Source organism: Niallia sp. M35 (assembly GCF_050971705.1).
Taxonomy (GTDB): Bacteria; Bacillota; Bacilli; order Bacillales; family Cytobacillaceae; genus Niallia; species Niallia circulans_A.
The window spans coordinates 1-115,343 of sequence record NZ_JBPCEP010000003.1 but is presented as its reverse complement, the minus strand read 5'-3'; the positions used below and the strand labels follow the sequence as shown (position 1 = coordinate 115,343).

Here is a 115,343-nt window from a genome sequence, read left to right as displayed (position 1 = left end):
CGATACTTCCACAAATTTATCGTTTACATATGTAATCATTCCATTATTATCAGTAAAAGCAACGATTGCAGACTCATCCAAAGCATGCTGCATATCTCTCACATTAATTGCTCCTACATCCATTCGTTCTCCAATTAAGGTACTTGTTCCAATTAACCCACCTAAAACTAAGACAGAAACAAATAATGCAATGTAAATAATGAAGCTGCTTTGATAGGAATCCCTCACAACGGAAACTTCTGGTGCACTTACATCACTTAAGAGAATGAAATGACTGATCATACACACTCCTGTCATTAGTAAACTACATACAGGACGTATCCATTTTTTAAAAACGGCAGAGATATTAACAGGATAAAATGATAGCCATATCGAAATAAAAAATACAAAAAATAACAATAAAAAACTGATAAATAATTGCGGAATTTGATAATATACTATACTGCCGATTGAATAAAAACCAATAATGGATACTGATAATAAAGAAAGACTAAAAAAGAAAGCAGATACATAAATCCTTCTCTTCTTTTTTTTCTTATCTAATAGCGCATAAAATGCCATACCACTAAAGCATATGCCTACTACCATTGATAAGATAGTGATAGGGATATTATAGTTAGCAGTTGCATACACATTTTTAATCATCATATCAATAAAACTTAAAATCCAAAATCCAAAACCTATCGTAAATGTGCTTGCTAAAAACAAAAATCTACTATTTTTCTCTCCATTTTTTACTAATTGAAATAAATCAAACGAAGAATAGCATGCCATATATACGATTAGGATACTAATGAAAATTAATATGGAGTTATACAACAAAAATCCTCCTAATCTATTTTTTGCATTCTATTTGATTGTAAATCAAATAAAACAGATAAGAAAGCATTTTTGTATAAATGATTCACAAAATAGCCACATAACCATTCGTCTGTGGAGAGATTTAATAGTGGGATATGAAAGGACTTGAATATTTTATGAAGAAAGTCGAAGAGTTTCCTAAATAAGGATATTGATTAGGAAATCTCGACGACTTGGCACAACAAAAATAAATATATTTATCAAGTTTTCGCGATTAATAATTAATTACTGATTTGAGGAAGCTCTCTCATTTCAGCTGTTGTCTGATCTCCGCATAAAGGACAAAGAAGATCGTCTGTAGCAAAATCCTTTCTCATCCACCCGTTACAGGAATTACATGCATATACTTCCATACTCATTAACACTTCTTCCGGTTTTTCTTCCACACCTTTCCGATTAAAAAACATATGAGCACGCCCCCTTTTTAAACTATTATTGCCAGCACTTCTAATAATTATGTATGTAAACCAAAACATTGAAAGAAATAAACCACCTATTACTACTTACAATCATAATGGGTAGTACCCATTTACCATCCATTTTCTTTAAAGCGAAAAAAATGAACAAATATTTTTCAAAATCTGTAACTAAGTGTAATCGTTATGGTAATATGATGAAAACTCAACGTGAAGGAGCTAATAATGTCTACAAAGTTATTTTATTCAACTCCATATGAAACAAAATGGACAACCATCATAAAGGAAGTTATCGAAACGAAAAATCAAATTTATGTCCTTTTAAAAGAAACAGCGTTTTATCCAGAAGGTGGAGGTCAACCAGCAGATACTGGATTCATTGACGGGATTCGTGTCGTAGATGTACAGATGAAGGATAATCAAATTTATCACCTTATGGAAAGAAAACCAGAAAATAAACTCGTATCATGTGAATTAGATTGGGATAGACGATATGATCATATGCAGCAGCATACTGCTCAGCACATGTTATCAGCTGTTTTGGAAGAATTATATCAAATTCCAACAGTTAGCTTTCATTTAGGAAAAGAGTACACAACAATTGATATAGATACAGCTGATCTAACAAAGGAACAAATGACTCAACTAGAAAAATCCTGTAATTCCTATATTATGAAAAACTTAGAAATCAAAACGCATATTACAACCTATGAACAAGTGAGTAAATTTCCTTTAAGAAAGCTGCCAAAAGTAACTGGTGATATAAGAATCGTGGAAATCGATAATTGGGATTTTTCTGCATGTGCTGGAACACATGTAGGCAGAACTGGAGAATTAGGCGTCTTTAAAATATTGAAAACTGAAAAACATCGTGGTCAAACGAGGATTTTCTTTTTAAGTGGGTGGAGAGCCATTCGTGACTATCAAACAGCACAATCTATATTAGATAACTTAGGAACGTTTTTTAAAACAAATAAACTGCAGCTTGAAGATCGTGTAAATAAAGTGGAATTAGAGAAAAAGGCATTAACTAAAGAATTAGAAACACTAAAAAGAGAAAATATAGCGTTTTTAGCAGAACAAATTCTTTCGACACATACAGAAAAAGTAATTTTCCTTTCATTTGCAGACAAAACAATCAAGGATTTATCTATTCTTGCCAAATATCTATTGCAAAAACAATCTAGCAGCATTATTCTCCTGAGTTCGGAAACAGATAAAAAAATACTAATACAGCAGAATGGTGATTATCCTCTTCATTGTGGAAAGTTTCTTAAGGAAACAATCCAAGGATATGAAGGGAAAGGTGGTGGCAATGTACTGCAAGCACAAGGTACGTTCTCTTCCGTTTTACAATTAAATGCCTGCCTAAAGGAACTAAGACAAAGATTAGATGAGAGTATATAAAAAACTAAAAACGTCCTCGAGATAACGGCTCTGCCAAGATCTAGAGGTCGTTTTTGTTAATTTCGAATTTGTTGGTTTCTTTTTTCTAGCATTATCGCAACTTTAATCATAAAATAACTAATCTCTTCTGGAAGTTCTTCTTTAATGGGCTTTAATTTATCCATGCCCACTTTTTGAATTGCTTCCACTATCTTCGTTTTATCTTCTGGCTTTAGAAATTTTGTCCAATCAATCTCTATTTCTTCTTCTCCGCAGCGTAGCAGATGGTTTTCTACCGTTTGAACATTTAATTGTCTTTCTTTTGCGATTTCCTTAATGGATAATCCGCTTTTCCATAACTCAAAAGTATGGAGATGGGAATTTTCCACCTGTTTTTTTGCTCTTTTGTCTTTTTTTGTCCTTACTTCGGAAGAATGAATATCTTCCCTGTCAGCTGAATAAGTCTCCTCTTTTTGAAACGCTAAAATATGATCAATGATTACATCTCCATATTTTTGTAACTTATGGTCTCCTATCCCTTTTATCTCTCTAAATTCTTCATGCGATGTTGGCATTAGCACTGAGATATTTCGCAATGTTTGATCGGAAAATACCACAAATGGAGGAACGTTTTCTTCCTCTGCCAATTGTTTGCGAACACCTCTCAAGTAATCAAATAATGCGTTATTTTCACTAACTTTTACTGTCTCTATTTGTTCTTTTCGGACCACCCTTATTTTTCCTAAAAGAACTTCTTTTCCTTTATTGGAAACTTTTAATATTGGCATCGTACCTGTACTTACATCTATATATTGTTCAGAAATAAGGAACTCGATAAAATCACTAATTTCTTTTGCTGATTGCTCTTTCATAAGGCCATATGTTTTAATTTGATTTAATTGAAAATCCATTAATTTTTTATTTTTTGAACCAGTTAATACTTGTGCAATCATTGTTTTTCCGAATCTTTCACCCATTCTTATCATGCACGACAATACTTTTTGGGCATCCACTGTAACATCGATTACCGTCCTTTCATCTGTACAGTTCGAACATTGGCCGCATTTCTCTGTATATTCTTCACCAAAATAATGCAAGATATATTCTTGAAGACAATCTTCTGTATGACAAAAATTTATCATGGATTGTAATTTATCGAGATCTTGCTTCTGTTTATCTGGATCGCTTATTGTCTGATCAATTAGAAAACGCTGAATCCGAATATCTTGTGCTGAATATAACAATATACACTTACTCTGTAGACCGTCACGTCCTGCCCTTCCCGCTTCTTGATAATAACCCTCCATATTTTTTGGAAGCTGATAATGAATGACATACCGAATATTACTTTTATCAATCCCCATACCAAATGCATTTGTGGCAATCATAATGGATACATCATCTTTTATAAACGCTTGCTGTTCAGCCTCTCTTTGCCCATCGTTCATACCGCCATGATATTTTGCAACTGAATAGCCTTTTTTTGCTAATCTTTCATACAGTTTTTCCACCTCTTGTCTAGTCGCTGCATAAATGATCCCAGATTCCTCTTTATTTTTCTTTAAAAAGGATTCGAGAAACTTCCCTTTATCTTGCCCTTTAATAATGGAAAAAGATAAATTATCACGAGCAAAACCTGTCTTAACTGTATTTTCCCAAGGAATATTTAATAATTGACAAATATCTTCATGAACTTTAGGTGTTGCCGTTGCTGTTAACGCAGCGACAAGTGGCCTTTCCACTAATTTATTGATGAGAAAGCCAATCTTTGCGTAGCTTGGACGAAAATCATGTCCCCATTGTGAAATACAATGAGCTTCATCTACAGCAATAAAAGATAGGGAAACTTCCTTTAATAAATCTGTAAAATAATCTGCTTCTAGTCGTTCTGGTGCAATATAAAGTAATTTATAATGACCGTTTTTTATATCATATATCCTTTCCTGCACTTCTTCATTATGTAACGTACTATTAATATAAGTCGCTGGAATGCCAACTTCTGTTAGTGCATCTACTTGATCTTTCATTAAAGAAATTAAAGGGGATATAACTATCGTCAATCCAGGGAAAATCATCGCGGGCACCTGATAACAAATAGATTTCCCCCCGCCAGTTGGCATAATTCCTGCAACATTTTCACCATTTAATAATAGGCGAATAATATCTTCTTGTCCTTTTCTAAAATGGTCATATCCAAAGTACTCTTTTAAAATACTACGTGCTTTATCCATCATTACCTAAATCTCCCCACTTTTATCCGAACATATCTTTAAAATATTGTAACATTAATTGGATGAATTTTGAATGAAGCTTTATCGCTACAAGTGCTTGTCCAAATAGAAGTGTTATAGCACTCCGACAAAAAATAATAAGCAGCTTGCTAATTCCCATATAGATGAATTAGCAAGCTATCAATTATGCTAAGCTACACCCTCCTAACGGCATTAATCGAAAGTAGAGGATCAGCCTTTAATTTAAAATTATAGCCAAGCAGCTCCAACGATGATTAACAAAATGAACAGTACTACGATTAAAACAAAACCATTTCCGAATCCAAATCCTCCGCCAGTAGCTACTGGTGCAGCAACAGGTGCAGCATAACCGCATCCACAATTATCGTATCCAAATCCTCCGTAACCCATTTTATGAAACACTCCCTTTTTCTATCTTTATTCCTATCAGAAACCGACGTAGCAAGAACCTACAATTATTAATAAAATGAATAGCACTACTAGTAGAGCAAAACCTCCACCAAAACCAGCTGTATGGCCACCACTCATTTATTCCACCTCCCTCATACACATAAGCATCATATGAGTCTAGAGTTTGTCCTGTTTGGGCGTTTGAAGAAAAAGCTGAAAATATATTATAGTATGTAGACAGATTCCTTTCAGAAAGAAATCTGTCTTTAATAATCGTTTAAAAGAAAGGAATAAAGGCCAATGCAGCGATTAACCCTAAAGATACTCCTACAGCGGCTGCACCAAATCCCCAGCCCCAACCCCAGCCCCAGCCGGGTCTATTACCACGTCTATAACCATATCCGAATCCACCATGGCTCCGACGATTTCCACCTATTGGTCGAATATACACTTTATTAGGAGTGACTCTTTCGATGATTCCGGTATGAACCTCACCACTATGGGTTCGGATTCTTACACATCTTCCAACACCGTTTGAACACTGATTATAAAAATTCTTAGCAGACATTTATCACACCTCCAACCATTCATCCCTATTATCCTATGTACAAGTCTAAAAAAAGAATGGACAACTATCATAAAAGGAGAGCGGATATTTTGACTGATCATTTCATAAAATTAAATCTGAAAAATTTCCCTTCAATTACAATCAGCTTGAGGTGAACAGAATGAAAAATTGCATATTCCAAAATAGGAATACCCAATTTAAAGTAGCTTCTAAATGTGTAAATTTCAAAATAGTTGGGTAGGAATAAGAAAAAAGGAGATTTCATATGTTAGTTGCAGCAATGTGGGGGGCAATAGCAAGCCTTTCCTTACTCGTGGGATCTATCGCTGGTTTGTTTTTAATGATACCCAAAAGGATTATTGCTTATTTTATGGCTTTGGGTACTGGTATTTTAATAGGGGCCTCTTCTTTTGAGCTTTTAATTAAATCTGTACATAAAAGTGGAATCATTACAACAGCTATTACTTTTTTAACTGGTGCAGGTTTATTTACTTTAATTGAAATATTTCTCTATAAAAAGGGCGGATCCAATCGGAAACGATCACATAAAAATCCAGAAGGTCATTCCGGACTAGCTATTTATATTGGCACTCTGATGGACGCGATACCAGAATCAATGATTATAGGATTAAGTCTATTAATAACACAGAAGGTGGACATGCTCTTTTTGATCGCCATTTTCATCAGTAATTTTCCTGAATCCCTTTCTTCAACGGTGGGTCTAAAAAAAGACAACTATTCAAACAAGAAAATTTTATTTTTATGGAGCAGTGTCATCCTTATTTCCGCGATAAGCAGCTCAGTGGGATATTTATTTTTAGAGAACGCATCAGCAGTAATGCTTTCTGGAATTCAGTCATTTGGTGCCGGTGGATTAATTGCAATGGTTTGCTCCACTATGCTTCCCGAAGCTTTTGAGCAAGGAGGACCAACAGTTGGATTTGTTGCATGTATGGGATTAATCTTCTCTCTAAGCATGAGTCATCTAGGATAGAAACTGAAACTGTCGAAATATGATTTCGACAGTTTTCTGGTCAATAAAAAATGGCTGTTACTTTGCTAATGATTTAGGTGTAGTAACACGTAAAGAGGATTCATTCGTTTTTCTTTTTTTCTTAGGAAAAATATAGAGGTTTAATGCGCCAACAAAGAATGCTCCGCCAACGATATTACCGATTGTAACAGGTATTAAGTTATGTAAAGCATTTGCCAATGTAATTGTCTCTGGATGTGGTACGATGAGGGCAATAGAGAAAAGCGCCATATTAGCGACACTATGCTCATAACCAGAAATCATAAAGGCAAAGACAATTAATAATGTGGCAATTATTTTTCCGACATCCCCCTTCACATTCATCGGTATCCAAATAGCCAAACAAACCAACCAGTTACAAAGGATGCCTCGAACAAATAATTCAACTGTTGTAGCACTCATTTTAGAATTAGCAACATCCATAAGCCAAGTTGTTTTAGGAACTAAGCTAAATAAGCCTGAGTAATAGATTAGTAAAGCAAAAAATAACGCTCCAACCAAGTTGCCAAAATATGTACTAACCCAATTATAAATAGTATCTTTCCAACTAGTTGCTCCTGACAAAGTACTCATAGCAAATGCCATTGTGTTTCCTGTAAATAACTCCCCACCACCATACGAAATAAGGACTAGCGCCAACCCGAAAAATAAACTAGTCATCATATAGGTGGCAGGCGAATGAATATCGAAAAATGGTTGTGCTAAACGATAACACAGCATTAAAGCAAAACCAATGTAGATTCCTGCTAAAATGGCTTTTACAAAATAACGAAAGAAAGAATCGTCGATTGTTTCTTTCTTTTTCAATGCATAATTAATAGCCTTATCAACTGGATGAATTTCCATTGCAATACCTTCCTTTCTGTATAACATTATTATACAAAAGGAAAAGCGAATTACCTTGTGAAAAAATGAACAATTTTTAACAATTTGGTTTATAGAAAAAAACATCTCATTTACAAAAACAAATATATATTATGTACTATTCAAATAGAAATAAGCTTATAAACTCACTGTGTCGTAGTCGATAATTTACTATTCTGTTGAATTGCTACCGAAAACTGCGATCTTGGCTTTGTAAAGCTAATTTTTATACCAGATTTTTTCATTTTATTAACTAAATCAACTAGCTGTTTTTTAGCCATCATATACGACTCCTTTTTTCTTAATAGTTTTAGTGTACTAGAAATTTATGAAAAAATTATGAACAAATCATAAATAATTTTAGACAATCGTTTATTAGTTTAGAGACATATTAAAACACTATCATCTCTTCTTAATAAATTCTCTTTATTAGAAGAAAACCCTTTATTTTATGATATTTTTTTACCCTTTGGTTCTATTATCGTAAACATTTTTTCATTTTTCTATCGGGCATTTTTCATATTTTTGGTTTTTTAAGCATAAATGAATCCATAAATACTAGATTCTTATCTTGCTAAAGCAAATTATTTATTTTGGAATGCGGATAACTTTCATCTGAAAAATTCATCTAAAGAAAGATTTATTTAAAATAATTCGCGCTCTGATAGGAAAAATGATATAATTTTAAGGATATTGGAGTTTGGAGGATTTTTAAATGATAACAGTTACGAATGTAGGTCTTCGATACGGCGATCGCAAATTATTTGAAGATGTTAATATTAAATTTACACCAGGTAATTGCTACGGTTTAATCGGAGCAAACGGTGCAGGAAAATCTACTTTCCTAAAAATACTATCTGGTGAAATAGAAGCTCAATCAGGGAATGTTTCTTTAGGACCTGGAGAAAGACTTGCTGTTTTAAAGCAGAATCACTTTGAATATGAAGAACATGAAGTATTAAAAGTGGTAATAATGGGGCATGCAAGATTATATGAAGTAATGCAAGAGAAAGATGCGATTTACATGAAAGAAAATTTCACAGATGAAGATGGCATGAAAGCCGCAGAGCTTGAAGGAGAATTCGCCGAATTAAACGGATGGGAAGCAGAATCTGAAGCTGCGATTCTTTTAAAAGGATTAGGCATTGGTGAGGAGCTTCATTATAAGACAATGGCGGAATTAAACGGTTCCGATAAAGTGAAAGTGTTATTAGCGCAAGCACTTTTCGGTGAACCTGATGTTCTTTTACTAGATGAGCCTACTAACCATTTGGATATTAATGCAATTAAGTGGTTAGAGGAATTTTTAATTAACTTTGACAATACTGTAATTGTTGTGTCCCATGACAGACATTTCTTAAACAAGGTTTGTACACATATTGCAGACTTAGACTATAGTAGAATCCAAATTTATGTGGGTAACTATGATTTTTGGTATGAATCAAGTCAATTAGCTTCTAGAATGGCAAACGATGCAAACAAAAAGAAAGAAGAAAAAATTAAAGAACTTCAAAACTTTATTGCTCGATTTAGTGCAAATGCTTCTAAGTCGAAACAGGCTACTTCTCGAAAAAAATTACTTGATAAAATTTCGTTAGATGACATTAAACCTTCATCACGAAAATATCCATATGTTGCATTTACTCCTGAGCGTGAAATTGGTAATGACTTATTAAGAGTTGAAAACCTAACAAAAACCATTGACGGGGTTAAAGTTCTTGATAATGTAAGCTTTATTATGAATAAAGATGATAAGATTGCCCTAGTTGGTCCAAATGAAATTGCTAAGACTACTCTATTCCGTATTTTAGCGGGCGAAATGGAGCCAGATAGTGGCACTTATAAATGGGGAGTTACTACTTCTCAAAGTTATTTTCCAGCTGAAAACTCGGAGTATTTTAATAACGATGACGAAACTCTAGTAGACTGGCTTCGCCAATATTCTCCCAATGATCAAACAGAAAGCTTTTTAAGAGGATTTTTAGGCCGCATGTTATTTTCTGGAGAAGAAGTATTGAAAAAACCTAGCGTTTTATCAGGTGGAGAAAAAGTTCGTTGTATGTTATCTAAAATGATGCTGAGTGGCGCAAATGTTCTACTTCTAGATGAACCTACTAACCATTTAGATTTAGAATCCATCACAGCTTTAAATAATGGATTAATCAACTTTAAAGGTTCATTAATTTTCACTTCTCATGACCATCAGTTTGTATCAACAATTGCAAATCGCATTCTTGAGATTACCCCACAAGGACTTGTTGATAAGCAAATGAATTACGATGAATATTTAGAAGATGAAGCATTACAAAAAAATATTGCAAATATGTATAAATAAAAAAACTGGGATTCCCCGTTTTTCAGACTGTCGACAAACTCCTAATTCAGTAATTAGGAGTTTGTCTTAGTTTATTAAATATACATTTTTTAAATAAGAGTTGATTTCCGTTGCAGGGGTTCGCTTTCCGTGGGGCTCGCGCTGAGCCACTTCGACCTAAAGGTCTACAGGATCTCAGACTGTCTTCGCAGATCCCAGCGGAGTCTCACCCCTTCCACTAAAAACCGGGATTCCCCGTTTTTTTAACGTTTAATTGCCTTTTTTCTTATCACATAGATGAAATAAATGGCGAACGGAATAAGGAAAACTATTCCTGGAAACGAAGATTTCTTCTCGTCTCTTCCTGCTTCATCCGAAATATTCTTTTTAAACGTTTCCTCTGCTGGCTCAGCATTTGCTAATTGTACCGATTGAATAATATCATCGTTCTCATTTTTAATCATTAAAACACCAGAAGAGCTAACCTCTTCTTTTCCTTTTGTGCGTGGAACCGTTATGTTAACTTCATCTGAAGTTTCATAAGTTGTCCCCTTAGCAAAAAATGATTTTCCTCCTGGAACTAATTTATGCATATATTGACTAAAGCCATAATCCATTAGTTCTTCCGTATCATTATATACATCCTGCTTATATGTCCCTTTTAAAATAATAGCAATCAAACTTAGCTCCCCATTCTCAGCGGTAGTAGCCAAAGTCTGTTTTGATTCGTCTACAAAACCAGTTTTCCCGCCAGTCACTTTGTCGTATGGGCGACTACCGTTTACCATTTGATGATGGCTTACTAATGTAGTATCCCAAGACAGACCATCCCACTTTAATTCATCTGTGCCGAATATTTCTCTAAATGTTTCATTTTTCATGGCGTACTGGGTGATTAATGCTAAATCGTTTGCAGTTGTGTAATGATCTTTATCAAATAAACCATTTGGATTTTTGAAATGCGTGGAATGAACATTGACTTTTTCCTTTAAGTACTTGTTAATATTTGTCTCAAAATTACTAATAGAACCATCTAGGTATTCAGCAATAGCTATCGCTGCATCATTACCAGAGTTAATTAGCATTCCATCAAGTAAATGTCTCAGTGTTACTTGCTCGCCTTTCTCTAAATAAACTCTTGTCCCTTCCGCTGAATACGCGTTCTCACTTACTGTAACAATATCATCTAATTTTCCATGCTCAATCGCATAAATGGCAGTCGCTATTTTTGTTAAACTTGCCGGATACATTTTTTTATACCCATTCTTTTCATATAATACCGCTCCAGTATCACTATCTAATAAGAAAGCTGCCTCACTTATTAGTTCAGGTTCCTTATTATCTTTAGCATTACTTATAGCAGGAAAGCAAAATAATAATAATACGAAACAAAATACAATGGTCGTTTCCTTCATTTTCCCCCACCTATTATTTTCTATGTTTTAAATACCATGACTATTGTACCAAATAATTGAGAATAATAAAGGTCAATCGGGATTTTGTCACAAAAATGAAACGCTTCTGTATTTTTTTATCATTATTCAAGTATACTTTTATTGCTAAACATATAGATTATTCACTTGAAAAAGCCTTTAAATAGGCTGCCGCATTTTTCTTAATGTTTTTTCCAATTTCTATTATAAATAAAAAAGCTGCCAATAAAAATGGTAGAAGATAATATCCAATCCGATATAAAAATAGGACTATCAACATTTGTTCTGATTCAATCCCTAAAGATTCAATCCCCCATAAAAATACTAATTCAAAAGAACCCATCCCACCAGGTATCATACTGATTATTCCAGTACAAGCAGCAACTAAGAAAAGCAAGAAAAAATCCCCAATAGAAACTGGCAATGCTATTATTCTAGCGATAGAATATAAATATGCAAATAAAAATATCCATTCCAACAGAGAAACAATTATCAAACCAACTATCTGATTTTGGTCAAAGACAAAGTTATGCTGCTTGGCTTTCTGATAACTTACGAGGAGCACTGGAAATATTAATCCTACTATAATAATGGCTGCAAATATCCAAAAATGATCTTCCATTAAATTCAGTCTTCTACTATAAAGAATAGCAATCCAAGACAATAAGCTAATACCAGATAAATAAAATATCGTTACTACCGCAATCCCTTTAAATAGTTTTTTTCGGTCTTTTTCATATCTTTTATAAAAGAAATTTCGTAAGGCAATACCAATTAAACCACCAAAACCAATTAAATTTGAAAAAGAATTACTAATAAATGAATATTTACCTACTTCTACAATTGGAACACGCTTCTTTAAATGCCTTACAAGAAAAAAATCATAAAAAAACATGGGAAGAGTCGCCATGAATCCGCCTATTGCAATGTAAAACAAACTATGAAATGGGATAGTCTGTAAATATTCATATAATTGGTTTATATCCGCTGATACAATCATGTTTTTAATTTCTCTTAAAACGATGATAAATATAACAATCGGCAGTAGTATCTTCGCTATATTGATCAAGATTTCTTTTTTTCTGATTGACATATTTACACCTCATACATTTCGCTTATGTTAATTCTAGTATTAGAGACCTAAAATTAATCTTACCTTATATATGGAAGAAAAGAAACGGAACTTTTTTCAAAAATTTTTATGTAAATAGCTTTATTACTTTCCAATAGTATGGACAAAATGAATAGCAATATTCTATTACAAGGAAAACATCTCCACTTCCTTTCTCTTTCCTCCACGATGAATACTTACCCTATTGTATAACAGAATAGAGAAAAAATCATAAATTTATATAACAGATATAAAAGATATTTTCCAACCTTCTTCTTTTACCCTTTTAAAACCACCTCTATAAACCCTTGGTATTATTAGAGTTCACATATACGACACAGAAAATTCGCAAGATGTACACAATTATTGTGATTGTTCTCACATATTATCTGTTATAGTTAAAACAGAAAGAAAAAAGCTTTCTGTTATATATTTTATTAAATCATGAGGTGATTATAATGGAAAAAGTTGAAACAACTAATTATTGGGAAGGCTTTAAAAATGGATCTTGGCAGAAAGAAGTAAATGTTCGTGATTTCATCCTGAAAAACTTTAAACCATATTATGGAGATTCTGCTTTCTTATCAGGTCCTACATTAGAAACTACACAATTATGGGAACAAGTAATGGAATTAAGTAAACTAGAAAGAGAACGAGGCGGTGTTTATGATTTAGATACTGATATCGTATCAACCATTACCTCTCACGGCCCTGGCTATTTAGATAAAACAAAAGAAAAAATCGTCGGTGTACAAACAGATGAACCTTTCAAACGCTCTTTCCAACCTAACGGCGGTATTAGAATGGCTGTTCAAGCTTGTGAATCATACGGCTATAAAGCGGATGAAGAATTAGTGAAATTCTTTACTGAACATCGTAAAACCCATAACGCAGGAGTTTTTGATGCTTATACAGATGAAATGAGATTAGCTAGAAAAGCTGCAATCATTACAGGTCTTCCTGATGCATATGGTCGTGGAAGAATTATTGGTGACTATCGTCGCGTTGCACTTTATGGTGTCGATTTCTTAATTAATGAAAAACAAAAAGACAAAAAAGCAACAAGTTCTGTTATGACAGAAGAAACAATCCGATTAAGAGAAGAACTTTCTGAACAAATTCGTGCTCTACATGAATTAAAAGAATTAGGTGCAAGCTATGGCTTTGATTTATCACGACCAGCAGCAAATGCCCAAGAAGCATTCCAATGGGTTTATCTTGCCTACCTTGCAGCAATAAAAGAACAAAACGGTGCTGCAATGAGCTTAGGGCGTGTATCTACCTTCTTAGATATTTATGTAGAAAGAGACTTAGAAAATGGCACATTAACAGAAAAAGAAGTACAAGAAATAGTGGATCACTTTATTATGAAGTTACGCCTGGTAAAATTTGCTCGTACACCTGACTATAATGAATTATTCAGCGGCGACCCTACTTGGGTAACCGAATCAATTGGCGGTATGGCTAATGACGGTAGACCTTTAGTAACAAAGAACTCTTTCCGTTTCCTTCATACTTTAGATAACTTAGGACCTGCACCGGAGCCAAACTTAACTGTTCTATGGTCTACACAGTTACCAGACAACTTTAAAAAATTCTGTGCGCAAATGTCGATTCAAACAAGTGCAATCCAATATGAAAATGATGATATTATGAAACCTCAATGGGGCGATGATTACGGAATCGCATGTTGTGTATCAGCAATGGAAATTGGTAAACAAATGCAGTTCTTTGGAGCTCGTGCCAACCTTGCTAAATGTTTATTATATGCAATTAATGGTGGTAAAGATGAGAAATTAAAAATCCAGGTTGGACCTAAATTTGAACCAATCACTTCTGAATACCTAGACTATAAAGAGGTTACCGAAAAATTTGATAATATGATGGAATGGTTAGCTGGCCTCTATATCAACACATTAAATGTTATCCATTATATGCATGACAAATACAGCTATGAAAGAATTGAAATGGCTCTTCATGACACAGAGATTCTTCGGACAATGGCTACAGGTATTGCAGGATTAAGCGTAGTTACAGACTCATTAAGTGCCATAAAACATGGAAAAGTTAAAGTTATTAGAGACGAAAACGGTCTTGCTGTAGATTTCGAAATGGAAGGAGATTTCCCTAAATACGGTAACAACGATGATGCAGTGGATAGTATTGCAGTTGAGATAGTTGAAAGCTTTATGAAAAAACTACGTAAACATCAAACATATCGCAATTCTATGCATACTATGTCTATCTTAACCATCACTTCTAACGTTGTATATGGTAAGAAAACAGGTAATACTCCAGACGGCCGTCGTGCAGGGGAACCTTTTGCTCCAGGAGCTAACCCTATGCATGGCCGTGATACAAAAGGAACTTTAGCATCTCTATCTTCTGTTGCTAAGTTACCTTACGATTATTCATTAGATGGTATTTCGAATACCTTCTCCATTGTGCCAAAAGCTTTAGGTAAAGAAGAAGATATTCGTGCAAATAACTTAGTATCAATTTTAGATGGCTATGCAACAAAAGCTGGGCACCACTTAAATGTTAACGTATTTAATAGAGAAACATTATTAGATGCTATGGAACATCCAGAATTATACCCGCAATTAACTATTCGTGTATCTGGATATGCAGTTAACTTTATCAAATTAACTCGTGAGCAACAACAAGACGTTATTAGTCGTACTTTCCATGAATCCATGTAATTCTTAAAGACTGGGCTGAGGGATTTTCTTATTCCCTCTCCCCCTCTTCTTACAGTGCTACTACTATACTGGATTGTGGGTTTATTATAAGGAGGAAAATAATCATGAACGGCAATATACATTCAATAGAAACATTTGGAACAGTAGATGGCCCAGGCATTCGCTATGTAGTGTTTACCCAAGGCTGCTTACTTCGCTGCCAATTTTGTCATAATGCAGACACTTGGGAAATTGGTACAGGAAAGCAAATGTCTGTTATGGACATTATCAATGATTTAAAAACATACCTTCCTTTTATCGAACCATCTGGTGGTGGTATTACTGTAAGTGGCGGGGAACCTTTATTACAAATACCATTTTTAATAGAATTATTTAAAGAGTGTAAAAAACTTGGTATTCATACAACGATTGACTCTTCTGGTGGTTGTTACTCAAAAGCCCCTTCTTTCCAAGCACAATTAGATGAATTAATGCAATATACTGATTTAGTCTTGCTTGATTTAAAACATATCGACCGTAAAAAACATATTAAATTAACTGGTATGGGAAATGATCATATTTTAGATTTTGCAACCTATTTATCAAATAAGAAAATCCCTATTTGGGTAAGACATGTTTTAGTACCTACAATTAATGATACAGAAGAAGATTTAACGAGACTAAGTGATTTCATTGCAAAACTTGAAAATGTAGAAAAAATTGATATACTCCCCTATCATAAGTTAGGTGTATATAAATGGGAGACGCTCGGATTAGAATATCCTTTAAAAGACATCGAACCACCTACACAAGAATCAGTTGATTTTGCGACTGCTATTTTAAATAGAATGATGTAAAGATTTAAAAACATAGATAAGAGGCATTAATTCACAATGTGATATCAATGCCTCTTACTAGCTATTCTCCTATTTAAGCATCACGATTAGCGTATGGGGGGTATGGCGGATATGGCGGTTTTGGTGGTTTGTGTGGACAACATGACTTCTTCTTGCAGCCTACAGATAATTCAGATTCAAAGGATATAGGGATATTTAAGAGTGTAACTTCTACGTCTAAACCTAGAATTTTAATCATTTATTTCCCTCCTATAATTTTTTTCGTACAAAATATTGTTAAACAACATTTACATATTTTGTACTTACATTATAGAGTATGTTAATTATTGGTACATGTTTGTGCTGTGTCATTAATTTAAGAGAGAAAATTGCCAAGAAAAAGAGACCGACAATTAATTTATCGGTCTCTTTTTCTTTTCTACTATTCTTTCCACCATTCATCAAACATTGATGCAGGTACTTGTCTCTTATGCTCTGTCAATAAGTACCGAGCTTCAATCTTCTCTGCCACATCTTGTGTAACTTCTTTTCCTTCTAAATAATCATCTAATTGGTCATAAGTAATACCAAGTTCGGTTTCATCTGCTTGCCCTGGTTTATTATCTAATAAATCGGCAGTTGGCACTTTCAAATAAAGAGCCTCTTCTGCATTCAACTCTTTTAATAATTGTTTTCCTTGTCTTTTTGATAATCCTGTTAATGGTAGAACATCCGCACCGCCATCTCCATACTTTGTAAAGAATCCTGTAACAGCTTCGGCAGCATGATCAGTACCTATCACTAGTAAATTTTCTTGTCCGCCAATTGCATATTGTGCAATCATTCGCATTCTAGCTTTTACATTTCCCTTATGATAATCAGCTAATGGCGTGTCACTCATGTCATCATAAACAGTTTTCACGTCGTCAACAGGATTTTTAATATTAAATACATATTCCTTATCCGCTTTTATAAATTCCAATGCACGTTTTGCATCTACTTCATCTGCTTGAACTCCATATGGCAATCTTACAGCTACAAAAGTTGCATTATAGCCTTCTGCACGTAATTCTTCTACTGCTAATTGTGCCAGTCTTCCTGCTAAAGATGAATCTTGGCCACCACTAATTCCCAAAACAAATCCTTTTGCTTTCGCTTTTTTAGCGTAATCCTTTAAAAATTGAACTCTTTTTTCAATTTCTTGTTTTGGATTAATTTCAGGTTGTACATTTAAATCCTTCATAATTCTTTCTTGTAAATCTCGCATGCTATTTCCTCCTCATTTGCGATTTTGAATAGATACTTTGACCTTTTCTATATGACTCATTTTATTTTCCCAGCATAATGGGCTTAAATCTACAGGATATTCCTCAGGATTTAAGGAACGCTTATATTCATCCCAAAGTATTTCTAAGCTTTGCTCTGAGTACTTTTGAATGCTCATGATATCAGGGGTTGCATATATTAACTTACCATCCTTAAAAATATCTTGATGGATATCTACTGCAGTAAAATTAGTCACAAATTTGCTTATATACGTATGGGTTGGATGAAACATCTTTAAGCGTTCTTCGTTTTCAGGATGTTCGGATTCTAAACAAATATAATCCCCTTCTGATTTACCATTTATATCATTTATAATTCGATATACCCTTTTTAACCCAGGTGTAGTCACTTTTTCTGGATTCCCGCTAATTTTAATCGTATCTTGCATGTTGCCTTCTTCATCTTCAATAGATACAAGCTTATATACGCCCCCAAGTGCTGGCTGATCATATGCTGTAATTAATTTGGTTCCTATTCCCCAAATATCTATTTTTGCCCCTTGTGCTTTTAAGTTAATTATCGTGTATTCATCTAGATCATTACTTGCAACTATTTTTGTATCATAGAAACCTGCTTCATCTAGCATTTTTCTTGCTTCTTTTGATAAATAAGCTAAATCACCGCTATCCAAGCGAATCCCTCGGAAGTTTATGCTATCGCCTAATTCCTTTGCAACACGAATAGCATTAGGGACGCCTGACCGCAAAGTATCATATGTGTCTACCAAAAAAACGCACTCCTTATGTCTTCGCGCATATTTATGAAAAGCTATATACTCATCATGATAGGCTTGAATCATAGAATGAGCATGCGTTCCAGAAATCGGAATACCGAATAATTTACCCGCTCTGACATTTGAGGTGGAATTAAAACCACCGATAAAAGCAGCTCTTGTTCCCCATAGTGCTGCATCTAGTTCATGTGCACGTCTACTTCCAAACTCCATTACGATTCCATCACCAATAACATTTTTAATTCTGGAAGCTTTCGTTGCAATTAATGTTTGGTAATTCACAATGTTTAAGATGGCCGTTTCGACAATTTGTGCTTGCGCAAGTGGTGCTTCAATTCTCATTAATGGTTCATTTGCGAAAACCACTTCTCCTTCTGCTGCTGACCGTAGACTTCCAGTAAAACGCAGATCTTTCAAATAAGCTAGGAAGTCTTCTTTAAAGCCTTCTTGTCTTAAATACTCAATATCCCCTTCAGAAAATTGCAGATTCTCTAGATATTGAATCACTCGCTCTAAACCAGCGAAAACAGCATAGCCATTATTAAAAGGTAATTTTCTAAAATACACTTCAAAAACAGCATTCTTTTCAGCAATGCCATCCTCCCAGTAAGTTTCAGCCATATTAATTTGATATAAGTCCGTATGTAACATTAAACTGTCATCTTTAAAATTAAAACTCATTATAGTCCTCCTGCAACCCCTAAACGACTAAAGGATAGTAGCCCCTAGTACATTTTTAAAATGTTCCAATGCCCATTGATGGCCAATTTCATTAAATGAAGCAACGGCATTTTCATATATATGAATATTATAACCAAGATTATAAGCATCTACAGCAGTATGTAGCACACATATATCTGTACAAACGCCAACTAGATAAATATCTTTGATGGATCTCTCTTGCAATTTTATATGTAAATCGGTGCCTGCAAAAGCACTGTATCTAGTTTTATCCATCCAATACACATTGGTTAAATCTTTGTGATCTTCATAAGTCTTTTGAAGTGTTCCATATAAATCTCTTCCTCTTGATTCAGCAATATTATGAGGTGGAAATAGCCTTGATTCTGGATGATATGGATCATTTAATGTATGCAAATCAATTGCAAATACAGTTAAATCATCATTATCGATAAAATTCTTCGTAATTTTTACTATTTCATTCTCAATTGCAATGCCTGGTTCACCACATGGTAGATTGCCTTCTACGAAGTCAAAAGTGTAATCAATATTAATTAGAGCTTTCATTAAATCCCCCCTTAATTTTTACAGAACTTATTAAAAACATCCTATAAGAAAACACCTTGATTTATATTAAAACTATCATTTATTATACCATTCATTTTATTTTTTCCTATTGTAAATACTTAATTATTCCTGATTTTATGCAAATAGTACCTCTTGAAGGGTAATATCTTTTATCATTCAGCATTAAAAAATGTCATAAAATATACTTAATATTTGTAATCTTGACCTTTATCTCTAGTTGTTAATTGCTTTTCAGCCCTAGTTTCGATATAATTTTATTTGTTCACTAATAATGAGGTGTATAAATGATTGATTTATTATTAGACTTAACGTTTTTTCCTAGTTATCAAACGGTTTACTATACATTTTTAGTAGGTCTAGTACTGAAATATTTATGGGATTGGAACATTAAGACAACGGTTCAGCAAGAATTCTTTGCAACAGATCAAAGGTTGTCATTAGATGTTTCCATTACAACGATAAATATGAATGTTCAAAAATATAATACTCCTATTTTGCACTGGATTGTTAAAAATATCCGTAAAAGAATAGAGAGTTCACATGATGATCCAGAGAAACCAATTACCTCCTTTGTTAGCTAGTATTTAATTAACAATTTGGAGGAATTACAATGAAAAAATTATCAAAAAATACATTATTAATCATGCTATTAGGTTTATCAACTATTTTACTGAGTGCTTGTTCTTCATCAGCAAGCGGAAATAATGATGGATTTTTCCATAAAATATTTGTTGAACCATTCACGGCAATTATTCACGGAACAGCAGATGTATTTGCTGGAAGCTACGGCCTTGCGATTATTCTGATCACTTTAGTAATTCGACTTGTCTTAATGCCTTTAATGCTGAAGCAATATAAAAAACAACAATTAATGAAATCCAAAATGGATACAATTAAACCTGAAATGGAAGCAATTCAGAAAAAGATTAAGGCCACTAAAGATCAAAAAGAACAGCAAAAACTGCAAATGGAAATGATGGATCTTTACAAAAAAAATAATATTAACCCACTTAATATTGGATGTTTACCAATGCTGATTCAAATGCCGATTTTAATGGGATTCTATTATGCAATACGTGGTTCTCAAGAAATAGCTAGCCACTCCTTTTTATGGTTTAATTTAGGACAGTCAGATTTAATTCTAACCGCGTTAGCAGGTATTGTTTATTATTTACAATTTAGAGTATCGCAAAGTACCATGACACAAGAACAACAAAAGCAAATGAGTAAAATAGGATTGATTTCTCCTATTATGATTGTAATAGTGTCTTTAAATGCTCCAGCAGCTCTACCACTATATTGGACAGTCGGTGGAACTTTCCTTATCTTCCAGTCTTTAATCGGAAGAAAACTATATCCACCTCAACCTAGTAATACAAAGGTAGCTACAGACAAATAAGTAATAAAGGACAAATTTTACGTGATAAAGCATTAAGCCACGCGTGAAATTTGTCCTTTTTTTAGATAATAAATGTTTCTTTTATAAATGGAGACCAACGTTCCACCCTGCAAAACAGAATAAAATTCCCCCTAAGAATGTCCCTAATATGTATATATATAACCCCATTCTTCTCTTTTCTCGATATAATGTTACTGCCTCAACAGCAAAAGTAGAGAAGGTTGTAAATGCTCCTAAAAAGCCAATTGCTAAAATAAAATAAACACTGGCAGTCACATCCATTCCAACGATTAATCCAAGTAGAAACGACCCGCCTATATTGACAATCATGGTCGGGATTGGGATAAACGCTTCCATTATTTTTTTTAGTTCATTTATAAAAAAGTAACGAGAAATAGCGCCAATAAAACCGCCAACTCCAATCAATAAAAGATTACTAACCATTTGATTTGCTCCACTTTCTTTCTCCAATTTTCATTCCTACATACGCAAAGCTAATTCCGATAACAGCACTACCAACAACGTAACAAATAGCGAGCAGATCACTACCATCAATTAACAAATGGACTGTATCCATACTGAAAGTTGATAAGGTAGTAAAAGAACCAATCATGCCTGTTCCAATGGCTGCGGCATACTCTGATTTTAGCTTTTGTCTTTTTATAATGGCACTTGTAAACCATCCTAGCATAAAGGAACCAGCAATATTTATTCCCAATGTTTGCAAGGGAAAATCATAGACAAAAGGAATTTGTCCTACAATATACCGCAAAATGCTCCCAATCACACCGCCAATCCCAACAAATATATAGTTCATTATTATTCATTCCCTTAACAATTCAATAATATCAAATCAGAATTATAATTATAATAAAAAAAGATGTCTAATGAAAAGAATCGTTATGATCATCAAAGGATTTCTATTAATCCATTCATCCACTAAAGATCCATAACTTTTCTATCATAAAAGACATCTTATATTCTTATATTGTTTGAAAATAGTCTTTGTAAAAACCGCCAATTTTACCAGAGTTATCTACAACAAAGTAAAATTCCTCTGTCTCGTTCTTTACTTCATACTCTTTCCCTACTGTTAACACTCTATTAACAATGTATTTGTTTGCATCGGTATGTATACATTTTACTTTTTTAACAGATGGTTTCTTTTCCCAGTTTTCATGTATCATTTTATTGCTCCTTTCATTCTAGTACTATCCTAGTATAAAGGGAAACCGATACATAGTGCAATAGATTCTCATTATGAAACTAAATTCTGTAGTTCCTTTTCCATCCACATTATCTTATTTCTTTCAAATGTAAACCATTTTCCTGTATCTACTTGTAAAAAAGTCATGTAGCATTTGCCATTAATCCAATCCAAGCGTTTGAAATCCAATGCATAATACGATGTATGATTATATTTGATGACATAAAAGTTTTTATGTTCTTGAATATACATTTTATGACCTTCTTTCTAAGATGTAGTTACTATTCTATACCACAGCTAAACTGTCCCTTAAACCCAAAAAAATATTATATTAGTGTAACATTATATTTAATTTTTGTTTCGATATGCTCTTCATCTGCCTCCTGTAATTTCCTTTTTGAGCATTTCTGGTTTATTGCAAACATAAGTAAATGCCTCCCCAGTAATTTCTTTTTGATGAACAGTAACGATCTTTCGGACATATAAATTATCAATGCCGTTTTGGTAATGGTCAGCAAATCCATCTAAAATCAACAAATCCGCAAATGGTACAGCATATAGTTCTCCATACACTTTTTATGATCAGCTAATATTAAAAATGGATAATCAATGTTTCCATCGTATAATTTTCCATGTACCCAAGCTTCTTCTGTCAGACACGGAAAATTTTCTACCATATAATGATTTATTTCTTCTTTTAGCAAAGCCTCCTAGACATGTTTCTCATCCAGAAAACTCCTTAGCTATTGGTTCGAATCAACACTTTTTGTGCGATTTCAAATACTATTCTATTATAAAAAGATACAGGGAGTTTCCGGTAGTAGAAACTCCCTGTATCTATATTTAGCAAAGTAATTAAGCTTCAAACAATAGGGACTCAGGATCTTCTAGTAGATCTTTTATTCTTGCTAGGAATGTAACTGCTTCTTTCCCATCAATGATACGGTGATCATAAGAAAGAGCCAAATACATCATTGGTCGATTTTCCATTTTCTCTGCATCGATCGCTACAGGCCGCAGCTGGATTTTATGCATTCCAAGTATACCGACCTGCGGTCCATTAAGAATTGGAGTAGATAACAAGGAGCCAAAAACACCGCCGTTTGTAATAGTAAATGTCCCACCCTGTAAATCGCTTAAAGATAGTTTGTTACTTCTTGCTTTACTTGCAAAGTCTAATATTTCACTTTCTATTTCAGCGAAGTTTTTACGGTCAGCATCTCTTAAGACTGGTACCACAAGCCCTTCATCTGTTGATACAGCAATACCAATATCATAATATTTTTTTAAGACAATTTGGTCACCTTGGATTTCAGCATTTAATAATGGTGCTTTCTTTAGAGCTGCTACGACAGCTTTTGTAAAGAAAGACATAAAGCCAAGCTTCACATCATTCTCTTTTTGAAATGCATCTTTTCTACGATTTCTTAATGCCATAATATTAGTCATATCAACTTCATTAAAAGTAGTTAGCATTGCCGTATTTTGTTTAACCTCTAATAATCGATTAGCGATCGTTTGTCTTCTTCTTGTCATTCTCACTCTTTCCACTCGATTATCTGATTCTACAGCAGGTGCTTCCTTTTCCACTTTCGGCGTTTGGGCTGACTGTGGTGAAACTGATGAAGCCGCCTTTTGATCATGTGCTGCAACATCTTGGGCTCTTACTCTTCCTAATGGATCATTCGTTTGGACTGCTGTTAAATCGATTCCTCGCTCTCTTGCCAGCTTGCGAGCAGCAGGTGAAGCAATTGGATGTTGTTTATTAACTAGTTCTTCTTTTTGTTCTTTTGGCTCTTCTGCACTTGGAGTTTCTGGTTCAACCTTTTCAACTTTTTTTTCTTCTGCTGTCTGTGGTTCTTCAGCAGCTCCTTCTGCATTTACTATCGCAATTGTTTCACCAACTTGAACAGTATCTCCTTCATTTGCTTTTAATTCTTGAATGATTCCACTTTCTTCTGATATAATTTCCACATTTACTTTATCTGTTTCCAATTCAACAATATAGTCGCCCTTTTCCACATATTCCCCTGTTTTCTTTAACCATTGCGCTACAGTTCCTTCGGTGATTGATTCAGCTAATTCTGGTACCTTAATCTCTGCCATTTTAATTTTCCCCCTCAATTCATTCCATAGTCAATGCTTCATTTATGATTCTTGCTTGATCTTTACGATGAACAATTGGATCCCCTTCAGCAGGACTAGATCTTCTTCTTCTACCAACATATTGTAAGGAAATAGAATTGGAAATTAGCTTTCTAATTCTTGGTTCCATAAAGCTCCATGCTCCCATATTCTTTGGTTCTTCTTGCACCCATACTACCTCTTTTAAATTTGGATAGCGTTGAATAATTTCTGTTAGCCTCTCTTCTGGGAAAGGATAAATTTCTTCAACTCTTGCAAGATGGATTGCTTCTCCATTTTCAAGCTTTTTGTGTGCTTGATATAAGTCAATCGAAATTTTACCTGTAGATAGAACTAAGCGTGTAACAACATTGTCATTTTCACCAGTATTATCTACTTCCAAAACAGAATGAAAAGCACCTTCACTGAATTCTAATCCATTAGAAGCAACATCAGCATTACGCAGTAAGCTTTTTGGTGTCATAATAACTAAAGGTCGTACTTCTTCTTTGTTTAAAATTGCTGCCTGTCTTCTTAAAATATGAAAGTACTGAGCAGATGATGATAAGTTTGCAACAGTCCAGTTATTTTCAGCTGCTAAAATTAAGAATCGCTCCAATCTTGCACTTGAATGCTCTGGTCCCTGTCCTTCATAACCATGTGGCAAAAGCATAACTAAACCAGATTTTTGTCCCCATTTCGCTCTGCCAGCTGCAATAAATTGGTCAAACATTACTTGTGCTGCATTAGCAAAATCACCAAATTGCGCTTCCCATAACACAAGTGTTTCGGGAGCATGAACATTGTAACCGTACTCAAATCCTAATACAGAACCTTCAGACAACGGACTGTTATGAACAGCAAATGATGCTTTCGCTTTAGATAAGGTATGTAAAGGTGAATACTGGTTGCCAGTTACATAGTCATGTAAAATAATATTACGATGAGCAAACGTACCACGTTCCGAATCCTGCCCAGAAAGTCGGATTGGTGTTCCGTCTTCTAAAATCGTTGCAAAAGCCAATGTTTCCGCTAAAGACCAATCGATTTTACCTTCCCCTTCCAATGCAGCATTTCTCCGCTTTAAAACTTTTCCTAATTTATCAAAAACTTGAAATTGAGATGGATAGGAAAGCAACTCATTATTTATATGTTTTAATTGATCAATCGGAACAGCCGTATTAACATTCGGCAATTGTCGCTCCACAGAATTAGGCGGATTAGTAATAACCGGATCTTCATTTTTCTTCGGTACTCTATCATGTGCTTCTTTAAGTTTTCTTGTAACTTCTTCTTTCAAAGCTTGGATTTCTTCTTCTTTTATCACATCCTCCGCAACTAGCTTTTCCCCGTACAGCTTAGTAATAGTTGGATGTTCGTGAATTAACTTGTACATTAATGGATTTGTCGTCATTGGTTCATCCATTTCATTATGACCATATCTTCTATAGCCAATTAAATCGATTAAAAAGTCCTTCTTAAACTTCTCTCTGTATTCGATAGCTAGTTTTGCAGCTTTTATACATGCTTCTGGATCATCTGCATTAACATGGATTATTGGAATCTCAAATCCTTTTGCAAGATCACTAGCATATCTAGTAGATCTCGAATCACTAGATTCTGTTGTAAATCCAATTGTATTGTTAGCAATAATATGGATCGTTCCACCTGTTCGATAACCCTTTAATCCTGTTAAATTTAAAGTCTCCGAAACAATTCCTTGCCCAGGAAAAGCAGCATCTCCGTGGATTAGAATAGCTAGTGATTTAGTAGAATCTTCCTCTGGAAACCCAGGTTTTGTTCTGTCATCCTGTGACGCTCTAGTAAATCCTTCTACTACTGCACCTACAAACTCAAGATGACTTGGATTATTTGCAAGAGTCAGCCGAACATTTGAAACATTATTTGATTTAATTTGTCGATCTAAGCCTAAATGGTATTTTACATCCCCAGTCCAGCCAAAGCTAATACCTATGGACCCTTCAGATGGTACCAACTGTTTATTAGGAGCATGCTGAAATTCTGCAAATATCATTTCATAAGGCTTTTCTAATACATGTGCTAACACATTTAATCGCCCTCTATGCGCCATTCCTATATTAATATTTTGAGCACCATTTACTACAGATTCAGATATAATCTTATCTATCATCGGGACCATTGTATCAAGACCTTCAATCGAAAATCTCTTTTGACCGACATATGTTCTATGTAAAAAACTTTCAAATTCTTCTACTTCTATTACCCTTTTTAGAAGCTTTCTTTTTAACTCTCTATGACATGCTGGTTTTAAGCTCCCTGATTCTACTTTAGACTGCAGCCAGTTTTTTTCTTTAATATCATTAACATGATAGTATTCAAATGCAATGGTCTTTGTATAAATTTCTTTTAAATATTGAACCGCTTCATAGCCATTTGATATATGGTTAGGAGCATCTAGACAAATTAAACGGGCTGGAATCTTTTCTAAATCTTCTTTCGTTAAATCAAAACGAGCTAAATCAAATAACTCATACTCTCTCTTATGATCCTTTAATGGATAAATATCAGCCGCCAAATGTCCATAGGCTCTTATCTTATTCACTAATGTTACTGCTGCAATAATTTTTTCAACTTGAACTTCGGATTGTAGAGATAAATGATTCGTGTTAGTTTTCTCTTGATTATCAATCGGGGGTCCCCATTGATCAAAATGCCTTTTCATTTCTTCATCAACTGAATTTGGATCTTGAACGTATTTCTCATAAAGCTCCATTACAAGCCCTAAATTCGGCCCATAAAATCTTGGTTGGTATGAGACTGTACCATCAGATGGCTTCTCCATGAAAATTTCCCTCCACCACTTTAATTATCTTTTTTATCTTCCCTTTGTTATTGCGCTTTACACCTTGTAGTGAAAAAACTTTTTTAAAACGTTTACATTTCTATTCTATCATGGTTTAATTACAGCTTCAAAAGTTTTACACATTTTTATGGTAAAAAAATTAAAAATATTTTTTATCGGCCTTATCTTCAGAAAAAAAACAATCTTACTAGTAATCTTATGCAGCATAAAATTTTACATGACAAAGGAAAAGAATGTGAAATATAATTAACTTGGATAAAAAAAGCCAGACAAACATTGTTTCATCTGTTTGTCTGGCTTAGTTAGTTGCTCTTAATATGAATACTTCAAAAGAAATTGCAGGCGCTTCGCTCAGGCTATATTCGGCGCCCTGCTCATCTTCCCCCTTTTTCTTTAGTAGTAACTATATATTAAAGCGAACAATTACTTTTGTTCCTTGACCAACCTTACTTTTAATTTCAATTGACCCATTATATAAGCTTACAATTTGCTTTGCGATGGCTAATCCAAGTCCTGTTCCACCTTGTTCTCTACTCCTAGCTTTATCTACTCGATAAAACCGATCAAATACTTTTTCAAGATGTTCTTTCGGTATTCCAATTCCATGATCGGTAATTTCTAGGATAAAATGGTTGCCTGTTTCATACGTATGCAGAAAAATATTTTTTTCATGTACAGAATATTTCACCGCATTATCAAGTAATATAGTAGTTATTTGCTGCAAATGTTGTTCAGATACCTCATAAAGATGGAGAGAGTCAAGCTTTACCTCGAAAGTAAAATCATCATGAAGCATTACAAAATCACGAATAGTATGCTCAAAAATCCACTTTACCCTCTCTGGCGTTAAATCTGACTCCATTCTATTTTGCTCTAATTTGGATAAGTCTAATAAACTGATAATTAGTTTTTTTAGTCGAGCAACTTCTTCAGTTGATGTTTGGAGTGACTCTTCTAATATATCTTGATTATTCTTCCCCCATCTATTCAGCATGGAAAGATGACCCTCTAAGACAGAAACCGGTGTTCTCAATTCATGGGAAGCGTCTTCAATAAATTGTTTTTGCTGCTGAAAGGATTGTTCAATCACATCCATCATCTCATTGAAAATATGAGATAAATCAGCGATTTCGTCCTTTTGAGGATAGACTGGCATCCTTTCCTTAAAACCACTGTTTTTAATTTTTTTCATTGTTTTTGTCATCGAATTAATTGGTCGTAATAATAAATAGGAAATAAAATAACCAATAAGGGCACTGATAATTAGTGCAGCAATTGCAAACATTGTCATGGCAAACCATAAGTGTTCTCTCACTTTATCTAAGGATTCCAGGGAACGAATAATTTCTACTCTGCCATTAAATGCTTTTGTCTTAATTTCCTTACTATAAACTAATGAATTATGATCTCCAATTGAAATATAATGAAACTGTTCATCATTATATATTTGATTTGGCTCAATAATTGGGAAATCTCCATTCATATCTGCAAGGATGGCTTGTCCATTTTTATCTAAAATACGAATAAGCTGGTTATCGTTATTGAGTTTTTCTAATAAAGTGACATTTGCAGTGATTTCTTCGTCTGTAGGATGCTTTTCTTGCAGGTTCAATTGTTTAACAACTTGATTCATTGTTTGTTTTACATCTGTTTCTTCCTGATTTAATAACCAAGAAGAAACAGTGTGAAATTCAAAAAAGGAAAAAATAGAATAAGTTAAAAAAATACTAAATGATAATCCAAGCGTTAATTTCCATTTCCAAGGTAAAAGAGATATTTTTTTTATCCATTTCATCTCATCACATATCCTATCCCTCTGACCGTTTCGATATATACTTCTTGTCCAGATGGATCAAGCTTATTCCTTAAATACCTAACATATACATCGATTACGTTTGTTTCTACTTCTGATTCATAGCCCCAGATTTTTTCTAATAATATATCTCTTGATAAGACAATATTAATATTGGTCATGAACATATAAAGCAAATCATACTCTCTTTTGGTTAAGGACAGAATCTCTTCTCCTTTTTTGGCGATATGTGATTCCACCTCCAGTGTAATATCTTTATAAGTCAACTTTGTCATAATTTGATTGGAAGTATTTGTTTGTGGCTCTATACGGCGAAATAATGCACGTAATCTAGCAAGCAGTTCTTCAATCGCAAATGGCTTAACCAAATAATCGTCTGCGCCACTATCTAATCCAGAAACTCGATCTAAAACGCTATCCCGTGCAGTTATCATTAATATTGGGGTGTTTTTTGTTTGACGGAGTCTTCTACATACTTCAATGCCATTTAATTCAGGCAGCATTAAATCTAATAAGATAATATCCCAATCTTCCTCTAGTGCCTTTTGAAGACCGCTTCTACCATCTGAGCAAACCTCTGTTTTATATCCTTCATATGTTAATTCTAACTCGATAAATCTCGATAAATTTTTTTCGTCTTCTATAATCAAAATTTTTTTCATTATACCACGCTCTCTATTTTACATAAGCAATGTTACAAGCGGAATGTTGAAATTTGATTTATAATGAAAGGAAATTTCAACAAAACTGCTTTAACCTGCCTAAAGATATGATTATTTTATCATGTTAGAAGCTTGATATACAAAATTTACCCCGTAATCTTTAATTTTGCTTCGAAAACATTGAATCCATAATAGCATGTGCCATTTCTACAAATTGAAATCCGAATAAAGACGCTGCAGTTATGGAACTAAAAACAATCATCGCAATGCGAAGAAAATGCATGTTTCATCTCTCCTTTGAATTGAACTTTTGCATTAAAGTATGGAGAATTATTATTCCATTCCCCATTAATACATATAGTAAGCACTTTTTCTGTTAACTTTATAAGTTAAAAAACTTTTCTAATGTGCTTAAGTGAATAAAACTTATGGTATACCTCTTTTTGTAAAAAAGCATGAAAGTAACATTAAAATTTGATGAGAAGAAAAAAATAAGGCATATAATTGATGGAATGAGCCATTATAATGTTAGAAACCTTTCGGATAACTATCAGCCCTGACAACAGATTTAGTACATTCATACGAAAGAATCGAAGTGATCATGAAGATATAATTATCTATATGAACAATCGTTAATTACTTTTCATTAAATAGAGAGTTTTTGGTAAGTTTAGGAGGTCGATCAATGAATATTGGACGTGCGATTGAAATTATGAATGCTGCAGATATGGTAGATGTTAGTTATCAAGGAGAAAAGATCATTATCCAGAATGTAAATGAAAAAACAAAAAAAGCAACTATCTATACGAAAACAAATCCAGATTACGAGTTAGATGTTGATGTGTACCAGCTTATCGAAGAAATGTGATGATATATTCACCTTTATTACAATAGGTAGAATATAGTTTCTTTTCAGAAATAACAAAATATTTCTTGCCAACAAACGAAATATATAGTAAATTAATAGTCAATTACATAAGTAATTCTTATCAAGAGAGGTAGAGGGAATGGCCCAGCGAAACCTCAGCAACCTTCAGTATTTTTACATACTGAAAAGGTGCTAATTCCATCAAGCATTTAAGCTTGAAAGATAAGAAGAATGACCATTAATAATCAAAGTCTTCTTCTTATAACGAAGAAGACTTTTTTCATGTCATTTTTCTTGACCACTTCTTGATTTGTTTTGATTACATAAAAATTCCAAATATGAGAATAGGAGAGTTATAGAATGTATAGTTTAGAAACAAAGTTAGCGCAAATTGGTAATAGAAGTGAAACAACTACTGGTGCAGTTAATCCGCCCGTTTATTTTTCCACTGCCTATCGTCACACAGGTATTGGAGAGTCGACTGGCTATGATTATACACGGACAGGAAATCCTACACGAGAAATATTAGAAAATGCTATTGCCGAATTAGAAGAAGGCGACCGCGGCTTTGCGTGTAGTTCAGGAATGGCAGCAATTCAAACAATCCTTTCCCTTTTTCAAAGCGGTGATGAATGGATTATTTCTAAAGATTTATATGGCGGCACATACCGTCTATTAGAACAAGGTTATAAAAAATGGGGCCTTCGATGTACGTACGTTAATACTTCAGATACAGATGCTGTGCGTGCGGCCATCTCCTCAAAAACAAAAGCAATCTTCCTTGAAACTCCTACGAATCCTTTAATGGAACAAACGGATATTTCTGTGATTGCTTCCATCGCAAAAGAACACAATATTCTGCTTATTGTTGACAATACATTTTATACTCCTATTATCCAACAGCCGATCCGTTTAGGTGCTGATATCGTTATCCACAGTGCAACAAAATATTTAGGTGGGCATAATGACGTTCTTGCTGGTCTTATTGTTGCAAAAGGAGAAGAGCTTTGTAATGAGCTCGCCTTACACCATAATTCTGCTGGAGCTGTTTTAAGTCCCTTTGATTCTTGGTTATTGATGAGAGGAATGAAAACACTGGCGTTAAGAATGGAAAAACATGAAGAGAATGCGAAAATACTGTCTACTTTTCTGCAAAAACATGAGGCTGTTGTAGATGTCCTCTACCCTGGTCGTGGCGGAATGATCTCGTTTAGAATCCAAAGTGAATCTTGGGTAAATCCATTTTTGCAAAGCTTAACGTTAATCTCATTTGCCGAAAGTCTTGGAGGGGTGGAAAGTTTTATTACATATCCTGCCACTCAAACTCATGCAGATATTCCACTAGAAGTCAGATTAGAAACTGGTGTCGATAATCGACTATTACGTTTTTCAGTTGGTATTGAAAATGCAAATGATTTAATCAAAGATCTAGATAAAGCTTTCTCTATTGCAAAGGGAATTGCACAGGAGGTAACAATATGACAACATCATATACATTTGAAACAAAATTGCTTCATAATAAACATAAATTCGATCCAGACACTGGAGCTGTCAGCGTGCCAATTCAGCACGCTTCCACCTTTCACCAAAAGGATATTGATGAATTTGGAAAATATGATTATAGCAGAAGCTTAAATCCGACAAGAGAAGCACTAGAAGAAGTGGTGGCAGAATTAGAAGAAGGAACGCATGGCTTTGCCTTCTCTTCTGGAATGGCTGCAATTTCAACTGCTTTTCTATTATTATCACAAGGTGATCATGTCGTTATTTCTGAAGATGTATATGGTGGAACATATCGTATGGTGACGACCGTATTGAACCGATTTGGAATCGATCATACCTTTGTAGATATGACGAATCTAGAAGAAGTTGAAGCAGCTATTTTACCAAACACAAAAGTGCTTTATGTAGAAACTCCTTCCAATCCTTTATTAAAAGTAACAGATATTGAAGCAATTAGCTTACTTGCCAAAAAATACAGTGCACTTACTTTCGTGGATAATACGTTTTTAACACCAGCCTTACAAAAACCATTAACGCTAGGTGCGGATGTTGTACTTCATAGTGCTACTAAGTTCTTATCTGGTCATAGCGATGTAATCGCTGGAGTAGCAGTAGTTAAAGATGCAGAGCTCGCAAAGCAAATTGGTTATTTACAAAATTCGTTTGGCGCAGTTCTTGGTGTTCAGGATTGCTGGCTACTCCTTAGAGGAATAAAGACCTTGCATGTTCGGATGAAGCATTCAAGTGAAGGGGCAAGAGTGATCGCAGAGCATTTGCAAAACCACCCATTAATAAAAAAAGTGCATTATCCAGGATTCGAAGACCACCCTCAATATGCGATCCAAAGAAAACAAGCGCTAAATCCAGGCGCGGTTTTCTCCTTTGAGTTATATTCAGAAGAAGCAATGCGTACTTTTGTAGAGAATGTAAAACTGCCTGTATTCGCCGTTAGTCTTGGTGCGGTTGAATCGATTCTATCCTATCCAGCAAAAATGTCTCATGCTGCGATGAATCCTTTAGCTAGAGCAGAACGGGGAATTACAGATTCCCTTCTACGTTTATCCGTTGGATTAGAAAATCCACTAGATTTAATCAATGACTTTGATATAGCTCTTAAGAAGACAGCAGAGTTACATTTTATTTAACTGGAGGCTTACAATGAACTTTCTCGATAGGCTAAAAAATGAAATCTTAATTGGTGATGGTGCTATGGGCACCCTCCTCTATTCTTATGGAAAAGATACATGCTTTGAATCTTTAAACCTTTCTCACCCTGAACAGATTGAGCAGGTTCATCAAGCATATATCCATGCCGGCGCAGATATTATCCAAACCAATACATATGCTGCCAACTATTTAAAATTACAAAGATACGGATTAGAAGATAACGTGAAGGAAATAAACAGCGCAGCCGTAAAAATTGCCAAAAAAGCCGTGGAAAATAAAAATGTAAATGTACTTGGTACAATTGGTGGAAATAGAGGAATGAAGCCTCAAGCTATTAGTTTAGAAGAGTTGAAGCGCAGTTTCCGTGAACAGCTTTACTGCTTGTTATTAGAAGATGTCGACGGCATTCTTTTGGAAACATTTTATGATTTGGAGGAACTCGAAACAGTCCTGGAAATTACGAAAAAAGAAACAGATATTCCAGTCCTAGCCCAGCTTTCCATACACGAAATAGGGATTTTACAAAACCAAATATCCCTTGCTTCTGCTTTCGATAGATTAGAGAATTTAGGTGCTGATATTATTGGGTTGAATTGCAGATTGGGACCACACCATATGATTGCTTCACTTGAACAAATACCATTACCGAGGAATGCATACTTATCTGCCTTTCCAAATGCTAGTTTACCAAGTTATATTGACGGAAAATTCGAATATAAAGACAATGCGGAATATTTCCAAAGATCAGCAGAAGAATTTAGAAAGCAAGGCGTTCGACTTTTAGGAGGCTGCTGTGGAACAACACCTGAACATATCAGAAATTTCGCAAAAGTGTTGAAGGATGCCTCTCCTATTACAGAAAAAACAATTGAAACTAATAAGGCTGTTGTTGATTCTATATTGGAGCATTCCCCTCCCCCTAGGGATTACACCCCTTTGGAGGAAATTGTAAAAACCAGAGCTTCTGTTATTGTGGAATTAGATCCTCCAAGAAAACTAGATACGACGCGCTTCTTTGAAGGTGCAAAAAAACTTAAAGAAGAAGATATAGATGCATTAACACTTGCAGACAACAGTTTAGCCTCTGCACGGATTTCCAATACAGCAATTGCTACATTAGTAAAGCAAAACATTGGGCTTCGCCCTCTCGTTCATATTGCTTGTCGGGATCGTAATATAATTGGTTTACAGTCTCACTTAATGGGACTACATACATTAGGAATTCATGATGTCCTAGCTATTACAGGAGATCCAGCTCGAGTTGGGGATTTTCCTGGTGCTTCTTCTGTCTATGATATGACTTCATTTGACTTAATTTCGATGATTAAGCAATTAAATGAAGGTCTCTCTTTCTCTGGGAAAAATCTAGGACAAAAAACGACATTTTCTGTTTCAGCTGCATTTAATCCAAATGTACGTCAGGTAGAAAAAGCGGTAAAACGGTTAGAGAAAAAAATAGAATGCGGTGCTGATTACATTATAACCCAGCCTGTTTACTCCGAACAAAAAATAATCGAATTATATGAAGCGACAAAACACATTGACACACCTATCTATATTGGTTTAATGCCATTAACAAGCAGTAACAATGCGGAGTTTTTACACAACGAGGTTCCTGGCATAAAAATATATGACTCCATTCGGCGCACCATGGCACAATTTAAAGACAACCCAGTACAAGCAGCACAGCAAGGTCTCAAAATCACCAAATCTTTAATCGACACTGCAGCCAATTATTTTAACGGTATTTACTTAATAACACCGTTTTTGCGGTATGAGCTTTCTGTAGAATTAGCTCGCTATACGAAATTACGAACTGCTGCACTTAGGAGGACAACTGATGCAACAAACTTCATTAGCTGAACAGCTTAAACGAAAAATTATCATTATGGATGGCGCAATGGGAACAATGCTCCAGCGAGAGAACTTAACGGCAGCCGATTTTGGTGGAGAAGAATTAGAAGGATGCAATGAAAATCTTAATCTAACAAGACCAGATATTATCACGAAAATTCATGAATCCTATCTCCATGCCGGAGCAGATATTATTGAAACCAATACATTTGGTGCAACTAAAATTGTCCTAGATGAATATCATCTAGGACACATTGCTTACCAGCTAAATGTTAAAGCTGCAAAACTTGCCAAAGAAGCAGTCAGGAAATATTCTACACCTGATTGGCCAAGATTTATTGCTGGTGCAATGGGCCCAACAACGAAAACATTAAGTGTCACTGGCGGCACTACATTCGAAGAACTCATTTCTTCTTACGAAGAGCAAGCATTAGGATTAATCGACGGCGGTGTTGATCTTCTCCTTCTAGAAACAAGTCAGGATATGCTGAATGTTAAAGCTGGATTTTTAGGTATTAAACAAGCATTTACAAAAACTGGGAAAGAACTTCCGCTAATGATTTCTGGCACGATTGAACCAATGGGGACTACTCTTGCCGGACAGTCGATCGAAGCATTTTACATTTCCGTTGAACATATGCATCCTATCGCTATTGGCTTAAACTGTGCAACAGGCCCAGAGTTTATGCAGGATCATATTCGCTCACTTTCAAGTCTGTCTAAGTTTGCTGTTAGCTGTTATCCTAATGCTGGCTTGCCTGATGAAGAAGGAAACTATCACGAAACTGCCTCCTCTCTAGCCAATAAACTCGTTGGATTCGCAGAAGAAGGCTGGCTAAATATTGTTGGAGGCTGCTGTGGTACTACACCTGAGCATATTCGTGCAATTGCCGAAAAAATGAAAGAAATCTCCCCGCGAAAAGTTGCAGAAACTAATTTTCACATGGTTTCTGGAATTGAGCCCTTTATTTATGATGATCCTACATTAAGACCAATTATGGTTGGAGAACGGACAAATGTTATTGGTTCTAGAAAATTTAAAAGGTTGATAAAAGAAGGAAAATACGAAGAAGCATCAGAAATTGCCAGAGCTCAAGTCAAAGGCGGAGCCCATGTTATTGATATTTGCTTAGCAGATCCCGATAGAGATGAAATGCAAGACATGGAGCTTTTCATGAAAGAAGTTGTAAAAAAAGTCAAGGTACCACTTGTTATTGATTCAACTGATGAACAAGTAATAGAAAAGGCACTCTCCTACTCACAAGGAAAAGCAATCATTAATAGTATTAACCTGGAGGATGGCGAAGAAAGATTTCAAGCTATCGCCCCTCTCATCCATAAGTATGGAGCCGCTGTTGTTGTTGGAACTATTGATGAAGATGGCATGGGAGTTACTGTAGAGAAAAAACTACAAATAGCAAAGCGATCATATGATTTGTTAACGAAAAAATATCAAATTAATGGTCAAGACATAATATTTGATCCCCTTGTCTTTCCTGTAGGAACGGGAGATGAACAGTACATCGGCTCAGCATTAGCGACAGTTGAAGGAATTAAGGAAATAAAGCAAGCATGCCCGGACGTCCAAACTATTCTTGGCATAAGCAATGTTTCCTTTGGTCTCCCTCCTGTCGGTCGAGAAATATTAAATAGTGTCTTTCTTTATCACTGCACACAAGCAGGCCTTGACTACGCAATCGTTAATACAGAAAAATTGGAAAGATTTGCGTCCATTAGTAAAGAAGAAATTGAATTAGCTGAAAAGCTATTATTTGAAACAACAGATGAAACGTTGGCTATTTTTACGGACTTTTATCGAGATAAGAAAAAAGAAAAGATCAATTCACTTGAAAATTTAACATTAGATGAACGGTTAGCTTATTATGTTGTTGAAGGAACTAAAGAAGGATTAATAGCTGATTTAGCCATTGCACTTACTACATATAGTGCCCCACTAGATATTATTAATGGTCCTCTTATGGATGGAATGAAGGAAGTTGGCCGCTTATTTAATGATAATCAGCTAATTGTCGCAGAAGTGCTGCAAAGCGCAGAAGTAATGAAAACGGCTGTTTCCTTTTTAGAAGGATATATGGACAAAAATGTTTCTACCTCTACTAAAGGGAAAGTTATTTTAGCAACTGTTAAAGGAGATGTTCATGATATCGGCAAAAATCTCGTTGATATCATTCTCTCTAATAACGGATATGAAGTGATTGATCTCGGCATCAAAGTTCCCCCAGCAGATTTAGTTTCTGCTATTAAAAAGGAACAACCAAATATTGTTGGCTTGTCTGGCTTACTTGTCAAATCGGCACAACAGATGGTACTAACAGCTGCAGACATGAAACAAGCTGGCATAGAAGTTCCTATCTTAGTAGGCGGAGCAGCATTATCAAGAAAATTTACCGACACAAAAATTTCACGTGAATATGATGGATTAGTGTTATATGCAAAAGATGCTATGAATGGCTTATCTCTTGCAAATCAGCTGACTAATAAAGACGAATTCGATTTGCTTAAACAGGAACATGAAAAGAAAAAGCAATTACTTTCAGCTAGTCCTGTAAAAGAATATACAAAACCTGTTATCACTGGTATTAAAAGAAAAACTGTTAACACAGATGCTCCCGTCTTTGTCCCGCAAGATATCAAAAGACATATATTAACGACTTATACGACTAGTCATATTAAACCATATATTAATAAACAAATGCTCTTAGGTCACCATTTAGGAGTTAAAGGAAAAATTGATGTTTTGCTAGAAAAGAAAGACGATAAAGCTGTCCAATTAAATAATATGATTGAACAACTGTTAAATGAGGCTGAACAAAATAATTGGATACTGCCAAAAGCGGTTTATCGCTTCTTCCCTGCTCAATCAGATGGCAACAATATCTATATCTATGATTCAAAAGACAAAACGAAAATAATCGAAACCTTTGATTTTCCAAGACAAGAAAGAGAACCATTTTTATGCTTAGCAGACTATCTAAAATCAGTGGATAGTGGAGTGATGGACTATGTTGCTTTTTTTGCTGTAACAGCTGGTACTGGTATACGGGAAGCAGGAGAACAGCTAAAACGAGATGGAAGATTTCTTGAATCCCATGCCCTTCAATCCCTTGCACTAGAAACAGCTGAGGGGTTAGCAGAATTAATTCATCGTCAAATTAGAGATAGATGGGGATTCCCTGACCCGGCAACTTTTACAATGAAGGATCGCTTTACAGCAAAATATCAAGGACAAAGATTTTCATTTGGATATCCAGCTTGTCCTGAATTGGAAGACCAGAAAAAATTGTTCAGCTTATTGTCACCCGAAGATATTGGCATAACCTTGTCAGAAGAATGTATGATGGAGCCAGAGGCATCTGTTTCAGCAATGGTATTTGCCCATCCAGATGCACGTTACTTTAACGTCTTATCCAGCAATTCCTATTAATATTATTCTCTAGTAAGATGTTTACTAACTTCAAAAATCCAATCCAGCTGATAGCAAAGCTGGATTGGATTTTTCTTTCCTCTGTCTGTGTTCATTTTTTAACTGTAAAATACTATTTATAATTATCCTATTTTTATCCTTTTAGTTCTATATACATTCTTAATATTATGATAAACTTACAATTAACTATTTTCAGAAAGCAGAAAGAAGGTTATACAATGATTCGAGAACTTACAGAGCAAGATCATGCTGAGGTAATGAGATTTTTGCTTCAAGACCCTTCAATGAATCTTTTTATTATTGGCGATATTGAGGCATTCGGGTATCATTCTGCATTTCAAAAACTTTGGGGAGAATTCCATAGTGGAGAGATAAAAGCAGTACTTCTCAAATATTTTGAAAGCTATATATTTTACGCTGTCGATAAAGATCATTTTGATGTCCAAGCTTTTGCAGCTATAATGGAAACCAATACGAATCCAGTAACCTTATCAGGAAGAGCTGATTTAGTAGAAAAATTTGAAAAGCTTCCCTCTTTAAATTTAGGAAAGAAAAAAGTGACTTATTTTGCTCAATGCGGCAAAAAGCGAGAGATCAAACAAATAGATATGATCAAAAAGGCTACCCTTGATGATATTGATCGCATTGTCACATTACGGAATTCTATTGCTGAATTTACTACTACAGAAGATTCGAAAAATATGCTCAAGAAAGCGATCGAGTCTCAAACCGGGCGGACATATTTTCTGGAAAACGATAAAGGAGAAATTATATCAACGGTCTCCACTACGGCCGAAAATTCCCATTCAGCAATGATTGTCGGCGTCTGCACACATAAAGGCTACAGAAATAAAGGATTGGCAAGTAAGCTAATGACGGCTCTTGTTAATGATATATTAGACGACAAACAGTTTGTCTGCTTATTTTACGATAATCCTGACGCTGGTAAAATTTATAAAAAAATCGGCTTTGAAGATATTGGATTATGGACTATGTATCGCTAAATCCTTCCGATATTTCCCAAATGATTCCTAAGATATTTTCCACCTAACACGTATGAAACAATCTAGAAAACGAACTATTTCTAATATGAAACAAAATAAAAAGCCAAACAATTATACGAAGTTGTGTATAATTGTTTGGCTTTGTTATCCCTATTATAAATGAATGGTTGCAGCTAGCCTCTTTACCTTATCAAGGGACAATAACTGCGTCTATTTATCACTCATACTTCCCAATCGATTAACTTATTTAAGCAATAATTCTAAATCAGTAAAAAGAGAAATCATTTTCTGCAGTTGTCTCCATTCCTTTGATTGCATATTCACTAAATCGACCGTATAAGTCGAGGTTACAGTAACCAATCGGGCAGTACATTTAACTGTTTCAATTCCTAGCATTTCTTCTTCCCAATCCCACATTTTCAAGCGATATAATTCCATCCTTAAAGCATCAAACTCTTCCGGTTCAATTTTATTAAAAACCGGAGGAATCACAATTGGAAACTGACTCCATTCTTGAATTAAGTAGTTGCGAAGATCAAAATCGATATGAATACTGAAAGAATGTTCTTGATTTACTTTATATTCAACAATTAGTTTTGTAATTTCTTTTTCTGGGTGAATGGATACTATATCATCGTAAACCTCAAACAAGTCTTTTTTTCGAGAAAGTACAGACTTTATGGAGGACATAGAAATAGGTGTTTCTTCCTCTCCTAAATAACTATTTAATTCATTAAAAATAGCGGAAAGGGTTGTCGGTCCTTTTTGTTGCAAAACATCAATTATTTTTTCGTACAATGTGCTCATCTGAATTTCCTCCACTATTTAAATCTACCTATTGATGACTGCTTGTCCCATTATCTTATCGCAAATTCCAAAAATATTCCATACCTAGTGTGTATAAAAACTATTTCCACTATTTTCTTACAAAAAAAGATAAGTTACGATAATTGTTCGTGTTGTCTGCCGGTTAATCGATTCATCTCCTCAAAAATGAAATAACTCATTTTCTTGTAACCTTCAGCATTTAAATGAATTCCATCATCACTGATAAAATCAGCAATATTCCCAGCCTTTTTAAGAGCTGAGCGAACATCAATACTTGGAAGATTTAATTGCTCAATTAATTTGTTTAAATGAAAATTATATAAACCATGCCAATGCTCTATCCCACCACAGCAGCTAATCCAATGACTAATAGTTGTCCCATATCTTTCTGCAATTGATTTATAATATCTTACTGGATCAAGTGGTGGCAAAGTTAACAATATTGGCGTGATATTAGATTGCTTCATTTTTGTGACCATTTGAGCAATGTTTTCGATATATTGATTTATCGGAACAATCGGCTCATGATTACTATCAGGATCTTCGGCTACTTCTTGCCATTGAAAATTGCAATCATTCCCACCAACGTTTAATAAAACATAATTCGGCTCCTCAGAAAGAACATCCTTCTCTAGTCGCTTCAGTAATAAATCAGAATTGTCATTAAATACACCTTTATTTAAGACAATCGTATCATCCGAATTATTTAAGGCAAATAATTTTCCAAGCAAAGCGGGATAATTATCTTTAATAATTCTTATCCTACCTTTTACAAATGAGACACCTCTAGTTAGGCTATCTCCAAAACAGATAATTTTCATTTAACATCCCTACTTTTTTCATTCTATTACTATAACTTATTATAACAGAAAAAAGGTTGTGCGAGAAAATTTCAGCTTTTTCCAAAAATAGGTTGCAATTTGTGTTCTTGTCATGAAATAAGCAAACAAAAGGCTGTCTCCAAAAATTTGGAGACAGCCAAATCGCATTCGTATTAAGATTTTTGTCTATCTAAAACGATATTTTCTTCCTTCTTTTCTTCAGGAGCTGCTTGATTAGATGTTCTTAAAGGAATTTCTTTTAAGAAGAATACTAATAAAAAGGCAACAACTAATACGATGGTTCCAGTTAAGAATACCGTTGATAATGTATCTCCTAATGCATCTCTGATTCCTTGAATCATTTGTGCAAATATCGGTTGTACATCTGCGGGTAAATTTGCTTCTGTCTGTTCAAGTAATGGTTTATTCATCAATGCTTGTGGATTGGCGAAACCAACCATTTGCTCTGTTACTTTCGGATCTAATGTTGCTAAATCTTTCACTACTGGCGAGTTTTGCATCGTATCTTGCAAGTTTGTCTTTAGATTATTTGCCATAACGGTACCCATGACAGCAATACCAATTGTACCACCTAGATTACGGAATAATTGAGTGGAAGCAGTTACTACTCCCAATTCTTTATGGGAAACGGCATTTTGGGTAGCAATTGAAAATACCGGCATACCAATACCTAATCCCAAACCAAACACAATCATACTTAAAATCGCCATTGGTACACTATTCATAAAGATCATAATGGCCATACCAGCGATCATTGTTGGAACTCCGATTAATGCAAAACGTTTATATTTCCCTGTTTTTGAAATTAACTGACCGATAATGGTACTGGAGATAACCATAACAATAGACATCGGCATTGTTACATAACCAGCATAAGTAGGAGAAATCCCTAATACCCCTTGAACAAAGAAAGATAGATAAATCATGGCACCCATCATTCCAAAGTTCATAATAAAACCAATTATATTAGAAACAGTCACAATATTATTTTTGAATAGATGTAATGGTAAAATTGGATTTTTTGCTTTCTTTTCCACCAATACAAACACAATAGCAAAAACAATACTAGCTGCAATCAATCCGAGAATTTGTACAGATCCCCATGCATACTCTGTTCCTGCCCATGAAAAGGCCAATAATAATGGAACAATAGCAACAGTCATAAATAAAGATCCAATATAATCAATACTTTGTTTTCCGTTTCCTTCAACTTTAGGGAATAGTGCCATAATCATACCGAAAGCAATAATACCAATTGGTAAGAAAATCCAGAATAACCAGTGCCAATCTAAATGATCAACTAAGTAGCCTCCTAATAGAGGTCCTAGAACACTGGAGAAACCAAATACAGCTGTTAATAATCCCATCCATTTTCCACGTTCACGAGGCGGGAATAAGTCACCAACTGCTGTAAAAGCGGAAGATTGAATAATACCAGCACCTATCCCTTGGATACCACGGTAGGCAATAAATTGAAATACGTCATTGGAAGTACCTGTTAAGAAAGCACCAACCATAAATAATAATATCCCAATTAATAAAAACGGCTTACGTCCATACATATCGGATAGCTTGCCTACAAGAACTGTGGCAATTGTGGATGTAAGCATATAAATATTAATGGTCCATGTATAATAGTCCATCCCATCTAGGATAGAAATAATTTTCGGCATTGCAGTACTAACGATTGTTTGGTTAATCGCTGCAAAAAACATAGCTGCCATGATAGCTATCATAATTGACAGTTTTTTCTTGTGTGTTAAATGTTCCATTGCATTCTCTCTTTTCTTATAAAATTTTAGAAATTTTCGTTTAATAATTTAAAGATACGTTTTAAATGTTGAATATCTTCCTCTGTTAGCTTATGAAAGTGTTCCTTCATTTTATTCTGCTGCTCTTTTTTCATATTATTAACGATACTTCTTCCTTTATCGGTAATGGTAATATTGACCACTCTTCGATCAGTTTTTGATCGATCTTTTGTAATATAGTCTTCCGCCAATAGCTGATCGGTTATAGTTGTTACAGCAGCATTTGTAATGTGTACGCTTTTAGCAAGATCTGAAACATTTAGGGATCCTTCCTTATCTAAATGAAAAAGCAGTTTATATTGAGTAATATTTAAATCACTGCTATTTTTATTAAAATCACTAGTTATATTTTTAATAAAGTTGCCAAACATCGCTGCAACTTCAAAAAGCTCTTCGCCATTATGCACCTATCCCCCGTCCTTTCTAAAATTACTTAATAAATAAATGTTTAACTTCTTAATTATTAACCATTTAATAATATATAACTTAATTAATTACATGTCAATTATTTTTGTTTTATTGTTTTTTCCTCATTATATAAAAAAAGACTTTATCCCAGTTTATGCTGCTTTTTTCGTACAAGAAGCTTTTAAATTATAGAAATTAAACTCTATTATGGTAATCGGAAAAGAATATAAAAAGAGGGTTAAATCTAATGGCTTCAAATGTGTAATCTCGAACAACGTCTTGATTAAACGATTCAAAGAATCGGTAAAGGCTTTGTAATTAGCACTTGTACCTTATTATTGGTAATGAGGAGAGGATAATAAAGTATTCTCTCCTCAGATATTTATAATCAGATTTACTCTCCTTCCTATCAAGAATCTTAGAGCATATTGGTGATCATTATTTCATTTCCTTTATTGTATTGGTTATATTCAATAAAAATCATTTATGAATTGCTTAAACAAGAAAAGAGGGTGGGGCAAAAGGATTTTACACAAAGAAAAACCGAACTATAATACAATAAAACATTGTAATAGTTCGATTTTTTCATTGATTTATCCTTTTTATAGCTAAAAAACAAGTTCGTTCCATTGCGCTCCAGTAACCAAATGATTATTCAGCTTTAAGCATAGCCTTTTTAGTTTTGTCCCAGCCCCTCATATAAAAAAACGATTTAAGAAAACATTTCACAATTGTTTAGTATTTCCTCTGCACTAAGTAAGGTTGCTTCTCCTATCCCCACATTATTGGTTTTTATGAAGGACTGTACTGCATGATACCCAACTGCATATCCCGCAAACGGTGATAGGCCAACAGGTTGATATCCCTGTTCTATTGCAATGGTGTCACCAAACATATAACTGCTAACCTCCGCAAATCCCTTAACATTTAATGCATCTTTTATTACTTCGATTGAGTATTCTAAATCCTCTTTATGAAAAGAAGTAACCCAAGGACCTAAATGTTTTTCTCCGTATAACTCTTTTGCAAATGACTCTGCTAAACCTTCTATTATTAGGTAATCTCCAACCGTAACATTACCATGATCCCAATCAAAATAAGAGAAACGGAGATTATGATGAAATTCATGTGCAATGACAGCAGGGATTTTAGGTATATTATAAGAGTTGGGGAAAATTGCCACTTGAATAAACCCAGGAATTCCCCCAAAGCCACAATAACCTTTTTGTAATTCTAGCTTTTTAGGATCAGCTATATACATTCCAAATTTCAATTCATCAGTATTTAATTTTAAGTTGTTCTCTTGTATAAAATCAACACAGTGATTTAAGGTATCATATGCCGTTTGAAGTGCTTGAATCTTCTTTAGATTCTCTAACGCTATCTTTCCGATTTCGGTTTTCGTAACATCAAGATACCCAAGCATTTTTGTAGCCAATATTACGTCATATCCATTAGATTGATTAGCTTTTAAAGGAACATTAATAGTATTCCACATTTTTTCAAAAGGTTTCATCATGGAATACCGAAAGTAGTTTTCTTTTTCATCCTCCATAGAGAACAACTTTTCATATTGCTCGGTTGTATTTTCGATTACTATTTTCATTGCTACCACCTTTTTTGCTTATCTGAATACCATATTTATCAAAGTTTTTCGGTAAATCGTTAATATGGATTGTCTATCCATAAAGGGAACAGGATAGTATTTGGCAAGTTTTTCATTAAAAAAGTCATACCATTCTTTAATTTTACTTATATTTTTTTAGATTCGGGAGATAGATCACAAAGGGTGCAAGTTTATTGAAAATTATATCCCGCTTCAGCTACTCCTTTTACTCTCCTATCCATCTTTTTGTACCTCCTTCAACTGCTACTGTAAAGAATTACGCAACGTAAGTGTCAATAGTTAGAGGATATTTTTTATGAGATTTTCTATATGAATGGGGAAATTGTGACTATTATCCGATTAATGTTAGGTGTTTTCTTTTAAGTAGGAAATCTCAACCATAATCCGAATACCTTAAATAATAAAAAATGTCTCACTCGATCTTAAGAGGAGTAATCTATTCACTCCTCGAAGATCAAATAAGACATTCGCTGTTTTATATGTTTTGAAAGGGATTTTTCCATTCCATTAATACGGCATAATTTAAAGAATCTTCATCGTCCAAGTAGTTAGACAATATCGTTACTGGCGTTCTTCCGCATCGCAGTAAAAACGTTAGAACAGGGTCTTGCAATTTACCTGCCATCACATAGTCTAAATATTTTGCGGGAGAAAGTTTGTCGGCCACTTTTCTGTAACCTGGCATTCTTCCACCACCAAGCAATCGCTCTATGCCTAAGTGTATAACTAAATAATAGGCACTTTGTATTAGCACTTTACCTAAACCGAGCTTACGATATTTTGGCCGGATACTAATATCGACTACATATAAGGCATTTCCATTCTCATCATGTGTGGTAATATAGCCATTATCGGTTATTTTCCCCCATGTGTGCTGGGAATGTTCAGGATCATAAATTGTACGGAGACTTGTTAATGATCCAGCAAGTTCTCCCTCCACTTCCACACAGATTGCCCCTTGTGGGAAATAAGCAAGATGATTTGCTAATTGTTCATCGTTCCACCAGAGATCTTCTGGAAACGGGGCAGGAAAACATTCTGCTTGAATAGCCATTAGTTCGTTAAAATCCTTTTCTTGATAATTTCGGACCGTACATCGAATCGGTTTTTCCCTCATCATAAAGAAAAAACTCACTAAAGATCATGCAGTAATCATCCTTCCACAGTCGAATTCCAGTCTGGATAAAGATCTGTTCTTCTATCTCTCCATGTTGTGACAGAGCCTTTTTCTCTTACTTCATATAATAAGGAAAGATCTAAATCTGCTGTTACAATCATATCATTATTTAATTCCCCTTCAACGAGAATTCCTTGTGGGGGGAATGGGATATCATTAGGAGTAATGACTGCTGCCTGCCCAAAGTTGGCTCGCATAAAATCCACATTCGTTAAGCTTCCAATTGTTCCTGTTACAACTACATATACTTGATTTTCAATGGCTCTTGCATGACAAGTATAGCGAACACGATGAAAACCATGACGATCATCTGTACAAGAAGGACAAAAAATCACATCTGCTCCTGCTGCTTTTGCCATACGGACAATTTCTGGAAATTCAATATCATAACAAGTTAGAATGGCAATTTTTCCTTTCTCTGTATCAAAAATACGGAAGGAGTCTCCTTTTTCCATATTCCATTCATATTCCTCTGTAGGTGTGATATGAAGCTTTGCTTGTTCTTCTATTCTTCCATCTGGATAAAACAAATGCGCTACATTATATAATTTATCTTCTTTGCGAATGACATGAGTTCCACCGATAATATGCATTCCCGTTTGCACAGCAAATGATCTGAATAATTCCTGATATTGCTCCGTAAATCCTGGAAGCTCATTAATTGTTAAAGCGTTATTTTCATTTCCCATGGATAAAAGCTGTGTTGTAAAAAATTCAGGAAATAACACAAATTCTGCACCAAATTCAAGTGCTGTTCGAACATAATGCTCACATTGTTTAGCAAATTCTTCAAATGACTTAATGTTTTCTAATTTGTATTGTACGGCAGAAACTCTTATTTTCATCTTCCATCTCCCTTTATATGTTTATTTTATATCCTTATATAGGTAAAGCACTTTTTTATAAATGTGTTTAAAATTCTTAAAAACGATTATTCAAGATATGATTATGCGTTATTCTTCTATATTTTTCAATGGTTTCGCACTACTTTTTTATTGGAATTTACTATTATATTTATGTTCTTAAAAAGATAGATGTTCATATTATTTTATGATAGTCCATTGTTTTGATTTTCGAAAAAAAAGGAATAGAAATAGAAGTTATAAGCTTGCTGAAGGAGGGATTTTTATTGAGTATTTTCATTTTTGCATTCCTTGGTTTAATTTTGATAGAGGAATTGGTAGTGATTGGATTAAAAAGATACATAAATGGTGCGTTTAAAATAGAAAATTATTTTCTACGCCTTTATCAGACGTATAGAATAAAGGTTGACAGGAAAAAAGTTAGCTAAACATATGTTTGTGGTGGCTGGGATAGTAGTATTCCAGCCACCATCTATTTCCAAAACAAACATCCGTTGTTTCCTAATACGCTCGACTCCGATGATAGATAAGTTTTTTTCAAAAATTCCTTTTGAAATATTATTTAATATTCATTAATAGACTTTTGCGCCAGCTGATCAAGTGTCATATCATCCATTGGTGGGTTATGTAAGCCTGCGCGTACATCTCGGTAATAGCGTTGAAGCGGACTTTTTGCAGAAAGACTGCGGGCGCCGACGATGCGCATTGCCATATCTACCACTTCAATGGCAGTATTCGTGGCTACTAACTTAACAGCACTTAATTCTGGCTGCATATGGGATTGTTGCTCTTTATTTGCTTCATCCCATTTTTTACTTACAGAATATAGAAAGTGTTTAGCCGTTTGCATTTTTAACTCTATGTCTCCTATTTTAGATCTTACACTCGGAATATCGCTGATTGTTCCTTTAATACTATTTGGAGAATAGTTTTTCGCAAAAGTAACTGCTTCTTTTTGTGCAGCACCGGCGATTCCTAAATAACATGCCGGAATATGCAGAAGCCATGGATTGATTTTTTTTCGACTATCTAATTTTTCAACAAAATAACGAGCTGGAATTTCCACATTTTCAAAATAAACATCATTGCTTCCTGTTCCTCTTAAAGCAATGCTATCCCATGTGTTTTCAATACGAATGCCTCTGCACTCTTTAGGTATTAAGAAATTCCCTACATTATCTGTATCTTTTATGGATGCTGTTACAAGAAAATAATCTAAAACAGGAGACATTGTTGTAAAGGTTTTATGACCATTTATAACCCAATCCTCGCCCTTTTTTTCAGCGGTTGTATGAGGTTTTCCACCTCTAGTGGGACTACCAGTTTGCGGTTCTGTCGCAGCTCCATTTATTAAGGAGCCAGTTAATAATTTCTCATATATCTCTCTTAATGTATCTTTATTCCAATTTGCTTCTTGGATATTTCTTACGATTCCCATGTGCCAACCGATGGATAAAGCAGTAGACCCATCACCTTGGGCAATCACTTCTTGTAGTCTTACCATTTCATATAAAGAAATTTCTTGACCGCCAAACTCTTTTGGTATGGTTAAACTTGTGTAACCTGATTCCTGTAATTCTTTAACATTATCAAAAGGAAAAGATGCACTTTCATCTATTTCCTTTGCTCTTTCTGAGAATCCCCTGCTCATTTCCTTAAGTTTATTTATTTTTTGTGCTAAATCTTTTTCCAAACTGAAAAATCCAGTCACTATAGCGCCATCTCCCTTTAACAAGATCATCTATATGGTATATCATAGCACTATTTCTATATACTGATAAGTAAAATGCCATTCCCTTTAAATAGGAAAGAACTATTTTCTGTTTATTAAATTTTGACGATTCTCCATTGCTGGCGGCTCTTCTGTATATCCTTTTTCAGCCATTAACTCCGCCCCTTGTACTCCATAATCATAAATCTTCGCAATAAGAGGAATAAAGGTTGCTGACAAATCTTTGCGCAAGCTAAAGGTCGTACCAATGGCATTGCTGCCAAGTCCAAAACTACAAAATAAACTTATACAATAAAGCATTAATTTATCGGAAAATGGAGCAATCGTAGAAAGCGTTGGACTACCAACCCACCCTAATGGAACTTGTATATCATCATCCGTTAATTTCTTTGAAAGTTTCGCAATTATTTTTTTGGAAAGTTCTTTACCTTGTGTAAAGAATTTTTTTAACTCAGGATCTTTTGTTACTTGAGCGAATCCAGTTATTAATTGTTGCCCAATACTATTGCTTTCAATTGATTGATAGAGAAAAGAAACCTCTACCGTATTTAAAACTCTTTTATCACCTAATATGTTTGTACCTTTCAAATATTCCGTACTAACAACCACTTCTACTTGTTCAGGCATTGCGACTTGAGGCGGGCGGCTTAAGGCTCCTTTATCTATTAGCAGTTCAGTACATTCTTCATAACAATGCTGGGTTGTAACAGATAAATCTTGGTATAAACGAATTATATCCTTTCGATAAGATCTTGCTAAATGTAAAGCGTGTAGTCCCATGCCTATTTCTGCGAGCATTCTTACGATTTGCAAGGCGAAAGTTGGCTGAAATAAAGGCGGTGCTTGTTTATTCACATCTTGGTCAGAAAACCCATGCGGAATAATAGCTCCTTCCGCTGTCAATATTGCTTCAATTTTCTTTATTTCTTTTGCTAACTTGGTGAGATGACTTTCATAGAAGTTCTTCTCTTTCTTGTCTTCATTAACAGCATGGAAATATTCAACAAATCGAAGAAACATTGTTTTTTCTTGATAAGTCATCCATAATGTTGCAAGCTCTGATGAGGTTAATATATCTTTTTTATTCATTATCTTTCCCTCCGTTTCCGTAATATTAGTATTTGAAAAGGATCAGAAATTATTAATTAACTTAATAAGTCGTAAAGCCTAGCATCCTTTGCAAACGATAAATAATATAGCGAAAAATGGGGAAGTTTTTTTGCCTATCAACTTCTTTTGTAAAATCAGCCTGCTCATTTTCCCATAATTTTTGGAAATACCTCTTTGTATCTCTCATAATTTTTTCTTTTTGTCTCGCGATAATTTTTATATCTGTCTCCAAATTAAAGTCATAAAGATTTCTTTGCGTAAGATTGGCTGAGCCGCTTATAATGGTGCTTTCTCTAGCTTTCAATCTTTCTATATATAAGAGTTTCGGGTGAAATTGCTCTTTTCCTGCGTTATACCATTTAATGTGAATGTTGTTTGCGGCTTTTGCTTTTCTTAGTTCAGCTACAACGGGGATATTGGGTAAGCCAGTTTTTTTATTGCCAAATGCATTTTGATTTGGGTCTAATATTATATATATCTTTACATCTCTTTTGGCAGCTGCCTTTATTTCCTTGATTACTTTTTGATCTGCTAAATAGAGCATGCCAATCCAAATAACTTCACTTTTTTGGGTATTTTTAATTTCTTGTAGTATATGCTTACCAATTTTTCCTTCTGTTAATAATTGAATTTTCACATTAGTATTTTTTGTTTCAGCTTGTTCTTTTATTCTCGGCAAATCAATCGGTTCACTTAATCTTGCTGCACTCTCCTCACTTTTCAGCAATTCGTTAAGGATATTCCCATGCAATTTAAAGGCAACATTTGAATGATAACCGCTTGCATTATGAATATTACCACTCGAGATAATTGCTGTATTTTCAGTAATCATAACTTTACGATGATTTGCTTTTATGTTTAGTAACTCTAAATAGGATATAGCTGAAACTTTTGGAGCGCTTTTTGCAAGAAAATTTGGCAGATGTCCATTTCCTCTTGTTTTTACCCACTGTCCAAACATACGCCAAAAGCCAGAGTAAAGTGGATTAGAATCTCGCAAATCGTTCAGCTCAGTTTCAATCACTTTCACTCCGTTTTCTTTTAATTGTTTAAATTCTTCCGACGGATACGAATCGTACACAGTATTAATTTTATCCGTTATAAAAATAATATTTATCATTGGGTTTTCTTGCTTTTTCTTAATTAACGCTTCTGTAAATTTTTCTACTATCTTTGGATATTGTTGGTCTTCATTTGTATCATTATTAAATAAAAACATATCAATTATGATAAATTCATTTGCCTTCTCTACTTCCTTTAACATAGAATTAATTATTTCATGTTGAACCATTCTGTTTTTTTTATTGTTTTTGTAGGTTATATCTATTAATAGTTCAACATCCTTTACCTGATGAATAACACCTTCTATAGACAACCCTTTAGGCAGTGGCTTTTTCAAATGATGATAAATGGTACCACTATAAAACATGATAAAAATAATAAATAGAAGAAAGAATATTCGTTTCATCTCTTCCCCTCTTCTCACCAAATTTCAGCTTGTATTCCTTTAGTTTTTACCTTTAATGGCAAGATATATAGATTATTTTTTTGAAAAAATGATGAGTTTTAGCAATTACATGGTACAATATAAAGGCAAATAGTATACATACGTGAAGGAGAATACGAAATTGATTATTGGACTTTTAATTATACTCGCTTATTTAATTGGATCTATTCCTTCTGGACTAATAATAGGCAAATCCTTTTACAATATAGATATACGAGAACATGGCAGTGGAAATTTAGGTGGTACAAATACATTTCGCGTTCTTGGAAAAAAAGCAGGCTTTGCTGTTACAATCTCCGATATACTGAAAGGAACGATTGCAACAGTCCTTCCACTGTTGGTCACACTTATTTGGAATGTGGAAATGGATATAAATCCACTTATAATTGGAGTATTTGCTGTTATTGGCCATATGTATCCCATTTTCGCAGGTTTTAAGGGAGGAAAAGCAGTTGCTACTTCAGCAGGAATTCTTCTTGGACACGAACCTATCTTATTCCTGATTATTGTTGCGGTCTTTTTTATTTCCCTCTATTTATCAAAATATGTTTCGCTGTCCTCTATGGTTGCTGGTTTGGCAGGTTTAATATATTCCTTTATTCTATGGGAAGATAAATTACTCATTATCATCTTGGCGATTCTTACTATTTTTGTTGTCTATAGACATCGAGCGAATATTAAAAGAATTATTAATAAAACAGAGCCAAAAGTAAACTGGTTATAAGAAAAAAAGACCGATTATGGTCTTTTTTTCTTGGTCGAATATTTATTTGACATAAAATGATTTATTTCGTCATACCTTTTACTATAATTGTTAAAGGAGCGAATGCGAAATGACCTTACCAACTACATCTTTTCATGAACCTGAGGCAACTTTTCAATGTTTTATCAATAAATGGAAGCGTGTGGAGGCAAAGCTGCAAGAACAATCAGCAACCATGGAAGCACTAACTGATAGTTTGCAATCACTGTCCCTTTCCACCACTTACAGTGAAAATATCGCTAAAATGGTTACTAGTATTACACATGAAGTGCGTAATCCATTAACTACTGTAAGTGGCTTCCTTCAATTAATAAAGCAAACAAATAATGTCGAACTTATTCACCAGTACACTGCTATCGCTCTGGGAGAATTAGCACGAGCAAATGAGCTAATCACAAACTTTTTAACACTTTCGAAAACACAAGGAGACGATATTACTCCATTATCTATAAACGAATTACTCCTAAATTTAATACCTATTTTTAAATGTGAAGCTAATTTAAAAGACATAAATCTAATAACGAAATTTTCTAGAGATGAACTTTTATGTAAAGGCACTAAACACCATTTCACACAGGTGTTTGTTAATATAGTGAAAAATGCTTTTGAAGCTACAGAAGCAAATCTTTCATCTGTTCCAAAAGAAGTAGCAATTGTCACAAGAAAACAAAAAAATCAATTAGTTATTGAGATTAAAGACAATGGCTGCGGAATACCGAAAGCACAATTAAACAACTTATTTACACCACTGCAAACAACTAAAAAAAACGGAACAGGCATAGGACTATATGTATGTAAACAACTAATTGAGAAATATGATGGAAAGATGAAAGTCTGGAGTTTACAGGACAAAGGTACAACTATGAGTATCTGTTTTCCGTTGTATATTTCTTAAAGAAAATATGAAACAAAAAAGTTACTGTTAGCCTATTTTATGTAAAAATCCCCTATTTTCCTTACAAACTAGTATTTTTTTGTTATGCTATTAATTGTAAAGAAACAAATAAAATTTAGATTAGTAAAGAGGCTAGTTATGCAGAAAAAAACATATCTACTATTCGTTTTCATCCTTCTTCTTTTTGGTATAATCGGCATAATACTTATAAATACAATCGACAACTCCTCTTCTACCTATAAAGAAGTACGTTCTAATTCAGGGAGAGACAAAGGAAATTTAGCAAAAGAAGAATCCAGCGAAATAACATTAGCTGCTATCGGCGATATTTTAATCCATGATCGTGTCTACAATGACGCACGAGAAGGAAATCGGTTTAATTTTGATAAAATGCTAGATAATATAGCAAGTGAATTAAAAAAACCTGATTTGCTAATAGCAAATCAAGAAACAATTGTTGCCGGAGAATCGATTGGTTTATCCGGATATCCTGCTTTCAATAGCCCTCATGAAATTGCCGATAGTTTAAAAAAAGCAGGCATCGATATTGTCACAACGGCTAATAATCATGCCCTCGATCGAGGAGTTGATGCACAAAAGCTCTCCCTTGATTATTTAAATCAAATTGGTCTCCCTCATGTTGGAACCTACTTATCTAAGGATGAGCAAGATAAAGTCGTTGTCTTAGAGAAAAAGGGCATTAAAGTTGCTTATTTAGCCTATACTTATGGGTTAAATGGAATCCCTATTCCTGAAGGAAAAGAGTATATTGTAAATATCTTGGATAAAAAAAGAATGAGCAATGAAATCCAAAAAGCAAAAAAAGAAGCAGATGTTGTCGTGATGATGATTCATTGGGGAAACGAATATCAACGGTTCCCATCTAATGAGCAAAAAGAATTGGCACAATTTTTTGTAGATGAAGGTGTGCATATTATATTCGGCAGTCATCCACATGTTTTGCAGCCAATCGAGTGGGTAAAAGGTCATAATGGACATAAAGGATTAGTAGTCTATTCATTAGGAAACTTTTTATCTGGTCAGGACGAAGAGTATCGGGATATTGGTGGAATGGTAACTGTTACAGTCAAGAAAAAGCAATTAGGAAAGCAGACATCTATTACGATGGAAGCACCTTCTTTCTATCCCACTTTTGTTTCTAGTAAGGCTGAAAAAGATTATAAAATGTATCCATTGCAAGATTCACAGCATGCAATCAATAAATACAGTCCTTCTATTTATAAAGAAATCATGGAGCATATGCAAAAAGAGGGACAGGCAGACTAAAATAAAACTTGCAGCTCTTTACAAACATTTTAAAATAATCTTAAATTCAAATATTAGATAATTCTCGTCCATTCCTTTATAATGAACATATAATTAGAATAGAATTAAAATGCTTCCAATGGTCGAAGCAAAATTCATAAGAGGTGTTAATATGAAAATTGTAATTAGTGATAAAGCAGCTGAATGGTATAAAGATGAAATGATGTTAAAAGACGGTGACTATGTACGCTTCTTTGCACGTTATGGTGGATGCAGTACTGTTCAGCAAGGATTTTCATTAGGAATCTCTAATGAGCAGCCGGTTAACATTGGAGTAGAAACAGAAAAAGATGGTATCCATTACTATATCGAAGAAAAGGATTTATGGTATTTTGATGATCATGATCTATTTGCAGATTTCAATGAAGTTGCAAATGAACCAGAATACCGTCATGCTCATTAAGCACTATTATTGTTTAGTGGTACGAATGTTAAAAAACAGTGAGATACATCTAGTGTCTCACTGTTTTTTTATAATAACATTTTTTCTAGCTTTATCTCGATCAAGTGTAAAAAAAGTTACCTTCCAATACCTAATCTCTATCGTAAAGGTTGGTCAATCCCTTCCTCTTTTAAAATCTTCTTTTGAGTATCGCCTAATAGGTCAAAATGGGAATAGCCGTCATGACGATAATGTATCCATTCCTCTTTTAAGCCATATTTCTTTCCCCAGGTTTTTAATTTCTCTAGATCCGCACAGCCAACTTTCGTAACAGTCTTACAGCCTGGAAAACGATCATCCAGCCAATAATGAGTTAAAAAAGCAATTTCTCCATTATCAATTTTTCTTTTCCATTCTCTTAGTTCGCTTTTCTTCAAACCAAAGGCCATATCGGCAACTCCCTTTTGCTATCCTTACTTGTCAGAAGGTTGCTTTTTAATTTCTTCATATTTATTAAACCATTCTGGAAACATCTTTTTAAACGATTTAGGACGAAATGTTTCTTTTGAAACGATAATATGCGTAGTAGTTCCCTCTACGCAAACTTCTTCGTCCTGATTAATTATCTGATATCCATAAACTGTTTTTATGCCATCGTTTGTTTCTACCCAGGTTTTCACCTTTGCCTGATCTCCATAGCGTAATGGCTTTTTATATTGGGCATACACATCATAAACAGGTGCAAAATACCCCTTGTTCTCCATTTCTAAATAGCTATACCCAAGATCTTCAATTAAACCAGTTCTTCCTCGTTCAAAAAATTTAAGATAATTCGCATGATAAATAACCCCCATCATATCGGTATCAGCATAATACAATTCAATATCCCTAGAACTCACATATACCACGGTTTCTAGCACTTCCTTTTCTCAACTTTTTATAAAATAATCACCATTTTTATCACTCTGTGATAACGTTAAATTTCTTAACTGCATCAGATATGGCAATTGATGCATTATATGACCATAGGTTCTTAAAAAGATTTTTATTGTCCAACATTATATATAAGCTGTTTAATTTAATAACTCTTTCACCTAGTCTCATAAATTCATCAACTAAATTACTTATAATAGAGACTTACACTTTCTCTTTTTTATTTATTCAACAAATTCTTTTAATACAGTCATAATATTACTCATTTTATGTATGTAAATATGGTATCAACTAGAATTTAATTTTTCATTAGAAAGCATCTTAAGTAGTCCAATTCCCTGGTTATTACTGCTTCAAAACAGAAAAGACCAATGAATATTATCCATAATACTACATCTTTTAAATAAATCCAATCGCAATATAGTAAATAAAAGGTCAGGGCTATTATCACCCTAACCTTTATAAAGGAAATTGTCATATCTAATTCATTCACACAGATTGTAGTTTGAAGGAAGATATAACATAGCCTTAATTAAACAATCGGGGAATTTGCTCATCTAATTCAGGAAGATGGATATAGAAGGAAGACAAGCAATAGCCCAATTTTAACTTATAAATATTGTGACACAATTACATCCTGGTCAAAAGGAGTAACACCTTGATTTATAGAAAATACAATATCTGCCTCTTCTATATTATCACATTTTTCCCCTCTTGCCTTAATATTCAATTCTATTAACTCATAAAGATTAGGTTTAATTAAAGTAGTCATTGCTTTACCCATTAATACCATACCTATTTTATTACCTTCCACATTATTGTAATAATCAGGATTGTTTCTAAGTGCTATATCTGTCCATATCACTTTGTTTTCATGAAGATCGATTATCATAGGTATACTTACTCTAGCTTCAGAAGTTACATCCATTCTGTTCTCGACTGTTTTAGGTTCGTAAATTTCTCCAGAATTTGGATTTTTCCTGCTCATCCATCCCATAAAACATTCGGGTAACTCACTAAAAGTTTGACCTGTAAAGGATTGGATTGAAAGCACTATATATCTTCCTCCAAATTTTCTAACAGATTCAATTTCTAAATCGATAAATTCACTTGCTCCATGAGGAGCTGAAGTAATATCACCACTATGAAAAGCTTTATACTTTGATGATCTCAGATTTGTATAGGACACATGCTCTAAGTAATCCCAATTATCATCATACATTACTGCAGACAAATCTATATCGGCTCTATCCAAATTATTTTCTTTCCAATAAATAAAGGAGCGAATAGTACTGGTTGAATCGCTTATATCTAATTTTGAACCTCTTACTACTGATTTAAGTGACTTACTTGCTGAACGTTGCGAAAAAGGCACAAGATAATTTTTTAATGATTCATCTAGATAAACCTTACCAAGATAGTCCCTTTTCTTATATTCATTTACTAAACTATTTTCGCAGATTTGTACTATGCTATTGCATATATTCTCCTCAATCTCAGGAAGGTTATTATCAATGACAAATAATTTAGCAACATTACCTTTAGGGAAAAATGTTCTTTTCTCTTTTTGATTATTTCTATTTTTAAAGTGCTCCCTAACTTGCAATAGCACTGTAGTTTCAACACTATCCGCCACATTTTTAAATTCATTTAGTATTACATTTGGGTTAGTATGCAATCTTATTAAATGATCTAATTTACGTGCGAATTCCCCTGGTCTTTTCACTAATAAAGATAATGCTTGATCCATTCTATTATTTTCTAGCGCATTAGTTAACACACCATTAAAAGTTTGAATTGGTTGATTATTTCTCAGCTTAGTAAAAGCCTCTTTTACTTTTTCATATCTTTTAAATTCTGTAGGATGTAATCTTTCACCTAATCTAATCCATCTATTCTTATATCGTTTCATATCCTCTTCAATATTAGAACAATTTTCTAATAAGGACATTAATAAACGTCTTTCCTTACGTTTGAAACTTTTAAACTTTGTATTAGTTGCTAAACTAATATCGCCTTCTGACATAGCAACGGCAATTCTTAATACATCAGTAGCTGTCTTTACATAATCAAATAATACAGAAGTATTTATGTTATTATGCAGTAACAATATAGATAACAAAGCTACATTTTCTTTTGAAGGTATTTCTTTAGGTAAGATATTGTTAACTTTGTCAGGATATTCATTGAAAAACCAACTTAAATCCTCTTTATCAGTTTCAGAAATAGAAGTTTTAGAAGATAATAGATTTATAAAAATACTTTCAAATTCTTCCTCGGTACCCGTCTCTATTACTTTCTTGGTTGTTATATCATATAATGGTAATCTCTCTTCTTTGTTATAATTAGGAAGTAATGATCCAAAAGACCAGTAATGAAAAATAGCATTAATGAATAATTCTGAGGCATCTGCATCCATTACTTGGTGGGGAAAATTAGGATACATTGGATTGTATTGTTTGTTTGCTCCTACTAACTCTTTTAAATTTTTAACTAAAGCAATGTAGAAACTATTTAATTGACTTATGGAATATGTATATAGGATTTCAATAATATCATTTGATAATGTAAATCCCAAATTATCAATGTTTAATAATATTGTCGCAATGTATTTTTTCTGTGGAGTTTTTTCATTACCTTTATTCAATAGTAATTTGTTTTTTCTTCTTAGGTAAACATCATTTATAACCATTTAATCACTCCAATTGAAAATATTCCCTAAACCATACTTCTTTTAGTTTTACACTTCATTTTCACTCTGTTTCTATCGTACTATATCCATAATTTTCTTGCAGGCTCTGTAGGTTTGTATTTGTTTTACTTTTTGTTGTAAATTCTATAAAAAGTACCAACAGATAATAAAATTTAGCAAGTGTCGTATTATCTAATATATACCTTTAAACTCATCAAGTTCGATTTTAATTCTGTTTCTTTTAAGTCTATGGCTAAGGAGTTCTAGGATTAGGATGAGGATTCCTTATGTTTATTTCCTAATAATGCAAGTGCTAATATAAGTTATTTATTTTTTCTCTTTCAGCCTCAGTTTTTTTTATACTTATAGGCAACAAATTCTTGCGCACGATTTCTAATGTTTAGTATATCGTTTATTTTTCTTTATTCACTTTCAAAAATCCCCCCCTTCTAACCTCTCCCTCCTACACTTACAACTAGGTCTCTTCTGGCAACTAAAATTGCATCATTAAACAAATGATGTATATTTTTTACCACTTGTTGTCACGGTGATTATCTTGGATTGACTATAATCACCGCAATTTGTTAATTACAAGAAAATTCAGGATAAGTTAGGAAAAATCAGCAAGTTAAAAAACAAATAAAAAACTCCAATAAATCCCTATATATCAAGATTTATGCTCTAATTCAACATTTGAAGCTTGACTTTTTTAGCAATTGTTTAACGAGCACCCTATCATATCGATATCAACATAATCCATTTCAATATCCCTTATTGAGAGAAAGTAATTGTCCATCTGTATTCGTCACCAGCCTATTCGTCGATTCTCCTTTTCTCTTTTAGTACACTTTCAATATCCTCAGCAGTTATCGTAGAAACATCTGCATCTATTCCTTGTTCTAATTGCTCAGATAGTCGTAAAGCCTGTAATTGAACTGCTTCATCGATTAAATTAGTTGCAAATCGTCCATTTCCATCCGTAGATACTGTCGGCAGCATATTTTGCAGTAATTGGATTGCATCTGTTGATAATAAATAATCGTATTTATCTGCATATAACTTCATGATTTCAACCAATTCTGCTGCAGAATAATCTTCAAAATGGATAAATTTTTTAAACCTTGAAGTTAATCCTGGGTTGCTTTGTAATAGAGTATTGGTTTCATTCGGATATCCTGCAAGAATAACAACTAAATTCTCATTATGCTTTGTCATTTCCATGACTAATGTATCAACAACCTCTTTCCCAAAATCCTGACCACTATTTCCTAACAATGAATAAGCTTCATCGATAAATAGCACCCCGCCAAGGGCTTCTCTTATTTTTTTTCTTGTCTTAATAGCTGATTGGCCAACATAGCCGGCGACAAAATCTGCCCTGCTTGTAACAACTAAGTGACCTCTTTTTAATATTCCGCAATCCTTAAGAAACTGGGCGTATAGTTTAGCTACCGTAGTTTTTCCGGTACCTGGATTTCCCGTAAAGACAGCATGCAGTTGAATAGGCAGATTCTTTTTGGCTTTAGTCTGTCTCAATTGCTGCACCTTAACAAGCGCAATAATTTTTTTTATTTCATCTTTTACTTTTGCTAATCCAATCAATTTATTAAGCTCTTTTGCAGGATCAAGTTGTTTGTCATCTTCTTCACAAACAAAATCAGCCTCTTGCAATAGAGTATATTTAAATATTTCTTGTTCGTTTGCTTTGCGAGAACCTTTGCTAAATATTGCATCCAGCACAATATTGCGAACAGCTCGAGCATTTCCGAAGCTCTCATCTACCTGTTCTCTCTCAAGCCTTTTTAGCAATGCTTTTTTTCCGTCCTCAGTCATGACATAGTCATTCGCTGAAGCAATTCTTTCTCCTATCACCAATAATTCCGTTGGTGTATAATCTGGCAAATGAATCATATTAGAAGCAGGAAAGCGACTTCTTAAACCATGGTTTCCGTCTAAAAATTGACGCATTTCTTCAGGATATCCTGCTAAAATGACAGCAAATTTACCACCAAATTCTGAACCTGTCATTAAAGATACAAGAGTATCTATTGCCGTTTGACCATAATCATTTCCAGACTGTCCTTCTCTTTTTAGGCTATAGGCTTCATCGATAAATAAGACACCGCCAACCGCTTGTTTTACCACAGAACGGACATTTTCCTCTGTTTGTCCCATAAAGCCGCCGATTAATTGAGACCGATCTGTCTCCACAACTTCAGCGCTTGGCAATACGCCCAATTCATGATAAATCTTTGCCATCAATCTTGCCAAAGTAGTTTTCCCAGTACCTGGATTTCCTGTAAATATCATATTTAAGCTTAATTCATCTTGAATATTATAGCCTAGCTTTTTCCGAGACTTTTGATAATGTAAAAATTGATAAAAATCATAAACTCTTTTTTTTACAGCATCCAATCCTACCATTTGCTCTAGTTCCTCTAAAGAGGAAAGAGACTTATTATCTTCCTCTACATCTTCTACAAAAAGGCTTGTCCATTCATCCTTTAATTCAGTCAATTCTTCAATTAATTCTTTTACACTCTCATAATAAATCGATGTGTGAAACACGCCGCTAATAGACTCTTCATATTCTTCTGCTGATTTTAATAACTGAGACGTTTTCTCCATTACCTTTTGTAATAATTCTTCAATTGCTTCATATTTTGCAACAGCATCCCTATTTTCATATAGGGATGCATTTTTCTTCTGATTTTGCAGATGGGTAGCTTCCTCATCCATCTGTTCTAAAAACGAGCGGCAATTATTAATATATTGCTCAGCAATTTTTCGTTTGGCGGTCCGATTATCCGTTTCGCGAATATTAGGAAAAACCAGTGAATCCAGTAAGCCGCTGAAATTTTTCCAATCGAATTGGGAAAGGTATTTTAGAGCTGTTTTATTCTCTTCATCCAGCTCAATCGCTTTATTCAACCAGGCAACCGCTATCGTATCTTCTTTATCGGTGTACATTCTTGATAAAGCAGCAATCGTTAATAACTGAGAGATTTCTTTTCCATTCTCACCCTCAGTTAATTTTTGTATTTCATCTAAAATCTTCTTTTCATCTTGCACAAATCCATGTTCTTCAAATTCCTTTTCTATCAGAAAAATTTCTGGATATTTTCTATTTGTAATTATTTTCTCGTTATTCAATATATTCACATCTCTTAATAAATTTAATTCCTTATTAATACTAACATATTCCTTCTTTTTCGTTAATGATTATGTACTTTTCACACTGTGAATATCTGATAACCATAATATATGCAGGATGCAAATTGCTATCCTTGAAAAATGTGTAACTCAATCATAGAAGGCAAAAAAAGCAATAGCCTCAATTAGAAAAGAAGCCATTGCTTTTTATTCATCTTCCTTTATTCGATAGGAAGGATTATTCGCCCTTTGTTTGTATTACTTGAGCATGTTGTCCTGATTTGTCCTGCATTTGCTTTCCTTTGTTCCCACCAAAGCTTCTAGATTTAGATCCGATATGACTTGGAACAAAGTGTTTGCTGTCTTTTTTAGGATTACTCATCAAATCAACTCCTTCAACTATAGTTTGTACAAAAGAACAAGCAGAATTGATGGTAATTTCTTCATTAACGTGCTTTTTTCAAATGTTTTCTTTCTAACCGTTCTTCTATTTTTTCAATCGCTTCTCGATCCTTTAATAACTGCATTTTATTTTCTAATACGAGTTCTTGAAATGAACGTTTACGAGGTTTTCTCATCTTCATTCTCCTTTAATAAGTATTTTGTATTCACATATTTCCCAAAAAGTTAGATAATTATTACAATAAAAAGAAATAATCTTTAAATCTATTTGAAAAGTTTGTTTTTTCAGAAAATAAACAAGGTGTGCACTCCTTTGCTACATTTGTAATTATAGTATAGGTTGCTCCCTTTGTAAACCGCTTACATTGTTAATTTTTTGTGAACTTTACTCTGTTAATCTTGTGTCATTTTCATCATTTGTTGAAGTGTTAACATACTGAAACCCTTATTAATAATGATTCCCTCTTCATTAAGAAAAAACGTTGTGGGAATACTAAGAATGTGATATTGATTTGAAACCATATCGTTATTATCTATTAAGACAGGGAATGTTAAATTTCTTTCCTTTACAAACTGTCTAACTCCTCTTTCATTTCCACCATCCACATTAACCGCGAGAACAACCCAATGATCTTGCATTTTTTTAGAAAAAGTTTCTATATCAAGCATCTCTTTTTTACAAGGTGGACACCAAGTTGCCCAAAAATTTATCATGACAGATTTTCCTCTATAATCAGACAACCGCACTGTCTTTCCATTTAAATCGTTCAGTTTAAAATCTGGCGCTTCCTCACCAATATTTAAACCTGTTTTTGCTTCTACATTAGTGGACATAATAAGGAAAAAGCTAGAAAAAAACAGAAAGATAAATATTGTTTTTTTTAGTGACATATGCCCTCCTCCTCTTATTTGGTAAAGTATTTTTCTAAGTTCTACTGTTAACCTTCTTATAGATTAACCAATTAATTTATAATTATTAAATTGAGTGCGTAAAATTTGTTGAATTTTTAACAGGAAGATAATTTGCATTCTAGTTACAATGACGGCTTTTTTGACTCCCATTAAAAGTATAAGTAGTTCTTTGGAAATGAAATATATATAATTCAACTTACATATTATAGAAAAAACGTCGACAGAATCACTTCGCTTTCCATAGATTAAGCCACAACAACTTCAACGTTGCACTGCATCCCGATTATTTTAGTGTACAAAAAATGGAGTGCAGTTCACATGTATCTTCACCACAGCACCCTGTTAATGTAAAAACAATAAATATCCCTATAAACAATTTGAATATTACTTTCATATCACGCCCTCTTCATTTACTTTAAACGTATCATATATCCCAACAAAAATTTACCAATTAATTACATAACTAATAGGACAGCAGTATTTCAACCAATTACACTTAGACCAATAAAAAAGGCAGAACCGTTCACAATGCGAACAGACCTGCCTCTTATGCTCTAATTCACTTGTTTGCTTTCCCAATCAGCACCATTTATTAAAAGACCATTTGAACAAGTGATTATAGCGCTTCAAAAGTCTCTGTTAAAACTGGTACGATTTGTTTTTTACGAGATACGACACCTTTTAATAAGGCACTATTATTTTCTAATAATACATTAAATGCCTTCTCTACTGTTTCTGCTTTATTGCCTAAAGCAACACCAACAGAATCGTTATTTAAAATATCCGTTACGACAAGCAAGAATAAATCTAATCCTTTTTTGTCGATAATTGCTTGAATAGACGTTTCTAATTCAGCTTGTTTGGAAATGACATCATTTGTATCAACTGCATTCACTTGCGCAATTTCTACTTTATATGTACCCATTGTAAATTCTTTTGCATCAATACTTAGTAATTGATCAACTGTTTTATCACTTAAATCAGCACCAGCTTTCAGCATGTCTAATCCATACTGTTCTGCATTTACACCAGCAATTTCCGCTAATTCCTTGGCAGCTTGTACATCTTGTTCTGTGCAAGTTGGTGACTTAAATAATAAGGAATCAGAAATAATAGCTGAAAGCATTAATCCAGCAACTTCTTTCTTAATTTCTACATTATTTTCTTTATACATTTTATTTAATATAGTTGCCGTACAACCTACTGGTTCAGCACGGTAGTATAAAGGATCACTTGTCTCGAAATTAGCGATACGATGGTGATCAATAACCTCTAAAATTGTAACATCTTTAATGTCTTCCACACTTTGTTGGAATTCATTGTGATCTACCAAGATAACTGAATTAGCTTCTGTAGCTGCCTTTTCAATAAAACGAGGAGCCTCTGTTTTAAAATAATCTAATGCGAATTTTGTTTCTCCACTAACGTCACCAAGACGAACAGCCTCTGCTTCTACTCCAAGTGCCTTTTTTAATTCTGCATACGCAATCGCAGAACAAATAGTATCCGTATCCGGATTTTTATGACCAAATATCAATACTTTTTCCATTTAGCAAATCTCCTTATTACAATAATCTGATGACGTATCCATTCTATTTCATACATCCTTCTTTATTTTATCATAACTTACCGGAAATTAAAGAAAAGAACATAAAAAAGAGAAGGAATTCCCCTAGAGGCATAGTGAATATTACGCTTATTGCTTGAATAAAAAGAAAAACTGCAAATCAACAACCCGAAAAGGTGGTTATTTGCAGTTTATGGAATCTATTAACTTATAAATTAGAATTTATATTGATAGTTTTCAATTTCCCAAGTATGGATTGTTGTACGGTAGCTATCCCACTCTTCTTTCTTCGCAGCAACATACTCAGTGAATACATGCTCTCCAAGTGTTTTAAGACCAATTTCTCCTGCTTCTAGTTCAGCAATAGCAGCTTCTAAACCACCAGGTAAGCTGTCAATTCCAAGTTCTTCACGACGATCATCTGTCATATGGAAGATATCTTCGTTAATTGGTGCTGGTGCTCTTAAGCCTTTTTCCACTCCATCTAAACCTGCTGCAGCGATAACAGCAAATGTTAAATATGGATTAGATGATGGGTCTGGACAACGAAGCTCCACACGAGTAGCCATTCCGCGTTTGGCAGGAATACGGATTAAAGCAGAACGATTGGATGCAGACCATGCTAAGTAGCAAGGTGCTTCATATCCTGGTACTAAACGCTTATAAGAGTTTACTAGAGGATTTGTAACAGCTACGAAACTCTTAACATTATCTAAAACACCCGCTATAAACGAATAGGCTGTTTCAGATAATTCTAAATCATCGTCCGCATCATAGAAGCAATTTTCTCCATCTTTAAAGAATGACATATTAACATGCATTCCTGAACCATTAATTCCGAATACTGGTTTTGGCATAAATGTTGCGTGTAAACCATATTGAGAAGCGATTGTTTTCACAACCCATTTATATGTTGTAGCCAAGTCAGCTGCAGTTAATGCATCTGCATATTTGAAGTTAATCTCATGTTGACCTTCTGCTACTTCATGGTGAAGTGCTTCGATAGTGAAGCCCATTGCTCTTAATGTTTTGAAAATTTCAACGCGGACTTTTTCTCCCAAATCCTTTGGTGATGGTTCAAAATAGCCGCCTCTATCTCCTAATTCTGTAGTTGGATATCCATTTTCGTCGGTTGCAAATAGGAAGAATTCTAACTCTGGTCCGACAGAAATACTATATCCATTTTCAGCAGCGCGCTCGACTGTTTTCTTGAGAACATTACGAGTATCACCTTCAAATAAAGATCCATCAGGATTTGTTACAGAACAAAGGAACCGCGCTTCTGAATATCCTTCTGTTTCAGTCCAAGGTAAAACTGCGAATGTGTTTAAGTCTGGTAATAAATAAGAATCTGATTTGTTAATAGGAGAAAATCCTTTAATGGATGAACCGTCAATCATGATTTTTCCTTCAACAGCATCATCTAATTGTTGAGCAGTAATTGTAATATTTTTTAAAATTCCTTCAATATCCACAAATTGTAGATGTAATAATTCTACATTTTTTTCTTTTACAATACTTTCAATTTTCTCTAATGTAATTTCACTCATGTTAACTTACCTCACAATTCATGTTCTATTATCTAACTTGATTTCATTATAAGAAAAAAATTCTGTTAAAACAATGTTTTTTTTTAATTTTTTAAAAATTTTATTAGGTAGCGTTTACATTTATTTCTTACCGTATTGTCCGTTTTTCCACCTATATCCTGTTAGATAGTTTTTGTAATTTTTGTCGAATGATGGTCATATGTAAGATTATTGACCGAAACAGATATTTGCCTATATGGATAGCAATAACAAAAATTTATTGTAAAAATAACAAAATTCCGAATATTCGTTATTTAACTATGCTTTTATCGATCTATCTCTTGTTTTCTCTCATTTTTAGGCATTTTTAATATTTCCCATCACGAAATAAATAGTTTATATTTATTAAAATCTATCTTTATAAAGCTTTTAAATAATTTTTGGACGGTGATACGCATGCAATTATTAAAACCTTTTTCCTATAGTAGAAGATTTCCTGACATCGAGGTAATCGGTTCCGCCTTCGCTCAAAATCAAGAAAATCTGATTCCCTTATCATTTGGTTTTCCAGCAGCCGAATCACTTCCGGTTGATAAAATGACCGCCGCTACAGAAGCTGCCATGCAAACACAAGGAAGACATGCATTAGCTTATAGTGGTGGAACAGGAGTAAACGCTGTTATTAACTGGATTAAAGAAAGATCAAAGTTACGTGAGATAAAAGCCACAGAGAATGAAATACTTATAACTGCAGGCAGTTCACAAGCAATAGATTTAGTTACAAGAACCTTAACCGACCCTGGCGATGAAATATGGGTAGAAGCCCCTACATTCTTCGGCGCATTGAAAACATTTCAATTAGCAGAAACAAAATTAGCTTCTTTTCCTATTGATGAAAATGGCTTAAGAGTCGATTTAGTGGAACAAGAATTAAGCGAAAGAGTAAAAAACAATTTACCGCTCCCCAAATTAATGTATGTTATACCGAATTATCAAAATCCCGGTGGGGTTAATCTATCAGTAGACAGAAGAAAACGACTTGCTGAATTAGCCTATGAGTATAATTTCTTTATTATCGAAGATGATGCTTATGTCGAGCTTTCTTTTGACGGAATATATAATCCTGCTATCTATTCGTACGGACCTGAACGAGTCGTTTACTTAAGTACTTTTTCCAAAATAATCGCCCCAGGTTTACGACTCGGCTGGGCTATTGGCTTAACAGAAATTATCAAAAAAATGCGAATTTTAAAAATCGATGGGTTAACAAGCGTCTATGTTCAAGAGGTTACAAAAAATTTACTTGATCAAATCGGTATGGATGAACATATTTGCTATTTAAATTCTCTTTATTTATCGCGTAAAAACGCCATGGTTTCCGCCATAAAACAATATTTTGGTAATGATGTTACCTTTCATGAAGCAAATGGCGGATTTTTTCTTTGGATTACCTTTCCTTGCCATATTGACACAAGTGAATTTATAGATGCTGCAGCATCAGCCGGAGTTTCCTATATCGCTGGTAAGCATTTCTTCTTAAAAGACGAAGGATATAATCATATGCGATTATGCTTTACTTTCTGTCAGGAGGATATCATTGAAGAAGCCATTAAACGACTCGCAAATACTTATTATGAGTATGTAAATAGCAAACAAATGATTGAGGGAGTAAATTAATGATAAACAGGAAAACAATTCCTAAAATATATATTAGAAGAACTATTCCACAAAAGTATTTAGATAAAATAAAATCTTCAGGCGCGGAATATATAGTAGATCCATGGCAATTCGGGGAGCCCGAACCGCCAATAAAGCAAGATATTAGTGATTGCAACATAGTCTTGACTTTGGGATTAACAGATTCATTAGCCATCACTGAACAAGCGCCCTATCTTAAATGGGTGCAATCTTTAAGTGTTGGCTTAGATGCACTTTTGACAGAGGAAATGAAAAAGAATGATATCATCATTACAAATACAAAGGGATGCACTTCTGTTCCTATAGCAGAGCATACAATTGCAATGATGACAGGTTTAGCGAGGGGAATTTCTTATATGATTCGGAATCAGCTAAATCGAAGTTGGACATCTACCCCTATAACCGATCTTTCAGGGGCAACCGTTGCGATTATTGGTTATGGGGAGATTGGCAAGCAAATCGCGAAACGTGCTAAAGCACTTGATATGTTTGTGATTGGCTGCAAAAAAAGACCGTCCATACGTGCAACTGACGATCCTGCCGACAAAATTGTCGGGCTTGAACAGCTAGAATCAGTGATGGCAGAAACTGATTTTTTGATCCTAGCTTTACCTTCAACGCCAGAAACGTACCATCTTATTAATAAAGAAAAATTAGAAAGCATGAAAAAAACTAGTTTTTTAATTAATATCGGAAGAGGAAATACAATTGTGGAAGAAGAGCTCATTAATCACTTAAAAGAAAAGAAAATTGCAGGCGCAGCTCTTGATGTCTTTGAAACAGAACCATTACCACCACAACATCCTATTTGGCAAGTGGAAAATCTGATTATTTCCCCACATAATGCATATTTTTCTCCCAATACTCTTGAGCGTTACATGGATGTATTCTTAGAAAATATCGAGCGCTTTAAAGAAGGCAAGGAACTTTTGAACGTCGTAGATAAACAATTGGGGTATTAATAACATAAGGAAAAGACTATTACTGCCGATAAACATTTGTTTACCGGCAGATTTAATAACATATCTTAATTAAACTGTTTCAAAACCCTCTTTTTTCCACGCGGTAGTTCCACCCTCAATGAAGGCTACATCTGTGAAGCCCATTTGCTTTAATAGGTAGGCACCAAGTGACGCTTGTCCACCAAGACCACATGTAACAATAACTGGACGGTTACGATCCGCTAATTCTGGATCTCTTAATTCTTCAGGTAATTCCAAATCTGCGCGAATTGGAAGCATTCCTAAAGAGATGTTAACAGAACTAGGAATTAAACCACAAGCACCAGCATCTGCAGCATCTTGAACATCAATTATGTAAGTATTTGGGTTTTCTTCAATTTTCTTTTTTGCCTCAACAGAAGAAATACCAGGAACATTTTTTCTAGCCTCTTCTACCAATTTTCCAAAAGTTAATGCCATATCTTCATCACTCCTTTATTATCTAACATATACATAGTAACAAAGTTTATTCTAAATTACTAATGAATCGTTTTCCATACCATTAGGAGAAAAATCGAGACATTAAAATGGTAGAATAATATTTCCCGTTAGTTAATCGTTTATCTTTTTTTAAGACTCCTTCTATTTCAAAGCCAAATCGTTTATATAGTTTAATCGCTTTTTCATTTAACTCTATAACCGATAATGTCATTTTTGTAATATCATTTTCCGCTCCCCAATTTATGGATTCTTCTAATAAATGGGTACCTATTTGATATCCCCAATATTCTTCTAAGACAGCAATACCGAACTCGACTTTATGCTTAAGACGTCGCAAACTAGAACCCTCACAACGAGAAAAGCCAATAATTTGCCCATCTTCTCTCTCTGCAAGTAAAAACAAATGATTTGGCGCTTCGCTATCTGAGCGGATTAAGTGTTTAAATTCTTTTTCAGTAAGTAAGCCCTCTCCAGGTTCGCGATCTAGAAAAGTTGTTTCTCCATCGATCTGTAACCTAACACTAGCAAGCTGTTCTGCATCGCTTTCCTCCGCACTTCTTATTATATAAGGAAGCTTATTCACATCATAACGTACAGGAATTATTTTCATAAAATAGCTTTCTCCTTAAGTTATAGTTTCTATTAAGTAAAATAGACTTTTAGTTAGAATGACAAAACTCTCTCTATAGAGAGACTTTTTACTAACTTGTGAGCAAAGAATTTCACCCAAAGATTAGAAAATAAAGTCAACTTTAAATAGAGAGAGTTTTTCTCTTAATCTATTAATTTTTTAATTTATCACGTAATACCATTGGTAAAATACCACCATGGCGATAGTAATCAATCTCTACTTCTGAATCGAAACGTACTAATGCTTCAAAAGTGATTTTCTTACCATCTTCCGTAGTAGCTGTAACTTCTAGAAAATCACGTGGTTTAACTGTTTCATCTACATAAACATTGAATGTTTCTTTTCCAGTTAATCCTAAGCTTTCCGCATTCTCGCCTTCTTTAAACTGTAGTGGAAGTACTCCCATTAACACTAAGTTAGAACGATGAATTCTTTCGAAGCTTTCTGCGATAACCGTCTTAATGCCTAACAGATTTGTTCCTTTTGCAGCCCAGTCACGAGATGATCCCATTCCGTAATCTTTCCCTGCAATAACCATTAAGCCAGTTCCTTCGTCTTTATACTTCATACATGCATCATAAATGGAGGTAACTTCCCCAGTTGGCCAGTGCGTAGTGAAACCACCCTCTGTACCTGGAGCAATTTGGTTACGAATACGGATATTCGCAAATGTCCCTCTCATCATTACTTCGTGGTTACCACGACGAGAGCCATATGAGTTGAAATCACGTGGCTGTACACCATTATCTTTTAAGTACTTACCTGCGGGAGTATTTACACCAATGGCACCAGCTGGAGAAATATGGTCAGTCGTTACAGAATCACCGAATTTCCCTACAACTCTTAAGCCTTTTAATGGTAATACTTGCTCTGGATCAGGTTTTAAGCCTTCAAAGAATGGCGGGTTTTGAATATAAGTAGACGTATCATCAAAGCTATATAAAGAATCACTGCTAGTTTGAATTTCATTCCAGCGTTCGTTATCATCAAATACTCTTTCATATTCTTTATTAAATAGTTCAGGTGTAACTGTACGATGTACTACTTCATTTACTTCTTCTGTAGATGGCCAAATATCCTTGAAGAATACATCATTCCCATCCTTATCTTTTCCAATTGGTTCTTTTTGCAAGTCAATATCAACAGTACCAGCAAGAGCATATGCAACTACTAATGGCGGTGAAGCTAAATAGTTTGCTTTAACTAGTGGGTGGATACGTCCTTCAAAGTTACGATTACCAGATAGCACACTTGTTACAAGTAAATCAGAATCCGCGATAGCCTTCTCGATTTCCTCGCGAAGCGGACCAGAGTTACCGATACATGTAGTACATCCATATCCTACAAGGTTGAATCCAATTTGTTCTAAATAAGGAAGAAGACCAGAATCTCTTAAATAACCAGTAACAACCTTTGAACCTGGTGCTAAAGAAGTTTTTACAAATTTAGGTACTTCCATTCCTTTTTCGACTGCTTTTTTCGCAACTAAGCCTGCACCAACTAATACATATGGATTCGATGTATTTGTACAGCTTGTAATTGCGGCGATAGCAACAGAACCTGTCTTCATTGTAGTAGAATCCCCATTTGCAAAGTTCACTACTACTTCTTTATCAAATTCGTCTGCTTTTAAGCCAAACCCTTGGTTTCCTTCTGGAGCTGTTACAGACTCATTGAATACCTCTTTCAATTTAGAAAGTGGAATTAAATCTTGAGGACGCTTTGGACCAGAAAGATTTGGCTCAATTTCTGCTAAGTCAATTTCTACAATATCCGTATAAACCGGTTCTAAGTTTGGATCGAAGAATAAACCGTTTTCCTTACAGTAAGCTTCAACCACATTGATTTGCTCTTCAGAACGACCAGTTAGTCTCATATAAGCTAAAGATTCTTTATCAACTGGGAAGAAACCGCATGTTGCTCCATATTCTGGTGCCATATTCGCAATAGTTGCCCGATCAGCAAGTGGTAATTGCGGCACACCAGGTCCGTAGAATTCAACAAACTTTCCAACTACTCCTTTTGCACGAAGTACTTGCGTTACCTTTAAGGCTAAGTCTGTTGCAGTAGAGCCATTTGGCATTTCGCCAACAAGTTTTACCCCTACAACTTCCGGAACTGGAAAATAAGAAGGTTGTCCTAACATACCTGCTTCCGCTTCGATACCACCAACACCCCAGCCAAGAACACCAATACCATTAATCATCGTTGTATGAGAATCAGTACCTACTAACGTATCAGGGAATGTTTCATACTCGCCTTCAGCTGTTTCATTTACATGTACTACATTTGCTAAATATTCTAAATTCACTTGGTGAACGATACCAGTTGCTGGTGGTACAGCACGATAGTTATCAAATGCCTTTTGCGCCCAGCTTAAAAATTGATATCTTTCTGCATTTCTTTCAAATTCTAATTCCATATTTGCTTTTAATGCATCCGGTGTTCCATATTTATCAACCTGAACACTATGGTCGATAACTAAATCAACTGGTTTCTCCGGATTAATTTTGCTAGGATCTCCCCCTAGGTCAGCCATTGCTTTACGTAAAGATGCAAGGTCAACCACTGCTGGAACACCTGTGAAATCCTGGAGGATTACCCTCGAAGGTTTGAAAGGAACATCAATTTCCTTTACCTCATCTGTCCCCCATTTTGCGAGATTTTCTACATGCTCTTGTTTAATAACAAAATCATCCATTTGTCGTAAAACTGATTCTAGTAATACCTTGATAGAATACGGTAATTTCGATACTTTACCGATTCCTGCTTTTTCTAAGGCTGCTAATTGATAGTAGTGATAACGCTTCCCACCCACTTCAAACGTTTGGCGGGCATTATAAAAATCTTTTGCCATATGTATTACCCCCTCATTGTAATCATATACCAACAATAGAAAAATAGTCGAACAATTTGATCTCTATTATCTATTTACCATTTATAATTTTAATACAAGGTATGTGATAAGTAAATAATAAGAAAGTTATCAAATACGATAAGTTTATCTTATGGCATTTCTTTTCAAAGCAAAAAGTAGACCATCGAAAAAGCTGCAAACTTTCTGATGGTCTACTTCTTTAAATTTCATTTACTTCATCCACAATGCTTTTTAAGTCTCTTTGAAAGCTTTCTAATTGCTGTCTTTGATGCTCGGATGCTACTTCCAGAGCATTCTCAATTTGTTGATAGGTCTCATTAATTTCTTGTTTTAAATGCTTTAGTTGATGTCCATAGTTTGCAGAATCTTTTACGATATCTTGATAAAGATTTTGTGTTTCAAATAAATTCCGTTGAGCATCTTGAAAAGCTTCTTGTTTATTACTATGATAAGGCATATTCTTATCCTCCTGCTAGTTATATTCATGGTGCTTACCAATAAGTTGTGCAGAGAATCGTGAAAATATGCGGTATAAATCAGTGTATAAAAAACCATTCTATAAAGGATAGTGTTGCATTACCTCTTCATGATAATAGAAAGGAGAGAAAAAAGTGAACAAAAATGATAGCAAAGATATGCACAGAAATGCTCCTAAAGGAAATCAATCTGGTCAGCCAGAGCCACTTAGCGGGAGCAAAAAGGTGAAGAACCGTAACCATTCTAGACAAAAACATAATAATCATCACGATATGTAAGAAAAGTACACTAATTCACTCTACAACATTCTAGTTAACAAAGGAGCTTATATTAAAAGGTTTTTCAAGTATTTACCCCAATTAATGCATATGTGTGGTCAAATGTGTGGTCAATATGCGGCCACTCATTTGGTCTTTTTAATTAAATAGCCTAACCAACAACATTCAATAAGGATAAAAATGCACATCCTTCCTCTCCATCATTTTAAATTGACTGTTTTTCAGTAATTAATCCATGAAATAGTTTTTATACTAATAATAAGAATACAAATACAAATTTACAATCCTTTTATGTATGATGAATGAGCATCTTAAGAAAAAAGAGACCGAATCCTTGAGGAAACGATCACTATATATATATTTGAGAGTACTATTTAGCTAACCCAACACTAGTTTCCGTTGTAAAATTCGGCAGCCAGTCACCATGTGCTTCTATTAACTCGTCACATAAGGAGATGATATCGTCCATCGATAACTCAGAAGCTGTATGTGGATCAAGCATTGCCGCCTGGTAAATATATTCCTTTTTCAATGTCATTGCTGCTTCAATTGTCAGCAATTGTGTGTTAATATTTGTCCGGTTTAAAGCTGCAAGCTGTTCAGGGAGATCTCCTACATAGGTTGGAGTAATCCCGCTTCGATCCGCAATACAAGGAACCTCTACACATGCTTTTTCCGGCAGATTGCTGATCAATCTTCCTGTATTAAGCACATTGCCACCAAATTTAAAGGGGATATCTGTTTCAATCGCTTCGATAATGCGTGATCCATATTCACGGGAACGAACATGTTCCAAGGCTTTATTGTTAACTAGATCCTCTCTCATTGCAACCCAATCATTAATTTGCTTTTCACAGCGACGAGGATATTCATCTAATGGAATATTGAAACGGTCAATTAACTCAGGATAACGTGATTTAATAAAATACGGATGATATTCCGCATTATGTTCAGATGACTCTGTTACATAATAACCAAACTTATCCATCAATTCAAATCGAACCATATCGCCATGCTTTGTATTTTGCAATTCACGAGCTCTCCGCTTAATTTCTGGATATAAATCAACTCCATCCTTGCTTACTTCAAGAAGCCATGCCATATGATTTATACCGGCAATTTTCTCTTTCACTCCTGTTCGGTCCATCCCTACTGCTTCAAATAATTCTTTTGTACAAATTTGCACACTATGACACAGTCCAATTGTTTTAATCGGCGTGAAACGATTCATAACTCCGGTTAGCACAGCCATAGGGTTTGTGTAATTTAAGAATAAGGCATCTGGACAAACTTCTTCCATGTCTTTTGCAAAATCGAGCATAACGGGAATAGTTCGTAAATTTCTAAATATTCCCCCAATACCGACTGTATCGGCAATCGTTTGTCGTAAGCCATATTTTTTGGGGATTTCAAAATCAATTACTGTACTTGGTTTATAGCCGCCTACCTGAATCGCATTGATTACATATTTAGCTCCTCTCAAAGACTCTTTTCGATCCGTATACGCTTTTACTATAATGTTTTTTCCTAGACTTTCCTGCAAATTAGTAAGCATTTGTTCCGAATCCTGCAAACGCTGTTTATCAATATCATATAACGCAAACTCATATCCTTCTAAGGCATCAACGAACATACAATCTCCAAGGACATTTTTAGCAAATACGGTACTTCCTGCACCAAGAAATGTAATTTTCGACATAGTAATCCTCTCCTCCCAGCATTCTTTGATTTTTCCGTTTACTGATATTCCTTTCGCATTCATTCCTATCCCTGTGCCACAGTCTATTCATAAAAGATGCTATCAAATAAATTTTCTTTCTTCCTAAATTGCTGACAAATTATCTTTAGGAATATAAGCTTCTGCTTTTTATGCTCCTCCATTCCTTACAACCAATAAAGCAGCTCCCTGTGTAAGTAACATTTGACTGATTCGCTATGTTCAAACTTTCAGCATGTTGAATCTTACAGTTCTTCCTTCAGCGAATTGTTTATGTAATAAAGTTTTCTATCTGACAAATAATCTCAGCTGGTATATAGGCATATTAACATTAATTGTAAGGGGTTTCAATAATTATTCTCACTTTTCAAAAAGTTACTTTACTAATCAGCTTTTATTCTACATTACAAGTAAATATTATAACTATCCTCCCTAATTATTTTGTTTTACATTTATAACTTTTACCAAAAGTAAAAAAGGAACTGTTCAAACAAACGAGTTCCTTCTTTATCTTAAAGTATCGGTAAGTTTAAAGCAGTATGAATGTTTTGCAAATTAAAGTTCACTTGTTCCTTTGGATCCCATGCATGGTACCACCCTTTTTCAGCCATATAACTGGATAGTTGTTCATGTAAGTCAAGTGCTTCATTTAAATGGCGGACAAGGATTTCTTTTATCTCCGGATGTCCCGTTTCTGTGATGGCCATAGAATAATTTCTAATTCCGCTCTTGGCAGAAATTAATAGATCTGTTGCAATCATTTGATCTGTTAATGCATCCATACCTGTAAAATATTCAATAATGGAATTCATCCGTTCTCTCCCCCAATTCCTGGCATTTCTTGCGCTTTCGATAAAATAGATGAAAATTCCTGTAGCTGCCTTGTTGATATATCCACATCTTGCAGCATTAATTCTTTTAATTGTGGATCGGAAACAAGTGCGCGCATCGTTTTAGCTTTTGTTATGCAAATCGTTTTGAATGTAGCTAGTTCTTGAACTTCTAATACTTCATGTAGTACATAATCCATTACATAATCCTGCCTTTCTTATGGTTTTAAGACAACTTTTATACAATTATCCATTTTCGTATCAAAAATTTCATAGCCTCGTTTTGCTTCACTCAATGGTAATACATGACTTACGACATCACTTGGATCAATTTTTCCAGTAGAAACTAATTCAAACATATATGGCATATAATGAATAACAGGTGCTTGTCCAGTACGAATATTGACATTGCGCTGCATGATATCTCCTAATGGAAAAGCATTATATCTGCCGCCATAAACGCCAGTAATTTGGATGGTTCCACATTTCCGAACCGCTTGGGCAGCCATCACAAGAGCGCTCATTGTACCGCCTTGCAGCTTCATGCCGCTCGCTAGGAATTCCATATCGCTCATTTTTCCATCCATGCCAACAGCATCAATCACCACATCGGCACCGCCTTTTGTGAGTTCTTTTAAGTAAGCACCCACATTTTCTACCTGTTCAAAATTAATAATTTCCACCTTATTTGTACGTTTCGCATGCTGTAGACGATAATCAACATAATCGACAGCAATGACCCGTTTTGCCCCTTTCAGCCATGCGAATTTTTGCGCAAATAATCCAACTGGTCCACACCCAAACACTATGACTGTATCTCCATCTTTCACACCTGCATTATCTACACTCCAATATCCAGTTGTCATTGCATCGGAAATAACCGTCAATTTTTCATCCGGTTCTTCACAAGTTTCTGGAATCTTAAAGTGAGTGAAATTTGCGAAAGGAACCCTTAAATACTCTGCTTGTCCGCCTGGATAACCACCAGCATTGCCTGAATAGCCAAAATAAGCACCAACATCTCCATTATCATTGGAATTGTCACATTGACTTTCTAAATTACTTTTGCAGTACTGGCATTCCCCACAGGCAATATTGAAAGGAATAATAACCCGGTCACCCTTTTTAACTTTTGTAACTTCTGTTCCTACCTCTTCAACTATTCCCATCGGTTCATGACCAATCACATAATTTTCTTGTAAGTTTGGCATCATTCCATGAATTAAATGTAAATCAGATCCGCATATTGCAGTACTTGTCACTTTAATGATCATATCATCAGGTTTTAAAATCTTCGGATCTTCTACTTCTTTTACTTCTACATTTTTAATCCCTTGGTACGTTACTGCTTTCATTCTATCTAACCTCCTTATTTAATGCTGATCAGGCGTCCGATCAAACATTCCTTTTCGATTCGTTTCACCAGTAAACAAATGCATATTTCCAATCATAATAGTATTCTTTGCCGAAAGTTGATCTAACTTATATTGTTCACTCAGATCATGGGGATGGAACCATTTTTTTTCTACCATTAAATCTGTTATTTCTTGGTGCATCTGGATTGCTTGGTTAAGCTGTTTTCGTAAAAGTACTCTTAAGTCTGGTGAAGCTGTTTCAGTTAACGCTGTTGCTATATTTCTCACCCCTTCTTTTGCGCGAATAAGAAAATCAACCGCAAATGTCATATCAGCAAGCTCTGGCATATTTAACGCATTAATGGGATCTAAGTAGTCATTATTCAATGGATAACACCCTCCTCTCCACCTATAATTGGCGTTGGACGCATTTGAGGAATTTCTGCTGCGAATGGCACATCCTTATATGCTTCTTGTAACTCGCTAAGTGCTTGAATAGACTGTTCTACATCTTTTTGCATTAATTTTTTTAAATCTTCATCAAACACAAGCCCTTGCATTAACTTGGATTTTGCTACACAGAGTGTTTTAAAATTTATTACTTCATGTAAATCTAATGATTCGTGTGGAGCAAAGCTTTTCCTTTCCATGATCAATTACCTCCTATTCAAATAAGAAATACTATGCTATTTTCCCCTACTTTTTTTCTCAATTCGCTAGCAATATTTAACGATTTTTTTTGGAATAAAAAACATCTTTATTTTCGTAGAAATTGAATTATGTACATATTTCCTTTAATGTTATCGTTTCTTTTGCTCATACTAATAAAGCAAACGACTTCTTGAAAGGATTAGGTTATTATGCTAAATAAACAACAAATGTCCCATTTTCAAAAAGTATTAACGGAACAAAAACGTGATTTAGAAGTGAGATTTGAACATAATGATAACTTAGATTTGAAAGATGGACATTACCATGAGTCTCTTGGAGAGCTATCCAGTTATGATAATCATCCAGGAGATGAAGGAACGGAGCTTTATGAACGCGAAAAGGATATTGCCCTTGCTGAACATTACCATCATGAATATATGGGTGTGTTAAATGCTTTAAAGGCAATAGATGAAGGAACATACGGAAAATGTGCGGAATGCTCTCAAGATATACCGATAGAAAGATTGGAAGTTATCCCTACAACACTTTATTGTAAGGAGCATTCTCCTGATCAGAAAATTTCTGAGAAGCGACCTGTGGAAGAAGAAATATTAATGCCTCCTTTCGGAAAATTCGATATGGATAATAAAGATGAATCTGTCGTATATGATGCAGAGGATTCTTGGCAGGAAGTATCTAGCTGGGGAACATCGGAAACGCCATCTGATTTTGCTCATCCTGTTTATGACCATTATAATGACGTCTACACAGAAAGTGATGAGAACATTGGCTATGTGGAAGATTACGAAAACTTTGTCGGTGTGGATATAGAAGGGAAAAATATAACGGTTTATCCAAATGAACAGCATAAACGCTATGAAGAAAGCTTGGATGAAGAAGGCATTATGACAACGTTCGGTGACTTGCCTGCATACGAGCATGAGCCTTATGTGGAAAATGATGAGTAAAAAAAGGGTTGTCTTAATAAGGTGTAATGCCTTTAGACAACCTTTTTACATTTTTCATCACGCTTTCCTCCTTATCAGAATATGTTAAATATACTAAGGAGGATTATATATGAATGATGATAACTGGTTAAGTTTAATGGATGAATGGCTGAAAAACCATTTTCTTGATCCGTTGACTTCGGTATTAGATGAAACTGAGTTTCGAATTGATGTGTACGAAACGGATAAAGAATTTATTGTGGAAGCATTATTAACGAATTGCCAGAAGAGCAGCATCTATCTTTCTGTAAATAAAAATGTGCTTACTATTAAGGCAATGATTCATGATTCTAATCTTTTTGAAGAAAAACAAAGATCAATTGAATTTCCAGTTTCAATTGATCAAAATCCCATTCATGCTGTATTCGCAAATGAAATTCTTGAAATTTTTATTCAGAAGGAACAACAGCAAAACAAGAAACTAACATCTATTATTGACATTCAATTTTTATAAGGCGAATTCTCTTTCATATGTCTTTTTTAAGATATAATATTGGATTCCTTTCGTATGCTTTAAAGCACTTTTAGCATGCTTTTTCGCTACATCCTTTTCTTCTTTTTTTAATGCAATTTCCGCTAATAGTGCTTCTTTCATCCATTTCTTATTTACCCTTTCTATCCATTGCCAGGCAGCATGAAATTGCCGCTCTTCTATATTTATTAAAGCTAAATAATAGGACTTCATTTCCGAATGTTTTATTTTCTCAGCTTCTTCTCTAAGGCCAAGAGTTTTTCCAAAATAAAGAGAAAATAAAATCGTAAATAACGGATAATGAGCTTGATATTTTTTTCGTTTCATTAGTTTCCGGTAGCTTATAATTACCCTTTTATCCTCTTTCAAACTTAAAGCATGAACAAAGCTATAATAGGGATGCTTTTTATTCTTTCTAAAAAGTTTTTCCAATTTCTCAATATTTCTAGTTGTATGAATACGATACCAGGTTGTCATTAACATCGTAACAAATACAAGTACATAACATATAAAAATATTTAGAAATAGAGGAGGTGTAAAATTGTCGAGTACAAAAAAAGTAATAATTGCTACAGCTACTCCGATTATAAATGTGCCAAAAGATACCAAAAATATTCCTCCTCTACATAAACCATGCGTCTGCTAGGCTTATAATTCCTTCTTCTATTTCCTTTTCTTCTAATCCTCCAAACCCTAATAACAGAGGATAACACTCTCTTTCCTCAGCAAAATATGGTTTTGTAGAATAAACCTTAATCCCTATTTTTTCTGCTTCTGATAACAGAATGGCTTCATTTTTAAAAGCTATACGAATAAGCAAATGTAAACCTGCTTTTTCACCAATTATTTCTACCTTATCTCCCATATACTGCTTGATACATTGGATCAAAAAAGTATATTTTCTTTCATATACTTTTCGCATACGCTTAATATGCCGTTCAAATCCCCCTTTTTGGATAAATCTCCCTAAAGCTAGCTGTAATAGCGGGGAGCTCGATTGAGTCTCGTTATACCTTTTCATTTTCCATTTTTCCAGTAAAACATTAGGTAATACCATATAGCTTATTCTTAATGTTGGTAAGAATGATTTAGAAAAAGTCCCCATATATATAACTCGATCATGCTGGTCAATTGCTTTCATACTTGGGATTGGCGAACCTTGAAAACGAAATTCGCTGTCATAATCATCTTCTACTATATAACCGTTCTCCCTTTCTGCCCACTCTAATAGCTCAATCCGCTTTGAAATAGGCATAATCTTTCCTGTAGGAAACTGATGGGAAGGGGTAATATAGACCAAATTACAAGAACTATTTAATAAGGAAGATAAGTCATGTCCTTCTGTTTCTAATACTGGAATAGAAGATATGGCAAGCCCTTTTTCCTTGAATACATTGCGCACGTCATTATAACCTGGCTCCTCCATCCCTATATGTAATGGGCAATCATTTAAAAGTGATAATACAACTCGGATTAGCTGCTCTGTCCCCGCTGTAATAACAAGCTGATCGGCTGTCGTCTGAATTCCACGAGACCTATATAAGTATCCAGCCACTTCTTCTCTTAATTTTAATTCTCCCTGCTTATCTCCATAATTCATCCACCTATTTTGCTTGTCCTCCATTATTTCTTTAAGGGTCTTTTTCCAAGCATTTGTTGGAAAATTAGTTTGATCAATATCTCCATAATGAAAATTAACGGAATACGGCTCCATTTGCTTCTCATTATTTTTATGCTCTGATTGATTTTGTCCATCTTTATACTCATAACTAGGTAAGGAAACAACCGTATACCCACTTTTTTCTTTACTTTCTACATACCCTTCCATCCATAATTGCTGGTATGCATCAATAACAGTATTTTTACTAATCTGCATATAATTTGCTAAATATCGAATGGATGGTAGTTTTGTGCCCGCTTCTATCTTCCCTGTTAAAATCTCTGCTTTAAAATAATTATATAATTGCATATATACTGGCTCCGTGCTGTCTTTATGCAAATGAATAGCCATATTCATGCTCTCCCTCTCCTTTTTCTCTCGGTTTTGTACCCTTAAAATATCTCCTAACTGTACCTATGTAATATACTCATTTCATTTTAAAATAAAGGGACAAGAAATAGAAGGAAATGATTTTAATGTGTGACAAATTATTTTTGGTGGAGGTAAGCGTAAAATGAACATATCGCAAGCAACAAAGAAAGACATCGAAGGAGTAGCTCGCTTATTTAATGAATATCGCATGTTTTATAAACGAGAAGATGATATCGTGAGTGCAGCAAGTTATATAAAAGAACGAATCGAAAACAGCGAATCTGTAATCTTCGTTGTTCAAGACGGTGATGATTACATAGGCTTTACTCAACTTTATCCTACCTATTCCTCTTTATCGATGAAAAAAATATGGATATTAAATGATTTATATGTTCAAAAAAGAGCAAGGAAAAAAGGTATCGGAAAAATGTTATTACAACAAGCAAAAGAATACGCAAAGAATAACGGAGCCAATAGTCTAAGTCTTAGTACAGCTGTAGATAATTTAACTGCCCAAAGATTATATGAGAAGAATGGCTATAAAAAGGATACGCAATTTTTTCATTATGAATTAGATTTGAATAATTAATCGATTTTATGTTTACTCTAGTTTAAATAATTTTTTATATACAAAACCCGCTTTACGGGTTTTGTATTTGTTATGCTTTGGCTGATATTTTTGTGCTTTGGCTGATTCTTTCTCTCCTTTGGCTGATTTCCTCCCCATTTTGGCTGATTCTTTCTCTCCTTTGGCTGATTCCCTCCCCATTTTGGCTGATTCTTTCTCTCCTTTGGCTGATTCCCTCCCCATTTTGGCTGATTCTTTCTCTCCTTTGGCTGATTCCCTCCCCACTTTGGCTGATTCTTTCTCTCCTTTGGCTGATTTCCTCCCCACTTTGGCTGATTCTTTCTCTCCTTTGGCTGATTTCCTCCCCACTTTGGCTGATTCTTTCTCTCCTTTGGCTGATTTCCTCCCCACTTTGGCTGATTCTTTCTCTGCTTTGGCTGATTCCCTCCCCATTTTGGCTGATTCTTTCTCTGCTTTTGCTGATTTCCTCCCCACTTTGGCTGATTCTTTCTCTCCTTTGGCTGATTTCCTCCCCATTTTGGCTGATATTTTCCGCTTTAGTCTAGAAATCCTCTCGACTTTCGCCAATAATCTTTCACAGCCTAAAAAAATCGTCCCTATTTCCAAAATCTCTTATAATATTCACGTATTATTTTCATGAATTAACAAACACTACCAATACAAAGATGATGGAGGGTTTGTCTAATGAAAAAAGTTCTTTTTTCTTTTCTTCTTTTTTGGGGTTTATCTCTTCAAGCCTCTTCAGTTGCCGCCTCTCCAAGTGAGAAAGAGATTGAGAGCTTAGCCAATAACTTAGGATGGACCACAGAAGACTTAGAAGAGTATTTATCCTTTAAAGGATTAAAAATAAGTGATTTTGATAATATTCGTGTTTTGAAAAAACAACTTGGAACTCCAATCACACCAGCTAATCTCGATAAATTGCTTGTACAAAATTCGATGACACAGGAAGAATTAGATATTTTATTGGCTGGATTTCATGAAAGTATAGATGATTTCTGGTTTTTAGAAGATTTAGAAGTAGCGATTGATTTTTATAAAAACCATGAAGATAAGATGCTGCAATTAGAAAAATTTCTTGAGAATATTGGTTTTGATGATACGGAGAAGCAACAATTTTATGGCCATCTGAATAAATTGGACCCTGCTTTCTTAGCTGCAAAAGTGGAGGATTGGAAAGTAAAATTATCAATATTTCAAGCTATGGATCAAGAAGGCGGAATAAGCAAGGAAGGAAACCATGCATTAACTGATTTCTGGAAAGATTTTTTTACAGCAACTGCTTTAAAGCCAGTCATCATTAGTATCGATGATAATGGAAAAAGAAACGAACTTTCCTTGAATGATCTAAAACATAAACAGATGGATACGACAGTTGCGATTGAATTATACGATCATGATCAATTTTTAATTGGAGATGCAATTGTGACATCTGATATGGTATCTTCTGTAGATGCTATCGACAAAGTAGTTGAATTGACGGAAGTGACAGAAGGTTTAGCTAATTTATATGCTGCTCAGCTTCCTAATACGGCATCTTCTCTTCCCATTATGCTTTGCATAGGGTATATGCTAGTATTACTAGGGTTGTTTGTAACCTTCAGGAAAGTTCCCTATGAAAATTAGAAAGAAAATGGGGATACTCTCTATTTTGATAGGATTAGGAATGATTTTCTATACTTTGTCTTGTTATATGAAAGTGGAAACTATTACAAAACAACCATTCCTTCCTAAAGATAGTCAAGTAGTTTTCTCTCCATCAGTATTTTTAAAAGAAGGAGAAAAAATGGGAGTCATCCTCGTGCCGAAATCAGAGAAAACGATTCCTATTTATGAGGGGATAAGTACGGGGATCTTAACTAAGGGAGCAGGTCATTATCCCAAAAGTGCTTTACCTGGCGAAAACAACAATGTTGTATTGTCAGGACATCGTGACACCTTTTTCCGATTCTTGAGAGATTTAAAAAAGAATGATTCTCTTATAATTCAAACAATGGAAAAAGAATATGAATATAAAATTACGAAATTCTCTATTGTCTCGCCTAATGACCGAACCATTCTTACTCCTAAATCAAGACCTGTCCTAACACTAACTACCTGTTATCCTTTCTCCTTTATAGGACATGCACCAAAAAGATATGTAGTAACAGCTACGTTAACACATTCAGAGGAATTCGGAAAAAATAATCGATCAGAATAATCCCCTAACTAGTTAGAATGATTTTTACATATGCACGTACCACAGCCAATTAAATCCCAAACAAACACACGAAGGTTAAAGTTGTACCTTCGTGTGCTATTGCGGAATCTCATAAACTTAGGCTATTTCCAAGTTTTTAAAAAATTCCTTATTCTATTTTTCCACAAAAGTATTTTTGTGAATATTTTTGGTTGTTTTCCTTGCTTTTGCATTTCATACATACTTGCAATGGTAATTAGAATAGTTCCAGCAATTAATAAATATACCCACCAAGGAAAATTACCCCAATATGGTCTAGTTTGCAATAATACATTTAATATTAATACACCAATTCCCACAAAGAAATAAGATTTATAGCGGAAATAAAATCCTGATAAAATGGATATTACCGCAAGCCCACCCAAAATGATGGCATCATAGATTGTATGAGAGAGATAGCCATCCATTGCTAAGAGCAAGGCCGAAATGGTTACAACGCCCCATTCGATCTTCGTTAATAGTCCGGACGCATGCTTGACGATCTTCTTTGCGGCAACCATGACGACAAGTACTGGTAATACTTTTAGCTCTGTCTCGATATATTCCTGGATAGAAATAATTGATAACATAGAGTAATATGGCAACAGGAGTGTAACCAAGCCAATAAGTTGAGGTACCCATTTAATTTCTTTCCCCACCCTATTTTTTTGGATAAATACTAGCAATGCGAGTAACACTCCCGGAATAACATTATCCCACTTTAAATTTGTTTCTATTACGTATAAAGAGAAAATGGTAAGAAAACTTGCTAGGAAATAAAAATCAATCCACTTTTCTCCTTCTTCCTGCCACTTTGTAATGACTGGATATACAATAGTGCTAATAAGCATAAATATAACTCCCCAAACCAGCGTAAACAGATACCGATCGATTGGCAGAAAATCATGCATGAATACTTCATTATTCATAAATAGGAAAACCATTCCAATAAACGAAACAAGATATAATTTTTCTAGATGGATCATAAGTAGCAGGAGTGCAATATAAACAAGGATGATGGTGTAAGTTATGATAGTAAAAGGTGATGCAAACATCCAATATATTATCCCAACTGAACTAAATGGTAAGAAAAAGAAAACAAGCTCTTTCTTTTCTTTTTTCAGATAATAAATCCCAAATAACGCCATTGACATTACCGTAAATGCGATGTTATAAGCATTCCCTCCTGCAAAGCCAAAAGGAAAAGCCGCTGCTATAAAGAAATAACTAGATAGATAGCTACCATATCGAAATGTCATTTTTACATATTTATTCGCTACTAAATAGACACTTATACTATAAGCAATGAATAAATAGATAAACGGCAGGAAGGAATTATTTTCTATTATTAATCGATCAATGATAATACTTCCGATAATATAAATATGGGAAAGTGTGAGAAACGGCAGCTTGAATGATGTGTTTTTTAATCCTAAAGACAGCATAAACAGACCAATCCAGCCATACTTCATAAGTAGTTCAAAAACAATTGTATCTGTGTTCCAAATAGAACCTACAAGACTGAAATAGCTAATCAAACTAACGATTCCGATTAACCAGGCTATAAGGATGTTTTTTATTTTTCGGTACAAATCATAAAAAATAAAAATTGACGCTAAATATATTCCTGTAGCCACCCATTTGTTTAGTATGAAATATTCCAAAATTAACAGAAATCCAAATCCGTACATGATTTGTCCAATGAAATAGCCGTTTCTCCCCATCTGCTTATCGATTTTTTCATATATACTTCCCGTTAAGATGGTAACTAAACTTCCTAATGCTATTGACAATGGAAGTCCTTGCTTCTGGATTAAGCTAATGGATTCTGCTGTTGTAAAATAAACACAAAAAACAGTAAACGGAATTATATAGGCAAGAAGTTGCTGCTGAATTTTATTTTTTATGAAACGACTGCCGCTATATAGACTTAGGGCAATTCCTGCTATCATAAAAGGTATATACCATTTCCCTAAAAAGATTGCTGTTGATAAAAAGGCTATTAGTACCATCCAGGCAATATTATAAATGGCAGAAGGTTTTCTAATATCCTGTAATAGATACCAATTATTAAAAATCCCTAGCAAAAATAAAAGCCCGATATTAATACCGTAGCTGACAAGGAAAAAACTGTCGAGATCTTTTATTAATGGAATTAACAGAGCAAGATTCCATAAAGCTAGGTTGATAAAGAGAACCGGCAAATAACGAATAATTACATATGTTAGCCTTTTTGCTAAAAGGATGAATTCTACAGCCAGTAAGAGATAGGCAAACACTAAATACAAACTTCCAGCGAGAAAAAGTTCCCAATAAAAAAGAATGGTTACGAAAAATGTTGCCAGAGCAATGACAAAGCTTGTAAACTCCCAAACTTTCCCCCACTCTATCTTTCCTTTTAAGATAAAGACAAAAGAAAGAAGGAAAATACTAAAGCAAGCAAAGGCTATTGGCAATAAGTCTTCTAGAATTGGATAGGTAAAAATTCGATAAAGCCCAAAGGCTATAGCAGTAGTTATGTAAAAATGATCATGCTTTCGTTTCGTTAATGCTACGGTCATAATAAATAGACTGCTGATTATCAAATAGTAAAAGCCATTTATCACACTGCTCTCAAACAGAAAAGTCATAAATAAAGCAGTTAAGATTAATTGCACTTGAACAATGGGTGTGAGTTCCTTCTGAAAATAATTAATCCATTTCATGTGCTGATACCTTAATAAAACATAGATGGTTATAAATTGATAAATGATCATAAAGAAGAAGAATCCATCTAGTGCTAATGGTAAAAAAGCAAGCAGAAAGGCAATCGTTCCAGTGATAGTCCCAATCGTTAGTATTTTATAGAGACGGGACTTTAAATAAATCGCTAAAGCTGCATATATAGGGAATAGAACCAAACCAGCGATTACTCCTAATAAGAAACGTCCCTCGCCATATATAGAAAGATAGTCACCTGCTAACTGAAAAAAGCTTATTGACAAAAATCCTATTGGAAGAAAAAGACTCCCCAGAAGAAAGAAAGCAAAGGCTGTATGGTCGATCTTTATTATTTTTTTCGATAACATGGCAAAACCAAAAAATAAGATCGAAACAAAGAAAATAGATACTGCCTTCAACCAACCGGGCATAGAGTCCCAATTACTAGTTGCAACCACTAATCCACCTATTAATAATAGAAAAACTCCTAAATAAAGCAACACCCCTATATTTCGTTCGCGCAGCTGTTCAGGAGTATGTTGTTTCTTTTGTATGGAAGGCTGCTTTTTCTTTTCTTGTTTCTCCATTACTTTTACTTTTTCTTCTATTTCTCCATTTTCTTTTATCGCCTCGTCCTCTAAATACTTTTGGAAACCAGACTTAATATCGGTATAACTCGTTTCTGTTATATATTCCTTCGAATACAATGATTCTACCATCCGATTAAAAAAAATAACCATATTTTTTTGCATTTTATGCATCCTTTCTATAATCACATGCATTTCATACCATTTAAACTAATGGTGTAATTTTACAATAAAGTTATTTATTTTTCAATATATTTTATTTTCAAAAAAAGAGGATATTCTTCTTATATAAGCGAATTTATTTTCCATATCGAAATAATTGGAGGAATGGATAGAATGGATGTTATTCAACAATATTTAAAAGAAAAAAGAAAAGAGCACTTAGAGGAATTATTCTCCTTTTTATCATTAGAAAGTATTAGTGCCCTTCCTGAACATCAAACAGATATTGATAGAACCGCAGAATGGTTAGTGGACGCTTTAACAAAAGCTGGATTAGAGAATGCTGCCATTCATCAAACAAGCGGCAATCCTGTCGTTTATGCAGATTGGCTACATGAGGAAGGGAAGCCGACCGTATTGGTGTATGGACATTATGATGTTCAGCCAGTTGATCCCCTCGAATTATGGGAATCTCCTCCCTTCACACCCGAAATTCGTAACGAAAAGCTTTATGCTAGAGGAGCCAGTGATGATAAAGGCCAAGTTTTTATGCATATTAAAGCAATCGAAGCAATTCTTAAAACGACAGGTTCAATACCAGTAAATATTAAATTCTGCATCGAAGGAGAAGAGGAAATCGGCAGTCCAGCCTTACCTTCTTTTGTAGAAGCAAATAAAGATTTATTAAGTGCCGATGTCATCGTTATTTCAGATACAGGGATGATGGAAAAAGGGAAACCAACGATTTGCTATGGCTTAAGAGGATTATGTGGGATGGAAATCTATGTAAAAGGTCCAAAAAGCGATCTGCATTCTGGGTTATTTGGAGGAGCAATTCAAAATCCTATTACTGCTTTAAGCCACCTATTAGCAAGTTTTCATGACGAGAATGGAGTCATTTCTGTCGAAGGCTTTTATGATCGGGTAACTCCTTTAACAAAGCAGGAAAAAGATGCTTTTACAGCATTGGATATCACAGATGAATCAATTATCGAACAAACCGGCTCTCCTTCCCTGTTTGGAGAAAAAGAGTTCACTACTTTAGAAAGACTTTGGGTACGCCCAACCCTTGAGATAAATGGAGTTAAAGGTGGATTTCAAGGAACTGGCGTCAAAACAGTTATCCCTTCTGAAGCGAGAGCAAAAATAACATGTAGACTAGTTCCAGCGCAAGATCCAGATGAAATTGTTGCTTTATTGAAGAAGCATATTGAAAAGCATAAGCCAAAAGGAGTGGATGTAACGGTTCAATTATTTGATAAAGGCAATCCCTATGTTACTCCCTTTGATCATAAAGCTATTCAAGCAGCTGGAAGAGCGTATGAAAAAGTATATCAAGTACCTACTTCCTATACACGCGGCGGAGGTTCTATTCCTATCGTAGCCGCTTTTGATCAAATTTTGCAATTACCAGTTGTCTTAATGGGATTCGGCTTACCAGATGAAAACTTCCATGCTCCAAATGAACATTTTCATCTCGAAAACTATGACAAAGGCTTAGAAACCATCTGTCATTACTGGTTCGATCTGGCAGAGGTTTGGTAAAAATAGCGCGAACTAACACTAAATATCAAATCAGCTCCCGTCTCCCTGCTCTTTTGAAGGATAATCCGCCATTAGCATAGATAAAGGGAGCTGTATTTTAAACTACAAATTTAGCTAATTAATTTCCAATTCTTCATAGACATAGGTTGTATGATCTATTTTTTCAAAATACTCATTTTGTTTTCCGTTTTCTATATACATAGTCAGTTCATGCATTGCTCTTGTACAAGCTGTGTAAAATAATTCTTTCTCTAATTCGCCTTCATAGCTGGAAGCATTATAAAGGATAACTCCATCAAACTCTATTCCTTTTGCTAAATAGGCCGGTATGACAGATATACCTTTTTCATAAGAAGTCGTTCCTTTTTGAATCAAACGAACATCCAATTTTGCTTTAAGTCGCTTATATACTTCCTTACTTTCTTCAATTGTTTTGCAAATGATCGCAATTGTTTTATGGCCTTTTTCCATCCACTCTTCTATTTTCTTTTGGATGTTCTTTATTTTCTTTTCACTATTTGCCGCATTTACGACGGCAGGTTTTTCACCATGGCGATTAAATGGTTCAATTAAGTCTCCATTTACAGTCAAGCCTCTTGTAAACTCAATTATTTCCTTTGTTGAACGATAACTTTTCATTAACTCTATTCGTTCAACTTCTTCACTCTCTTCATTTCCAACAATCTCATTGTGATGGTGTGCATAGATAGCTTGGTTAATATCGCCCAAAAGCGTCATTTTACTATAGGGAAAAAGTTCCTTCAAATAGTTAATTTGGAAATCAGAATAGTCTTGTGCTTCATCAATAAATACTTGGCGAATACCAGACGTTGATTTTTTGCCTTCTAGTTTATCTTTTAAGTAAGCAAAAGGAGTTCCATCCTCATACGCAAGGAAGCTTTGATTAAGATTAGCAATCGTTTGTATTCCTATCGTTTGCCACTCTTCCTTTGATAACTCTTTAGGACATGCTAAATGAAAAATATTTTTGTATATAGCAGCAAAATCAATAAACCTCATTTTTTTTACGGCTGCATAAATAGATTTAAAATATCGGTTTACAATAATCTTGCGTAAAAATTTTTCCTCTTCCTCAAAATACGCAAATTCTTGCTCTTTTCCATTTTTCGTTTCAGATGCATGGAATGCTTCTAAATATTCCTCTTTATCTAACAGCTGAATTTCTTCATCCACCCAAGGTTGATTTCTTTCTGCTTTAGCATGTTTTTTCATTTCCTTTTGCGCCCATTCAATTAATAATTGCATTCGATTGGGAATCGTAATAGTGCTATCCATTTCGTAAAATTTTCGCGTCAGTTCTTCGCTAGAGATAAATACTTTTTTCCGAAACATAATATCCTTAAATACAATCCCATCATTCTGCAGATGTTGAAGATATTCATCGATTAGCTCTTTAAATGCAGCACTACTTTTATATTGAATACTTATTAATCTTTGCGCTTTTTTTGCCTTGTTTGTTTCTGTTAACAAATACTCTAATTGAGAAAAGGAGTCTTCCACTTGATAAGATTTGCCAATCCTTGATTGCAAATACTCATAAAAGGTAGACTGACGCATATTCTCTTCTCCCAGCTCTGGCAGGACAGTGGAAACATAACTATTAAATAATGGGTTTGGCGAAAATAGCATAATATTATCCGATTTTAATGTATCTCGATGTTTATATAGTAAATAGGCAACTCGTTGCAAAGCCGCGGAAGTTTTCCCACTACCAGCAACTCCTTGTACAAGCAAATATTTACTTTTATCATTTCGAATAATTTGATTTTGCTCCTTTTGAATAGTAGCAACAATTGATTTCATCATGGAGTTGGCATTATTACCAAGCACTTCTAGTAATAATTCATCCCCAATAGTAACACCAGTATCAAATAAGCTGATTAGCTTTCCATCACGGATAATGAATTGTCTTTTTAACAATAATTCCCCATTAATTTTACCACCTGGTGTTTGATAAGACGCTGGTCCTGGTGAATAATCATAATAAACACTAGAAATCGGTGCCCTCCAATCATATATGTAAAACTCTTCATTCTTTTTATCCATAAATGAACGTATGCCAATATAAACTGGTTCAGTTTCCTCCCCCTCTTCCTTAAAATCAATCCTTCCAAAGTAAGGAGAATCCTTTAATTTATGAAGAACCTTTTGTTGTTTATGAATCTGTCCATATGTTCGCTCCCGCTCACCAAGTAGTTCTGCTTGCTGCTTAATACTTGTAAATGTTTCAATGACATCATCTGGTTCATCTAAATTTACAGTAACATCTTCCCAGAAACTAGAACGCAGCTGACTTACATCACCGCTAATATGGTTAATATCAGTTTCTAATACTGTTAGCTTCTCTTCAATTTGTTTACGAACGAAATCTATTCGTTTTTGTTCCTGGTCTTTTTCTGGTTGTTCCTTATTGTTCATAGTGTCTCCACCCCTAATAAATTATCTTGACAAGCAGAATCATTTTGTGATATCATTATTATAGAAATAATATATTCTTTTCTAAAAATGAATTCACTAACAGATTCATTTATTTTAACATATCTATCAACAAATTACCATTATTATAATAAATCCCATATCCTTTACGGATATGGGATTTATTATGTGTTTAGTTATATTTTTGCCATGTTCCGTTTGATTAAACCTAACTCCTTCGCTCATTTTTAAGCAGAAAGACAAAAATGGACTCCTACACGTTCATAAAATCTTGATAGATCCATAAGCCGAAATAATGATAAATAGCCTGCAACCTAAAGAAAATATTTCAACCTCTCCTGTCTGATAACCAGATATAGCAAAAATGATTATAAAATATTTTTATGTTTATTAGCAAAAAAATCTCTTTCCACTCACTGGAAAGAGACTTTTTTTGCTTATTCTTCCGCTGATTCCTCTGAATCAGCCTTGCTAGTATTACCTTTTATATAATTATAATCCTCACGATTTATTGGTTTAAATCCATCTGGTTTATGGAATCGCAATAAATCCTTCGTCACGATGCTATCAGATGCTTGTAGTTCAGCAGCTGCTGCTTCCGCTTGTTCTTTTCCTTTTTCTGCATCTACTAACTCGCCATTAGCATCATAATAGTTATCGCCTATCTTCGTTAGTGTAGGAGAAACAAAGTCACCATTTCTAAATGGAACAGTTTCACGATGCTGCTTAGAAAGCAAATCAGAACCAACTTGTAAATAGTCCTTTGTATCAATACCGAGAAGATGCATCAACGTTGGCATTACATCTACTTCGCCACCGTATTTACTTACGACATTTCCTTCTACACCTGGTACATGAATAAATAATGGTACACGTTGTAACTGCGTGTTCATAAATGGTGTGATTTCCTCTTCACCAAGTACTTTCGCCATTGCTTTATTATGATTTTCAGAAATTCCATAATGGTCACCATACATAACAATCACTGAATTATCATATAAGCCAGATTCTTTAAGTTCTTTAAAGAATAAACGGATTGATTCATCTAAATAATGAGCAGATTGGAAATAATGGTTTACAGCATTGTCACCAAAGTCACCTGCTGGGAAGTCAGTATCCCCCTCATCCATTTCAAATGGATGGTGATTAGATAGTGTAATAAACTTTGTATAGAATGGCTGCTTTAACCCTTCAAGCAGAGGCATACTCTGTTCGAAGAACGGTATATCCTTCATACCATAGTTTTTTGTATTTTCTTCTGACATATCATAATACTCTGCGTCAAAGAAATAATCATATCCAATCGTTTTATACATTTCATTACGATTCCAGAAAGTTTTATAATTTCCATGGAATGCAGCGGAGGTATATCCTTCCCCTTTTAAAATAGCTGGTGCTGATTGCAGTGTATTTTGCGCTTTGTTTACAAAAACAGCTCCTTGGGACATTCCATATAGAGAATTTTCCATCATAAATTCTGCGTCAGATGTTTTTCCTTGTCCTGTTTGATGGAAGAAATTATCAAAATAGAACGTATTGTCATCTTTGATAAGTGAATTTAAAAATGGTGTTACTTCTTCTCCATTTAATTTGTAATTAATAATAAAGCTTTGTAAAGACTCTAATGAAACATAAATAACGTTTTTACCCTTTGCAGCTCCGAAGTATTTGTCATTTGGCTCTGCATAATTAGCACTAATAAAGTTTTGTACTTCCGTAATATCGCTGCTGTCCGCCAATGCTCTTTGACTTTCTGAACGCGCATTTTGGACGATATCATAAATTGTGAAGTTATATGCACCTAAATATTTCACTAGATAGTTTCTATCAAATGAACGACTTAATAATTGCGGGCGATCTGCCTCCGCTAAACCTAAATTAATAACAAATGTTAAAATAGCTAGTGCAAAAACGGATTTTGCCGCTCTTCTATTTTTTTGTACCGTAGGTTTATACGCTTTAGTTGCAAGTAATACGATTAAAATAATTACATCTAGGAAATAAAGTATATCATAAGGTTTAAGTAACGATAGAATACTATCACTTAATTGTCCACCATTTACCTTAACCTGCGTTATTACCGGAACTGTTATAAAGTCCGTAAAGAAGCGATAATACACTATATTTGCATATAATAATGCTGACATTAATGCCGTAATAATCGTAATATAGATAGGCTGTGCTTTCCCTTTAACAAATAAAGCAAGTCCAATAAAGAGCAGCGCTGAGCTCAATGGATTAATAAATAGTAGAAATTCCTGCATAGGTCCCTGTACGCCAATGCTGAACTCTACTTTATATCCAATATACGTTTTCATCCAAAATAAAAATATGGCGATTAAAAAGAAAGAAGAATGTTTTGTTAAAAATTTGCGAAATAATTCTACCGTACCTTTCAATCCCGTTCACCTCAATTCAAATAATTAATACCTCTTAATATAATGTTTATTTTCCCTTAATTAGTGCTACCTTATCTACATATGTTACTGCCCTTCTTTTTGTTCATCTTCTTTCAGAAGTAGCAGATGATGAAATGACGTAATCCATTATAACACATCATTTTCAAAATGGTCATTTCTTTTCCTTCCTATTAATGTAAATTTACATTAAGAAGATTTCAAATTAACCACATCTTACATTAAATTAATGAATATTACCAGCAATATCTATATTTATACGAAAAAAAGAAAGAAAAGCACATGTTTTGTGTTTTTTCGACAAGAATTTATACTAACATTTTTTTCGCAAAAGGAAAATGGTAAATACTCACAGTTCTTTCTTACTACCCTAGGAATAAGTAAGTTAAACAGCGGATAAGCATATTTAATCTTTCCATTATTAATAGTATAATGATTAGGATATTAAAAGGAGGAATTCTACTTGGTACAAATTGATCAAAAAGAATATTTCGATTTATTAGAACAAATATTGAATGTTACAAGTCCTTCAGGAAACACAGAAACCATTATTCAATTAATGGAAAAATACTTACATAGCGCAAATATTTCAACATATCGAAATAATAAAGGGGGATTAATTGCAACTATTCCAGGCAAAATCTCAGAAAAGCAGCGGATGTTGACTGCGCACGTTGATACACTTGGTGCTATGGTGAAAGAAATCAAAGCAAATGGTCGCCTCCGCTTAGATTTAATTGGCGGATTTACGTATAACAGCATTGAAGGAGAAAATTGTATAATTGAAACTTCTTCTGGCAAGACATATACAGGGACAATTCTCCTTCATCAAGCATCAGTTCATGTATATAAGGAAGCAAGAACTGCTGAGCGCAATCAAGCTAATATGGAAGTTAGAATTGATGAAATCGTAAAAAACCAAGAAGATGTTAAAAAACTAGGCATTTCTGTTGGTGATTTTGTTTCTTTTTATCCGCGGGTGGAGATTACCCCATCTGGATTCATTAAATCTAGGCATTTAGATGATAAAGCTAGTGTGGCCATTCTGTTATTATTAATGAAAAAAATAACGGAAAATAATATCGAGCTTCCGTATACAACTAATTTTCTTCTTTCCAATAACGAGGAAATTGGCTATGGCGGCAATTCAAATATTCCAATCGAAACAATCGAATATATGGCTGTTGATATGGGGGCAATGGGAGACGGACAATCCACAGACGAATATACTGTCTCCATCTGTGTGAAAGATGGTAGTGGACCATACCATTATGCCTTACGAAAAAATCTTGTTCAATTAGCTGAAAAACACGAAATTCCCTATCAATTAGACATTTATCCATATTATGGATCGGATGCATCTGCCGCAATACGATCTGGTCATGATATTAAACATGCATTAATCGGACCAGGTATCGATTCCTCTCATGCATACGAACGCACCCACTTTTCGTCTATTGAGGCAACTGGTCAATTGATTTATCATTACCTGTTAAGTGATTTAGTCTAATTTCTAGCCAACTACCAATGAGCTTTAAGACGTTCACATAATGTAATTGTAATGCGTCCGGATAGATAGATGGTGGTTTCTTAATAGAAAAAAGAGGATGACGTCTTTTATTATGAGTCACCCTCTTTTTTGTTATTCAGGCCCAGGCCTTTTCCCTTTTTGCAATTCCTCAATTGTTAAACCAAAATCCATTTGAAAATGGGGATAATCTTTAAAGTTTGCCCAATCGCCACCCCATTGAAAACCTAAAGATTTCGCTATTTCAACCACTTCTGACCAATCGCTTTTGCCATTCCCATTACCATCATATTTCATATCCCAAATAACGACTCCATTAATATCCATAAGAGCAAAATCAATCGCTAGTCCATAATTATGATACGACTGGCCTCCTTTTGCATTTGTGACAATGGAACCTTCTCTCGTTCTTCCTTGTTCATATAAGCGATTCTGTTCCTCTACACTCCTGAAGTCCTCTGTGATAACTACCCGAATTCCAATATCACCAGCTTTTTTAACAAGAATATCCTTCTTTTCATTTACAACCGGGTTTAATTCAACAGGCATTGGAACATCCCTATAATCAGGCTGGTTTAATTTCCAATATAATAGAAGAATAAAGAAAAAAATCAATATAATTAATAGGCTTCTTCCATGCTTCTTTCTTTTTTTTCGCAAAATACCGCTCCCAGCTTCTAAAGTTATTATTAGGTTTTCCTCCAAAATGATTCTTTCATTTCGTTATCGTAAATATTCAAATCTCGTAGTACTTCCCGTTTGCCCAGCGATTACCTCGAGTCTAATTTCCATTCGATCTTTCAATTCTGGAACATGGGAAATCACCCCAACTAATCGACCTGAATTTTGGATGTCCATCAATGTTTCAATTGCTTGATCCAATGATTCTGGGTCTAATGTACCGAAACCTTCGTCAATAAACATCGTTTCAAGGGAAATACCACCAGCAAAGTTTTGCACAACATCACACAATCCTAACGCTAGGGCAAGTGAAGCTTTAAAGCTTTCTCCTCCTGACAGTGTTTTCACATGCCTTTCTTGGCCTGTATACTGGTCAAATACGAGTAACTCTAAACCACTTTGGACATTTCCTTTTGATCGGTCACTCTTGCGGACAAGCTGATATCGTCCGCTTGTCATTTTATTTAATCTGCTATTGGCTTGAAGCAATATTTCATCCAGGAAAGAAGCCAATACATAGCGTTCAAAAGTAATTCGTTGAGCATTTTGTCCTCTGGAAATATCATATAAGTGACCGACAAGTTTATACTGATTTTCCAGATCCTTTACTTGTCGATTTATTGAAATCACCTGATTATATATTTCTTTATTTTCTTTTTGCTTTATTAACATATTTGTATGTTCTTCCTGCAATTTATTTGCTTCTTCGATAATAGTCTTAAGCTTATTTTGAAGATCTTCCATGTTCGGAATGGTAATATCTTTAAGCGTATTTTCTAAATCCTTTAATCGATCGGAAACAGACCGACATTCTTCTCGGTAAGCTTGTACTGACTCTTTGAGCTTCTCTACTTCCTTTTCCAACAATTTACTATCTGAATAAGAGCGATAGGTTGGAAAACCTTGCTTTGTCATGCTTTCTAAAAAAATCTCTCTTTCTGTCTGCAAGCTATCAGTGAGCTGTTTAATTTGTTTTTGTACACTTTCGAAACGGACGGATTCTTTTTGCCAATTTTCTTTCGTCATCTGCACTTTTTCTTGCGCTAACTTTAATTGAGCTTCTAACTTCTCTAACTGAAGCGAACTTTCCTTCCACACTGTTTTATACCGAGATAGATCACGCAGTTCAGCTGGAATAGCATCTTTCATATTTTTCCATGTGGTATTATGTTCTGTGTATTGGATAGTAGTCTCTCGCATCACCACTGCTATTTTTTCAAGCTCAGATTGCAATTCATGATAGCGGCGCTCAGCACTAACAAGAGATTGTTCCATCTTATCTCTTTCTGTCAATTGTTCCTCAAGTCTCTTCTGTTCGGTATTAATTCTGTGAAGTTCGCTTTTAATCGTATTTACTGCTATCGTACTTTCTTCATTAGTAAAATCCGGATAAATATCTTTCACTTTCATTAGCTTATTTTGAGCATCTTCCTCTAATAATTTCCACTGTGTATTTGCTTCAAGCCAAGCCGCTTCTGCTTTTGCCTTTTCCTTCTCTATTGCTTCAAAATCTTTTTTCGCATTCTTACGGTCTTCTTCCGTTGCATTGTCTTCATGATTTCTATTTGTTGCCGGATCAGGGTGATGTACACTTCCACAAACTGGACAAGCCTCGTCTGGCTTTAAGCTGCTCGCTAAAATATATGATTGATTGATAAGCCATTTATTTTCCAGTTCTTCTACTAGTTTTTTTGCATCTTCCACTCTTCTTAGTGTATTGTCTAGCATTTTTTCCTTTGATTCCGCATCTACTTTTTGTCTCATCGTGCGATTTAGTACTTCTAAATAATCATTCATTTTCTCTAAGATAGATTGTAAATTCCGGAGCTTGTCTTTGTTTTCTAGCAGCATTTCCTTTATTCCGTCTAACTGCTTTAAACGTTCTTTCATATTTTGTATCATTACTTCTTTCTCTTTTCGTTGATTTTGAAGTAACGCTTCCTTAGCCCCTAGACTATCTAAATCTTTTTTTATAATGCTTAGTTTTCCTTCTACTTCCGCAAAACGAAAGACATCCTTCTCCATATTTTTTAAATCGACAAGATAATCAGACAACTGTTTTCGTTCTACTTCTTTTTCTACCTCTTGATTTAGTTGTTTTTCTGCCTCTTTTAATTGACTATTAAGCTTTTCTAACTTGAATTGAATCATTTTCTCTTCTAAATTTCTTTCATCGATTTGTTTTTTTAAATGATGGCAAATTTCTTCCTGTTGGGCAAGAAGCGCTGCTTTTTGCGCCATATTAATTTTATTTTCTGTTTCTGCATATTCCTTCTGTTGATTATTTAGTTCTTTTAAACGGGTAGAAAGCTCTTCTTTAAGCTTTATTTGTTTTAATATAGATTCTGCTTCATATAAATGTTGCTTCAAACTATCTCGATCTGTGTTTTTCCGATCCAATTTTTTCTGTAGCTTTTCTATCTCTTCTCCCATTAATACAATTTCTTCTTTTAATAGAGGAAGAATCGCCACATCATTATCACGATCTGATTCCAATTGAGTGATGAGATCCTGATGATAAACTGCCGTTATTTTCGATAAGGCATTGGTACGTAACAGCACTTTTTGTTCTACTTCTTTTTTTAGTGCTTGTGCTTGTTCCTTTAACTTCTCTTCAATCCGCTTATACATTTCCGTATGAAATAATCGCTGTAGGATATTTTCTTTTTCTTTACTATCGGATGTAAGCAATCTACGAAATTCTCCTTGAGGGATCATTAGAATTTGCCGAAACTGATTGCTATCTATTTGCATGATTTCTTTTACTTTTTCATCGACATCACGGATAGAGGAGGCAACAAGTTGTTCATTTCCATCTGCATCAAACGTATATAATTCTGCCTTAGCACCGATAGTTGTATATCCATCTCCTCTTTCCTTTTTCTTCTCTTGCTGAGGTGCTCTTGTAATTAAATATCGGTTTTCTTTTAACTTAAACTCAAAACTGACTTCTGTTAATAAGGAGTCTTCAGCGAACTGGCTTCTTAATTCTGGACCATTGCGGTCTTCTCCACTTGCTTTCCCGTATATCGCATAACTAATTCCGTCAAAAATCGTTGTTTTCCCAGATCCCGTTTTTCCTGAAATAACAAACATAGTACGATTTCCTAAAACAGTAAAATCAATGACTTCTTTTCGTGCATATGGGCCAAATGCTTGCATCGTTAGCTTTAATGGTCTCATTTCGCTCCCTCCTCTCTTAGAACCTGGTTAATGACCGTTGTCATCCATTCCTGTTTTTCTTGCGTAAAATCGGCTGTTGTCATTTCTTCATAAAAAGAAGCGAATAACTCTAATTCATTTTTTTGAACTTCTTTTTGAACTTGTAAAATACTCTTTTCTTTCCGGTCTTTATTTTCTATTTTTCTTTCTAAATGAAGAACATTGGGATAGACTTGTCTTAATTTTTGAATCGGATCAAGAATTGCCCCTTCATCAAGTAATGTAATTTTTAAATAATCATCTACTTTTTGCTGCTGATAATAGGAAACGTCTAGCAATTCTTCTAAGTATCCTTCCATTTCTCGCATATCTCTTTTCGGCATTAATGTTTGATAGCTTTGCGTGAAATTCCCTTTTTCATCTATTTCAATGATAGATACTGATTTCTTCTGTTTTGCTTCAGAAAAAGAATATTTCATCAATGATCCCGAATACTTTACAGTTGGATGATGTATAGCATCTGGACTGTGCAAATGTCCTAAAGCTGTATAAGAGAAGGGCGCAAATAATTCTGCACCGACACAGCCAGATCCGCCAACAGATAATATTCTCTCAGAATCTGTTGTTTTTCCGCCAAGTACAAAGCTATGTCCGATGAATACATTTGGCTCATTTATATTTAAATTACTTTCGATCTTGCTAATAATTGCTTTCATTGCATCATGATGATTAAGAATAGTATCATCCGCTAATAATTTTCTTACCACTACCGGCTCACAGTATGGCACTAAATAAAAATTCACACCAGAAAATGAAATCGGAGTAAAGCTATTTTCTATTTTACCGTTTAAATAAAAACGATTCTTCTGATACCAAGAGCTTCCAAAAGATAATCTTTCGGCACTATCATGATTTCCGGAGATCGCAAGAATCGGAGTATTTAACTCGACATTAATAAAATATAATACTTCATCCAATAAATTCACGGCATCAGTCGGAGGGATCGAGCGATCATATAAATCACCGGCTATAATAACTGCATCTGGTTTTTCTTTCTCCACTAGGTCCATAAATTGTTTCAGCATAAATCGTTGATCTTCTGTCATATACAAACCATGCACTAATTTTCCTAAATGCCAATCGGCTGTATGAATAAATTTCATTACTTTCACCTCTATGTTTATGAAAAAAACTTACGCTTTTTTAGTATATTAATTATAAATAAAAGAATATATTCTATTATTATAACAAACTATGAAAAGATGAGGATATCAGAGAAGGAGTAAACCAATTATTTCTATAAAAGAAGACATTATTCATTTGACAGATTACCAAAAGAAAAAGGCCAGACCATTTTTTGGTCTGACCTTTTATATATGAAGAGTAGCTATCCTTATATTTTAGTAACGTTAGCAGCTTGTGGTCCACGTGCACCTTCAACAACTTCAAATGAAACGTCTTGGCCTTCTTCTAGAGATTTAAAGCCTTCAACTTGAATCGCTGAGTAGTGTACAAATACGTCATTACCATCTTCAGCTTCAATGAATCCAAACCCTTTTTCTGCATTAAACCATTTTACTTTACCGTTTTTCATGTAAAAAAATCCTCCTAAAAAAGCTTGCTAGCTTCATCTTTTAATTACCATTTTCACGCATAAGCATTTGGCTATTAATCTATCATTTTAAGTTGTTGATTGAATAAATAACATACTAAATACGTCAATAACGGTTAATGTAAATTTAACAGTTTTAACTATTATTGTCAATAGAAAACCCTTTCATTTTTCGGATAATTATAAATTTCGGTTATTTTTTTAGCGATATACTACTTTTTGATTAATTCTGGTAAACTCTGAATAGATTTTATCATTATATCTAGCTTTGTTTCGATACGATTCAGCAGATAAAAGCTGACAACTATCGGAAACCCTACTTGGCTTATAAATGATATAACCTCATCCACTCTGTACGCCTCCCAATAAAGTTTACCTATTACGTTTCAGGCGGATTAATTATTCCCAGACGCAATAGGTAAGCTGTTTAACTTGCTATTTATGCGTTAGATTTCATAATCTGTTACCATTCTTTCCACTAATCGAATTCCTTTTACCGCCATTAAATCACCATTATTTGAAGTAAAAACCTTGGATGCAATAATACTTTGCATGACAGTTAATACTTCTTCAGAATTAACTGGTTCAATCGGGCTTTCAAGGGATAATTTTGAAGTTTTTCCATTACTCGTTTCAAATGTGATCTCTAATGTTTTTGCCATTATAATTTCTCCTTTCTATTTTTTTACTATTGCTGTGAAAATCACTATGCTTCTACTATTTCAGAAGTGTCATTTCGTTCAACCGAGTACAAAGAATAGGTCACTAATGATGCCATCCCTTGTGCAGCTGCAAAAATTTGTTCTGGAGTTGCCATTTCATTTAAATTTCTAAACGTCTTTGTTACAAGATTCGGCTCTCCATTTTCTTTCATTCCATTTAGAAAAGCCAACTTTAAACTTGCTTCATTCCAAAGCGCTTGGGCCATCAACTCTCACCTCCTTTCAACTTTTAAATAGAGAGAAAAAGTCAAAAAGGACAGTTGTTTTTTTAGAAGCATGAAAATAGTACTTTCTGCAGATGACAATGGTTATGTAAACAATCCGATTTTCTCATCTGTGCATACGATAATCATATAAAATAAAGGAGGGAAGATACTTTGGAATGGTTACAGAGTTTTCTACTGGAACATTATTATATATTAGTACCGGTCCTATGGATTATTGGTTATGCACTTAAACAAACACCCATTATCTCTGATTGGTTGATCATTTGGATTCTTCTTCTAACCTCCATTTCTTTAGCAGCTTTTGCTTATGGAATGACATTTGAAGCTATCACAAATGGAATTATCGCAACAGGCGTATCTGTATTTGGACACCAGCTTGCAAAGCAGACTATATTTAAGGATAAATCTAAATGACAATAATGACAGATTAAAGCAGAATAACTTAATGAAGGATCAATCACCTAAATAGAGTCGATTTTCCTTTTGTTGTTGCAAAAAGAATAATCGACTCTATCATTTGAATTAGTGAATTCACTTATTGTGTCATTAAAATATTATGAAAATTTACATATAATTGGAGTGATCTTGTTGAAAAAAGTTTATATTATAAGACATTGCGAGGCTAAAGGCCAACCATCGGAAGCGCAACTTACTGATAAAGGTTTTAAACAAGCAATAGAAATATCTAAATTTTTTGCCGGAATTAAAATTGACCGTATTATTTCGAGTCCTTATAAGCGTGCTATTCAATCGATCGAGCCACTTGCAACGCGATTAAATTTAGAGATAGAGATTAATAGAAAATTAATAGAACGTGTATTAAGCACAGAAAGTCTTTCTGACTGGTTGGATAAACTAAAAGCAACTTTTGAAGATTTCGAATTAACATTTGAAGGTGGAGAGTCAAGTCAGGAAGCGATGAAACGAATAGTAAAAATTATTGAAGACGTTTTTAATAATGAACATGAAAATACAATCATTGTTACACATGGGAATCTAATGTCATTACTTTTAAATTTTTATAATAAAAATTTCGGGTTTGATGATTGGCAAAATCTTAGTAATCCTGATATATACCTTTTAAAAAATGTTGGTAATAAAGTAATTTATGAACGGCTATGGAAACAATAAGAGCTTTAAGTACAGGTAGATTATGAAGAGATCTACTTCTATTATCGTCTGCTTTCGTTTAGTCAAAAACAAAATCAAATATAAGAAACTTGCTGCTGTCTAATTATTTATCGCCTTTATTTATTATTTCTAATCTTTGTGCATGTGTTGACCACTTTCTTCATCTCTTCTAGCTAAAAAACTAGCTGGATGACTACTCTACTCATCCAGCTAATTTTTCTGTATATCCTGTTAGTTAGTTGTACTTAAATTCTTTGTTAATTTTTTATAGTTTATAAACATGGCAATTCTCCAAGGAACAATCATACAGAAAGCAAGCATCCAAAACATACCGCCTAATGGGCCAACATCGATGGAACTACTTAGAATAAACTTTGCCACAATTCTAATTGCTAAGAGTCCAAATAATATATAGATAAATGCCTTTGAATTAATTAAATATATATCATTATCTTTTATTTCAAATTTTGTTGTTTTAATTAATAAAAATGAAAACAAGATTCCAGCAATAGCTGCTTCTAAAATTTCTTGTCCGCTAATACGAAAGTATGGAAAAATAAACATTAAAGCTCCAGTACTCATAAAAAAAGGCGGCAATATAATTTTCTTTGGTGAAACTGGCTTCTTAGCCGCTTTCATTCTCATAACCATAACGGAGACGCCCATAAACACTGCAATACATGTTGAAATTATGACAGAAGTCATAGAAAAACCCCTTTACTAACCTTTTATCATTGCCTTAAGAATACTTTTAATCTTACCACTAAGATCAGCACACTGTCTATTTATATAAATAGACACAAAGAAAAGATAGGATATGATTATATCATATCCTATAAAAGCATCTACTATATTTGTTATTTTAAAACTCGATTTATTGCATCTAATACTCGCGTATCATCAAAAGGCTTTACGATAAAATCCTTCGCACCAGCTTCAATTGCTTCCACTACCATTTTTTGCTGGCCCATTGCTGAACACATAATAATTTTTGCTTGGGGAAATTCTTTCTTAATTTCTTTAACTGCGTCTAATCCGTTCATCTCTGGCATTGTAATATCCATTGTGACCAAATCTGGATCCAGTTCGCGATATAATCTTATTGCTTCCTTCCCGTTTTCCCCTTCTCCGATAACTTCATGATTCGATCTAGTTAAAATATTTGAGAGTGTTAGTCTCATAAACTTTGCGTCATCCACAATCAATATTCGCGCCATCTTACTTCCTCCTCAACAACCGAAAACACAATATCTAATAGGTAAATAAAATACTAATACTATTACTATTACTATTACTATTACTATTACTATTACTATTACTATTACTATTACTATTACTATTACTATTACTATTACTATTACTAATCCAATATAGCGAATCTTTATCATAATTTCAATGTATTTCGGCATCAAAGTTTACAAATCATGGTATAAAATTATGTAATTCATCCTATTTTAAATCTCTTGCCATTGTGCTTGTTAAATATTATAGCATGGAGTAATGATTAAAAACCTTGAAAATCACCAAAAATTGGTGAAATAACACGTGTTAACCATTTCATCCCATCTACATACAATAAAATTCCCATCACAATCATAAAGAATCCGCCAAATTTCGTCCACTGTACACTATACTTTTTAAGCTTGTTCCAATGAGAAATAAAAAAGGATAAAAAAATAAACGGAAGTGCAAATCCGATAATATATGCTCCTAAATATAGTAAGCTTGTTTCTGGATGCAGGCTTGCTAAAGATAGAACCGCTGCTAGAATCGGACCGTTGCAGGGAGTCCATCCTGCCGCAAAACTTAATCCAATCAAAATGGATCCCAGATAACCAGTTGGTCTGGTCTTAAAAGAAAACCGATATTCTTTCATTAACCATTGAGGCTTTATTAAGCCAATGATAGTTAGACCAAAAAATATGATGATAAGCGAACCAATCTTTCTTATTTCTTCTTGATAGACTTTAAAATATTCTCCTATCAAGGAAGAACCAAAACCAAGGGCAATAAAAATAATCGAAAATCCAAAAAGAAATAGAATTGTATGAATTAAACTAGCATTATTAAGTAGTTTCTCTTCTTTTAACTGTCCGCTAGACATTCCAGTTATATAGGATAAATAAGCAGGATATAATGGTAAACAGCATGGAGAAATAAAACTCAAAAAACCTGCCCCTAATGCAATAAAAAAATTTATATCTACCACTATCTATCTCTCCTTTCTCCATTTCTTATAACTATATGCTTGTACAGCCTATATATGTATCTTTGCGATATTTTTGCATTTACTTCCAAAAATAGATATAATTAAGTAAATTAATTTCCACTTTAACATTTATTAAATAACAGAATTTAGACGGAAAGGAAAATTAACCATGCTAAAAAAGCAATTGCTTACTCAAATTGAATTAAAGCGTACAGAGCTTATTGAAATTGCTATGAAACATGGTTTTTCATCTTCCTCAGCCATTATATGCAGTCAAGAATTAGATGTATTACTAAATAAATATAATGAAATAAATTTAAAAAATAAGTTTCCTGCTTTCCCAAAATCAAAAAAACAATGGAATATCTAAAAAGAGAAAAAGCAAAAAAACCGAAGTTCACTGCTAGATTAGCGAACTTCGGTTTAATTTTATCATTCTAAAGTTAAATCACCTTTCTATGTGAGTTCCACTTTATGCTCTACTGTCTCTTCAATAGAATCGGCAGCTCCATTTTGTAGTAGATACATTTTATAATACAATCCTTTTTGTTGCAGAAGTTGTTGATGGTTACCCTTTTCCACAATGTTTCCTTTGTGAAGCACTAAGATTAAATCTGCATCTTGAATGGTAGAAAGGCGATGAGCGATGGCGATGGTTGTTCTGCCTTTACGCATTTTCGATAATGCAAGTTGAATAGCTTCTTCCGTTTCTGTATCAATATTGGCTGTTGCTTCATCCAATATTAGTACTTTCGGATTTGTCAAAATGGTTCTCGCAAATGCAATAAGCTGGCGCTGTCCACTTGAAAAAGCAGAACCTCTTTCTACCACTTTATGATTATATTGATCTTCTAGCTTTTCAATGAATTGATTAGCTTGCACAAACTTAGCTGCTTCGATAACTTCTTTCTCCGTTACTTCCTTATTATATAAACGAATATTATCTGTTACTGTTCCATAAAATAGGAATGGATCTTGAAGTACTAACCCCATTTTTTCCCGAAGTTCTCTTTTACTGAAAGACTTTAATGATTTGCCGTCAATCAGAATTTCCCCTTTTCCAAAATCGTAAAACCGCATAAGTAGATTGACAATAGAACTTTTTCCACTTCCTGTATGTCCTACTAATGCAACAGTTTCCCCTTCATTAGCCGTAAATGAGATGTTTTTCAACACATCTTGTTTCCCATCATAAGAAAAAGTGACATCCTTGAATTCAATCACACCATTCTCAATTTTACTTTTGCTATCAGCAACTAAAGATGGCTCTATATCTTCTTCATCTAATACGGTAAATACGCGAAAGGCAGACACAATTGCTTGTTGATAAAGTGATAGGCGCATCATCATATTATTGACTGGCTCAAAAAAACGATCTAAATAACTTACAAATGCATATAATACCCCAATTTCAATCGGATTGTTAAAAGAAGATATCCCAAAATAGCTTAAAACAAGAATAAGCCCAAGTACGTAAACAAGGTCAATGGCAGGTCTGAGGAGTAACCCTTCTAACTTGATATTACGCATTCCTGCTTGATAGTGCTTAGTATTAATATCATCGAACTCATTTTTCAATCTTCTTTCTTGTCTAAATACTTGGATTATGCTCATTCCTTGTAAAGATTCACTAAGTTTTGCATTTAATTGGCTTAATCGTTCTCTTATATCTTGGTAGAAGCTTGAGCTATATTTCCGATACGTATAAATAATAAATCCTAAGATTGGCAGTAAAATTAAACAAATTGCCCCAAGCTTAACATTCAAAACAAACATAGCAATGATAATACCAAAAATCATAAATCCGCTTTGAATAAAGGTTGCAAGGACACTGACAAACATATCTTTAATTGCTTCCGTATCATTTGTTACTCTCGAAACGATACTTCCAGCGGGTATTTTGTCAAAATAGCGGAGTCCAAGTGTATGAATCTTCGAAAATATATCAACCCGAAGCTGCTGAATAATATATAAAGCAATTTCTTGAAACTTATATAATTGAAAATACATAATTACTACGTTCATGATTTGAATGAAAATATAGGTAATTCCCAAAACAGTTAATGGCTGAACGGCTAAATTTCTTGGTGTTAAATAATCATCTATGAAGACTTTAATTAAATATGGTCCAGCTAATTCTCCCAATGTCGATAAAATTAAGAGACAGAATGCAATCATTACCGCTTTTTTATGTGGTTTTATATAACCTAGTAATCGAAATAATACTTTTCTTTGCTGTTCACTTGTGAGTTTAATAGTTTTATCCATTTGTATCCCCCATGCTTACCATTACTTCTAAAGCCTGGCGATGGTACATTTCTTTATACCAGCCGCTTTCCTTCACAAGCTGTTGATGGTTCCCACTTTGAATAATTGCCCCTTCATCTAGTACGATAATAAGGTCGGCATGTTCAATAGCGCTTAATCGATGGGAAGTGATAATCGTTGTTTTACCTTCCCTATTTTCCTTTAGAGCTGTCAGAATACTTTCTTCCGTTTTTGCATCGACTGCTGATAAAGAATCATCTAAGATAAGTATTTCCGGATTCATCAGGAGTGCTCTCGCGATTGAAATGCGTTGTTTCTGCCCCCCTGATAAAGATACTCCTCTTTCGCCAACTACTGTATTATAACCATCTGTGAATCCAAGAATATCATCATGAATATTTGCTAATACAGCGGCCTTATGAATTTCTTCCTCTGAAGTATTGGGATTAGTAAAAGCAATATTATCTCGGATGCTGGCAGAAAACAGAAAATGTTCCTGTGGTACATATCCAATGGATACTCTCAATGCATCTAAACCCATTTCCTTTATTTCTGTTCCATTAATCATAATTTTTCCATCATAATGGTCATATTCTCTAAATAACAATTTTAAAAGCGTCGTTTTTCCAGCTCCTGTTTTGCCGACAATCCCTAGAGTCTGCCCTCTTTTCAAACAAAAGTGAATATTTTTCAGAACATCAATTTTATGGTTATAAGAGAAAGATTTTAAATCATACACAATATCCCCCGCTGGCGGTGTTGTAATAGCTGCGGGCTTATTGATAATATCTACCTTAGTTTCCATTAATGCCGTAACACGGTCATATGAAGCTCTCCCTCTCTCCATAATATTAAAGAGCCATCCAAATGCCAGCATTGGCCAAATTAACAGTCCTAAATAAGTAGTAAAAGAAACGAGCTGTCCTAAACTAAGTTCTCCATTAATAACATACCGTGACCCAAATACAATTGCTAAAAAGAAAGAAATACTGACAATAATGGATATAGTAGGGTCATATAGAGCATCTACACGAGCTACTTTAATATTTTTATCAACTACATCAAGAGATGATCTGCGAAAGTCTTCAACATCTTCTCTTTCTTGCCCAAATGTTTTTAATACTTTCATTCCAGAAATACTTTCTTGCGTTTTATCATTTAACGATGAAAAAGCAGCCTGAGCTTGATGAAAGTACTTATGTATTAAAGAACCATAATAGCTTGTTAATATCGCCATTAATGGCATTGGCAATAAACAAATAAGGGTAAGCTTCCAGCTAATTGTTGTAGCCATTGCAATAATAACAAAGCCACCTGTTGCTAAAGAATCTACTAAAGTGAGCACCCCTTGCCCTGCTGTCTGTTGAATCGCCTGTATATCATTTGTTGCATGTGCCATTAAATCTCCAGTACGATTTCGCTGATAGAAGGACTGAGACATTTTTGTAAAATGACTATACAGCTGATTTCTCAATAATCTCCCTAACTTTACAGCGGACCCGAATATCAGTACTCGCCAATAATAACGAAGTACATACATTGCTAATGCTGAAACAACTAAAACGCCTGTCCACTGTAATAAATTGCTCCAATTTAATGTTTTTCCTTGAATATGATCAACGACTATACCAACTATTTTCGGAGGAATCAATTGAAGGATAGCAACTAAAATCAACAGAAAAACCCCTCCAAGATAAGCTTTCTTCTCCTGGATAAAATACCATTTTAAATTTAAAAAAACTTTCAACCCATACACACCTCTTATCTGTTGGCAACTAAATATGTAAAAATACCCTTCACTAGTTTAGCAAAATATTTAGGAACTGGAAAGAAATTTTATTATATTTTCAAAATATTTAATGGAGTGGAAATATTAGTTTTTCTTCCTAAAATTAAAGAGGGTTCCTAGAACGAATACTGTTCTTTTGCTCGAATGTCTGTTTGTCTTATTATTCTCCTCCTTCCTTTAAAACCGAATGTACGTTCGTATATACCTTAAGTTTAATATTGTCATAAGTTATCTGTCAACTAAAACAGAAGTGTCGTTTGATTATTTTAAAACAAATGTAATTCTGACAAAAATAAAGCCGAACAATGACAAAATTTTTGTGATTGTTCGGCTTTTTTAGTCACTAAAAAAATGTAATATCCAGCTGCTATAGAGCAAGGCTGTCTTCATAAAGTATCTTTCACATGATTGTCGAATCTATTGAACCTTTTGTCATATCTTGCGGTTTCCGGGGAAATGATGAGTTGATTTCCATTATGTCTTGTCGTCCTCTGCCTTGAAATTTTGTCTTCTTTTTATTGAAAATTATTATCAAAATACAAATAAACCACTTTTTTCATATTTAATCTGAAAAAAGTGGTTTAGAAATTCTGATGAGAATTACCATTTATTTATAAATAATGACAGAATCCTCTCTTATCAAAACAGAAAAATAGGTTTTACTGAATGCTTGTCCTATTATTTCCCTTGTTGTTTGTTCATTGCTGTCATCATTTGATTGATTTTCTTTTGAGAAGGTTTCATTCCCATTTGCATCATCATCATTTTTAACATTTGTTCATTAATTGGTGGGTTTTTCTTTAAGTAGTTCATCATGTATTTACGCGCAATAAAAAATCCGATAACGATACCGGCGATTAGTGCTACGACAATACTTAACCATGCGTACCAAGGCATATCTTTTTTCCTCCTTCATGTTGTCTATACTTTAGTGTACTAGACCAGATAATATTATACAATATCTGTTACAGAATTTCTCCATTTTAGACAAAATTTCTTTCCTTAATTGGTTTTAACCAGCCAAATCGGCCATTTTCCACATCAATTGCTAAGAAAGAAGGTTCGTATTTCCTTATAATTTCAAAGAAAATGGATTCCGCATCATAGTAACCCTTTGCTTCTATAAATAAAGAATCATCTTTTATCGTTAATGTTGCACTGCTTAAATTTCCGTTTTCAATATAAAAAGTACCATCTTTATATCGGAAGCTCTTGTTTCTTTGTAAAGCGGAGTATAGTTGATTTTCGATCATCCATCTAGAAATAGGAAGCGTAATAAAATCCACTTGTTTTTGCAGGATCTCCTTTAATGGTCCATCGTCTGTTTTAGTATGGTCCGAAAATAAATTGTAAAACAAACGTTCTCTACCATTATAGTGAATAGCGATTTTTTCTTTAATTAAATACAATTGATATCTTCTCATACTGAATCTTCACCAACCTGTCCACTTCTTTTCCTTCTATTATAAAGAAGGATATCTCCAAGATGTGTCTCAAGGTGTTAAAAAAACAGACTTATTTTGTCGAACGAAGAAAATAGGATGGAATGGAAAATGCGATCCCCCCATTGGTTGGTGAAGAATTCTTTTCCAGCCATCCTTGATGAGTTAACTTTCTAGTAATGATTTTAACCGTTTGACCACATTGGACACTGTAAATCCATATTCCTCTAATACTTTATTTCCTGGCGCAGATGCTCCAAAAGTTTCAATTGAAAGAACATCTCCTTCATCTCCAACATATTTATGCCAGCCGAGAGAACTTCCCATTTCGATTGCTAATCTCTTCTTTACGTTTTTTGGAATAACGGTTTCTTTATACTCTTTTGTTTGCTGTTCAAAACGGTCCCATGCTGGTAAACTGACAACTGAAACATTGATTCCGTCTTTTTCTAATTCTTTTTGTGCATCGACTGCTAAGCCGACTTCTGAACCTGCTGCTATTAATAATGCATCAGGGGTTTCCGTTTTAGAAGGAGATATAATATATCCACCTTTCGATACACCTTCATATGCATTATCTTTTGTCCCTTTAATAGTCGGTAAATTTTGTCTAGTTAAGACTAAAGCAGTTGGCTTATTTGTAGACTCAAGTGCAATTTTCCAAGCAGCAGCTGTTTCGTTTCCATCCGCTGGACGAATGACAGAAAGATTAGGCATTGCTCTTAATGAAGCTAATTGCTCAACTGGTTCATGAGTTGGTCCGTCTTCACCTACCGCAATACTATCATGGGTGAAAACATACGTAACAGGTAATCCCATCAAAGCAGCGAGACGGATCGCAGGTCTTAAATAATCAGAGAATACAAAGAAAGTACCCCCAAATATTTTTAATCCTCCATGAAGAGCAATTCCATTCAAAGCTGCACCCATTGCAAATTCTCTAACGCCAAACCATATATTTCTTCCATCAGGCGTTTCAGGAGTAAAATCCTTTCCTCCTTTAATCATTGTATTATTACTTCCTGCTAAATCGGCAGATCCTCCAACTAAAAATGGCAGCTCGCTTGAAATGCTATTAATAACTTCCCCTGAAGAGGCACGACTTGCTAGACTGCTGCCTTCCTCATATACAGGTATTTGATGATCCCAACCTTGTGGTAATGTATCTGCTAGAGCAATTTTTAATTGCTGAGCTAGTTCCGGAAATTCCTTTTCGTAATTTGCAAAAAGTTCCTTCCATTCCTGTTCTCTTTTCTCACCATTCATAAAGACTTTTTCTTTAAAATGATTATAAACTTCTTCTGGAACATAAAAATCTTCATCAAACGTCCAATTATAGGCTTCCTTCGTTAATTTTAATTCATCTGCACCAAGTGGCGCTCCATGAACTAATGATTTTCCAGCTTTATTTGGTGCGCCAAAACCAATAATCGTTTTCACTTCAATTAATGTAGGCTTTGATTGATCTTTCTTTGCTTCTTCTATTGCTTTTGCAATTTGATCTGTATCATTGCCATCATCGACACGGATATATTGCCATCCATATGCTTTAAATCGCTGTTCTACACTTTCGGAAAACGATTTATCCAAATCACCATCTAAAGAAATATCGTTGGAATCATATAGCACAACTAATTTCCCTAACTGTAAATGTCCAGCTAGAGAAGCCGCTTCTGCAGATACTCCTTCCATTAAGTCCCCATCGCCACAAATACTGTATGTAAAGTGATCGACAATTGGATAATTATTTTTATTATATACACCTGCCAAATGTTTTTCTGCAAGTGCCATACCAACCGCCATCGCAATTCCTTGTCCTAAGGGTCCAGTTGTAGCATCCACTCCTGCGGTATGTCCATACTCTGGATGTCCTGGTGTTTTGCTTCCCCACTGTCTAAACCCCTTTAAATCATCAAGGGATAGATCATAGCCTGATAAATGTAATAAGCTATATAGTAAAGCAGAGCCATGTCCTGCAGATAAAACAAAGCGGTCTCGATTAAACCACTCTGGATTTTTAGGGTTATGATTCATAAAAGATGTCCATAACGTATAGGCCATCGGTGCAGCACCCATCGGCATTCCTGGATGGCCTGATTTAGCTTTTTCGATTGTGTCAATAGAAAGTGTTCTAATTGAAGCAATAGATAAATGATCTAATTTTGTATTCAATGTTCAACATCCTCTCATTTCCTTGATTTTAGTAGCCAATATGATTCTTTTTCTATATATGTACACTAGAAAGAAGCACCACTATATAATTTCGACATTTATTTTGTATTTTACCCATAATTTCCTTTAGAAAACATAAAAAACCTTAACATATAAATGTTAAGGTTAGATTTAAAGGAAAAAATCAGTGTAATTTCTTTTTATTTTGAATATCTTTAATCTTTTGAGGTGTTACATCCGTTCCATTTGGATCAAGAATTTTTACATTTTCAATTGTATTTACCATAGTTGAACGGAAATTTTTTAAATAATCTGCGCGTAATTTTGTTTGTTCTTTTGCTTCTTCTAGCGTTAAGCCAGTTTCCTTTTTCTTTTTTGCGAGTTCATTTATACGATCAAGTTTATTTTTAGGATACATATTATACTCCTTTTATTAAAGTTTTCATGGTTGGTGCGATAAGATAACTTGTTTCATCATCTGTCAATAATGCACTAACTGTGTATTTTTATTTTGGCAAAATAAAATAAAAAAGCCCAGTTTACTTGTAACTGGCTTGATGAAATCTATTATAACATAAATAAAAGCAGTTTCCTATTGTAAAGACTGACATGAAGATTTCTCATTACTTTTCTTTTATTTGCTCGATATAATCTTGATATCTCCTATGAATAGTAGCTTTAGAAAAGCTGTATCCTAATCCTTTTAAAGTAGATGTTATTTCGGCAAAAGTTAACCCATTTTGCTTTAATTTCACCACTTCTTCAATAGGAACATCTATCTTCTGCCTTCCTGAATGATCTCCTAAGTTTTTTAAGTTTCTATCAGGGCGATATCCATTTTCTACAGCTCTTCTCATGCCTCTTTTTATCTTTAAATTATGTATCTTTCGCTGATATTCTTCTACAATACTTACAATTTTTAATACCATTTCATCTGCTTCAGAAAGTGTTAGTTCTCCTGATGAAGAAACACTATAAACTTTGACATTTTCCTTTAATATACAATGTAAAATCGCTATTCTAGCATTTCCCCTGCCTAATCTTGTCTCATCTTGGATAAGAATGGACGATATATCCTTTTCCTTTATCCTTGATAAAAGTTCCAGTAATCCTTCTCTATCTAAATCATATCCACTTGCTCTTTCGGAGATGATTTCTTTTACTTCAAAGCCCATTTTACTTGCCAATTGTAATAATTCCTCTTCCTGTCTTTCAAGGGATGTGGTCTGTTCTTCTTTATCTGTACTTACACGACAATAGATAATTGCATTCTTTTCCTTATTCATTACTATTATAATTCCTTTTCTATTATTCTGATGCTAACATTAGTTGATGATCCTCTTCACGTACTGGGATAAGTATTTCTTTTCCTGCCGAAATATTATTTGCAGAGATATTATTTTGTTGTTCTACCCATTTAATAAATTGCTTTTTTGACATATTATAAGAGCCTGCATATTCATTAGATATTTCCCAGACAGTTTCCCCATTTTTCACGGTAACCGATAAATATTTGCTAGAATCTGCTTCACCTGTATTAACTACAATTATTATACACGCTATAAAACCACAAATTAAAAGAATAATAGTATATGAATATTTTTCCCACAATTTAGACATCTATAATTCCACCTTTTTTTAGAATGTATGTTCGTTTATGTTTTTAGTTTAATACGAACAAACGTTTCCTGTCAACAATAAAATAGAACTTATGTTTGTATCCTGTTCTTAAACATGCTATAATTAATGCAAGAATAAAATAACGAGGTGCATATAATGCAGAAGCTTTCAAAGAGGCAATTAGACATACTAGAATACATAAAAGAAGAAGTAAAGCTAAAAGGATATCCACCTTCTGTTCGTGAAATTGCAGAAGCGGTTGGTCTTGCATCGAGTTCTACGGTACATGGCCACTTGGCAAGGTTAGAAAGTAAAGGGTTAATTCGTCGTGATCCAACGAAACCTAGAGCAATTGAAATTTTGGATTTAGAAGAAAGCAATATACCAAAATATAATATTATTAATGTGCCTGTTGTCGGTAAGGTAACAGCGGGTATGCCTATTACGGCAATTGAAAATGTAGAAGAATATTTTCCACTGCCTGAAAGACTAGCACCAAGTGATGAACAAATTTTCATGCTTGAAGTAATGGGAGAAAGTATGATTGAAGCTGGGATCTTAGATGGTGATTATGTTATTGTGAGACAGCAGCATTCAGCAAATAATGGAGATATAGTGGTGGCAATGACAGAGGAAGATGAAGCTACTGTTAAAAGATTCTTTAAAGAACGCGATTTTATCCGCCTTCAGCCAGAGAATAGCACCATGGAACCGATTATCCTACGAAATGTAAGTATTCTTGGAAAAGTAATTGGTGTATATCGTCATATTCAATAATATTTAATAGTAGAATAAGAGGCAGGAAATAGAGAAG

108 protein-coding genes and 1 riboswitch (1 of these 109 running past the window's edge) are annotated in these 115,343 nt (G+C 34.2%); of the genes, 32 read left to right on the top strand and 76 right to left on the bottom strand.

The genetic code is table 11. The annotated features are described in order from the left end of the window. Both NiCM35_RS04445 and NiCM35_RS04440 read right to left on the bottom strand, forming a co-directional pair. Positions 1–819, bottom strand: the 5' portion of a protein-coding gene (locus NiCM35_RS04445) for a PAS domain S-box protein (protein WP_235850202.1). Its footprint begins 1,314 nt before the window's first position; 819 of the gene's 2,133 nt are visible here — the first part of the coding sequence; the start codon lies at positions 817–819; its stop codon lies beyond the left edge, outside the window. 263 nt (positions 820–1,082) lie between these two features. Next, positions 1,083–1,268, bottom strand: coding sequence for a cold-inducible protein YdjO-related protein (locus NiCM35_RS04440; RefSeq protein ID WP_095328763.1), 186 nt, complete (start codon positions 1,266–1,268; stop codon positions 1,083–1,085). Between the two features lie 234 nt (positions 1,269–1,502). On the opposite strand from NiCM35_RS04440, the gene NiCM35_RS04435 reads away from it, so the two are divergent. After that, positions 1,503–2,684 (top strand): alanyl-tRNA editing protein, encoded by a 1,182-nt coding sequence (locus tag NiCM35_RS04435; RefSeq protein WP_433778751.1) that lies wholly within the window; start codon positions 1,503–1,505, stop codon positions 2,682–2,684. Between the two features lie 56 nt (positions 2,685–2,740). On the opposite strand, the gene recQ is transcribed toward NiCM35_RS04435, so the two are convergent. The 4 genes from recQ to NiCM35_RS04415 all read right to left on the bottom strand — a co-directional run bounded on the left by recQ (position 2,741) and on the right by NiCM35_RS04415 (position 5,873). After that, on the bottom strand, positions 2,741–4,897 hold the full coding sequence (gene recQ, locus NiCM35_RS04430) for a DNA helicase RecQ (RefSeq protein ID WP_095328761.1): 2,157 nt from the start codon (positions 4,895–4,897) through the stop codon (positions 2,741–2,743). Positions 4,898–5,143: 246 nt separating this feature from the next. Beyond that, a complete protein-coding gene (locus NiCM35_RS04425; protein ID WP_095328760.1) occupies positions 5,144–5,305 on the bottom strand; it encodes a YjcZ family sporulation protein in 162 nt (53 codons plus the stop codon). Between the two features lie 36 nt (positions 5,306–5,341). Beyond that, the gene (locus NiCM35_RS04420; protein ID WP_082138378.1) at positions 5,342–5,443 is read right to left on the bottom strand and encodes a YjcZ family sporulation protein; all 102 of its coding nucleotides are present in this window, start codon (positions 5,441–5,443) and stop codon (positions 5,342–5,344) included. Between the two features lie 139 nt (positions 5,444–5,582). Next, a complete protein-coding gene (locus tag NiCM35_RS04415; protein ID WP_095328759.1) occupies positions 5,583–5,873 on the bottom strand; it encodes a hypothetical protein in 291 nt (96 codons plus the stop codon). Between the two features lie 265 nt (positions 5,874–6,138). Here NiCM35_RS04415 and NiCM35_RS04410 point away from each other — a divergent pair, with 265 nt between their 5' ends. Then, on the top strand, positions 6,139–6,867 hold the full coding sequence (locus tag NiCM35_RS04410) for a ZIP family metal transporter (protein WP_123257670.1): 729 nt from the start codon (positions 6,139–6,141) through the stop codon (positions 6,865–6,867). Between the two features lie 57 nt (positions 6,868–6,924). Here the strand turns inward: NiCM35_RS04410 and NiCM35_RS04405 are convergent, their stop codons facing one another. Next, on the bottom strand, positions 6,925–7,752 hold the full coding sequence (locus tag NiCM35_RS04405; protein WP_095321507.1) for a formate/nitrite transporter family protein: 828 nt from the start codon (positions 7,750–7,752) through the stop codon (positions 6,925–6,927). Positions 7,753–8,485: 733 nt separating this feature from the next. Between NiCM35_RS04405 and NiCM35_RS04400 the strand changes: the two genes are divergently transcribed. Further along, on the top strand, positions 8,486–10,105 hold the full coding sequence (locus NiCM35_RS04400) for an ABC-F family ATP-binding cassette domain-containing protein (RefSeq protein ID WP_095328757.1): 1,620 nt from the start codon (positions 8,486–8,488) through the stop codon (positions 10,103–10,105). A 242-nt stretch (positions 10,106–10,347) separates the two neighbouring features. Here the strand turns inward: NiCM35_RS04400 and NiCM35_RS04395 are convergent, their stop codons facing one another. Together NiCM35_RS04395 and NiCM35_RS04390 are read right to left on the bottom strand one after the other, a co-directional pair. After that, entirely contained in the window at positions 10,348–11,499 is a 1,152-nt protein-coding gene (locus tag NiCM35_RS04395) for a D-alanyl-D-alanine carboxypeptidase family protein (protein ID WP_095328754.1), read from the bottom strand. A 157-nt stretch (positions 11,500–11,656) separates the two neighbouring features. Next, positions 11,657–12,610 (bottom strand): lysylphosphatidylglycerol synthase domain-containing protein, encoded by a 954-nt coding sequence (locus NiCM35_RS04390; protein ID WP_095328753.1) that lies wholly within the window; start codon positions 12,608–12,610, stop codon positions 11,657–11,659. A 476-nt stretch (positions 12,611–13,086) separates the two neighbouring features. Here NiCM35_RS04390 and pflB point away from each other — a divergent pair, with 476 nt between their 5' ends. Both pflB and pflA read left to right on the top strand, forming a co-directional pair. Then, entirely contained in the window at positions 13,087–15,330 is a 2,244-nt protein-coding gene (pflB, locus tag NiCM35_RS04385) for a formate C-acetyltransferase (protein WP_095328752.1), read from the top strand. A 104-nt stretch (positions 15,331–15,434) separates the two neighbouring features. Next, positions 15,435–16,166 carry a pyruvate formate-lyase-activating protein gene (gene pflA, locus NiCM35_RS04380; protein ID WP_095328751.1) on the top strand — a complete coding sequence of 244 codons (732 nt, stop codon included), beginning with the start codon at positions 15,435–15,437 and terminating at the stop codon, positions 16,164–16,166. Between the two features lie 73 nt (positions 16,167–16,239). Here the strand turns inward: pflA and NiCM35_RS04375 are convergent, their stop codons facing one another. From NiCM35_RS04375 to NiCM35_RS04360, 4 genes are all read right to left on the bottom strand, one after another. Beyond that, positions 16,240–16,404 carry a hypothetical protein gene (locus NiCM35_RS04375; RefSeq protein ID WP_163186885.1) on the bottom strand — a complete coding sequence of 55 codons (165 nt, stop codon included), beginning with the start codon at positions 16,402–16,404 and terminating at the stop codon, positions 16,240–16,242. Between the two features lie 183 nt (positions 16,405–16,587). Continuing rightward, entirely contained in the window at positions 16,588–17,412 is an 825-nt protein-coding gene (gene nadE / locus NiCM35_RS04370) for an NAD(+) synthase (protein WP_095328750.1), read from the bottom strand. Positions 17,413–17,424: 12 nt separating this feature from the next. After that, the gene (locus NiCM35_RS04365) at positions 17,425–18,885 is read right to left on the bottom strand and encodes a nicotinate phosphoribosyltransferase (protein ID WP_123259429.1); all 1,461 of its coding nucleotides are present in this window, start codon (positions 18,883–18,885) and stop codon (positions 17,425–17,427) included. 27 nt (positions 18,886–18,912) lie between these two features. Next, positions 18,913–19,452, bottom strand: coding sequence for a cysteine hydrolase family protein (locus tag NiCM35_RS04360; RefSeq protein WP_123257666.1), 540 nt, complete (start codon positions 19,450–19,452; stop codon positions 18,913–18,915). Positions 19,453–19,757: 305 nt separating this feature from the next. Here NiCM35_RS04360 and NiCM35_RS04355 point away from each other — a divergent pair, with 305 nt between their 5' ends. After that, positions 19,758–20,054, top strand: a complete 297-nt coding sequence (locus NiCM35_RS04355; RefSeq protein ID WP_095328747.1) for a hypothetical protein — start codon at positions 19,758–19,760, stop codon at positions 20,052–20,054. Between the two features lie 29 nt (positions 20,055–20,083). Then, positions 20,084–20,872: a membrane protein insertase YidC gene (yidC, locus tag NiCM35_RS04350; RefSeq protein ID WP_095328746.1), complete on the top strand. Its 789-nt coding sequence runs from the start codon at positions 20,084–20,086 to the stop codon at positions 20,870–20,872. A gap of 81 nt (positions 20,873–20,953) precedes the next feature. Here yidC and NiCM35_RS04345 read toward each other — a convergent pair whose 3' ends face one another. The 10 genes from NiCM35_RS04345 to NiCM35_RS04300 form a co-directional block, all read right to left on the bottom strand. Then, positions 20,954–21,316, bottom strand: coding sequence for a fluoride efflux transporter FluC (locus NiCM35_RS04345; protein WP_433778746.1), 363 nt, complete (start codon positions 21,314–21,316; stop codon positions 20,954–20,956). Further along, entirely contained in the window at positions 21,309–21,689 is a 381-nt protein-coding gene (locus tag NiCM35_RS04340; protein WP_163186887.1) for a fluoride efflux transporter FluC, read from the bottom strand. Before NiCM35_RS04340 ends, NiCM35_RS04345 begins: the two co-directional genes overlap by 8 nt. 166 nt (positions 21,690–21,855) lie before the next feature. After that, complete coding sequence (locus tag NiCM35_RS04335) at positions 21,856–22,059, bottom strand: DUF6501 family protein (protein ID WP_095328743.1); 204 nt, start codon at positions 22,057–22,059, stop codon at positions 21,856–21,858. A gap of 71 nt (positions 22,060–22,130) precedes the next feature. Beyond that, positions 22,131–22,331: a hypothetical protein gene (locus NiCM35_RS04330; RefSeq protein WP_095328742.1), complete on the bottom strand. Its 201-nt coding sequence runs from the start codon at positions 22,329–22,331 to the stop codon at positions 22,131–22,133. A gap of 120 nt (positions 22,332–22,451) precedes the next feature. Next, a complete protein-coding gene (locus NiCM35_RS04325) occupies positions 22,452–22,652 on the bottom strand; it encodes a gamma-glutamylcyclotransferase (RefSeq protein WP_123259431.1) in 201 nt (66 codons plus the stop codon). A 282-nt stretch (positions 22,653–22,934) separates the two neighbouring features. After that, positions 22,935–24,185 (bottom strand): 2-oxoglutarate dehydrogenase complex dihydrolipoyllysine-residue succinyltransferase, encoded by a 1,251-nt coding sequence (gene odhB, locus NiCM35_RS04320; RefSeq protein ID WP_095328741.1) that lies wholly within the window; start codon positions 24,183–24,185, stop codon positions 22,935–22,937. A gap of 19 nt (positions 24,186–24,204) precedes the next feature. Next, a complete protein-coding gene (locus NiCM35_RS04315; RefSeq protein WP_433778743.1) occupies positions 24,205–27,027 on the bottom strand; it encodes a 2-oxoglutarate dehydrogenase E1 component in 2,823 nt (940 codons plus the stop codon). A gap of 424 nt (positions 27,028–27,451) precedes the next feature. Next, the gene (locus tag NiCM35_RS04310; RefSeq protein ID WP_095328739.1) at positions 27,452–28,843 is read right to left on the bottom strand and encodes a HAMP domain-containing sensor histidine kinase; all 1,392 of its coding nucleotides are present in this window, start codon (positions 28,841–28,843) and stop codon (positions 27,452–27,454) included. After that, on the bottom strand, positions 28,840–29,523 hold the full coding sequence (locus tag NiCM35_RS04305) for a response regulator transcription factor (RefSeq protein ID WP_123257663.1): 684 nt from the start codon (positions 29,521–29,523) through the stop codon (positions 28,840–28,842). The genes NiCM35_RS04310 and NiCM35_RS04305 overlap by 4 nt, the downstream gene beginning before the upstream one ends. 160 nt (positions 29,524–29,683) lie before the next feature. Further along, complete coding sequence (locus NiCM35_RS04300) at positions 29,684–29,806, bottom strand: hypothetical protein (RefSeq protein WP_268877103.1); 123 nt, start codon at positions 29,804–29,806, stop codon at positions 29,684–29,686. Between the two features lie 402 nt (positions 29,807–30,208). Between NiCM35_RS04300 and NiCM35_RS04295 the strand changes: the two genes are divergently transcribed. From NiCM35_RS04295 to NiCM35_RS04270, 6 genes are all read left to right on the top strand, one after another. Further along, complete coding sequence (locus NiCM35_RS04295) at positions 30,209–30,391, top strand: H-type small acid-soluble spore protein (protein WP_095328737.1); 183 nt, start codon at positions 30,209–30,211, stop codon at positions 30,389–30,391. 115 nt (positions 30,392–30,506) lie between these two features. Then, positions 30,507–30,620: riboswitch (SAM riboswitch) on the top strand. Positions 30,621–30,751: 131 nt separating this feature from the next. Then, positions 30,752–31,873, top strand: coding sequence for a methionine biosynthesis PLP-dependent protein (locus NiCM35_RS04290; RefSeq protein WP_095328736.1), 1,122 nt, complete (start codon positions 30,752–30,754; stop codon positions 31,871–31,873). Next, positions 31,870–33,039 (top strand): cystathionine beta-lyase, encoded by a 1,170-nt coding sequence (metC, locus tag NiCM35_RS04285; RefSeq protein WP_163186891.1) that lies wholly within the window; start codon positions 31,870–31,872, stop codon positions 33,037–33,039. Before NiCM35_RS04290 ends, metC begins: the two co-directional genes overlap by 4 nt. 13 nt (positions 33,040–33,052) lie before the next feature. Then, entirely contained in the window at positions 33,053–34,924 is a 1,872-nt protein-coding gene (locus tag NiCM35_RS04280; RefSeq protein WP_433778739.1) for a bifunctional homocysteine S-methyltransferase/methylenetetrahydrofolate reductase, read from the top strand. Further along, the gene (gene metH, locus NiCM35_RS04275; RefSeq protein ID WP_433778737.1) at positions 34,902–38,360 is read left to right on the top strand and encodes a methionine synthase; all 3,459 of its coding nucleotides are present in this window, start codon (positions 34,902–34,904) and stop codon (positions 38,358–38,360) included. The genes NiCM35_RS04280 and metH overlap by 23 nt, the downstream gene beginning before the upstream one ends. A 218-nt stretch (positions 38,361–38,578) precedes the next feature. Beyond that, a complete protein-coding gene (locus tag NiCM35_RS04270; RefSeq protein ID WP_095328732.1) occupies positions 38,579–39,364 on the top strand; it encodes a GNAT family N-acetyltransferase in 786 nt (261 codons plus the stop codon). Between the two features lie 243 nt (positions 39,365–39,607). On the opposite strand, the gene NiCM35_RS04265 is transcribed toward NiCM35_RS04270, so the two are convergent. From NiCM35_RS04265 to NiCM35_RS04235, 7 genes are all read right to left on the bottom strand, one after another. Next, positions 39,608–40,171 carry a hypothetical protein gene (locus NiCM35_RS04265; protein ID WP_095328731.1) on the bottom strand — a complete coding sequence of 188 codons (564 nt, stop codon included), beginning with the start codon at positions 40,169–40,171 and terminating at the stop codon, positions 39,608–39,610. 134 nt (positions 40,172–40,305) lie between these two features. Beyond that, the gene (locus NiCM35_RS04260; protein WP_095328730.1) at positions 40,306–41,013 is read right to left on the bottom strand and encodes an SGNH/GDSL hydrolase family protein; all 708 of its coding nucleotides are present in this window, start codon (positions 41,011–41,013) and stop codon (positions 40,306–40,308) included. A gap of 173 nt (positions 41,014–41,186) precedes the next feature. Beyond that, positions 41,187–42,806, bottom strand: a complete 1,620-nt coding sequence (locus NiCM35_RS04255; RefSeq protein WP_123257658.1) for an MDR family MFS transporter — start codon at positions 42,804–42,806, stop codon at positions 41,187–41,189. A 26-nt stretch (positions 42,807–42,832) separates the two neighbouring features. After that, complete coding sequence (locus tag NiCM35_RS04250; protein WP_123259437.1) at positions 42,833–43,252, bottom strand: MarR family winged helix-turn-helix transcriptional regulator; 420 nt, start codon at positions 43,250–43,252, stop codon at positions 42,833–42,835. Positions 43,253–43,965: 713 nt separating this feature from the next. Beyond that, complete coding sequence (locus NiCM35_RS04245; RefSeq protein WP_123257656.1) at positions 43,966–44,859, bottom strand: DUF2268 domain-containing putative Zn-dependent protease; 894 nt, start codon at positions 44,857–44,859, stop codon at positions 43,966–43,968. Positions 44,860–45,355: 496 nt separating this feature from the next. Then, positions 45,356–46,000: a GNAT family N-acetyltransferase gene (locus tag NiCM35_RS04240; RefSeq protein ID WP_433778735.1), complete on the bottom strand. Its 645-nt coding sequence runs from the start codon at positions 45,998–46,000 to the stop codon at positions 45,356–45,358. A gap of 32 nt (positions 46,001–46,032) precedes the next feature. Next, positions 46,033–46,902 carry a carbon-nitrogen hydrolase family protein gene (locus NiCM35_RS04235; protein WP_433778733.1) on the bottom strand — a complete coding sequence of 290 codons (870 nt, stop codon included), beginning with the start codon at positions 46,900–46,902 and terminating at the stop codon, positions 46,033–46,035. A gap of 284 nt (positions 46,903–47,186) precedes the next feature. On the opposite strand from NiCM35_RS04235, the gene NiCM35_RS04230 reads away from it, so the two are divergent. Continuing rightward, on the top strand, positions 47,187–47,348 hold the full coding sequence (locus tag NiCM35_RS04230; protein WP_163186902.1) for a hypothetical protein: 162 nt from the start codon (positions 47,187–47,189) through the stop codon (positions 47,346–47,348). A gap of 134 nt (positions 47,349–47,482) precedes the next feature. Here the strand turns inward: NiCM35_RS04230 and NiCM35_RS04225 are convergent, their stop codons facing one another. The 3 genes from NiCM35_RS04225 to NiCM35_RS04215 form a co-directional block, all read right to left on the bottom strand. After that, the gene (locus NiCM35_RS04225) at positions 47,483–48,571 is read right to left on the bottom strand and encodes an acyl-CoA dehydrogenase family protein (RefSeq protein ID WP_371471412.1); all 1,089 of its coding nucleotides are present in this window, start codon (positions 48,569–48,571) and stop codon (positions 47,483–47,485) included. 162 nt (positions 48,572–48,733) lie between these two features. Then, on the bottom strand, positions 48,734–49,741 hold the full coding sequence (locus tag NiCM35_RS04220) for a DUF3231 family protein (protein ID WP_095328724.1): 1,008 nt from the start codon (positions 49,739–49,741) through the stop codon (positions 48,734–48,736). Between the two features lie 61 nt (positions 49,742–49,802). After that, positions 49,803–51,230 (bottom strand): phospholipase D-like domain-containing protein, encoded by a 1,428-nt coding sequence (locus tag NiCM35_RS04215; protein ID WP_095328723.1) that lies wholly within the window; start codon positions 51,228–51,230, stop codon positions 49,803–49,805. 160 nt (positions 51,231–51,390) lie between these two features. Between NiCM35_RS04215 and plsY the strand changes: the two genes are divergently transcribed. The 4 genes from plsY (at position 51,391) to NiCM35_RS04195 (ending at position 54,656) form a co-directional block, all read left to right on the top strand. Next, positions 51,391–51,993 carry a glycerol-3-phosphate 1-O-acyltransferase PlsY gene (plsY, locus tag NiCM35_RS04210; protein WP_095328722.1) on the top strand — a complete coding sequence of 201 codons (603 nt, stop codon included), beginning with the start codon at positions 51,391–51,393 and terminating at the stop codon, positions 51,991–51,993. A gap of 109 nt (positions 51,994–52,102) precedes the next feature. Next, on the top strand, positions 52,103–52,927 hold the full coding sequence (locus NiCM35_RS04205; RefSeq protein ID WP_433778730.1) for an ATP-binding protein: 825 nt from the start codon (positions 52,103–52,105) through the stop codon (positions 52,925–52,927). 138 nt (positions 52,928–53,065) lie between these two features. After that, positions 53,066–54,214, top strand: coding sequence for a CapA family protein (locus tag NiCM35_RS04200; RefSeq protein WP_433778728.1), 1,149 nt, complete (start codon positions 53,066–53,068; stop codon positions 54,212–54,214). A 151-nt stretch (positions 54,215–54,365) separates the two neighbouring features. Further along, the gene (locus NiCM35_RS04195) at positions 54,366–54,656 is read left to right on the top strand and encodes a HesB/YadR/YfhF family protein (RefSeq protein WP_095328719.1); all 291 of its coding nucleotides are present in this window, start codon (positions 54,366–54,368) and stop codon (positions 54,654–54,656) included. A gap of 137 nt (positions 54,657–54,793) precedes the next feature. Here the strand turns inward: NiCM35_RS04195 and NiCM35_RS04190 are convergent, their stop codons facing one another. From NiCM35_RS04190 to glnA, 9 genes are all read right to left on the bottom strand, one after another. After that, positions 54,794–55,084 (bottom strand): hypothetical protein, encoded by a 291-nt coding sequence (locus NiCM35_RS04190; RefSeq protein ID WP_095328718.1) that lies wholly within the window; start codon positions 55,082–55,084, stop codon positions 54,794–54,796. Between the two features lie 24 nt (positions 55,085–55,108). Beyond that, a complete protein-coding gene (locus tag NiCM35_RS04185; RefSeq protein WP_275068591.1) occupies positions 55,109–55,555 on the bottom strand; it encodes an acyl-CoA thioesterase in 447 nt (148 codons plus the stop codon). 623 nt (positions 55,556–56,178) lie between these two features. Beyond that, positions 56,179–58,260, bottom strand: a complete 2,082-nt coding sequence (locus tag NiCM35_RS04180) for a TerD family protein (protein ID WP_171509618.1) — start codon at positions 58,258–58,260, stop codon at positions 56,179–56,181. Between the two features lie 813 nt (positions 58,261–59,073). Beyond that, positions 59,074–61,413 (bottom strand): AAA family ATPase, encoded by a 2,340-nt coding sequence (locus NiCM35_RS04175; RefSeq protein WP_095328541.1) that lies wholly within the window; start codon positions 61,411–61,413, stop codon positions 59,074–59,076. A gap of 238 nt (positions 61,414–61,651) precedes the next feature. After that, the gene (locus tag NiCM35_RS04170; protein ID WP_433778725.1) at positions 61,652–61,795 is read right to left on the bottom strand and encodes an acid-soluble spore protein N; all 144 of its coding nucleotides are present in this window, start codon (positions 61,793–61,795) and stop codon (positions 61,652–61,654) included. Positions 61,796–61,859: 64 nt separating this feature from the next. Continuing rightward, on the bottom strand, positions 61,860–61,991 hold the full coding sequence (locus tag NiCM35_RS04165; protein ID WP_031540139.1) for an FbpB family small basic protein: 132 nt from the start codon (positions 61,989–61,991) through the stop codon (positions 61,860–61,862). Between the two features lie 217 nt (positions 61,992–62,208). Beyond that, positions 62,209–62,706 carry a redoxin domain-containing protein gene (locus NiCM35_RS04160; protein WP_171509616.1) on the bottom strand — a complete coding sequence of 166 codons (498 nt, stop codon included), beginning with the start codon at positions 62,704–62,706 and terminating at the stop codon, positions 62,209–62,211. 637 nt (positions 62,707–63,343) lie between these two features. Beyond that, positions 63,344–64,276 (bottom strand): manganese-dependent inorganic pyrophosphatase, encoded by a 933-nt coding sequence (locus tag NiCM35_RS04155; RefSeq protein ID WP_095328540.1) that lies wholly within the window; start codon positions 64,274–64,276, stop codon positions 63,344–63,346. 233 nt (positions 64,277–64,509) lie between these two features. Beyond that, the gene (gene glnA / locus NiCM35_RS04150) at positions 64,510–65,844 is read right to left on the bottom strand and encodes a type I glutamate--ammonia ligase (protein WP_095328539.1); all 1,335 of its coding nucleotides are present in this window, start codon (positions 65,842–65,844) and stop codon (positions 64,510–64,512) included. Positions 65,845–66,279: 435 nt separating this feature from the next. Here glnA and NiCM35_RS04145 point away from each other — a divergent pair, with 435 nt between their 5' ends. Next, positions 66,280–67,500 carry an aminotransferase-like domain-containing protein gene (locus NiCM35_RS04145; protein WP_163187269.1) on the top strand — a complete coding sequence of 407 codons (1,221 nt, stop codon included), beginning with the start codon at positions 66,280–66,282 and terminating at the stop codon, positions 67,498–67,500. After that, positions 67,500–68,483: a D-2-hydroxyacid dehydrogenase gene (locus tag NiCM35_RS04140; RefSeq protein WP_163187271.1), complete on the top strand. Its 984-nt coding sequence runs from the start codon at positions 67,500–67,502 to the stop codon at positions 68,481–68,483. Before NiCM35_RS04145 ends, NiCM35_RS04140 begins: the two co-directional genes overlap by 1 nt. A 69-nt stretch (positions 68,484–68,552) precedes the next feature. On the opposite strand, the gene NiCM35_RS04135 is transcribed toward NiCM35_RS04140, so the two are convergent. From NiCM35_RS04135 to NiCM35_RS04120, 4 genes are all read right to left on the bottom strand, one after another. After that, entirely contained in the window at positions 68,553–68,942 is a 390-nt protein-coding gene (locus tag NiCM35_RS04135) for a rhodanese-like domain-containing protein (RefSeq protein ID WP_095328535.1), read from the bottom strand. A gap of 82 nt (positions 68,943–69,024) precedes the next feature. Then, positions 69,025–69,573 carry a GNAT family N-acetyltransferase gene (locus NiCM35_RS04130; protein WP_095328534.1) on the bottom strand — a complete coding sequence of 183 codons (549 nt, stop codon included), beginning with the start codon at positions 69,571–69,573 and terminating at the stop codon, positions 69,025–69,027. A gap of 172 nt (positions 69,574–69,745) precedes the next feature. Then, a complete protein-coding gene (acnA, locus tag NiCM35_RS04125) occupies positions 69,746–72,451 on the bottom strand; it encodes an aconitate hydratase AcnA (RefSeq protein ID WP_123257649.1) in 2,706 nt (901 codons plus the stop codon). A gap of 220 nt (positions 72,452–72,671) precedes the next feature. Next, positions 72,672–72,929, bottom strand: a complete 258-nt coding sequence (locus NiCM35_RS04120) for a hypothetical protein (protein WP_095328532.1) — start codon at positions 72,927–72,929, stop codon at positions 72,672–72,674. A 154-nt stretch (positions 72,930–73,083) separates the two neighbouring features. Between NiCM35_RS04120 and NiCM35_RS04115 the strand changes: the two genes are divergently transcribed. Next, on the top strand, positions 73,084–73,227 hold the full coding sequence (locus NiCM35_RS04115) for a small acid-soluble spore protein P (RefSeq protein ID WP_082138385.1): 144 nt from the start codon (positions 73,084–73,086) through the stop codon (positions 73,225–73,227). A gap of 370 nt (positions 73,228–73,597) precedes the next feature. Here NiCM35_RS04115 and NiCM35_RS04110 read toward each other — a convergent pair whose 3' ends face one another. From NiCM35_RS04110 to NiCM35_RS04085, 6 genes are all read right to left on the bottom strand, one after another. Further along, positions 73,598–74,926, bottom strand: a complete 1,329-nt coding sequence (locus NiCM35_RS04110) for an alpha-glucosidase/alpha-galactosidase (protein ID WP_163187273.1) — start codon at positions 74,924–74,926, stop codon at positions 73,598–73,600. Between the two features lie 530 nt (positions 74,927–75,456). Further along, the gene (locus tag NiCM35_RS04105; RefSeq protein WP_095328531.1) at positions 75,457–75,756 is read right to left on the bottom strand and encodes a spore coat protein; all 300 of its coding nucleotides are present in this window, start codon (positions 75,754–75,756) and stop codon (positions 75,457–75,459) included. Next, positions 75,753–75,974, bottom strand: coding sequence for a hypothetical protein (locus tag NiCM35_RS04100; RefSeq protein WP_095328530.1), 222 nt, complete (start codon positions 75,972–75,974; stop codon positions 75,753–75,755). The genes NiCM35_RS04105 and NiCM35_RS04100 overlap by 4 nt, the downstream gene beginning before the upstream one ends. A gap of 18 nt (positions 75,975–75,992) precedes the next feature. Next, positions 75,993–77,129, bottom strand: coding sequence for a zinc-dependent alcohol dehydrogenase (locus NiCM35_RS04095; RefSeq protein WP_163187275.1), 1,137 nt, complete (start codon positions 77,127–77,129; stop codon positions 75,993–75,995). A gap of 18 nt (positions 77,130–77,147) precedes the next feature. Next, the gene (locus NiCM35_RS04090; protein ID WP_163187277.1) at positions 77,148–77,516 is read right to left on the bottom strand and encodes a spore coat protein; all 369 of its coding nucleotides are present in this window, start codon (positions 77,514–77,516) and stop codon (positions 77,148–77,150) included. Continuing rightward, positions 77,513–77,779, bottom strand: coding sequence for a spore gernimation protein GerQ (locus NiCM35_RS04085; protein ID WP_095328527.1), 267 nt, complete (start codon positions 77,777–77,779; stop codon positions 77,513–77,515). The genes NiCM35_RS04090 and NiCM35_RS04085 overlap by 4 nt, the downstream gene beginning before the upstream one ends. A gap of 210 nt (positions 77,780–77,989) precedes the next feature. Between NiCM35_RS04085 and NiCM35_RS04080 the strand changes: the two genes are divergently transcribed. Then, on the top strand, positions 77,990–78,748 hold the full coding sequence (locus NiCM35_RS04080; protein ID WP_095328526.1) for a TraR/DksA C4-type zinc finger protein: 759 nt from the start codon (positions 77,990–77,992) through the stop codon (positions 78,746–78,748). A gap of 109 nt (positions 78,749–78,857) precedes the next feature. Further along, positions 78,858–79,241, top strand: coding sequence for an Hsp20/alpha crystallin family protein (locus NiCM35_RS04075; RefSeq protein WP_095328525.1), 384 nt, complete (start codon positions 78,858–78,860; stop codon positions 79,239–79,241). On the opposite strand, the gene NiCM35_RS04070 is transcribed toward NiCM35_RS04075, so the two are convergent. Together NiCM35_RS04070 and pdxR are read right to left on the bottom strand one after the other, a co-directional pair. Beyond that, the gene (locus NiCM35_RS04070; RefSeq protein WP_163188577.1) at positions 79,236–79,868 is read right to left on the bottom strand and encodes a hypothetical protein; all 633 of its coding nucleotides are present in this window, start codon (positions 79,866–79,868) and stop codon (positions 79,236–79,238) included. The genes NiCM35_RS04075 and NiCM35_RS04070 overlap by 6 nt on opposite strands. A 13-nt stretch (positions 79,869–79,881) precedes the next feature. Next, positions 79,882–81,276 (bottom strand): MocR-like pyridoxine biosynthesis transcription factor PdxR, encoded by a 1,395-nt coding sequence (pdxR, locus tag NiCM35_RS04065; protein ID WP_163188579.1) that lies wholly within the window; start codon positions 81,274–81,276, stop codon positions 79,882–79,884. A gap of 157 nt (positions 81,277–81,433) precedes the next feature. On the opposite strand from pdxR, the gene NiCM35_RS04060 reads away from it, so the two are divergent. Continuing rightward, the gene (locus NiCM35_RS04060) at positions 81,434–81,880 is read left to right on the top strand and encodes a GNAT family N-acetyltransferase (protein ID WP_171509612.1); all 447 of its coding nucleotides are present in this window, start codon (positions 81,434–81,436) and stop codon (positions 81,878–81,880) included. Between the two features lie 12 nt (positions 81,881–81,892). On the opposite strand, the gene NiCM35_RS04055 is transcribed toward NiCM35_RS04060, so the two are convergent. Next, the gene (locus NiCM35_RS04055; protein ID WP_433778716.1) at positions 81,893–82,447 is read right to left on the bottom strand and encodes a hypothetical protein; all 555 of its coding nucleotides are present in this window, start codon (positions 82,445–82,447) and stop codon (positions 81,893–81,895) included. A gap of 117 nt (positions 82,448–82,564) precedes the next feature. Between NiCM35_RS04055 and NiCM35_RS04050 the strand changes: the two genes are divergently transcribed. Next, positions 82,565–83,506 carry a processed acidic surface protein gene (locus NiCM35_RS04050; protein WP_249878565.1) on the top strand — a complete coding sequence of 314 codons (942 nt, stop codon included), beginning with the start codon at positions 82,565–82,567 and terminating at the stop codon, positions 83,504–83,506. Continuing rightward, positions 83,496–84,080: a class D sortase gene (locus tag NiCM35_RS04045; protein ID WP_095328521.1), complete on the top strand. Its 585-nt coding sequence runs from the start codon at positions 83,496–83,498 to the stop codon at positions 84,078–84,080. The genes NiCM35_RS04050 and NiCM35_RS04045 overlap by 11 nt, the downstream gene beginning before the upstream one ends. Positions 84,081–84,202: 122 nt before the next feature. Here NiCM35_RS04045 and NiCM35_RS04040 read toward each other — a convergent pair whose 3' ends face one another. Continuing rightward, positions 84,203–87,550 carry a hypothetical protein gene (locus NiCM35_RS04040; RefSeq protein ID WP_433778713.1) on the bottom strand — a complete coding sequence of 1,116 codons (3,348 nt, stop codon included), beginning with the start codon at positions 87,548–87,550 and terminating at the stop codon, positions 84,203–84,205. A 171-nt stretch (positions 87,551–87,721) separates the two neighbouring features. On the opposite strand from NiCM35_RS04040, the gene NiCM35_RS04035 reads away from it, so the two are divergent. Beyond that, on the top strand, positions 87,722–89,092 hold the full coding sequence (locus tag NiCM35_RS04035; protein WP_433778712.1) for a dipeptidase: 1,371 nt from the start codon (positions 87,722–87,724) through the stop codon (positions 89,090–89,092). A 114-nt stretch (positions 89,093–89,206) separates the two neighbouring features. On the opposite strand, the gene helD is transcribed toward NiCM35_RS04035, so the two are convergent. Both helD and ltaS read right to left on the bottom strand, forming a co-directional pair. After that, positions 89,207–91,531 carry an RNA polymerase recycling motor HelD gene (helD, locus tag NiCM35_RS04030; protein ID WP_433778710.1) on the bottom strand — a complete coding sequence of 775 codons (2,325 nt, stop codon included), beginning with the start codon at positions 91,529–91,531 and terminating at the stop codon, positions 89,207–89,209. A gap of 455 nt (positions 91,532–91,986) precedes the next feature. Beyond that, on the bottom strand, positions 91,987–93,948 hold the full coding sequence (ltaS, locus tag NiCM35_RS04025) for a lipoteichoic acid synthase (RefSeq protein WP_095328517.1): 1,962 nt from the start codon (positions 93,946–93,948) through the stop codon (positions 91,987–91,989). Positions 93,949–94,429: 481 nt separating this feature from the next. On the opposite strand from ltaS, the gene NiCM35_RS04020 reads away from it, so the two are divergent. Beyond that, on the top strand, positions 94,430–95,476 hold the full coding sequence (locus NiCM35_RS04020; protein ID WP_123257639.1) for a M42 family metallopeptidase: 1,047 nt from the start codon (positions 94,430–94,432) through the stop codon (positions 95,474–95,476). Between the two features lie 132 nt (positions 95,477–95,608). Here the strand turns inward: NiCM35_RS04020 and NiCM35_RS04015 are convergent, their stop codons facing one another. From NiCM35_RS04015 to NiCM35_RS03985, 7 genes are all read right to left on the bottom strand, one after another. Beyond that, positions 95,609–96,154 (bottom strand): M15 family metallopeptidase, encoded by a 546-nt coding sequence (locus NiCM35_RS04015; protein ID WP_413230962.1) that lies wholly within the window; start codon positions 96,152–96,154, stop codon positions 95,609–95,611. A 63-nt stretch (positions 96,155–96,217) separates the two neighbouring features. Further along, complete coding sequence (locus tag NiCM35_RS04010) at positions 96,218–99,358, bottom strand: AAA family ATPase (RefSeq protein WP_433778707.1); 3,141 nt, start codon at positions 99,356–99,358, stop codon at positions 96,218–96,220. Further along, a complete protein-coding gene (locus tag NiCM35_RS04005; protein ID WP_095328513.1) occupies positions 99,355–100,500 on the bottom strand; it encodes an exonuclease SbcCD subunit D in 1,146 nt (381 codons plus the stop codon). Before NiCM35_RS04005 ends, NiCM35_RS04010 begins: the two co-directional genes overlap by 4 nt. A gap of 230 nt (positions 100,501–100,730) precedes the next feature. Then, positions 100,731–100,931: a cold-shock protein gene (locus NiCM35_RS04000; RefSeq protein WP_031537602.1), complete on the bottom strand. Its 201-nt coding sequence runs from the start codon at positions 100,929–100,931 to the stop codon at positions 100,731–100,733. Between the two features lie 230 nt (positions 100,932–101,161). Next, complete coding sequence (locus NiCM35_RS03995; RefSeq protein WP_095328512.1) at positions 101,162–101,299, bottom strand: YvrJ family protein; 138 nt, start codon at positions 101,297–101,299, stop codon at positions 101,162–101,164. A gap of 96 nt (positions 101,300–101,395) precedes the next feature. Further along, the gene (locus NiCM35_RS03990) at positions 101,396–101,611 is read right to left on the bottom strand and encodes a DUF2922 domain-containing protein (RefSeq protein WP_163188568.1); all 216 of its coding nucleotides are present in this window, start codon (positions 101,609–101,611) and stop codon (positions 101,396–101,398) included. A 44-nt stretch (positions 101,612–101,655) separates the two neighbouring features. Next, positions 101,656–101,877: a DUF1659 domain-containing protein gene (locus NiCM35_RS03985; protein ID WP_095328510.1), complete on the bottom strand. Its 222-nt coding sequence runs from the start codon at positions 101,875–101,877 to the stop codon at positions 101,656–101,658. 171 nt (positions 101,878–102,048) lie between these two features. On the opposite strand from NiCM35_RS03985, the gene NiCM35_RS03980 reads away from it, so the two are divergent. After that, positions 102,049–102,312 carry a phage holin family protein gene (locus tag NiCM35_RS03980; protein WP_095328509.1) on the top strand — a complete coding sequence of 88 codons (264 nt, stop codon included), beginning with the start codon at positions 102,049–102,051 and terminating at the stop codon, positions 102,310–102,312. 165 nt (positions 102,313–102,477) lie between these two features. Further along, positions 102,478–103,029, top strand: coding sequence for a histidine phosphatase family protein (locus NiCM35_RS03975; protein WP_338068396.1), 552 nt, complete (start codon positions 102,478–102,480; stop codon positions 103,027–103,029). Positions 103,030–103,260: 231 nt separating this feature from the next. On the opposite strand, the gene NiCM35_RS03970 is transcribed toward NiCM35_RS03975, so the two are convergent. From NiCM35_RS03970 to NiCM35_RS03960, 3 genes are all read right to left on the bottom strand, one after another. Further along, positions 103,261–103,734: a CcdC family protein gene (locus tag NiCM35_RS03970; RefSeq protein WP_095328507.1), complete on the bottom strand. Its 474-nt coding sequence runs from the start codon at positions 103,732–103,734 to the stop codon at positions 103,261–103,263. 152 nt (positions 103,735–103,886) lie between these two features. Further along, positions 103,887–104,246, bottom strand: a complete 360-nt coding sequence (locus tag NiCM35_RS03965; RefSeq protein WP_095328506.1) for a response regulator — start codon at positions 104,244–104,246, stop codon at positions 103,887–103,889. Positions 104,247–104,533: 287 nt separating this feature from the next. Beyond that, positions 104,534–105,238 (bottom strand): cytochrome c biogenesis CcdA family protein, encoded by a 705-nt coding sequence (locus NiCM35_RS03960; protein ID WP_095328505.1) that lies wholly within the window; start codon positions 105,236–105,238, stop codon positions 104,534–104,536. A 169-nt stretch (positions 105,239–105,407) separates the two neighbouring features. On the opposite strand from NiCM35_RS03960, the gene NiCM35_RS03955 reads away from it, so the two are divergent. Beyond that, a complete protein-coding gene (locus NiCM35_RS03955) occupies positions 105,408–105,608 on the top strand; it encodes an aspartyl-phosphate phosphatase Spo0E family protein (protein WP_095328504.1) in 201 nt (66 codons plus the stop codon). An 86-nt stretch (positions 105,609–105,694) separates the two neighbouring features. Here NiCM35_RS03955 and NiCM35_RS03950 read toward each other — a convergent pair whose 3' ends face one another. The 8 genes from NiCM35_RS03950 to yneA all read right to left on the bottom strand — a co-directional run bounded on the left by NiCM35_RS03950 (position 105,695) and on the right by yneA (position 114,529). After that, complete coding sequence (locus tag NiCM35_RS03950) at positions 105,695–107,506, bottom strand: ABC transporter ATP-binding protein (protein WP_163188560.1); 1,812 nt, start codon at positions 107,504–107,506, stop codon at positions 105,695–105,697. Continuing rightward, the gene (locus tag NiCM35_RS03945; protein ID WP_249878574.1) at positions 107,499–109,253 is read right to left on the bottom strand and encodes an ABC transporter ATP-binding protein; all 1,755 of its coding nucleotides are present in this window, start codon (positions 109,251–109,253) and stop codon (positions 107,499–107,501) included. Before NiCM35_RS03945 ends, NiCM35_RS03950 begins: the two co-directional genes overlap by 8 nt. A 720-nt stretch (positions 109,254–109,973) precedes the next feature. After that, positions 109,974–110,192, bottom strand: coding sequence for a YneF family protein (locus tag NiCM35_RS03940; protein ID WP_016205025.1), 219 nt, complete (start codon positions 110,190–110,192; stop codon positions 109,974–109,976). 86 nt (positions 110,193–110,278) lie between these two features. Next, positions 110,279–110,719 carry a sporulation inhibitor of replication protein SirA gene (gene sirA, locus NiCM35_RS03935; protein ID WP_095328497.1) on the bottom strand — a complete coding sequence of 147 codons (441 nt, stop codon included), beginning with the start codon at positions 110,717–110,719 and terminating at the stop codon, positions 110,279–110,281. 183 nt (positions 110,720–110,902) lie between these two features. Next, the gene (gene tkt, locus NiCM35_RS03930; RefSeq protein ID WP_163188550.1) at positions 110,903–112,909 is read right to left on the bottom strand and encodes a transketolase; all 2,007 of its coding nucleotides are present in this window, start codon (positions 112,907–112,909) and stop codon (positions 110,903–110,905) included. A 184-nt stretch (positions 112,910–113,093) separates the two neighbouring features. Further along, positions 113,094–113,327, bottom strand: coding sequence for a DUF896 domain-containing protein (locus tag NiCM35_RS03925; RefSeq protein WP_047944818.1), 234 nt, complete (start codon positions 113,325–113,327; stop codon positions 113,094–113,096). 205 nt (positions 113,328–113,532) lie between these two features. Next, on the bottom strand, positions 113,533–114,195 hold the full coding sequence (locus NiCM35_RS03920) for a YneB family resolvase-like protein (RefSeq protein ID WP_123257631.1): 663 nt from the start codon (positions 114,193–114,195) through the stop codon (positions 113,533–113,535). 22 nt (positions 114,196–114,217) lie between these two features. Further along, on the bottom strand, positions 114,218–114,529 hold the full coding sequence (yneA, locus tag NiCM35_RS03915) for a cell division suppressor protein YneA (protein ID WP_095328494.1): 312 nt from the start codon (positions 114,527–114,529) through the stop codon (positions 114,218–114,220). Positions 114,530–114,685: 156 nt separating this feature from the next. Here yneA and lexA point away from each other — a divergent pair, with 156 nt between their 5' ends. Further along, the gene (gene lexA, locus NiCM35_RS03910; protein ID WP_047944821.1) at positions 114,686–115,306 is read left to right on the top strand and encodes a transcriptional repressor LexA; all 621 of its coding nucleotides are present in this window, start codon (positions 114,686–114,688) and stop codon (positions 115,304–115,306) included. The last annotated feature ends 37 nt before the right edge of the window (positions 115,307–115,343 follow it).

Bases quoted from the DNA above. Each gene is read 5' to 3' on its own strand.
- NiCM35_RS04045 (WP_095328521.1), top strand. From the start codon at position 83,496: ATGAAAATTAGAAAGAAAATGGGGATACTCTCTATTTTGATAGGATTA.
- NiCM35_RS03925 (WP_047944818.1), bottom strand. From the start codon at position 113,327: ATGTATCCTAAAAATAAACTTGATCGTATAAATGAACTCGCAAAAAAG.
- glnA (WP_095328539.1), bottom strand. From the start codon at position 65,844: ATGAGTGAAATTACATTAGAGAAAATTGAAAGTATTGTAAAAGAAAAA.
- yneA (WP_095328494.1), bottom strand. From the start codon at position 114,529: ATGTCTAAATTGTGGGAAAAATATTCATATACTATTATTCTTTTAATT.
- NiCM35_RS04120 (WP_095328532.1), bottom strand. From the start codon at position 72,929: ATGCCTTATCATAGTAATAAACAAGAAGCTTTTCAAGATGCTCAACGG.
- NiCM35_RS04225 (WP_371471412.1), bottom strand. From the start codon at position 48,571: ATGAGCAGGGGATTCTCAGAAAGAGCAAAGGAAATAGATGAAAGTGCA.
- NiCM35_RS03920 (WP_123257631.1), bottom strand. From the start codon at position 114,195: ATGAATAAGGAAAAGAATGCAATTATCTATTGTCGTGTAAGTACAGAT.
- NiCM35_RS04240 (WP_433778735.1), bottom strand. From the start codon at position 46,000: ATGATGAGGGAAAAACCGATTCGATGTACGGTCCGAAATTATCAAGAA.
- NiCM35_RS04330 (WP_095328742.1), bottom strand. From the start codon at position 22,331: ATGTATATTCAAGAACATAAAAACTTTTATGTCATCAAATATAATCAT.
- NiCM35_RS04305 (WP_123257663.1), bottom strand. From the start codon at position 29,523: ATGAAAAAAATTTTGATTATAGAAGACGAAAAAAATTTATCGAGATTT.
- pdxR (WP_163188579.1), bottom strand. From the start codon at position 81,276: ATGAATATGGCTATTCATTTGCATAAAGACAGCACGGAGCCAGTATAT.
- NiCM35_RS04365 (WP_123259429.1), bottom strand. From the start codon at position 18,885: ATGAGTTTTAATTTTAAAGATGACAGTTTAATGTTACATACGGACTTA.
- NiCM35_RS04195 (WP_095328719.1), top strand. From the start codon at position 54,366: ATGAAAATTGTAATTAGTGATAAAGCAGCTGAATGGTATAAAGATGAA.
- NiCM35_RS04415 (WP_095328759.1), bottom strand. From the start codon at position 5,873: ATGTCTGCTAAGAATTTTTATAATCAGTGTTCAAACGGTGTTGGAAGA.
- metC (WP_163186891.1), top strand. From the start codon at position 31,870: ATGACAACATCATATACATTTGAAACAAAATTGCTTCATAATAAACAT.
- NiCM35_RS04255 (WP_123257658.1), bottom strand. From the start codon at position 42,806: ATGGAACATTTAACACACAAGAAAAAACTGTCAATTATGATAGCTATC.
- NiCM35_RS03990 (WP_163188568.1), bottom strand. From the start codon at position 101,611: ATGGCAAAAACATTAGAGATCACATTTGAAACGAGTAATGGAAAAACT.
- NiCM35_RS04400 (WP_095328757.1), top strand. From the start codon at position 8,486: ATGATAACAGTTACGAATGTAGGTCTTCGATACGGCGATCGCAAATTA.
- NiCM35_RS04335 (WP_095328743.1), bottom strand. From the start codon at position 22,059: ATGATACATGAAAACTGGGAAAAGAAACCATCTGTTAAAAAAGTAAAA.
- NiCM35_RS04085 (WP_095328527.1), bottom strand. From the start codon at position 77,779: ATGGAAAGGAAAAGCTTTGCTCCACACGAATCATTAGATTTACATGAA.
- nadE (WP_095328750.1), bottom strand. From the start codon at position 17,412: ATGCGAGATTTACAAGAAAGAATTATGAAGGATTTAAATGTACAACCT.
- NiCM35_RS04440 (WP_095328763.1), bottom strand. From the start codon at position 1,268: ATGTTTTTTAATCGGAAAGGTGTGGAAGAAAAACCGGAAGAAGTGTTA.
- NiCM35_RS03970 (WP_095328507.1), bottom strand. From the start codon at position 103,734: ATGACTTCTGTCATAATTTCAACATGTATTGCAGTGTTTATGGGCGTC.
- NiCM35_RS04165 (WP_031540139.1), bottom strand. From the start codon at position 61,991: ATGAGAAAACCTCGTAAACGTTCATTTCAAGAACTCGTATTAGAAAAT.
- NiCM35_RS04345 (WP_433778746.1), bottom strand. From the start codon at position 21,316: ATGGTTAGTAATCTTTTATTGATTGGAGTTGGCGGTTTTATTGGCGCT.
- NiCM35_RS04050 (WP_249878565.1), top strand. From the start codon at position 82,565: ATGAAAAAAGTTCTTTTTTCTTTTCTTCTTTTTTGGGGTTTATCTCTT.
- lexA (WP_047944821.1), top strand. From the start codon at position 114,686: ATGCAGAAGCTTTCAAAGAGGCAATTAGACATACTAGAATACATAAAA.
- NiCM35_RS03985 (WP_095328510.1), bottom strand. From the start codon at position 101,877: ATGGCCCAAGCGCTTTGGAATGAAGCAAGTTTAAAGTTGGCTTTTCTA.
- NiCM35_RS04410 (WP_123257670.1), top strand. From the start codon at position 6,139: ATGTTAGTTGCAGCAATGTGGGGGGCAATAGCAAGCCTTTCCTTACTC.
- NiCM35_RS04405 (WP_095321507.1), bottom strand. From the start codon at position 7,752: ATGGAAATTCATCCAGTTGATAAGGCTATTAATTATGCATTGAAAAAG.
- NiCM35_RS04000 (WP_031537602.1), bottom strand. From the start codon at position 100,931: ATGAAAAACGGTAAAGTAAAATGGTTTAATGCAGAAAAAGGGTTTGGA.
- NiCM35_RS04315 (WP_433778743.1), bottom strand. From the start codon at position 27,027: ATGGAGAAGCCATCTGATGGTACAGTCTCATACCAACCAAGATTTTAT.
- NiCM35_RS03965 (WP_095328506.1), bottom strand. From the start codon at position 104,246: ATGGCGCGAATATTGATTGTGGATGACGCAAAGTTTATGAGACTAACA.
- NiCM35_RS04220 (WP_095328724.1), bottom strand. From the start codon at position 49,741: ATGAATAAAAAAGATATATTAACCTCATCAGAGCTTGCAACATTATGG.
- NiCM35_RS04360 (WP_123257666.1), bottom strand. From the start codon at position 19,452: ATGAAAGCTCTAATTAATATTGATTACACTTTTGACTTCGTAGAAGGC.
- NiCM35_RS04355 (WP_095328747.1), top strand. From the start codon at position 19,758: ATGATTGATTTATTATTAGACTTAACGTTTTTTCCTAGTTATCAAACG.
- yidC (WP_095328746.1), top strand. From the start codon at position 20,084: ATGAAAAAATTATCAAAAAATACATTATTAATCATGCTATTAGGTTTA.
- odhB (WP_095328741.1), bottom strand. From the start codon at position 24,185: ATGGCAGAGATTAAGGTACCAGAATTAGCTGAATCAATCACCGAAGGA.
- NiCM35_RS04310 (WP_095328739.1), bottom strand. From the start codon at position 28,843: ATGAAATGGATAAAAAAAATATCTCTTTTACCTTGGAAATGGAAATTA.
- NiCM35_RS04205 (WP_433778730.1), top strand. From the start codon at position 52,103: ATGACCTTACCAACTACATCTTTTCATGAACCTGAGGCAACTTTTCAA.
- NiCM35_RS04295 (WP_095328737.1), top strand. From the start codon at position 30,209: ATGAATATTGGACGTGCGATTGAAATTATGAATGCTGCAGATATGGTA.
- NiCM35_RS04075 (WP_095328525.1), top strand. From the start codon at position 78,858: ATGAATGATGATAACTGGTTAAGTTTAATGGATGAATGGCTGAAAAAC.
- NiCM35_RS04290 (WP_095328736.1), top strand. From the start codon at position 30,752: ATGTATAGTTTAGAAACAAAGTTAGCGCAAATTGGTAATAGAAGTGAA.
- NiCM35_RS04035 (WP_433778712.1), top strand. From the start codon at position 87,722: ATGGATGTTATTCAACAATATTTAAAAGAAAAAAGAAAAGAGCACTTA.
- NiCM35_RS04435 (WP_433778751.1), top strand. From the start codon at position 1,503: ATGTCTACAAAGTTATTTTATTCAACTCCATATGAAACAAAATGGACA.
- NiCM35_RS04260 (WP_095328730.1), bottom strand. From the start codon at position 41,013: ATGAAAATTATCTGTTTTGGAGATAGCCTAACTAGAGGTGTCTCATTT.
- NiCM35_RS04040 (WP_433778713.1), bottom strand. From the start codon at position 87,550: ATGCAAAAAAATATGGTTATTTTTTTTAATCGGATGGTAGAATCATTG.
- NiCM35_RS04130 (WP_095328534.1), bottom strand. From the start codon at position 69,573: ATGAAAATAATTCCTGTACGTTATGATGTGAATAAGCTTCCTTATATA.
- NiCM35_RS04180 (WP_171509618.1), bottom strand. From the start codon at position 58,260: ATGGTTATAAATGATGTTTACCTAAGAAGAAAAAACAAATTACTATTG.
- NiCM35_RS04190 (WP_095328718.1), bottom strand. From the start codon at position 55,084: ATGGCCTTTGGTTTGAAGAAAAGCGAACTAAGAGAATGGAAAAGAAAA.
- NiCM35_RS04135 (WP_095328535.1), bottom strand. From the start codon at position 68,942: ATGGCATTAACTTTTGGAAAATTGGTAGAAGAGGCTAGAAAAAATGTT.
- sirA (WP_095328497.1), bottom strand. From the start codon at position 110,719: ATGAGAAGATATCAATTGTATTTAATTAAAGAAAAAATCGCTATTCAC.
- NiCM35_RS04060 (WP_171509612.1), top strand. From the start codon at position 81,434: ATGAACATATCGCAAGCAACAAAGAAAGACATCGAAGGAGTAGCTCGC.
- NiCM35_RS03940 (WP_016205025.1), bottom strand. From the start codon at position 110,192: ATGCCTTGGTACGCATGGTTAAGTATTGTCGTAGCACTAATCGCCGGT.
- recQ (WP_095328761.1), bottom strand. From the start codon at position 4,897: ATGATGGATAAAGCACGTAGTATTTTAAAAGAGTACTTTGGATATGAC.
- NiCM35_RS04200 (WP_433778728.1), top strand. From the start codon at position 53,066: ATGCAGAAAAAAACATATCTACTATTCGTTTTCATCCTTCTTCTTTTT.
- NiCM35_RS04105 (WP_095328531.1), bottom strand. From the start codon at position 75,756: ATGAATTCCATTATTGAATATTTTACAGGTATGGATGCATTAACAGAT.
- NiCM35_RS04390 (WP_095328753.1), bottom strand. From the start codon at position 12,610: ATGTCAATCAGAAAAAAAGAAATCTTGATCAATATAGCGAAGATACTA.
- NiCM35_RS04235 (WP_433778733.1), bottom strand. From the start codon at position 46,902: ATGAAAATAAGAGTTTCTGCCGTACAATACAAATTAGAAAACATTAAG.
- NiCM35_RS04395 (WP_095328754.1), bottom strand. From the start codon at position 11,499: ATGAAGGAAACGACCATTGTATTTTGTTTCGTATTATTATTATTTTGC.
- NiCM35_RS04340 (WP_163186887.1), bottom strand. From the start codon at position 21,689: ATGAACTATATATTTGTTGGGATTGGCGGTGTGATTGGGAGCATTTTG.
- NiCM35_RS04265 (WP_095328731.1), bottom strand. From the start codon at position 40,171: ATGAGCACATTGTACGAAAAAATAATTGATGTTTTGCAACAAAAAGGA.
- helD (WP_433778710.1), bottom strand. From the start codon at position 91,531: ATGAACAATAAGGAACAACCAGAAAAAGACCAGGAACAAAAACGAATA.
- NiCM35_RS04110 (WP_163187273.1), bottom strand. From the start codon at position 74,926: ATGTCGAAAATTACATTTCTTGGTGCAGGAAGTACCGTATTTGCTAAA.
- NiCM35_RS04005 (WP_095328513.1), bottom strand. From the start codon at position 100,500: ATGAAATTTATTCATACAGCCGATTGGCATTTAGGAAAATTAGTGCAT.
- NiCM35_RS04280 (WP_433778739.1), top strand. From the start codon at position 33,053: ATGAACTTTCTCGATAGGCTAAAAAATGAAATCTTAATTGGTGATGGT.
- NiCM35_RS04140 (WP_163187271.1), top strand. From the start codon at position 67,500: ATGATAAACAGGAAAACAATTCCTAAAATATATATTAGAAGAACTATT.
- NiCM35_RS04245 (WP_123257656.1), bottom strand. From the start codon at position 44,859: ATGAAAATAGTAATCGAAAATACAACCGAGCAATATGAAAAGTTGTTC.
- NiCM35_RS04155 (WP_095328540.1), bottom strand. From the start codon at position 64,276: ATGGAAAAAGTATTGATATTTGGTCATAAAAATCCGGATACGGATACT.
- NiCM35_RS04215 (WP_095328723.1), bottom strand. From the start codon at position 51,230: ATGAAACGAATATTCTTTCTTCTATTTATTATTTTTATCATGTTTTAT.
- NiCM35_RS04170 (WP_433778725.1), bottom strand. From the start codon at position 61,795: ATGAGTAATCCTAAAAAAGACAGCAAACACTTTGTTCCAAGTCATATC.
- NiCM35_RS04270 (WP_095328732.1), top strand. From the start codon at position 38,579: ATGATTCGAGAACTTACAGAGCAAGATCATGCTGAGGTAATGAGATTT.
- NiCM35_RS04420 (WP_082138378.1), bottom strand. From the start codon at position 5,443: ATGAGTGGTGGCCATACAGCTGGTTTTGGTGGAGGTTTTGCTCTACTA.
- NiCM35_RS04100 (WP_095328530.1), bottom strand. From the start codon at position 75,974: ATGGATTATGTACTACATGAAGTATTAGAAGTTCAAGAACTAGCTACA.
- acnA (WP_123257649.1), bottom strand. From the start codon at position 72,451: ATGGCAAAAGATTTTTATAATGCCCGCCAAACGTTTGAAGTGGGTGGG.
- metH (WP_433778737.1), top strand. From the start codon at position 34,902: ATGCAACAAACTTCATTAGCTGAACAGCTTAAACGAAAAATTATCATT.
- pflB (WP_095328752.1), top strand. From the start codon at position 13,087: ATGGAAAAAGTTGAAACAACTAATTATTGGGAAGGCTTTAAAAATGGA.
- NiCM35_RS04160 (WP_171509616.1), bottom strand. From the start codon at position 62,706: ATGTCACTAAAAAAAACAATATTTATCTTTCTGTTTTTTTCTAGCTTT.
- NiCM35_RS04300 (WP_268877103.1), bottom strand. From the start codon at position 29,806: ATGCATTTTCTTCGCATTGCGATGATTGTTTTTAGTTCCATAACTGCA.
- NiCM35_RS04375 (WP_163186885.1), bottom strand. From the start codon at position 16,404: ATGATTAAAATTCTAGGTTTAGACGTAGAAGTTACACTCTTAAATATC.
- NiCM35_RS03950 (WP_163188560.1), bottom strand. From the start codon at position 107,506: ATGGATAAAACTATTAAACTCACAAGTGAACAGCAAAGAAAAGTATTA.
- NiCM35_RS03955 (WP_095328504.1), top strand. From the start codon at position 105,408: ATGCTAAAAAAGCAATTGCTTACTCAAATTGAATTAAAGCGTACAGAG.
- NiCM35_RS04145 (WP_163187269.1), top strand. From the start codon at position 66,280: ATGCAATTATTAAAACCTTTTTCCTATAGTAGAAGATTTCCTGACATC.
- NiCM35_RS04080 (WP_095328526.1), top strand. From the start codon at position 77,990: ATGCTAAATAAACAACAAATGTCCCATTTTCAAAAAGTATTAACGGAA.
- NiCM35_RS04010 (WP_433778707.1), bottom strand. From the start codon at position 99,358: ATGAGACCATTAAAGCTAACGATGCAAGCATTTGGCCCATATGCACGA.
- NiCM35_RS04095 (WP_163187275.1), bottom strand. From the start codon at position 77,129: ATGAAAGCAGTAACGTACCAAGGGATTAAAAATGTAGAAGTAAAAGAA.
- NiCM35_RS04425 (WP_095328760.1), bottom strand. From the start codon at position 5,305: ATGGGTTACGGAGGATTTGGATACGATAATTGTGGATGCGGTTATGCT.
- pflA (WP_095328751.1), top strand. From the start codon at position 15,435: ATGAACGGCAATATACATTCAATAGAAACATTTGGAACAGTAGATGGC.